107 protein-coding genes and 1 pseudogene (2 of these 108 running past the window's edge) are annotated in these 111170 nt (G+C 72.4%); 49 read left to right on the top strand and 59 right to left on the bottom strand.

The window, feature by feature from the left end; translation table 11 throughout:
- Both ACZ7CF_RS06375 and ACZ7CF_RS06370 read right to left on the bottom strand, forming a co-directional pair.
- On the bottom strand, positions 1 to 85 hold the 5' end (the start) of the coding sequence (locus ACZ7CF_RS06375; RefSeq protein ID WP_458432572.1) for a redoxin domain-containing protein. It extends 470 nt beyond the left edge of the window; the window shows 85 of its 555 coding nt (coding positions 1-85); it begins with the start codon at positions 83 to 85; the stop codon falls past the left edge of the window.
- On the bottom strand, positions 79 to 669 hold the full coding sequence (locus tag ACZ7CF_RS06370) for a protoglobin domain-containing protein (RefSeq protein WP_458432574.1): 591 nt from the start codon (positions 667 to 669) through the stop codon (positions 79 to 81). Before ACZ7CF_RS06370 ends, ACZ7CF_RS06375 begins: the two co-directional genes overlap by 7 nt.
- Before the next feature lie 215 nt (positions 670 to 884).
- Between ACZ7CF_RS06370 and ACZ7CF_RS06365 the strand changes: the two genes are divergently transcribed.
- Positions 885 to 1532: a MarR family winged helix-turn-helix transcriptional regulator gene (locus ACZ7CF_RS06365; RefSeq protein WP_470369036.1), complete on the top strand. Its 648-nt coding sequence runs from the start codon at positions 885 to 887 to the stop codon at positions 1530 to 1532.
- A gap of 23 nt (positions 1533 to 1555) precedes the next feature.
- On the opposite strand, the gene ACZ7CF_RS06360 is transcribed toward ACZ7CF_RS06365, so the two are convergent.
- Entirely contained in the window at positions 1556 to 2233 is a 678-nt protein-coding gene (locus ACZ7CF_RS06360; RefSeq protein WP_470369035.1) for an MOSC domain-containing protein, read from the bottom strand.
- 111 nt (positions 2234 to 2344) lie between these two features.
- Between ACZ7CF_RS06360 and ACZ7CF_RS06355 the strand changes: the two genes are divergently transcribed.
- Both ACZ7CF_RS06355 and ACZ7CF_RS06350 read left to right on the top strand, forming a co-directional pair.
- Positions 2345 to 2767, top strand: coding sequence for a Fur family transcriptional regulator (locus tag ACZ7CF_RS06355; RefSeq protein ID WP_470369034.1), 423 nt, complete (start codon positions 2345 to 2347; stop codon positions 2765 to 2767).
- Positions 2768 to 2785: 18 nt separating this feature from the next.
- Positions 2786 to 4252, top strand: coding sequence for a catalase (locus ACZ7CF_RS06350; protein WP_360384284.1), 1467 nt, complete (start codon positions 2786 to 2788; stop codon positions 4250 to 4252).
- A 10-nt stretch (positions 4253 to 4262) separates the two neighbouring features.
- Here ACZ7CF_RS06350 and ACZ7CF_RS06345 read toward each other — a convergent pair whose 3' ends face one another.
- A complete protein-coding gene (locus ACZ7CF_RS06345; protein WP_470369033.1) occupies positions 4263 to 4871 on the bottom strand; it encodes a TetR/AcrR family transcriptional regulator in 609 nt (202 codons plus the stop codon).
- A gap of 99 nt (positions 4872 to 4970) precedes the next feature.
- Between ACZ7CF_RS06345 and ACZ7CF_RS06340 the strand changes: the two genes are divergently transcribed.
- From ACZ7CF_RS06340 to ACZ7CF_RS06330, 3 genes are all read left to right on the top strand, one after another.
- Positions 4971 to 5729 carry an SDR family NAD(P)-dependent oxidoreductase gene (locus ACZ7CF_RS06340; protein WP_360384288.1) on the top strand — a complete coding sequence of 253 codons (759 nt, stop codon included), beginning with the start codon at positions 4971 to 4973 and terminating at the stop codon, positions 5727 to 5729.
- Positions 5730 to 5864: 135 nt separating this feature from the next.
- Positions 5865 to 7145, top strand: a complete 1281-nt coding sequence (locus ACZ7CF_RS06335; RefSeq protein WP_360384290.1) for a cation:proton antiporter — start codon at positions 5865 to 5867, stop codon at positions 7143 to 7145.
- Between the two features lie 169 nt (positions 7146 to 7314).
- Positions 7315 to 7698, top strand: coding sequence for an STAS domain-containing protein (locus ACZ7CF_RS06330; protein WP_470369032.1), 384 nt, complete (start codon positions 7315 to 7317; stop codon positions 7696 to 7698).
- 76 nt (positions 7699 to 7774) lie between these two features.
- On the opposite strand, the pseudogene ACZ7CF_RS06325 reads toward ACZ7CF_RS06330, so the two are convergent.
- A pseudogene (locus ACZ7CF_RS06325) lies at positions 7775 to 8086 on the bottom strand (FHA domain-containing protein); the annotation flags it as partial.
- Between the two features lie 203 nt (positions 8087 to 8289).
- Here ACZ7CF_RS06325 and ACZ7CF_RS06320 point away from each other — a divergent pair.
- On the top strand, positions 8290 to 9414 hold the full coding sequence (locus tag ACZ7CF_RS06320; RefSeq protein ID WP_470369031.1) for a VanZ family protein: 1125 nt from the start codon (positions 8290 to 8292) through the stop codon (positions 9412 to 9414).
- Positions 9389 to 10093, top strand: coding sequence for a uridine kinase family protein (locus ACZ7CF_RS06315; protein WP_470369030.1), 705 nt, complete (start codon positions 9389 to 9391; stop codon positions 10091 to 10093). Before ACZ7CF_RS06320 ends, ACZ7CF_RS06315 begins: the two co-directional genes overlap by 26 nt.
- An 11-nt stretch (positions 10094 to 10104) precedes the next feature.
- Here the strand turns inward: ACZ7CF_RS06315 and ACZ7CF_RS06310 are convergent, their stop codons facing one another.
- Positions 10105 to 10680 carry a TIGR03086 family metal-binding protein gene (locus ACZ7CF_RS06310; protein ID WP_470369029.1) on the bottom strand — a complete coding sequence of 192 codons (576 nt, stop codon included), beginning with the start codon at positions 10678 to 10680 and terminating at the stop codon, positions 10105 to 10107.
- A 52-nt stretch (positions 10681 to 10732) separates the two neighbouring features.
- Between ACZ7CF_RS06310 and ACZ7CF_RS06305 the strand changes: the two genes are divergently transcribed.
- A complete protein-coding gene (locus ACZ7CF_RS06305; protein ID WP_458432589.1) occupies positions 10733 to 11155 on the top strand; it encodes a MarR family winged helix-turn-helix transcriptional regulator in 423 nt (140 codons plus the stop codon).
- On the opposite strand, the gene ACZ7CF_RS06300 is transcribed toward ACZ7CF_RS06305, so the two are convergent.
- A complete protein-coding gene (locus tag ACZ7CF_RS06300; protein ID WP_360384970.1) occupies positions 11145 to 11705 on the bottom strand; it encodes a TetR/AcrR family transcriptional regulator in 561 nt (186 codons plus the stop codon). The two genes, ACZ7CF_RS06305 and ACZ7CF_RS06300, sit on opposite strands and share 11 nt — an antisense overlap.
- A 115-nt stretch (positions 11706 to 11820) precedes the next feature.
- Here ACZ7CF_RS06300 and ACZ7CF_RS06295 point away from each other — a divergent pair, with 115 nt between their 5' ends.
- The gene (locus ACZ7CF_RS06295; protein ID WP_470369028.1) at positions 11821 to 12369 is read left to right on the top strand and encodes a hypothetical protein; all 549 of its coding nucleotides are present in this window, start codon (positions 11821 to 11823) and stop codon (positions 12367 to 12369) included.
- 218 nt (positions 12370 to 12587) lie between these two features.
- Positions 12588 to 15230 (top strand): SpoIIE family protein phosphatase, encoded by a 2643-nt coding sequence (locus tag ACZ7CF_RS06290; protein WP_470369027.1) that lies wholly within the window; start codon positions 12588 to 12590, stop codon positions 15228 to 15230.
- A 4-nt stretch (positions 15231 to 15234) separates the two neighbouring features.
- Here ACZ7CF_RS06290 and ACZ7CF_RS06285 read toward each other — a convergent pair whose 3' ends face one another.
- The 7 genes from ACZ7CF_RS06285 to ACZ7CF_RS06255 are packed head-to-tail and all read right to left on the bottom strand — an operon-like array spanning position 15235 to position 21606.
- A complete protein-coding gene (locus tag ACZ7CF_RS06285) occupies positions 15235 to 15621 on the bottom strand; it encodes an ATP-binding protein (RefSeq protein WP_470369026.1) in 387 nt (128 codons plus the stop codon).
- Complete coding sequence (locus tag ACZ7CF_RS06280; protein ID WP_360384309.1) at positions 15618 to 17186, bottom strand: fused response regulator/phosphatase; 1569 nt, start codon at positions 17184 to 17186, stop codon at positions 15618 to 15620. Before ACZ7CF_RS06280 ends, ACZ7CF_RS06285 begins: the two co-directional genes overlap by 4 nt.
- Positions 17183 to 18919 (bottom strand): ATP-binding protein, encoded by a 1737-nt coding sequence (locus ACZ7CF_RS06275; RefSeq protein ID WP_470369025.1) that lies wholly within the window; start codon positions 18917 to 18919, stop codon positions 17183 to 17185. Before ACZ7CF_RS06275 ends, ACZ7CF_RS06280 begins: the two co-directional genes overlap by 4 nt.
- Positions 18916 to 19944, bottom strand: a complete 1029-nt coding sequence (locus ACZ7CF_RS06270) for a SpoIIE family protein phosphatase (RefSeq protein ID WP_458434414.1) — start codon at positions 19942 to 19944, stop codon at positions 18916 to 18918. The genes ACZ7CF_RS06275 and ACZ7CF_RS06270 overlap by 4 nt, the downstream gene beginning before the upstream one ends.
- Positions 19941 to 20354 carry an ATP-binding protein gene (locus ACZ7CF_RS06265; protein WP_360384313.1) on the bottom strand — a complete coding sequence of 138 codons (414 nt, stop codon included), beginning with the start codon at positions 20352 to 20354 and terminating at the stop codon, positions 19941 to 19943. The genes ACZ7CF_RS06270 and ACZ7CF_RS06265 overlap by 4 nt, the downstream gene beginning before the upstream one ends.
- Positions 20354 to 20755: an STAS domain-containing protein gene (locus tag ACZ7CF_RS06260; RefSeq protein ID WP_360384315.1), complete on the bottom strand. Its 402-nt coding sequence runs from the start codon at positions 20753 to 20755 to the stop codon at positions 20354 to 20356. Before ACZ7CF_RS06260 ends, ACZ7CF_RS06265 begins: the two co-directional genes overlap by 1 nt.
- Complete coding sequence (locus ACZ7CF_RS06255; protein ID WP_360384317.1) at positions 20755 to 21606, bottom strand: STAS domain-containing protein; 852 nt, start codon at positions 21604 to 21606, stop codon at positions 20755 to 20757. The genes ACZ7CF_RS06260 and ACZ7CF_RS06255 overlap by 1 nt, the downstream gene beginning before the upstream one ends.
- Before the next feature lie 137 nt (positions 21607 to 21743).
- On the opposite strand from ACZ7CF_RS06255, the gene ACZ7CF_RS06250 reads away from it, so the two are divergent.
- Positions 21744 to 22151: an ATP-binding protein gene (locus tag ACZ7CF_RS06250; protein ID WP_360384319.1), complete on the top strand. Its 408-nt coding sequence runs from the start codon at positions 21744 to 21746 to the stop codon at positions 22149 to 22151.
- A 29-nt stretch (positions 22152 to 22180) separates the two neighbouring features.
- On the opposite strand, the gene ACZ7CF_RS06245 is transcribed toward ACZ7CF_RS06250, so the two are convergent.
- Positions 22181 to 22570: an STAS domain-containing protein gene (locus tag ACZ7CF_RS06245; protein WP_360384321.1), complete on the bottom strand. Its 390-nt coding sequence runs from the start codon at positions 22568 to 22570 to the stop codon at positions 22181 to 22183.
- A 153-nt stretch (positions 22571 to 22723) separates the two neighbouring features.
- A complete protein-coding gene (locus tag ACZ7CF_RS06240; protein ID WP_470369024.1) occupies positions 22724 to 24793 on the bottom strand; it encodes an FAD-binding oxidoreductase in 2070 nt (689 codons plus the stop codon).
- 104 nt (positions 24794 to 24897) lie between these two features.
- On the opposite strand from ACZ7CF_RS06240, the gene ACZ7CF_RS06235 reads away from it, so the two are divergent.
- Entirely contained in the window at positions 24898 to 25470 is a 573-nt protein-coding gene (locus ACZ7CF_RS06235) for a TetR/AcrR family transcriptional regulator (protein ID WP_470369023.1), read from the top strand.
- A 47-nt stretch (positions 25471 to 25517) separates the two neighbouring features.
- On the opposite strand, the gene ACZ7CF_RS06230 is transcribed toward ACZ7CF_RS06235, so the two are convergent.
- Entirely contained in the window at positions 25518 to 28067 is a 2550-nt protein-coding gene (locus tag ACZ7CF_RS06230) for a VIT domain-containing protein (protein WP_470369022.1), read from the bottom strand.
- Positions 28064 to 28882 carry a MerR family transcriptional regulator gene (locus tag ACZ7CF_RS06225; RefSeq protein WP_470369021.1) on the bottom strand — a complete coding sequence of 273 codons (819 nt, stop codon included), beginning with the start codon at positions 28880 to 28882 and terminating at the stop codon, positions 28064 to 28066. Before ACZ7CF_RS06225 ends, ACZ7CF_RS06230 begins: the two co-directional genes overlap by 4 nt.
- A gap of 112 nt (positions 28883 to 28994) precedes the next feature.
- On the opposite strand from ACZ7CF_RS06225, the gene ACZ7CF_RS06220 reads away from it, so the two are divergent.
- Positions 28995 to 29588: a GNAT family N-acetyltransferase gene (locus ACZ7CF_RS06220; protein WP_470369020.1), complete on the top strand. Its 594-nt coding sequence runs from the start codon at positions 28995 to 28997 to the stop codon at positions 29586 to 29588.
- A gap of 20 nt (positions 29589 to 29608) precedes the next feature.
- Here the strand turns inward: ACZ7CF_RS06220 and ACZ7CF_RS06215 are convergent, their stop codons facing one another.
- From ACZ7CF_RS06215 to ACZ7CF_RS06185, 7 genes are all read right to left on the bottom strand, one after another.
- Positions 29609 to 31216 (bottom strand): cellulase family glycosylhydrolase, encoded by a 1608-nt coding sequence (locus tag ACZ7CF_RS06215; RefSeq protein ID WP_470369019.1) that lies wholly within the window; start codon positions 31214 to 31216, stop codon positions 29609 to 29611.
- An 82-nt stretch (positions 31217 to 31298) separates the two neighbouring features.
- Positions 31299 to 32144, bottom strand: coding sequence for a LacI family DNA-binding transcriptional regulator (locus ACZ7CF_RS06210; RefSeq protein ID WP_470369018.1), 846 nt, complete (start codon positions 32142 to 32144; stop codon positions 31299 to 31301).
- Positions 32144 to 34597 carry a glycoside hydrolase family 2 protein gene (locus ACZ7CF_RS06205; RefSeq protein WP_470369017.1) on the bottom strand — a complete coding sequence of 818 codons (2454 nt, stop codon included), beginning with the start codon at positions 34595 to 34597 and terminating at the stop codon, positions 32144 to 32146. The genes ACZ7CF_RS06210 and ACZ7CF_RS06205 overlap by 1 nt, the downstream gene beginning before the upstream one ends.
- A 17-nt stretch (positions 34598 to 34614) precedes the next feature.
- Positions 34615 to 35496: an ABC transporter ATP-binding protein gene (locus ACZ7CF_RS06200; RefSeq protein ID WP_470369016.1), complete on the bottom strand. Its 882-nt coding sequence runs from the start codon at positions 35494 to 35496 to the stop codon at positions 34615 to 34617.
- Positions 35493 to 37241: a dipeptide/oligopeptide/nickel ABC transporter permease/ATP-binding protein gene (locus ACZ7CF_RS06195; protein WP_470369015.1), complete on the bottom strand. Its 1749-nt coding sequence runs from the start codon at positions 37239 to 37241 to the stop codon at positions 35493 to 35495. The genes ACZ7CF_RS06200 and ACZ7CF_RS06195 overlap by 4 nt, the downstream gene beginning before the upstream one ends.
- 12 nt (positions 37242 to 37253) lie before the next feature.
- On the bottom strand, positions 37254 to 38243 hold the full coding sequence (locus tag ACZ7CF_RS06190) for an ABC transporter permease (protein ID WP_360384343.1): 990 nt from the start codon (positions 38241 to 38243) through the stop codon (positions 37254 to 37256).
- On the bottom strand, positions 38243 to 39913 hold the full coding sequence (locus ACZ7CF_RS06185) for an ABC transporter substrate-binding protein (RefSeq protein ID WP_470369014.1): 1671 nt from the start codon (positions 39911 to 39913) through the stop codon (positions 38243 to 38245). The genes ACZ7CF_RS06190 and ACZ7CF_RS06185 overlap by 1 nt, the downstream gene beginning before the upstream one ends.
- A gap of 143 nt (positions 39914 to 40056) precedes the next feature.
- Here ACZ7CF_RS06185 and ACZ7CF_RS06180 point away from each other — a divergent pair, with 143 nt between their 5' ends.
- From ACZ7CF_RS06180 to ACZ7CF_RS06155, 6 genes are all read left to right on the top strand, one after another.
- Entirely contained in the window at positions 40057 to 41343 is a 1287-nt protein-coding gene (locus tag ACZ7CF_RS06180; RefSeq protein WP_470369013.1) for an ROK family transcriptional regulator, read from the top strand.
- A 270-nt stretch (positions 41344 to 41613) separates the two neighbouring features.
- Positions 41614 to 42984, top strand: coding sequence for an AMP-binding protein (locus tag ACZ7CF_RS06175; protein WP_470369012.1), 1371 nt, complete (start codon positions 41614 to 41616; stop codon positions 42982 to 42984).
- Positions 42985 to 43218 carry an acyl carrier protein gene (locus ACZ7CF_RS06170; protein ID WP_360384351.1) on the top strand — a complete coding sequence of 78 codons (234 nt, stop codon included), beginning with the start codon at positions 42985 to 42987 and terminating at the stop codon, positions 43216 to 43218.
- Complete coding sequence (locus tag ACZ7CF_RS06165) at positions 43205 to 44437, top strand: cytochrome P450 (RefSeq protein WP_360384353.1); 1233 nt, start codon at positions 43205 to 43207, stop codon at positions 44435 to 44437. Before ACZ7CF_RS06170 ends, ACZ7CF_RS06165 begins: the two co-directional genes overlap by 14 nt.
- A complete protein-coding gene (locus ACZ7CF_RS06160) occupies positions 44434 to 45105 on the top strand; it encodes a thioesterase II family protein (protein WP_470369011.1) in 672 nt (223 codons plus the stop codon). Before ACZ7CF_RS06165 ends, ACZ7CF_RS06160 begins: the two co-directional genes overlap by 4 nt.
- Positions 45106 to 46374 carry an APC family permease gene (locus tag ACZ7CF_RS06155; protein ID WP_470369010.1) on the top strand — a complete coding sequence of 423 codons (1269 nt, stop codon included), beginning with the start codon at positions 45106 to 45108 and terminating at the stop codon, positions 46372 to 46374. It begins immediately after the preceding gene.
- Positions 46375 to 46388: 14 nt separating this feature from the next.
- On the opposite strand, the gene ACZ7CF_RS06150 is transcribed toward ACZ7CF_RS06155, so the two are convergent.
- Together ACZ7CF_RS06150 and ACZ7CF_RS06145 are read right to left on the bottom strand one after the other, a co-directional pair.
- Positions 46389 to 47531 carry a glycosyltransferase gene (locus tag ACZ7CF_RS06150; RefSeq protein WP_470369009.1) on the bottom strand — a complete coding sequence of 381 codons (1143 nt, stop codon included), beginning with the start codon at positions 47529 to 47531 and terminating at the stop codon, positions 46389 to 46391.
- Positions 47532 to 47741: 210 nt separating this feature from the next.
- Positions 47742 to 48530, bottom strand: coding sequence for a PaaX family transcriptional regulator (locus tag ACZ7CF_RS06145; protein WP_360384361.1), 789 nt, complete (start codon positions 48528 to 48530; stop codon positions 47742 to 47744).
- Positions 48531 to 48621: 91 nt separating this feature from the next.
- Here ACZ7CF_RS06145 and ACZ7CF_RS06140 point away from each other — a divergent pair, with 91 nt between their 5' ends.
- From ACZ7CF_RS06140 to ACZ7CF_RS06120, 5 genes are read left to right on the top strand one after another with little or no spacing between them, the layout of a single operon-like run.
- Positions 48622 to 49500, top strand: coding sequence for an SDR family oxidoreductase (locus ACZ7CF_RS06140; RefSeq protein WP_360384363.1), 879 nt, complete (start codon positions 48622 to 48624; stop codon positions 49498 to 49500).
- Positions 49497 to 50381 carry an amidohydrolase family protein gene (locus ACZ7CF_RS06135; protein WP_470369008.1) on the top strand — a complete coding sequence of 295 codons (885 nt, stop codon included), beginning with the start codon at positions 49497 to 49499 and terminating at the stop codon, positions 50379 to 50381. The genes ACZ7CF_RS06140 and ACZ7CF_RS06135 overlap by 4 nt, the downstream gene beginning before the upstream one ends.
- Positions 50378 to 50836 carry a MaoC family dehydratase gene (locus ACZ7CF_RS06130; protein ID WP_360384365.1) on the top strand — a complete coding sequence of 153 codons (459 nt, stop codon included), beginning with the start codon at positions 50378 to 50380 and terminating at the stop codon, positions 50834 to 50836. Before ACZ7CF_RS06135 ends, ACZ7CF_RS06130 begins: the two co-directional genes overlap by 4 nt.
- A 9-nt stretch (positions 50837 to 50845) precedes the next feature.
- A complete protein-coding gene (locus ACZ7CF_RS06125; RefSeq protein WP_360384367.1) occupies positions 50846 to 52162 on the top strand; it encodes an MFS transporter in 1317 nt (438 codons plus the stop codon).
- On the top strand, positions 52101 to 53567 hold the full coding sequence (locus tag ACZ7CF_RS06120; protein ID WP_470369007.1) for an acyl-CoA synthetase: 1467 nt from the start codon (positions 52101 to 52103) through the stop codon (positions 53565 to 53567). The genes ACZ7CF_RS06125 and ACZ7CF_RS06120 overlap by 62 nt, the downstream gene beginning before the upstream one ends.
- Here ACZ7CF_RS06120 and ACZ7CF_RS06115 read toward each other — a convergent pair.
- Complete coding sequence (locus ACZ7CF_RS06115) at positions 53539 to 56499, bottom strand: BTAD domain-containing putative transcriptional regulator (RefSeq protein WP_470369006.1); 2961 nt, start codon at positions 56497 to 56499, stop codon at positions 53539 to 53541. The two genes, ACZ7CF_RS06120 and ACZ7CF_RS06115, sit on opposite strands and share 29 nt — an antisense overlap.
- A 53-nt stretch (positions 56500 to 56552) precedes the next feature.
- On the opposite strand from ACZ7CF_RS06115, the gene ACZ7CF_RS06110 reads away from it, so the two are divergent.
- A complete protein-coding gene (locus ACZ7CF_RS06110) occupies positions 56553 to 57416 on the top strand; it encodes an alpha/beta fold hydrolase (protein WP_470369005.1) in 864 nt (287 codons plus the stop codon).
- Between the two features lie 62 nt (positions 57417 to 57478).
- Positions 57479 to 58636 (top strand): serine/threonine-protein kinase, encoded by a 1158-nt coding sequence (locus ACZ7CF_RS06105; RefSeq protein WP_470369004.1) that lies wholly within the window; start codon positions 57479 to 57481, stop codon positions 58634 to 58636.
- Between the two features lie 22 nt (positions 58637 to 58658).
- Here the strand turns inward: ACZ7CF_RS06105 and ACZ7CF_RS06100 are convergent, their stop codons facing one another.
- Entirely contained in the window at positions 58659 to 59909 is a 1251-nt protein-coding gene (locus tag ACZ7CF_RS06100) for an FAD-dependent monooxygenase (protein ID WP_470369003.1), read from the bottom strand.
- Between the two features lie 56 nt (positions 59910 to 59965).
- Here ACZ7CF_RS06100 and ACZ7CF_RS06095 point away from each other — a divergent pair, with 56 nt between their 5' ends.
- Positions 59966 to 60553 (top strand): TetR/AcrR family transcriptional regulator, encoded by a 588-nt coding sequence (locus ACZ7CF_RS06095; RefSeq protein WP_470369002.1) that lies wholly within the window; start codon positions 59966 to 59968, stop codon positions 60551 to 60553.
- Between the two features lie 92 nt (positions 60554 to 60645).
- On the opposite strand, the gene ACZ7CF_RS06090 is transcribed toward ACZ7CF_RS06095, so the two are convergent.
- From ACZ7CF_RS06090 to ACZ7CF_RS06075, 4 genes are all read right to left on the bottom strand, one after another.
- Positions 60646 to 61773 (bottom strand): S1 family peptidase, encoded by a 1128-nt coding sequence (locus tag ACZ7CF_RS06090; protein WP_458432621.1) that lies wholly within the window; start codon positions 61771 to 61773, stop codon positions 60646 to 60648.
- A 157-nt stretch (positions 61774 to 61930) separates the two neighbouring features.
- The gene (locus ACZ7CF_RS06085) at positions 61931 to 63031 is read right to left on the bottom strand and encodes a zinc-binding dehydrogenase (protein ID WP_360384380.1); all 1101 of its coding nucleotides are present in this window, start codon (positions 63029 to 63031) and stop codon (positions 61931 to 61933) included.
- Entirely contained in the window at positions 63028 to 63441 is a 414-nt protein-coding gene (locus ACZ7CF_RS06080; protein WP_360384382.1) for an acyl-CoA thioesterase, read from the bottom strand. The genes ACZ7CF_RS06085 and ACZ7CF_RS06080 overlap by 4 nt, the downstream gene beginning before the upstream one ends.
- A 46-nt stretch (positions 63442 to 63487) precedes the next feature.
- The gene (locus tag ACZ7CF_RS06075; RefSeq protein ID WP_470369001.1) at positions 63488 to 65887 is read right to left on the bottom strand and encodes a helix-turn-helix transcriptional regulator; all 2400 of its coding nucleotides are present in this window, start codon (positions 65885 to 65887) and stop codon (positions 63488 to 63490) included.
- 184 nt (positions 65888 to 66071) lie between these two features.
- Here ACZ7CF_RS06075 and bdeA point away from each other — a divergent pair, with 184 nt between their 5' ends.
- Positions 66072 to 66923: a bis(hydroxyethyl) terephthalate hydrolase gene (gene bdeA / locus ACZ7CF_RS06070; protein WP_458432623.1), complete on the top strand. Its 852-nt coding sequence runs from the start codon at positions 66072 to 66074 to the stop codon at positions 66921 to 66923.
- A 79-nt stretch (positions 66924 to 67002) separates the two neighbouring features.
- On the opposite strand, the gene ACZ7CF_RS06065 is transcribed toward bdeA, so the two are convergent.
- The 9 genes from ACZ7CF_RS06065 to ACZ7CF_RS06025 form a co-directional block, all read right to left on the bottom strand.
- A complete protein-coding gene (locus tag ACZ7CF_RS06065; RefSeq protein WP_360384387.1) occupies positions 67003 to 67320 on the bottom strand; it encodes an EthD domain-containing protein in 318 nt (105 codons plus the stop codon).
- Between the two features lie 8 nt (positions 67321 to 67328).
- Positions 67329 to 67955: a hypothetical protein gene (locus tag ACZ7CF_RS06060; RefSeq protein ID WP_360384389.1), complete on the bottom strand. Its 627-nt coding sequence runs from the start codon at positions 67953 to 67955 to the stop codon at positions 67329 to 67331.
- Between the two features lie 91 nt (positions 67956 to 68046).
- Positions 68047 to 68691 carry a response regulator gene (locus ACZ7CF_RS06055; protein WP_458432625.1) on the bottom strand — a complete coding sequence of 215 codons (645 nt, stop codon included), beginning with the start codon at positions 68689 to 68691 and terminating at the stop codon, positions 68047 to 68049.
- Positions 68676 to 69746, bottom strand: a complete 1071-nt coding sequence (locus ACZ7CF_RS06050; RefSeq protein ID WP_470369000.1) for a hypothetical protein — start codon at positions 69744 to 69746, stop codon at positions 68676 to 68678. The genes ACZ7CF_RS06055 and ACZ7CF_RS06050 overlap by 16 nt, the downstream gene beginning before the upstream one ends.
- Entirely contained in the window at positions 69743 to 70951 is a 1209-nt protein-coding gene (locus ACZ7CF_RS06045; RefSeq protein WP_470368999.1) for a sensor histidine kinase, read from the bottom strand. The genes ACZ7CF_RS06050 and ACZ7CF_RS06045 overlap by 4 nt, the downstream gene beginning before the upstream one ends.
- Before the next feature lie 41 nt (positions 70952 to 70992).
- On the bottom strand, positions 70993 to 71511 hold the full coding sequence (locus tag ACZ7CF_RS06040; protein ID WP_360384397.1) for a hypothetical protein: 519 nt from the start codon (positions 71509 to 71511) through the stop codon (positions 70993 to 70995).
- Positions 71504 to 72607 carry a hypothetical protein gene (locus ACZ7CF_RS06035; protein ID WP_470368998.1) on the bottom strand — a complete coding sequence of 368 codons (1104 nt, stop codon included), beginning with the start codon at positions 72605 to 72607 and terminating at the stop codon, positions 71504 to 71506. The genes ACZ7CF_RS06040 and ACZ7CF_RS06035 overlap by 8 nt, the downstream gene beginning before the upstream one ends.
- Before the next feature lie 13 nt (positions 72608 to 72620).
- Positions 72621 to 73019, bottom strand: coding sequence for a FixH family protein (locus ACZ7CF_RS06030; protein ID WP_360384401.1), 399 nt, complete (start codon positions 73017 to 73019; stop codon positions 72621 to 72623).
- Positions 73016 to 74368, bottom strand: a complete 1353-nt coding sequence (locus ACZ7CF_RS06025) for a hypothetical protein (protein WP_470368997.1) — start codon at positions 74366 to 74368, stop codon at positions 73016 to 73018. The genes ACZ7CF_RS06030 and ACZ7CF_RS06025 overlap by 4 nt, the downstream gene beginning before the upstream one ends.
- A gap of 135 nt (positions 74369 to 74503) precedes the next feature.
- Here ACZ7CF_RS06025 and ACZ7CF_RS06020 point away from each other — a divergent pair, with 135 nt between their 5' ends.
- From ACZ7CF_RS06020 to ACZ7CF_RS06000, 5 genes are all read left to right on the top strand, one after another.
- Positions 74504 to 75640 carry a sensor histidine kinase gene (locus tag ACZ7CF_RS06020; protein ID WP_458432632.1) on the top strand — a complete coding sequence of 379 codons (1137 nt, stop codon included), beginning with the start codon at positions 74504 to 74506 and terminating at the stop codon, positions 75638 to 75640.
- Complete coding sequence (locus ACZ7CF_RS06015) at positions 75637 to 76293, top strand: response regulator transcription factor (protein ID WP_360384407.1); 657 nt, start codon at positions 75637 to 75639, stop codon at positions 76291 to 76293. The genes ACZ7CF_RS06020 and ACZ7CF_RS06015 overlap by 4 nt, the downstream gene beginning before the upstream one ends.
- Before the next feature lie 42 nt (positions 76294 to 76335).
- The gene (locus tag ACZ7CF_RS06010; protein WP_470368996.1) at positions 76336 to 77085 is read left to right on the top strand and encodes a maleylpyruvate isomerase family mycothiol-dependent enzyme; all 750 of its coding nucleotides are present in this window, start codon (positions 76336 to 76338) and stop codon (positions 77083 to 77085) included.
- A gap of 68 nt (positions 77086 to 77153) precedes the next feature.
- Positions 77154 to 78029, top strand: a complete 876-nt coding sequence (locus ACZ7CF_RS06005) for a trypsin-like serine peptidase (RefSeq protein WP_470368995.1) — start codon at positions 77154 to 77156, stop codon at positions 78027 to 78029.
- Positions 78026 to 79252, top strand: coding sequence for an MFS transporter (locus ACZ7CF_RS06000; RefSeq protein WP_470368994.1), 1227 nt, complete (start codon positions 78026 to 78028; stop codon positions 79250 to 79252). Before ACZ7CF_RS06005 ends, ACZ7CF_RS06000 begins: the two co-directional genes overlap by 4 nt.
- Here ACZ7CF_RS06000 and crtI read toward each other — a convergent pair.
- Together crtI and ACZ7CF_RS05990 are read right to left on the bottom strand one after the other, a co-directional pair.
- The gene (crtI, locus tag ACZ7CF_RS05995) at positions 79234 to 80694 is read right to left on the bottom strand and encodes a phytoene desaturase family protein (RefSeq protein ID WP_470369332.1); all 1461 of its coding nucleotides are present in this window, start codon (positions 80692 to 80694) and stop codon (positions 79234 to 79236) included. The genes ACZ7CF_RS06000 and crtI overlap by 19 nt on opposite strands.
- Before the next feature lie 10 nt (positions 80695 to 80704).
- Positions 80705 to 81769: a polyprenyl synthetase family protein gene (locus ACZ7CF_RS05990; protein ID WP_470368993.1), complete on the bottom strand. Its 1065-nt coding sequence runs from the start codon at positions 81767 to 81769 to the stop codon at positions 80705 to 80707.
- A gap of 120 nt (positions 81770 to 81889) precedes the next feature.
- Here ACZ7CF_RS05990 and ACZ7CF_RS05985 point away from each other — a divergent pair, with 120 nt between their 5' ends.
- The 4 genes from ACZ7CF_RS05985 to ACZ7CF_RS05970 all read left to right on the top strand — a co-directional run bounded on the left by ACZ7CF_RS05985 (position 81890) and on the right by ACZ7CF_RS05970 (position 85024).
- Positions 81890 to 82816 (top strand): phytoene/squalene synthase family protein, encoded by a 927-nt coding sequence (locus ACZ7CF_RS05985; RefSeq protein WP_470368992.1) that lies wholly within the window; start codon positions 81890 to 81892, stop codon positions 82814 to 82816.
- Between the two features lie 13 nt (positions 82817 to 82829).
- Positions 82830 to 83792 carry a DUF5914 domain-containing protein gene (locus tag ACZ7CF_RS05980; RefSeq protein WP_360384419.1) on the top strand — a complete coding sequence of 321 codons (963 nt, stop codon included), beginning with the start codon at positions 82830 to 82832 and terminating at the stop codon, positions 83790 to 83792.
- Positions 83793 to 83873: 81 nt separating this feature from the next.
- Positions 83874 to 84161 carry a WhiB family transcriptional regulator gene (locus ACZ7CF_RS05975; protein ID WP_360384421.1) on the top strand — a complete coding sequence of 96 codons (288 nt, stop codon included), beginning with the start codon at positions 83874 to 83876 and terminating at the stop codon, positions 84159 to 84161.
- The gene (locus ACZ7CF_RS05970; RefSeq protein ID WP_360384423.1) at positions 84158 to 85024 is read left to right on the top strand and encodes a MerR family transcriptional regulator; all 867 of its coding nucleotides are present in this window, start codon (positions 84158 to 84160) and stop codon (positions 85022 to 85024) included. Before ACZ7CF_RS05975 ends, ACZ7CF_RS05970 begins: the two co-directional genes overlap by 4 nt.
- Before the next feature lie 378 nt (positions 85025 to 85402).
- Here ACZ7CF_RS05970 and ACZ7CF_RS05965 read toward each other — a convergent pair whose 3' ends face one another.
- The 6 genes from ACZ7CF_RS05965 to ACZ7CF_RS05940 all read right to left on the bottom strand — a co-directional run bounded on the left by ACZ7CF_RS05965 (position 85403) and on the right by ACZ7CF_RS05940 (position 90787).
- Entirely contained in the window at positions 85403 to 86614 is a 1212-nt protein-coding gene (locus ACZ7CF_RS05965) for an NAD(P)/FAD-dependent oxidoreductase (protein WP_470368991.1), read from the bottom strand.
- Positions 86615 to 86705: 91 nt separating this feature from the next.
- Positions 86706 to 88229: an FAD-dependent oxidoreductase gene (locus tag ACZ7CF_RS05960; protein ID WP_470368990.1), complete on the bottom strand. Its 1524-nt coding sequence runs from the start codon at positions 88227 to 88229 to the stop codon at positions 86706 to 86708.
- Positions 88226 to 88915: a class I SAM-dependent methyltransferase gene (locus ACZ7CF_RS05955; RefSeq protein WP_360384429.1), complete on the bottom strand. Its 690-nt coding sequence runs from the start codon at positions 88913 to 88915 to the stop codon at positions 88226 to 88228. The genes ACZ7CF_RS05960 and ACZ7CF_RS05955 overlap by 4 nt, the downstream gene beginning before the upstream one ends.
- Positions 88902 to 89219, bottom strand: coding sequence for a lycopene cyclase domain-containing protein (locus ACZ7CF_RS05950; RefSeq protein WP_360384431.1), 318 nt, complete (start codon positions 89217 to 89219; stop codon positions 88902 to 88904). The genes ACZ7CF_RS05955 and ACZ7CF_RS05950 overlap by 14 nt, the downstream gene beginning before the upstream one ends.
- On the bottom strand, positions 89212 to 89538 hold the full coding sequence (locus ACZ7CF_RS05945; protein WP_470368989.1) for a lycopene cyclase domain-containing protein: 327 nt from the start codon (positions 89536 to 89538) through the stop codon (positions 89212 to 89214). Before ACZ7CF_RS05945 ends, ACZ7CF_RS05950 begins: the two co-directional genes overlap by 8 nt.
- Positions 89539 to 89749: 211 nt before the next feature.
- Positions 89750 to 90787 (bottom strand): glycosyltransferase, encoded by a 1038-nt coding sequence (locus ACZ7CF_RS05940; RefSeq protein ID WP_470368988.1) that lies wholly within the window; start codon positions 90785 to 90787, stop codon positions 89750 to 89752.
- Between the two features lie 233 nt (positions 90788 to 91020).
- Between ACZ7CF_RS05940 and ACZ7CF_RS05935 the strand changes: the two genes are divergently transcribed.
- From ACZ7CF_RS05935 to ACZ7CF_RS05925, 3 genes are read left to right on the top strand one after another with little or no spacing between them, the layout of a single operon-like run.
- A complete protein-coding gene (locus ACZ7CF_RS05935; RefSeq protein ID WP_360384437.1) occupies positions 91021 to 91179 on the top strand; it encodes a ribbon-helix-helix domain-containing protein in 159 nt (52 codons plus the stop codon).
- Positions 91176 to 91523 (top strand): VOC family protein, encoded by a 348-nt coding sequence (locus ACZ7CF_RS05930; RefSeq protein ID WP_470368987.1) that lies wholly within the window; start codon positions 91176 to 91178, stop codon positions 91521 to 91523. Before ACZ7CF_RS05935 ends, ACZ7CF_RS05930 begins: the two co-directional genes overlap by 4 nt.
- Entirely contained in the window at positions 91520 to 92776 is a 1257-nt protein-coding gene (locus ACZ7CF_RS05925) for an MFS transporter (RefSeq protein WP_470368986.1), read from the top strand. Before ACZ7CF_RS05930 ends, ACZ7CF_RS05925 begins: the two co-directional genes overlap by 4 nt.
- A gap of 104 nt (positions 92777 to 92880) precedes the next feature.
- On the opposite strand, the gene ACZ7CF_RS05920 is transcribed toward ACZ7CF_RS05925, so the two are convergent.
- Genes ACZ7CF_RS05920 through ACZ7CF_RS05910 form a run of 3 tightly spaced genes read right to left on the bottom strand, consistent with a single transcriptional unit; the run spans position 92881 to position 94467 of the window.
- Complete coding sequence (locus ACZ7CF_RS05920; RefSeq protein WP_360384443.1) at positions 92881 to 93147, bottom strand: DUF6510 family protein; 267 nt, start codon at positions 93145 to 93147, stop codon at positions 92881 to 92883.
- Between the two features lie 13 nt (positions 93148 to 93160).
- A complete protein-coding gene (locus ACZ7CF_RS05915; RefSeq protein WP_470368985.1) occupies positions 93161 to 93898 on the bottom strand; it encodes a ferredoxin reductase in 738 nt (245 codons plus the stop codon).
- The gene (locus ACZ7CF_RS05910) at positions 93868 to 94467 is read right to left on the bottom strand and encodes a sulfite oxidase-like oxidoreductase (RefSeq protein ID WP_360384447.1); all 600 of its coding nucleotides are present in this window, start codon (positions 94465 to 94467) and stop codon (positions 93868 to 93870) included. Before ACZ7CF_RS05910 ends, ACZ7CF_RS05915 begins: the two co-directional genes overlap by 31 nt.
- A gap of 85 nt (positions 94468 to 94552) precedes the next feature.
- On the opposite strand from ACZ7CF_RS05910, the gene ACZ7CF_RS05905 reads away from it, so the two are divergent.
- Positions 94553 to 96010 (top strand): FAD-binding oxidoreductase, encoded by a 1458-nt coding sequence (locus tag ACZ7CF_RS05905; RefSeq protein WP_470368984.1) that lies wholly within the window; start codon positions 94553 to 94555, stop codon positions 96008 to 96010.
- A 10-nt stretch (positions 96011 to 96020) separates the two neighbouring features.
- Positions 96021 to 96791 carry a crotonase/enoyl-CoA hydratase family protein gene (locus tag ACZ7CF_RS05900; RefSeq protein WP_470368983.1) on the top strand — a complete coding sequence of 257 codons (771 nt, stop codon included), beginning with the start codon at positions 96021 to 96023 and terminating at the stop codon, positions 96789 to 96791.
- A gap of 95 nt (positions 96792 to 96886) precedes the next feature.
- Here the strand turns inward: ACZ7CF_RS05900 and ACZ7CF_RS05895 are convergent, their stop codons facing one another.
- Positions 96887 to 98005, bottom strand: coding sequence for a fatty acid desaturase family protein (locus ACZ7CF_RS05895; protein ID WP_360384453.1), 1119 nt, complete (start codon positions 98003 to 98005; stop codon positions 96887 to 96889).
- A gap of 77 nt (positions 98006 to 98082) precedes the next feature.
- Positions 98083 to 99138 carry a ferredoxin reductase gene (locus ACZ7CF_RS05890; RefSeq protein ID WP_360384455.1) on the bottom strand — a complete coding sequence of 352 codons (1056 nt, stop codon included), beginning with the start codon at positions 99136 to 99138 and terminating at the stop codon, positions 98083 to 98085.
- A gap of 86 nt (positions 99139 to 99224) precedes the next feature.
- On the opposite strand from ACZ7CF_RS05890, the gene ACZ7CF_RS05885 reads away from it, so the two are divergent.
- On the top strand, positions 99225 to 100361 hold the full coding sequence (locus ACZ7CF_RS05885; RefSeq protein ID WP_470368982.1) for a PucR family transcriptional regulator: 1137 nt from the start codon (positions 99225 to 99227) through the stop codon (positions 100359 to 100361).
- Between the two features lie 94 nt (positions 100362 to 100455).
- Here ACZ7CF_RS05885 and ACZ7CF_RS05880 read toward each other — a convergent pair whose 3' ends face one another.
- Complete coding sequence (locus ACZ7CF_RS05880) at positions 100456 to 100764, bottom strand: DUF1540 domain-containing protein (RefSeq protein ID WP_360384459.1); 309 nt, start codon at positions 100762 to 100764, stop codon at positions 100456 to 100458.
- A gap of 231 nt (positions 100765 to 100995) precedes the next feature.
- Between ACZ7CF_RS05880 and ACZ7CF_RS05875 the strand changes: the two genes are divergently transcribed.
- Complete coding sequence (locus ACZ7CF_RS05875; protein WP_470368981.1) at positions 100996 to 101121, top strand: hypothetical protein; 126 nt, start codon at positions 100996 to 100998, stop codon at positions 101119 to 101121.
- A 1478-nt stretch (positions 101122 to 102599) separates the two neighbouring features.
- Here the strand turns inward: ACZ7CF_RS05875 and ACZ7CF_RS05870 are convergent.
- Positions 102600 to 105773, bottom strand: a complete 3174-nt coding sequence (locus tag ACZ7CF_RS05870) for an RHS repeat-associated core domain-containing protein (RefSeq protein WP_470368980.1) — start codon at positions 105771 to 105773, stop codon at positions 102600 to 102602.
- A 144-nt stretch (positions 105774 to 105917) separates the two neighbouring features.
- Here ACZ7CF_RS05870 and ACZ7CF_RS05865 point away from each other — a divergent pair, with 144 nt between their 5' ends.
- On the top strand, positions 105918 to 107519 hold the full coding sequence (locus tag ACZ7CF_RS05865; RefSeq protein WP_470368979.1) for a helix-turn-helix domain-containing protein: 1602 nt from the start codon (positions 105918 to 105920) through the stop codon (positions 107517 to 107519).
- A 301-nt stretch (positions 107520 to 107820) separates the two neighbouring features.
- Here ACZ7CF_RS05865 and ACZ7CF_RS05860 read toward each other — a convergent pair whose 3' ends face one another.
- Positions 107821 to 108828: a TDT family transporter gene (locus ACZ7CF_RS05860; RefSeq protein ID WP_470368978.1), complete on the bottom strand. Its 1008-nt coding sequence runs from the start codon at positions 108826 to 108828 to the stop codon at positions 107821 to 107823.
- 112 nt (positions 108829 to 108940) lie between these two features.
- Between ACZ7CF_RS05860 and ACZ7CF_RS05855 the strand changes: the two genes are divergently transcribed.
- Positions 108941 to 109870, top strand: a complete 930-nt coding sequence (locus ACZ7CF_RS05855; protein WP_470368977.1) for a LysR family transcriptional regulator — start codon at positions 108941 to 108943, stop codon at positions 109868 to 109870.
- A complete protein-coding gene (locus tag ACZ7CF_RS05850) occupies positions 109854 to 110210 on the top strand; it encodes an HNH endonuclease (protein WP_360384469.1) in 357 nt (118 codons plus the stop codon). The genes ACZ7CF_RS05855 and ACZ7CF_RS05850 overlap by 17 nt, the downstream gene beginning before the upstream one ends.
- Here the strand turns inward: ACZ7CF_RS05850 and ACZ7CF_RS05845 are convergent.
- Positions 110207 to 110656 carry a hypothetical protein gene (locus tag ACZ7CF_RS05845; protein ID WP_470368976.1) on the bottom strand — a complete coding sequence of 150 codons (450 nt, stop codon included), beginning with the start codon at positions 110654 to 110656 and terminating at the stop codon, positions 110207 to 110209. The genes ACZ7CF_RS05850 and ACZ7CF_RS05845 overlap by 4 nt on opposite strands.
- Before the next feature lie 120 nt (positions 110657 to 110776).
- Between ACZ7CF_RS05845 and ACZ7CF_RS05840 the strand changes: the two genes are divergently transcribed.
- A protein-coding gene (locus tag ACZ7CF_RS05840; protein WP_470368975.1) for an AfsR/SARP family transcriptional regulator crosses the window boundary here: on the top strand, positions 110777 to 111170 show its 5' end (the start). It continues 2327 nt past the right edge of the window; 394 of the gene's 2721 nt are visible here — the first part of the coding sequence; the start codon lies at positions 110777 to 110779; the stop codon falls past the right edge of the window.

Raw genomic sequence — 111170 nt, 5'->3', positions numbered from 1 at the left:
GCTCGCTGTTGAACCACTCGGTGGTCTCCCACGGCGGCGCCTGCGTGAGCGGATCGGACGCGGGTGCCGGCAGCGGGCTCACCACGACCGCCCGGCGTAGGGCTGCGACCACAGCGCGACCTGGAGGGTGACCGCCTTGAACCAGGCCTGGTGCATGGCGTCGACCTGCTGCTCGTCGTGGCCGCCCGCCGCGAGGAACGGCCGGATCGTCGCGGTGATCGGGTAGACGAACGCGATGATGTAGCGCAACGGGATGTGCGGCACCGAGTCGGCGTGGTCGGTCTCGTTCTTCTTCGGCACGGTGTGCCGCAGCGCGATCTCCTGCTGGTAGGCGAGCCAGCGCTCGTCGTACGGGCGGGTGCAGGTGTCGGTGATCCAGCGGGCGAACCGGGCGCGGACCCGTGCGAGGTACTCGGGGATCGGCGTGCCGTCCGGCGTGGCGAAGTAGGCCACGAGGTGCGGGTGCGAGCCGACGAACCCGTACCAGACGTCCAGGACCTGCTCGATCTGTCCACTGAGGACCTCACCGGCCAGTAGCAGGGCCTCCTGGTCCTCCGGTCCGAACAGGACGGTGGCCAGCAGCAGCTCCAGGTCGGCCGGGGTGACCGGGGACGGGGCCAGACCGGGATCGTCGTGGGTGTAGCCCGGTACGGGTTCAGGAGTGGTCATGTCGCTTTCCTTCGCAAGGACGGAGAAGTCCGCTCGTCCCCAGTGGGGCGAGGTTCCGGGACCGGAGCGGTCCCGGAGGAGGCGAAAGCCAGTCTGCCACAAACTAGGTAGGACTCCTACCTAGTTCTTCGCTCAGGTGACCCACGTCTCAGCCGGGGCGATTTGCGCCCGGTGCGTACGATCGCCGGGAAAGCACTAGTCACAGGGCGGATCGCATGACTGACACCGACGGCACGGCCGGCCTCGACCGGCGGCTCGCCGACGCCATCGAGCGGATCGGGCACGGCATGCGGTCGCTGGCCCAGCGCACGGCGCGGGAGCACGGGCTGACGCCGTTGCAGCAGCAGGCGGTGCTGGCACTGGCGCAGCAACCGCAGGCACGGCGTGAGGTGGCCGCGCTGGCGCAGGAGTTCGACGTCACCACGCCGACGATGTCCGACGCGGTGGCCGCGTTGGAGCGCAAGGAGCTCGTGACCCGCTCCCCCGGCACGGACGGGCGCAGGCGGTCGCTGGCGCTGACCCCCGGCGGCGAGGAGGTCGCGCGTCGACTGTCCTCTTGGGACGACCCGCTGACGTCCGCGCTCGGCGCACTGCCCGACGCGGACCGCGCGACCACGCTGCACACGTTGCTGCGGGTGATCGCGGACTTGCAGCGCACGGGCGTGGTGACCGTGTCGCGCACGTGCACGACATGCCGTTTCTTCGGGCCGAACGAACACCCCGAGCCGGACGCGCCGCACCACTGCCACCTGCTGCGCATGCCGTTGCCACTGGCCGGGTTGCGCACGGACTGCCCGGAGCACGAGGCGGAACCGGCCAAGACGCCGGCGGTCCGGCGCAGGCAGCGCACCACCGCACCCTGAGCCTGCGGTCCGAGCCGGTCGGCTCAGCCGTGCAGGCGTTCGGACTGCGAGTCGAGCCGCCCGTCGAGCCGCCGCCGCAGCATCCCCGCCCACGACTCGGGCAGCACCCCGGCGTGCCGGAGCAGGTGCCGGGCACCCTCCCGGTCACCGCGGTCGAGGTTGACGACGCGGTGCACCTCCGCGGCGGTGATGCCGTGCATCGGCGTGCTCACCGGGACCAGCCGGTCGCCGTGCACGAGGTGTCCCGGCTGGAGCACCCGGCAGTAGAAACCGGTGCGGCCACTGCGTTGCGCGCGCACCGCCAGGTCGTCCACCCCGTGCCGGGCGGCGAGCTTGAAGCAGGGCCGCCGGGGCTGGGACACCTGCAGCAGCACCGATCCGACGGAGTACACCGCACCGATCACCGCGTCGCTCTCCAGCAGTCCTGACGTCGTGAGGTTCTCACCGAACGCGGGCATCGCGAGCTCACCGATCTCCTCGCTCCAGGCGGTGTAGTGCTCGGCGGAGTACAGCAGGACCGCCTTGTTCGGCCCGCCGTGGTTCTCCACGTCCCCCTGCTCGTCCCCCGCCAGACCGAGGCGGCCGACCTCCACCTGGTGGGGCGTGGGCGTTTTCGCGATGGCGGTGGTCACCGCACGCCCCCGCCACGGCAGCTCCCGCACGACTCCGGTGGACACGACCACCACGTGAGCGTCGCTCATCGGGTCTCCCCCGTTTTCTTGAACTGATCCGGACTGGTTGATCGAAGCGGGCCGAGCATGCCACAATCTTGCTAGGAGTCCTAACTATTCATTGTCGATGAGGAGCCCGCCTTGACCGCTGACGACCTGGTCGCCGCGTTGCGCGGAGCCTCGTTGAGGATCACGAAACAACGGCTCGCCGTGCTGTCCGCGCTCGGCAGCCACCCGCACGCCGACGTCGAGCAGCTGGGCCGGGCCGTCCGCGCGGACATCGGATCGGTGTCCACCCAAGCGCTCTACGACGTGCTCACGGCGTTGACCGACGCACGGTTGGTGCGCCGGCTGGACACCGGCGCGCCAGCCCGCTTCGAGCTGCGCGGTCACGACCACGACCACCTGGTGTGCCGCGGTTGCGGCGCGGTGGCCGACGTCGAGCGCGGCGAGCACCCGGCTCCACCGCAGTTCCCGCAGACGCACGGATTCCGCGTCGACGAGACCGAGGTCGTGCACCGGGGGCTGTGCTCCCCGTGCCACCTCGCAGCCCAGAACCCCTGACCCGAGAAGGTTTCCCTGATGGCGTTCGAGGACAACACCGACCCGCTGACCACCGCCGCCGGCGCACCGGTCGCCGACAACCAGAACAGCCTCACCGCGGGTCCGCGCGGCCCGGTGCTGCTGCAGGACCTGTGGCTGCTGGAGAAGCTCGCGCACTTCGACCGCGAGGTGATCCCGGAGCGGCGGATGCACGCGAAGGGCTCCGGCGCGTTCGGCACGTTCACCGTCACCGCCGACCTGACCGCCTACACCAGCGCCGCGTTGTTCAGCGCGGTCGGCAACCGGTGTGAGACGTTCCTGCGGTTCTCCACGGTGGCGGGCGAACGCGGCGCCGCCGACGCCGAACGCGACATCCGCGGCTTCGCCACCCGCTTCTACACCGCGGAGGGCAACTGGGACGTGGTCGGCAACAACACGCCGGTGTTCTTCTTCCGCGACCCGCTCAAGTTCCCCGACCTCGCGCGCGCCGTGAAGCGGGACCCGCGGACCAACCTGCGCGACCCCGAGAACAACTGGGGCTTCTGGACGAACCTGCCCGAGGCGCTGCACCAGGTGACGATCGTGATGAGCGACCGCGGCATCCCGCGTTCCTACCGGCACATGCACGGTTTCGGCTCGCACACCTACAGCATGGTCAACGCCGACGGCGTGCGGCACTGGGTCAAGTTCCACTTCCGCACCCGGCAGGGCATCGAGAACCTGACCGACCAGCAGGCCGGTGAGCTGATCGGCCGCGACCGCGAGTCGCACCAGCGCGACCTGTACGACGCCATCGAACGGGGCGAGCACCCGGCCTGGACGCTCTACCTCCAGGTGATGCCGGAGGCCGACGCCGCGAGCTACCGCTTCCACCCCTTCGACCTCACCAAGGTCTGGAGCAAGAAGGACTACCCGCTCATCGAGGCGGGCGAGCTGCGCCTGGACCGCAACCCGGACAACTACTTCGCCGACGTCGAGCAGGTCGCGTTCACCCCGGCGAACGTCGTGCCCGGCATCTCGCTGAGCCCGGACAGGATGTTGCAGGGCAGGCTGTTCTCCTACGGCGACGCGGCGCGGTACCGGCTCGGCGTGAACCACCACCAGATCCCGGTCAACCACCCCAACGGCGCGCGGCTCGTGAACACCTACCACCGCGACGGCGCCATGCGGGTCGACGGCAACCAGGGCGGCGTACCCGGCATCCAGCCGAACAACCACGGCCGCTGGTCCGAGCAGCCCGCCTACGCCGAGCCGGCCCAGGCCGTCGGCGCCACCGCGGACCGGTTCGACTTCCGCGCGGACGACGACAACTACTTCGAGCAGCCCGGCGACCTGTTCCGGCTGATGACCGGCGAGGAGCAGCAGCGGTTGTTCGACAACACCGCGCGGGCGATCAAGGGCGCGCGCAGGGAGACCGTCGAACGGCACGTCTTCCACTGCGGCCAGGCCGATCCCGCGTACGGCGAGGGCGTGCGCAAGGCGTGCGAGGCGATCGGCGCGCTGTGACCCGGCCCGGTCAGGACGGGGCGTAGCGGGCGAGGACCGTCCGCACCGCCTCGTCCACCGAGTGCGCCATCGCCTTCGCGGTCGGCGCCCAGTTCACCAGCAGCATGCGCGGCCAGAAGGCGAAGTTCGAGATCATGCCGAGGAACTGGGTGGCGGCGAGGACCGGGTCGGGCACGGTGAGGGTGCCCACCCCGGACTCGGCGGCCAGGTAGTCGCGCACGGCGTCGAAGAACGGCTGCTTGCCCAACCGGAACTGGGTCTGGCCGAGCTCGGGGAACCGCGGCGCCTCCGCGATGACGATCCGGAAGAGCGCGACCATGCCCGGCCGGGTCAGCAGCGCCACGTACCGGTTGCCCAGGGCGGTCAGCCCGGCTCCCGGGTCGCCGGGCGGTGGTGTGAGCGCGCCGTCGTCGCTCCGCCAGTAGTCGGTGACGATCGCGTCGAAGAGCTCGGCCTTGGTCGGGAACTGCTTGAACAGCGTCGCCTTCGACACCCCGGCCGCGTCGGCGATGCGCGCCAGGGACGTCTTGTCGTAGCCGGACTCCAGGAACAGCGCGGTGGCGGCGTCGACGATCGCCGCCCGCTTCTGCTCGGCCATCCGCTGGTGGTAGGTCGACACCACTCCATTGTGCCACGAGGTGAGTCACTTGACTCACTACTGGGCCGCGCCCTACCGTTCCGAGGTGAGTCACTTGACTCACCATCAGCGGAGGTACCGATGCGTTTCCAGGGCAAGACCGTGTTCATCACCGGGGCGACCGGCGGGATGGGGCGCAGCCACGTGCTCGGCTACCACGCCGAGGGCGCGAACGTCGTGGTCGCCGCGCGCAACGGCGACGCGCTCGCGGCCGAACTGGGTGAGCGCGCCCTGTCCGTGCGCCTCGACGTCACCGACGAGCAGGCGTGGCAGGCGGCGGTGCGGGCGGCGGAGGAGCGGTTCGGGCCGGTCGACGTCCTGGTCGGCAACGCGGGGGTGCAGCACCCGGCGGCGTTGGTCGAGGACACCGACCGCGCGGTCTGGCAGCGCACGCTCGACGTCAACCTGACCGGCCAGTTCCTGGGTGTCAAGCACGTCGCGCCGTCCATCCGGCGCGCGGGCGGCGGGTCGATCGCCATCATCGCCTCGACGATGGCCAACGTCGGATCGCCCTATTACGCGCCGTACGCGGCCAGCAAGTGGGCGTTGCGCGGTCTCACCCGCACCGCCGCATTGGAACTGGGCCGCGACCGGATCAGGGTCAACTCGATCCACCCCGGTGTCGTGGCCACCCCGCTCATCACCGAGCCCGTCGCACCCGGTCAGCCCGCGATCGGCGACCTCTTCTCCCCCGCCGGCTACGCCGTGCCGCGGCTGGCCGAGCCCGCGGAGATCACCGCCGTGCTGCTGCACCTGACCTCGGACGAGGCGTCGTTCACGACCGGTGCGGAGTTCGTCGTCGACGGCGGGTTGCTGCTCGGGCCGGCACTGGCCGCCTGACGAGCTCCTGCACGACTCTGACCAGGTCTTTCATCGGCGGAGCAGCGCGAAACGCGCGGTATGCCTCATTCGCGTCGGGGTTTGCGGGTGGGGCCACCGGGTAGGACGAGCCTTTCGGCGATCGGAGGGCACACGGTGGAACCCAGCTCCCTGCTGTACACCGGAGCGGGGCTCGCGACACTGGCCGCCGCGCTGCTGCCGCGGTTGCTCGCCCGCGCACCGGTCTCGATGCCGATGCTGTTCCTCGGGGCGGGTGCGCTCACGTTCTCCGTCGTGGACACGTTGCCGAACCCCGATCCCGACGAGCACGCCACGGTGCTGCTGCACCTCACCGAGATCTGCGTGATCATCTCGTTGATGGGCGCGGGGCTCGCGCTCAACCGGGCGGTGAGCCTGCGCGGGTGGGCGACGACCTGGCGGCTGCTCGCGATCACGATGCCGTTGTCGATGCTCGCCGTCGGGCTGCTCGGCTGGGGTGCGCTCGGGCTGGGTGTCGCGTCGTCGGTGCTGCTGGCGGCCGCGCTGGCGCCGACCGACCCGGTGCTGGCCAGCGAGGTGCAGGTCGCGGAACCGGCCGAGAACCCGGAGGACGACACCGGCGAGGACGAGGCGCGGTTCGCGCTCACCTCGGAGGCGGGGCTCAACGACGGTCTGGCGTTCCCGTTCACCTACGCCGCCGTCGCGATCAGCATCGCGGGTGCCGCGCCCTCGGCGTGGCTGGGGCACTGGCTCGCCGTGGACGTGCTGTGGCGGCTCGCGTGCGGCTTGGCCGTCGGCGTCGCCGTGGGCTGGTTGCTGGGCAAGCTGTTCTTCTCGGTGCCGTCGGAGAAGCTGCGCCTCGCCGAGCACGCGGAGGGGTTCGTGGCGCTCGCCGCCACGTTCCTCGCCTACGGCGTCACCGAGCTGGCCGAGGGTTACGGGTTCGTCGCGGTCTTCGTGTGCGCCTGCACGATCAGGGCCGCGGAACGCCACCACGGCTACCACCAGGTGCTGCACCGCTACGTCGAGCAGGCCGAGCGGATGCTGACGGTCGTGATCGTCTTCCTGCTCGGCGGTGCCGCGGTCAGCGGGCTGCTCGCGGGCCTCGACTGGCGCGAGATCGCGGTCGCCGCGGTGACCCTGGTGCTGGTCAGGCCGCTGGCGGGGTGGATCGGCCTGCTCGGCGGCAAGACGGGTTCGCGCGAGCGGACCGTCATCGCGTTCTTCGGCGTGCGCGGTGTCGGCTCGCTGTTCTACATCACCTACGCCTTGCAGGAGGGGAACTTCACCGGGCACGACACGATCTGGCGAATCGCCGGGCTGGTGGTCATCGGTTCCGTTCTCGTGCACGGGCTGTCGGCGTCGCCGGTGATGTGGCTGCTGGACCGCAGGCGGCAGCAGAAGGGCGGCGCGGCAGCGGCCACGACCCCGGTCTGAGCCCGCGCCGACCGTCCACGGCAGGCATTCCCGGTGCTCCCACATTGTGATCAGGAACTTTCGCCGTGCGAAAAACCTGAAACGAGGACTACAGTCCAAGGAAGCGGTTGAGCCTGCAGCTGCGTCCTTCCTCCAGCAGGAGGTCGCTCCACGGCGAGGAGGCTCTGCCATGGCGAACACTTTCCATTGCCCGCTGCACGTGCAAAGAGAGGTCAACGGGCTCGCGATCGTCGTACGCGCCGACGGGGACCTGGACCAGGACACAGTCGAGACACTGCACAACGAGCTCCAGATCGCCCTCGCGATGGCGACGGCACCGTTCCCGGTCGTGGTCGACCTGAGCCGGGTCACGTTCTTCGGCTCGGCCGGCATCAACGAGCTCGTGGTCCAGCACCGCGCCGCGCGGACCGCGGGCGTTCCCCTGCGGGTCGCCGCCGCTCACCGGATCGTGCTGCGACCCATCACGGCATCCGGAGTGGATCAGCTGCTGGCGCTGTACCCGGACGTGGAGCAAGCCCTTTCCGCTGGCCGGAGCGCCAGGTCGGCCGGGTGACCCGGTCGGCGGCACGCCCGGCCTGCGGTCCGGAGTGGACGGTGCAGCCACCCGCGGGCCGCTCGGCCGCCGCGCTGAACGCGAGCCGGTGCTCGCCGATCCAGATGGAGTCGCCGTCCCGCAGAACGGCCTCGTGCACAGGGCTGCGGTTGACGTAGGTGCCGTTGAGCGAGCCCAGGTCTTCGAGGACGACCACGCCGTCCTCCCACCGCACCTGCGCGTGCCGCCGTGAGACGGTCATGTCGTCGAGGACGATGTCGCAGTGGGGTCCGCGTCCGATGAGCAGGCCCCGCTCGGTCAGCGGGACGGTGACCGGGTGCTGCCCGGTGGTCGTCAACGCTGCGGTCGTCAGCACCGGTGTGCTCGCCTGCACGAGTTCGCCGATCATGCCGGAACCCGCCGTTCCCTTCGCTCTTCGCTGAGCCGGCACTCCCCGTGCCCGAGTGCCGAGTGTAGTGGGGCTCCGGTAGCACGTGAGCACGCCCCTCGGCCATCGGGGACTGATCGGCGGCAGGGCGCTGGGCCGTCTGATGGATCTTCCCGAACCGGGGTTTGAACGGGGGACGCCACCGGGCACTGGAGAGCACCTGTGTGCGGATCGATCCCGGAGCGGTGAAGAACATGATGGCGTCGTACTGGGAGACCGCTCGAACGGGGTTCACCGCGTTCGTGGGCGTCGGCCTGCTGGTGCTCGCTCCCCTGGTTTTGTTGCACTACCTGCGTTTCGGGCGCGTGGAGCCGCGCCGTGCGTTCGTGCTCTACGGCCTGCTGGCCTACGGTCTCGTCGCTCTGGCGCTGATCTTCCTGCCGTTCCCCGCGAACCGCGTGGAGGTCTGCCAGGGCGAGCAGATGCTCTCGCTGGTGCCGTTCCAGTGGGTCACCGACATGAACAACAACCTGTCGGCCAACGGGCGGTCCGGCATCGTCGCGATGGTGACGTCGCAGGCGTTCATGCAGCAGATGTTCAACGTCGCGCTGTTCGTGCCGCTGGGCGTGGTGCTGCGCAAGGCGTACCGCAGGGGCCCGCTGGCCGTGATCGCGATCGGCATGGGCATCTCGCTGGCCGTCGAGGTCGTGCAGTACACGGGCAACTTCGGCTACTACCCCTGCCCGTACCGCATCTCCGACGTGGACGACCTGATCTCGAACACGGCCGGTGCGCTGGTGGGCTGGATGCTCGCCCCCGTCGCACTGGTGGTGCCGACGGTGCCCGGTTCGGAGGACTCCGCGGCCCCCACCGGAACGGTGACCGTCCCGCGCCGGCTGCTGGCCCTCGTCGTCGACCTGCTCCCGGTGCTGCTGCTCGCGAAGCTCGTGCTCCCGGACCCGCGCTGGGCGGTGCTGGCCCTGGTGGTCCTGCGCGTCGTGCTGCCGGCGGCGACCGGCGGTGCCACCCCCGGCAGCTGGCTGCTGCGCTACCGCACCCGCCGCGAGGACGGCACCCGCGCGAACCCGCTGCAGATCGCCATCCGCGAACTGCTCGGCGTGACCGGTCTCGTGACCTACGCGACCGTGGTGTCGCCGTGGCTCGGTGCCGGCCGGTTCGACCTGGTCGTGGTGGCGCTGGTGGTCGTCGGGACGTTCGTGTTCCCGGTGTTCCGCCGCGACCAGCGCGGCTGGCACGAGCACGCGGCGCGCACGCGGGGCGTGCGGGATTTGGACCGCGTGGAGGTCCCGGTGGAACGGGAGCGTGAGGATGCGCCTGCGGCCGGGTGAGGTGGAGGCGGCCGGCTGGCGGGTCGTGCCGCTCGGTGAGGTGGTCCGGCGGTTGGTCGGGGACGGCGGGTCGGCGGTGGAGGTCGGTGTGCGACCGACCGCTGACGGCCCCTCCGGCGCTCACCAGCCCGGCCTCGTCCCGCGGCCCGTGATCGTCGGCATCGACGGCCGCGGTGGCGCCGGGAAGTCCGCCCTGGCCGAGCGGCTGCACCACGCCGTGCCGCGGTCGTGGGTGGTGCACACCGACGACATCGCCTGGAACCAGGCGTACTTCGACTGGGCCGGACTGTTGACCGAGAACGTCCTGCGGCCCCTGCACCGCGGCGAGGCGGTGGAGTTCCGCCCACCGGCCTGGGTCGCGCACGACCGGCCGGGCGCGGTCGTGGTCCCCGCCGGGGCCGACGTGGTGTGGGTGGAGGGCACGGGCGTCGTCCGGGCGGAGCTCGGGCCGTGGCTCGACGCCTCGGTCTGGGTGCAGGGCGACCTCGACGAGCAGGAACGCCGCCTCGTGGCGCGCGACGGCGACTCGCCCGAGCAGCAGCGGCACGTTGCCGCGTGGCTGGCCGAGGAAGTGCCGTTCCTGGAGCGCGAACAGCCCTGGCTCAGGGCCGCGGTCGTCGTGAACGGGACCCCGGAGCTGCCGCACGACCCCGCGACCGAGATCGTGGTCGCCGCCTGACCTCGTCCTGATCAGGGCGTCCAGTCGGGCGAGCGGCCCAGCAGGGCGAGGACGCGGCGCATCGGGTCGGTGTCCCGGGTGACCAGCGCGGGCGCGAAGGCCGCACCGGGCTGGAGCCGGCCCTCCCCGTCCGGCACGGCGAGCGCGATCCGCAGCGCGGGTTCGGCCAGTTCCGGTGCGAGCCGGTGGCCGAGCCCGAGCGAGCGCGCCACGTCCCAGCCGTGCACGACGTAGTCGATCAGGTGGAACCCGATCGCCTGCACGGCCGGAAACCTCGTCACCGGGGCGAACTCCGGCAGCTCGAACTCCTCCACCGGGTCGGCGAAGGCGGCGAGGAGGTCGCGTGCGGCGGCGGCGTGGTCGGACGGGCTCGCGAGGCGGGCCTCCCACGCCGTGCGGTCCCCTCCCCCGCCTCGCGCGGCGGAGGCGAACCCGCGGTGTTGCGCGGTCATGTGGGCGAGCAGGTCGGCGACCGTCCACCCGGCACACGGCGTCGGCCGCTCCAGGTCGTCGTCCCGGACCTGGTCGACGGTTCGGACGCTGTCCAGCACGGCGGTCCGGTGGAGTTCGAGCAAATCAGTAAGCACACGCATACGATATGCAGACGCTTATCATATGCGCAAGGCTATGATGTCGATCATGACCGGTCGGCGGGACCTCGCGGCGATGATCGCCCCGCTGCAACGCGCGCTGATCGCCGCCGAGCAGCCGGTGCTGAGCGCGCACGGGCTGAGCATGTGGGGCTACGTCGTGCTCGACGCCCTCGACGGCCAAGCGGTGCGCACGCAGGCCGCGCTGGCGGAGTTCATCGGCGCGGACAAGAGCCGCATCATCGCCGTGCTGGACGACCTGGAGGCGGCAGGCCTGCTGGAACGCACTCGCGACCCGGCAGACCGGCGCGCACGCTTCGTCGCGATCACCGACGAGGGGCGCCGCAAGCACCACGCCGTGCAGGCGGACATCCAGCGCAACGAGGACCGCGTGCTCGCCCAGCTCCCACCCGCCGACCGCGAGGCGTTCCTCCGAGCACTGGCCGTGCTGTCCGCACAGGTCAGCGGCTGAGCCGCGCCCGCAGGATTCCCTCGACCGCCTCGACGAACGTCTCCCCGACCGGCCCGGGATCGGTGAGGCACCCCGCCGCCATCGCACCGTCGCGCAGCATGACGAGGTGCCGCGCGTCGAGCTCGACCGGCGAGTCGCCGACCCGGGACAGCAGCTCCGCGACGGTGTCGTGGAACCACTGGCGGTGGTTCAGCACCGCGACGTGCACGGGGTGCGCGGGGTCGGGGTACTCGGCCGCGGCGTTGAGGAACGCACACCCGCGGAACCCCTCGGAGCGGATGTGCGCGGCAATCCCCCGCGCCACCGCCCGCACCGCCTCAACGTCGTCGGCCGCAGCGGCCACACCGGCTTCGAGCTGCTGCCGCGTCGCCCGGTCCGCCTCACCGAGGTAGGCGACCAGCAGGTCGTCCTTGCCGGCGAAGTGCCGGTACATCGTCGCGCGGGTCACCTTCGCCTCGGCCAGCACGCGGTCCACGCCGACCGAGTGCAGCCCCTCGGCGTAGAACAGCCGGCCGGCGGTCCCGAGCAGGCGGGTGCGGGCATCAGACACGCGGGTCATGCTCCCGACGCTAACAGAGAGAACGTTCGTTCTTGACAACCGCGTGCCGGTCCTGCCAGTCTTCGAAAAGTAGAAAGAACGTTCTCCCTACCTCAAGGACGATCCCGTGAGCACCAGCACCGCGTCACCGGCCACCCTCGCCCCCGCACTCCGCACGCTGTACTTCGCCCGCTTCGGCTTCGCGCTGGTGTGGGCGGTGCTGCTGATGCTCACCGCCACGACGATCGGACCGGTCAGCGGCACGCTGCTGGTCCTCTACCCGCTGTTCGACGTGGCGGCGGTCGTGGTGGACAGCCGCACGTCCCGCACCGGACGCGCGTCGTGGGGCCTGTACGCGAACATCGCCGTCAGCACGATCGCCGCGGCCGGGCTGGTTGTCGCGGTGACCTCCGGCATCCCGGCGGTGCTGACGGTGTGGGGCGCGTGGGCCGTCGTGTCCGGCGTGGCTCAACTCGTCGTCGCCGTGGTGCGCCGCGGTCTCGGCGGACAGTGGCCGATGATCCTCAGCGGTGCGATCTCCACGCTCGCCGGTACGTCGTTCATCGTCCAGGCCGGCAGCGACGGGGCGACGTTGACCACCCTCGCGGGGTACGCGGGGATCGGCGGGATCTTCTACCTGGTGTCGGCGCTGCGGCTGGGCAAGGCGCGCGGCTGACCGGGAGCGGGTGCCCGCCTCGGACCGGGGCGGGCACCCGGCCGGCTCCGGGCGCCGCTCGTCCGTCCACCGCGCTTCCGGTTCCCGCCCGTCTACCCGGCAGCTGGATTTTGACCGGCACTGAAGTCATCGCGAGCTTCGCGACCTTCGTCGGCCAGGCGGGCGCCGTACGATGCGGTGGGCGGGCGTCAGGACCGCGCCTGTGGAGGCTGTGCAAGATGAGTGATCGGGAGCTCGGGCTCTCCGCGCTGGTGGACGACCTGCCGGTGGTCGTGTGGCAGGGCGACGCGAGTGGCCGCGCGGTCACCTTCTTGTCCGGCAACGTCGAACGACTGCTCGGGTACCCGGCGCGGCGGTGGCGCGAGGACCCCGGGTTCTGGGGACAGATCACGCACCCCGACGACCGCGAGGAGAGCGAACGGCGGCGCTGGGGTGCGGAGACCGACTACGAGACGGTCTACCGGGTGCGCACGGCCGCGGGCGAGTTCGTGTGGGTCATGGAGCAGGCGCGGGTGCGCGGGCCGGTGCGCAGCGGGGTGCTCGTCGACGTCACGGCGCGGCAGGCCGAGGCGGAGCGGCAGCGGTTCCTCGACGACCTCGACCGCGAGTTGCAGCGGCTTGACGACGCCGAGGAGCTCATGGCGTTGGCGACCAGGATGCTCGGCGAGCACATGAGTGTCGATCGGTGTGCCTACGCGCGCGCAGAGGCTGACGAGAACCACTTCGTCATGAGTGGTGACCACGCCACAGGGTTGCCACCGTTGCCTGGGCGGTTCGCCATGCGTGGGTTCGGCGCCGGTGCGTTAGCGGCCATGCGCGCGGGTGAGCCGTGGGTCGTGCACGACGCGTTCAACGACACACGGATCGAGAGCGACGACCTTGCCGCTTACCGTGTCACGGGCATACGTGCGGTGATCTGCCTGCCGTTGTTGCGCGGTGGACGGTTCGTGGCGGCGATGGCGGTGCACCAGGCCCATGTGCGGCATTGGACGCGCGACGAGATCGACCTCGTGTCGGTCGTGGTGAACCGGTGCTGGGAGTCGATGCAGCGCGTGCACGCCGACCGGGCGTTGCGGGACAGCGAACGGCGGCACCGCAAGCTCGTGGAGCGGGCCACGGACGCGATCTGGTTGCTGGACCAGGAGATGCGGTTCGTGTCGGCCAACCCCGCGACCGGGCACCTGCTCGGCCACCGGCCGGAGGACCTGCTCGGCACGCCGATCACGGACCTGCTCGTCGACGGCCTGCCCGCCGACCTGTCCGGGTCCGAGGTCGTCACCCTGCGGCACGCCGACGGCACCGAGATCGTGCTGGAGCTGAGCGTCCAGGCCACCCCGACCGGGCTGCAGGCGATCGGCAGGGACGTCACCGAACGCCGTCGCGCGGAGGCCGAGCGCGAGCTGCTGCTGCACCGCGAGCACGAGATCGCGGCGGCGTTGCAGGAGAGCCTGCTGCCGCGGCAGCTGCCGGCGCTGCCCCGGCTCGCCACGGCCGCGCGGTACCTGCCGGCCGCGCAGCACTCGCAGATCGGCGGCGACTGGTACGAGGTCGTGCCGCTCGGCGAGTCGCGCGTCGGGCTCACCGTCGGCGACGTCGTGGGCAAGGGACCGGCCGCCGCCGCGGTCATGGGACAGCTGCGCAGCGCGCTGACCGGGTTCCTGCTCGACGGGCACTCCCCCGCGGAGTCGTTGCGGCGCCTGGACGTCTTCGCGGCGCGCGTCAACGGTGCGGCGGGCAGCACGTGCGTGTGCATCGTCTTCGACTGGCAGGCGGGCGAGCTCTGCTGGGCCTCGGCGGGCCACCCGCCGCCCGTGGTGGTCGACCGCTCCGGCGCCCGGCCTCTGACGGACGGGGTCGGTGCGGTGCTGGGCGCCGGGACCAGCCCCGTCCCGCAGCACTCGGCTCCGCTGCCACCGGGCGCCTCGGTCGTGCTGTACACCGACGGGCTGGTCGAACGCCGTGACGAGGTGCTCGACGAGGGCGTCCACCGGCTCGTCTCGGCCACCGAGACGGCGGCGGACCTCGCACCGGACGCGCTGGTCCAGCTGATCATCGACGCACTGCTCGCCAAGGGCCAGGACGACGACGTGGCGCTCGTCGTCGCACGGCACCTGCCCGCACCGCTGCGGCTCACCGTGCCCGCGGTGCCGGCGGAGCTGGCCGGTCTGCGGCACACCGCCACGAGGTGGGCCGAGGTCGTCGGGCTGTCCGAGGACTCCGTCTACGACCTGGAGCTCGCGATCGGCGAGGCCGCGGCGAACGTCGTCGACCACGCCTACCCAGAGGGCGGCGGCACGTTCGAGACCCGGCTGGAGTCCACCGGCCGCGGCGTGCGGGTGACGGTGACCGACCGGGGCCGCTGGCGCCCGCAGCCGGCCGACCGCGGCCACCGGGGCCGCGGCCTCGACATGATCCGCAAGCTCAGCGACACCGTCGACCTCTCCGCCGGAGAGGAGGGCACGACCATCCGCTTCCACGTGCCGCTCGTGCCGCTGGAGTCCACACCGGACGTGAAGCCCGGCGCGAGACCGCACCACGCACCGCCCCCGGCCGTGACCGGGCTGACCGAGCACGCGGACGGCGACGTGCAGCGGATCGCGCTGACCGGTGACCTCGACATCGCCACGGTCGAGGACCTGCGCACCCCGCTGCTCGCGCGGGTCGGCGCCGCGGACGACCGGCCGGTCCAGGTCGACCTCACCGACCTCGACTACCTCAGCAGCTCGGGCATCGCGTTGTTGTTGCACGCCAAGGCATCCGCGGCCGCGCACGGGCGGGCGCTGACCCTGCTGGCGGCGGCCGGCAGCGCACCGGCCCGCATCCTGCACCTGTCCGGGCTGGAGCACGGCACCCGGCCCTGACCGGTCACTCCGGCGCGGCGCAGTCCACGAGCGCGAACACCGTCTTGCCGCCCTCGCGCGGGCGGTGACCCCACTGGCGGGAGATGCGGTCCACCACGACGATCCCGCGCCCGCGGTGCTCGCCCAGGCGGGAGCGTCCGTAGACCGGTTCGAACGGCGACTCGTCGTCCACCTCGACGGTGATCGAGCACGGGTCGGTCCGGTGCAGGATCCGCAGCCAGCCGGTGCCGGGGGTGTGGTCCAGGACGTTCGTGACGAGCTCGGTGACCACGAGCTGCACGTCGTAGAGGTGGTCCTCGTCGAGGACGTGCAGGGCGGCGGTGACCTCGCGCCGCAGCGCGGACAGCGCGAGACCGGGCGCGACGGGGAGGTCCACCACGAGTGCGGTCACGGGCACCGCCGCAGCAGCACCAGGGCGATGTCGTCCTGCTTGCCCTCGCCCAGCTCGGCCAGCAGCCGGTCGGCGAGCTCGTCCATGTCGGCGGTGTGCGACACGGCGGTGCGCAGCCGTTCCATGCCCTCGTCCAGGTCGACGCCGCGGCGTTCGACGAGGCCGTCGGTGGTCAGCAGCACGAGGGTGGCGCGCGGCAGCGGCAGCTCGGTGGCCTCCGGCCGCTCCAGCCCGACGCCCAGCAACGGGCCCCTGACGTCGGCGTACCGGGCGCCCTGGTCGTCGACCAGCAGCGGCGGCACGTGGCCAGCGTTCGCGACGGCCATGGTCCCCTCCTCGAGGTCCACCAGCAGCAGGCACATGGTCGTGAGACCGCCGGAGGGGTGGAAGCGTTCCAGCAGGGTGTCGACCCGACGCAGGATCTCGGCCGGCCGGTGCCCCTCCACGGCGTAGGCGCGCAGCGTGTGCCGCACCTCGGCCATCACCGTCGCGGCCTGGATCGAGTGCCCGCACACGTCGCCGATGGCGATCAGCATCCGGCCGTCGATCTCGACCACGTCGTAGAAGTCACCGCCGATCTCGGCGTTGCTCGACGCGGGCAGGTACCTGGCCGTCATCGGCAGCTCGGGGTGCTGCGGCAGCACCCGCGGCAACAGGCTGCGCTGCAACGTGAGCGCGAGCGAGTGCTCCTCGGCGAAGGTGTGCAGCCCCTCCGCGGCCAGCGCGGTGGCCTGTGCCAGCTGCCGCAGCAGGTTGCGGTCGGCGTCGTCCACGACGGACTCCGGCGGCACCGCGATGCAGATCGGCGGCCGGCGCGGCTTGGTGCGGGCCAGCGCCGCCGTCACCGGGGCACCTGGCCGCCACGGCACGTCGCGGGCCTCGGCCAGCGTCACGCCGACGCCGGTGCCCAGTGCCGACGTCCACCGCTCGACGTCGGCGATGTCGGGCCGCGGCAGGACCTCCGGCTGGCTGGACCGTGCCGTGGCCACGGAGACCTCGCCGGAGGGGGCGGTCAGGACCGCGCTCGCCTCGGCGTCGAGCACCTCGGCCGCCCCGACCGCCGCGGCCTCGGCCAGCGCGTCGAACGTCGGCGCCGCGTTGATCGCGAACGTGGCGGTGGTCAGCCGGGTGAGCCGGGCTGCGAGGTGCTCGGCCAGTGCGCGGGCCCGGTGGTAGCGCAGGGCGGCCTCGACGTTGGCGAGCAGCTCGCCGGGGTCGAGCGGTTCGGTCAGGTAGGCGTCCGCGCCGCGGGTCAGGCCGGTGACCTTGTCCTCGGGCTCGATGTAGGTCGCCGAGAGCATCACGACCGGGATCGAGCTCGTCCGGGGGTCGGCCTTGATCCGCTCGGTGACGTCGTAGCCGCTCATGTCCGGCAGGTGCACGTCGAGCAGGACCAGGTCGAACAACCCGTCGTCCAGCTCGGTCAGCGCCTGCGCCGCCGTGGCCGCCTCGACGACGGTGTGCCCGCTGCGGCGCAGCCAGCTGCACGCGATGAACCGGCTGGCCTCCAGGTCGTCGACCACGAGGACCCTGGCCGGCCCACCGCCCATGGCCGTCGGGTTCATCGGTCCTCCGTTCTGCGCGCCGTGAGCTGGGCGTCCCTGACCGCCCTGCCCACCGTTTCCGGGGAGATCCGCTCCTCGTGCAGCATCACCGCACCGAGGCCGTGCACGCTGCGGGCGAGACCGCCGGGGTCGTCGCCGCACACGATCACGACCGGCACGCACCGGAGGTCGGGGTCCAGCCGCAGCACCGACAGCACCGCGCTGCCGCTCATCAGCGGCGCGCTGGCGTTCACGAGCACCAGGTCGGGCTGCCGGGCCTTGGCGAGGTTCAGCGCGGACCGGCCGTCCGAGGCCTCGACCACCTCGGCCGCGATGCCCGCCAGCGCGTCCCGCAGCTGCCGGCGGGCCTTCTCGTCGCCGTCCGCGACCAGCGCGCACGCCACCGGGGCCGGCTGGACGAGCTCGTCCTTCGCGGTCGGCAAGGTCAGCACGACCTCGGTGCCGACACCGGGCGTGCTGGTCAGCGCCAGCGTGCCGCCGAGCAGCTCCGCGAGCTTGCGGGCGTAGGACAGGCCGAGGCCGGTGCCGCTCACGCCCGCCTGCAGCGCGTTCGGCACCTGGTAGAACTCCTCGAACACCCGGTCCTGCTCTTCGAGCGGGATGCCGATGCCGGTGTCGGCGACCACGAACCGGACCTCGTCGGGACCGGGTCCCGGCTCGGCGGTGAAGCGGATCTCGCCGCGCGGGGTGAACTTCACCGCGTTCGACAGCACGTTGCGCAGGATCCGCACGAGCATCGTCTCGTCGGTCACCAGCGACGGCAGCTCCGGCATCGGTTCGACCACCAGGCTCACGTCGCCGGAGCGCAGCAACGGCCGCACCGCCGAACGCAGCTGGGTGAGCACGTAGTCGAGCGCGACCGGCGCCGGCCGCGGCTGCAGGCTGCCCGACTCGGCCTTCGCGGTGTCGAGCAGCTCGTTGACCAGCGCGAGCAGGGTGGCGGCCGACTCGTTGATCAGGTCCACGTGGTGGCGCTGGTCGTCGGTCATCGGGTCGCCGCCGGGTGCGTTGAGCAGGCGGGTCAGGCCGACCACGGAGTTGATCGGCGCGCGCAGCTCGTGGCTGATGTTCGACCAGAACCGGATGCGGGCGGCAGCCGCGTCGCGCAGCTCGGCGGACTTGGCGTCGAGCTCGGCGTAGAGGGCCACCACGCCCTGGTTGGTCTGCTCCAGCTCGTCGGAGAGCTCCTGGTAGAGCGCCACGACGCCGCGGTTGGTCTCCTCCAGCTCGGCGTTGACCCGTTCCAGCTCCTTGCTCTTGGCCTCCAGGTGCTCCAGCGTCTCCAGCAGCTCCTGGTTCTGCGCGCGCAGCTCGTCCAGCGCGCTGGCACCGGCGGTCTCGCGCAGGTCCCGCAGCAGGCGCTCGTCGAGCACGACCGCGTGCTGCACGTTCTTCGCGAGCGTCACGCCGGTGGGGCTCACCCGCAGCTCGTCCATCAGCCTGCGCGCGGTGTCCCAGCCCGGTCCCGCGTCGCTGACATCCGCACCGCCGGCCTGCCAGGTCAGCTCGACCAGCAGCACCGGTGCCGGGTCGCGGCGCAGCCGGAAGACCGCGGTCGCGGCCACGTCCTGCCGCACCAGCTCCCGGCCGACGTCGCTGAGCGCGGTGGCCAGCCGGACCTGGTTCTGCCCGTCGAGCCCGGCGGCGGCCGCGACCTGGCGGCCGCGCTGACGCAGCAGGAACACGTCCCGCTCGTCGCCGACCACGAGGCGCAGCAGTTCGGTCGTGGTCATGCCGGTCTGGCCACGAGCACGCAGGCGTCGTCCTTGCGCACGCCGGCCTCGCGCAGCAGGGTCGCGGCGATCAGCACCGGCGGGTCGGTGGTGAGGTCGCTGCCGTGGCCGGGGCCCCAGCGCTCGGTCAGGCCGTCGGAGTGCAGCACCACCACCGCCCCTTCCGGCAGCGGGTAGTCGAACGCCCTGATCGTGCGGGCGTGGTGGCCGGCGACACCGGGCACCGAGATCATGCCCTGCTTGCGGTCGGGCGTGAGGACCGCGGCGGCGATGTTGCCCAGCCCGGAGAACCGCACGGTCCGCGCGACGAGGTCGACGTCGGCGACCGCCACCGCGCCACCGCGGGTGCCCCGCAACGCGGCGTGCAGCCGGGTGACCACCTGTTCGGGCGGCATGTGCGGGAGGTCGCGGAAGAGCCGCACGGCGGCGTCGGAGGCCGCTGCCGCCAGCGGGCCGTGTCCGGACCCGTCGCACATCAGCAGCGTCAGCCGACCGGCGCGCCGGCACACCGCGTAGGCGTCACCGCAGACGTCCTCGCCGCCGATCGGCCTCGTCAGGCCGGCCGCGCTCTCCGCGCCCCACTCGGGTGCCCAGTCGGCGGAAGGGGCGAACCGGGCGACCAGTGCGGTGCCCAGGCCGACGCGGGAGGTCATGGCGCAGGTGGTCGCGAGCCTCGCCACGGCGCCCAGCCCGACGCCGAGGGTGCCGGTCGTGGACTGGCCGTCCTGCCAGGCGAGCGCGATGTCGCTGATGCCCGGTCCGCGGTCCACGGCGACGACCTCGACGGCCGCGTCCCGTTCGCCGCGCACCGACCGGATCACGACGACGCCCTGCCGGGCGTGCTTGTGCAGGTTCGACCCGATCTCGGTGACCGCGAGCCCGATCTCGGCGATGCGGGTCGCCCCGAAGCCGAGCCGTTCGGCCAGCGCGGTCGCGGTGCGGCGCGCCCTGCCGACCTGGGCGGTCTCCTCGACCGGCAGCCAGGCCTCGTCCCGCACGTGCGGGAGGCAGTCCGCCGCGGTCATCTCTTCCACTTGACCACCGTCACGACCGTGCCCCTGCCGACCTCGGTGTCGAGGTCGAACTGGTCCACCAGGCGGCGGGCGCCGCTCAGGCCGAGTCCGAGGCCGCTGCCGCTGCTCCAGCCGTCGGCCAGTGCGAGCGTGAGGTCCGGGATACCCGGGCCCTCGTCGTGGAACGACGCGCGCACGCCGAGCCGGCGCCCGTCGTCGACCTCCTCGACCCTGGCGAAGCCACCGCCGCCGTAGATCAGCGTGTTGCGGGCCAGCTCGCTGGCCGCGGTGACGAGCTTCGTCTGGTCGACCAGCGAGAGCTTGGTCTGCTGCGCGTACGCGCGCACCAGCTGGCGCACGCGGACGACGTCGTCGTCACCGCTGATGGCGACCTCTTCCGGCCCGCCGGACCGGGGCGGCATCAGTCGTCCCGCTCGAAGTCGGAGTGCGCGACCACACCCCGGCGCTGCCGGCCGAGCTGTCCCAGGATCTTCATGCCGCGTTCGAGGTCGAGCGCGGTGCGCACGCCGCCGAGCGTGAGCCCCAGCTCCACGAGCGTGATCGCCACGGCCGGGCGCATGCCGACCACGACGGTGTCGGCGTCGAACAGCCGGGAGATGGACGCGATCGTGGCGAACATCCGGCCGATGAACGAGTCGACGATCTCGACGGCGGAGATGTCGATGACGACGCCGTGGGCGCCGGTCGAGCTGATCTTCTCGGCCAGGTCCTCCTGCAGCGCGAGCACGCTCTGGTCCTGCAGGTCGATCTGGATGGAGACCAGCAGGACGCCGCCGATCTTCAGGATCGGGACGCGCTCCATCAGCCGACCTCGCGGCGCACGACGTCGACGCCCTCACGACGCAGGGCGTGCCGCAGGGCGTCGGCGAGCGAGGCCTTGGTGACGATGTCGCCGAACTCGATGCCCAGAGCGACGATCGTCTGCGCGATCTGCGGGCGGATGCCGGACACGATGCACTCCGCACCCATCAGCCGGGCCGCGACCACGGTCTTGAGCAGGTGCTGCGCGACCTGCGTGTCGACGGCGAACACGCCGGTGATGTCGATGATCGCGTGCTCGGAGCCGGTCTCGACCAGCATCTCCAGCAGCTTCTCCATCACCACCTGGGTGCGCGCGGAGTCCAGCGTGCCCACCAGCGGCACGGCGAGGACGCCCTCCCAGATCTTGACGACCGGCGTGGTCAGCTCCAGCAACTGCTCCGACTGCTCGCGGATGATCTCCTCGCGCGCCCGCGCGTACGACTCGAACGTCAGCAGGCCGAGCGCGTCCAGCAGGCCGGAGAACGCCATGACCTGGCGGTGGATCTCCGGGTCCTCGTCGTTCTCCACCAGGGAGAACACCTCGCGCTTGAGGGAGAACACGCTCGACGCGGTCTCCGACGGCGTGAAGCCCGCGCGCACCCTGGACCGCGAGTACTCCTCCAGCTGAGCCTTGATCTCGCCGAACTCCGGCCCGCTCACGTTCCTGCCGTCGTTGCCGACCAGGGGCAGCAGTGCCGCGAAGAACTCGCGGAAGTCGGTCTCCAGCTCCGCCCGCGTCGACCGCCCGCGCAGCAGGGCCGCCACGGCGCCCACCCACTTGTCGATCAAGGGGTCGGCGTTGGTCCGCAGCAGCTCCGTCAAGCGCGGGGCGTGTCCTGCGTCTGCAGTCACTCATGCCTCCTCAGGCGGTGGTACAACCCTGCAGACAGTAGTCGTGGGCGCGGTCGGACCTTCAGGTGGTCGCTGCGTTTAGGGTGCTCCCGCCCGAGGTAAGACACCCCTGCACAACTTGGACAGAGAGGCACCCCTTGACGACCGGCGGCGACCCTCCTCATACCCCGCACGTCCTGGAGCTGAACGGTGATGTGGCCGACATCCCCGGGGTCCGGCGGTGGGCGGAGTCCGCGCTGCCCGGACTGCACGAGGACGACCTGCTCGACGTGCAGCTGGTCGTGACCGAGCTCGTCTCCAACGTGTACGACCACGGCCGGTTCCCGGCGCGCCTGCGGCTGCACCGCCGCGGCGGTGACGACGGCGTGGAGGTCGTGGTGGAGGACGCCTCGACGACGCCGCCCCAGCTCAGGCCGTCCTCACCCGACTCGGTACGGGGCCGCGGGCTCGTGCTCGTGGACCAGCTGTCCGCGAAGTGGGGTGTGCTGTCGCGGAACGCCGGCAAGACCGTGTGGGCGGTCGTGCCGTGCCCGGAGACCTGCTGAACCCCGCTGGAAGATCGTCGGGAGAACGCTCAGACGCGGCGTTGCCGGGGCAGCGTCCCCAGACCGGACAGGGCCTCCGCCAGGTTCGGGTGCACCGTCAGCAGCACGTTGACACCGGACAGCTCCAGCGGGCGCAGCACGGTCTTGCTCGCCGCGACGACCCGGAACGGCACCTTCGCCCGCTGGGCCTCCCGCCGGACGGCGACGACCATGTTGATGCCCGCGGAGCCGAAGAAGCTCACCCCGCCGAGGTCCAGGACCAGACCGGTGGGCGCACCGCGCACGGCCTCGACGGCCTGGTTGAGGGCGGGGTCGTCGGTCATCCGGTCGATCTCGCCGGACACGACGACGACGGCTATCCCGTGGTGGTGGACTGTGCGGGCGGTCTGCACGACCGCACCGCCGGCTTGCTGGCTCATGGCCCGCGCTCCCATCGGCAAACCGTGCGAAGCGCCGACTGCAGCAGCCCAACCCGGAGAACCTGTAGATGACCTCACAATGAGTGAATCGGTTTTCAGGTACTCCAGTCCACGCTATGCCTCTCCGGACCGGGACACAACCTCACCCCGTGATCACCGCCCGATGCGCAGCGTGACATCCGTGAGCGGTGCGCTGGTACAGGCCAGGACCCGGCCGGTGGCCTTCTGCTCCGCGGTCAGGCAACCGGTTTCCTGCCGGGACACCTCGCCGCCGACCAGCTGCGCCACGCACTCGCCGCAGCTGCCGACCGTGCAGGAGTACGGCAGGGGCAGGCCGGCCGCGAGCCCGGCGTCGAGCAGCGTCTGGCCCGGTTCGGCGACCGCGGTGCCGAGCCCCTCGACGACCACCCGTTGCGGCGTCGCCGATCCCGGTGTCCTGACCGGTCCGCTGGTGTAGCGCTCCTGGTGGACGTGCTCAGGCGGCACGTCGAGCGCCTGGCGCACCACGTCCATGAACGCCTCCGGGCCGCACAGGTAGTACCGCGCGTCCGGCGACGGCGCGAGACTCCCGACCCACCGCCGGACACCGGGGCCGTCGAGACGTCCGGCGCGGGCGGTCACCACGTGCGTGACGGCGAGCCGGCCGGGGTGGCGCTCCCCCAGTTCGGCGAGCTCGGCGGCGAAGATCGCCTCCTCCTCGCTGCGGTCGCAGTGCAGCAGGGCGATCCGGGGTCCGGCCGGCTCGGCGAGCAGCGCGCGGACCATGCTCATCACCGGTGTGATGCCGCTCCCGGCCGTGATCGCCACGACCTCGTGCCCCTGGACGAGCCGGAAGGAACCGGACGGGCCGCGCACGGCCACCCGGTCGCCGACGGCGAGGCGCTCGTGGACGTGCGCCGAGAACCGGCCGCCCGCCACCCGCTTGACGGTGAGCTCCAACCGGGTGGTGCCGGGCGCGGAGGACGCCGAGTAGGGCCGGCGCACCTGCTCGCCGTCGAGGTCGGCGACGAGCGTGAAGAACTGGCCCGGCCGGAAGTCGAACGGCGCGCCGTCGGCCAGCACGACCGTGACCGCACCGGGGGTCTCCGCGCGCACCTCGACGACCCCGACCTCGCGCAGCGGGTCCGGTGTGGGCGCGGCGGTACCGGCAGGGGCGATCGCGTAGCCCTCCTTGCGCAGGCCGGAGCGGTAGGCGAGGTCCAGCACCGGTCGCAGCCACCTGGCCGGTACCAGGCCCGCCACCCTCAGCAGTGCCCGGCGCGGCCGGCCCGCGGTGTTGGCGGTGAGGTGCCCGCTCGCCAGCGCGATCAGGTCGGGGGTGTCGTCGGCCGGCGCCGAGGTCCAGAGGCGGGCGCGGGTCACGGCGTCGCTCGTGCTCAGCTCCGCGGCCTCGACGTGGACGAGCAGCGCCGCGTGCGGCGGAACTCCCTTCAACGCCAGCGGTTCCAGCACGGCCGGGTCGACGGTGATCACAGCGCGGCCGCGCCCGTGCAGGACGCCGGTGCGGCCGGGGACGAGTGCGGCGAACGAGAGGCGGTCGTCCTCCAGCAGGTTGTGCAGGGTGTCCGCGCGCCGGTTGCCCCTGCGGTCGGCGATCACGAGCGTGTGGCCGTCCAGTACACGTGCGACCGGTCCGGCCTCCCCGCGCGGGCTCGTGTCGGAGCCACCCTTCAAGTCCCATGTGGACAGTGCGAGGAACGGTGCCGCGGCGAGGAAGTCGGCCGCGCCGGGCGCGGCCAGCGGGCCCTCGCCGACCTGCGCGGCGGCGGGTCCGGCCGGTACCGGCGGCTGCCACAGGCCGGACCGCAGCACGGACTGGGCGCAGTGCACGTAGACCTGCTCGACGTCGAACACGACCTCGCCGGTGCCGGACGCGGTCCCGTTGACCCGCAGCGTCTCCCCCACGCCCGGCAGCAGGAACACCAGCGACGCCGGTCCGGCGGCGGTGCCGTCGAGGGCGAAGGTGAGCCGGGTCGGTGACAGGAGGCGCGCGAAACCCGGCCGGCCGCCGACGACAGCGGTCCGGCTCGTGCCGTCGGCGGCGCGGTGGCCGAAGCCCGCGATCGGACTGCGCGCGAGCACGGCCGCGCAGCCCTCGTCGAGCGCACCGACCTGCTTCAGCACGATCATCGACGCGGGCCGCCCGACGACGGCCTCCACCTCGGCCGCCGTCCGCAACCGATGGGCGTTCTCGATCACCACGGGCTCGTTTTCCCAGCTCATTACACTATTGTGAGGTTTTGCTCAGCTCTTGGGTACTCGCTTTTGGAAGGACCGCCGTGCCGTCACCGGACGATCGTCTCGCCCCACGTCGCCGACCGCGTCAGGTGCGCGCGGAGCTCACCCGCGACCGGATCCTGACGGCGGCTGCTCACGTTTTCGTCGAGCACGGGTACGCCGCGGGCACCACCAACCGCATCGCCGAGCACGCCCGCGTCTCGATCGGCTCGCTGTACCAGTACTTCCCGAACAAGGACGCGGTCCTGGCCGCCCTGCTGGTGCGGCACGTCGACCGCGGCCGGTGGGCGCAGGCCGAACAGCTCGACCTCGCCCCCGGCTCGCTGGCGCAGACGGTGCGGGCGCTGGTCCGCGACGCGATCGACAACCACGACGAGGACCCGCGGCTGCTGCGGATCATGATCCAGGAGGCGCAGCACTCCCGGGAGCTGACCGAGGCCGTGACCCGGCACGGCGAGCAGCGGGTCACCCAGGTCCGCGACCTGTTCGCCCGCCACCCCGACGTCGGCGTGGCCGACCTCGACACCGCGGCGGAGCTCATCGTGTTCACCGTCGAGGTGAACACGCACCGGCTCATGGCCTTTCCGCGGAACACCACCGTCGAGAAGTTCGAGAACGAGCTCGTCGGGATGGTGACGCGCTACCTGCGCGGCGACCGCTGAACCGCCGTCGGGTCACCGGTCGCGGCGCAGGTGGCGCGCTGGCCCGCTCAGCGCCAGAACGACCGGCGGCGCTCCTTCGCCTCCTGCTGGGCGAACTGGCGCAGCAGTTCCCGCGCGCGGGCCCAGAGCCGGTCGACGTCACCGCCCGCGGTGAGCTCGTCCTGCAAGCGCCGCAACGGTTCGAACGCCTGCCCCTGCTCACCGGCGATCAACGTGCCGAGCCGGCTGGCGAGGTCGGCGAGCAGGTCGCGGCGTTCCCACTCCGGCAGACCGGTGGCCTGGTCCAGGCGGTCGGCTTCCAGCGCGGCGATCTCGCGCAGTTCGGCCGTGGCGTCCCGGGGCGGTGCCGGACGGGCCGAGCCGCGCAGGGTGGCCGAGATCCGGGCTCGGCCGCGGGTGGGCGGTGGCACCGGGGCGCCGGGCGGGACCGGGGCTCCAGGCGGCACCGGAGGGCTCTGCGGTGCTGGAGGTGCGGGCGGCTTCGGGGTGTCGGGCGGGGCGGGTGCGCCGGGCGGGACAGGGGCACCGGCCGGAGTCGGAACGCCGAGCGGGACGGGTGCCCCCGGCGGGATCGGGACGCCGTCCGGCGCGGGCGCGCCGGCCGACCTGGCGGGAGCGGCGGGCATCGGAGCGGCGGGCATCGGCGCGCCCGCCATCGGTGCGGCCAACGGGAACGGCGCCGGTCCGGCGAAGCCCACCGCCCCACCGCCATAACCACCGCCGTATCCGCCACCGGCGCGCGGCATGGGCGGCGGCGCGGGGTCCCAGCCCGACGGCAGCTCGACCGGCTGCACCACGCGGTGCACCTCGCCGTCGCCCACGACCCGTTCGTCCACCGCCACGAACGCGGTGAACCGGCACAGCACCCCGAACCGCAGCGAGGTCCGCACGATCTCCGCTTCCACGGCGCGCTCGCCGGTCGCGTAGCGGTCTTCGAGGTCGCGCAGCGCGGCACGGGCCCACTGCGACCGGACCGCGGGCTCGGTGTGCTCCAAGACGGGCACCGCCTCCTCCCAGGCGCCACCCTCGCGGGTGCGGCCGCGGACGGTGAACGACTCCGGCGCGGCACCCCGGTACCGGCCGAACGCCACCAGCGGCACGCCGGGGTAGATCGCGGTGGGCAGCTTCGGCAGGTCGGACGACGGTGTCACGACCACGTCGGTGACCACCGGCGCGCCGATGCGGCGCTGGATGTGCGTCATCGCCTCGTCGAGCCGGTCCTCGCTCTCGACGAGCTCGCACCGCCCGGCGCCGCGCGCGGCCAGGCGGCCGAGGAAGCCCGCGTTGACGGCGGAGTCGATGCCGACGGCGTGCACCCGCGTGCGGCCGAGGACCGGTGCGATGTCGCGCAGCAGCTGGTCCTCGTTGCCGACCTGGCCGTCCGTGACGAGCACGAGCACCGGGTCGCGGTCCGCCTCGGCCTGCGCGAGCAGGGTCAGCCCGTCGCGCACCGGCTGGAACATCTCGGTGCCGCCGCGCGCCTGCACCTTCGCCAGGTGCTCGACGGCGCGGAACCGGTGGCGGTCGGTGCCCGCGACGAGGCCGGTGCCGAGCTCGGCGGGGTGTTCCACGCGGTCGTCGAACGTGAGCACCGCGAACCTGTCGTCGGCCGTCAACGTGTCGACGATCCGCGCCGCCGCACGCCGTGCCGCGACCATCTTCCAGCCCGACATGCTGCCGGACCGGTCGAGCAGCAGCACGACGTCACGCGGCCGCACCGCCGCCCGCGGCTGCGGTGGCAGGACCGTGAGCTGGTAGGTGCCCTCCTCGCCGTCGGCGTCGGGCACGCACACCACCGCGGAGCTGTTGCCCGTGTAAGCCAGCCGCAGCACGAAGTCGCGGTCGACGCGTTCACCGGGAACGACCGTGACGGTGTTGCCCTCGGCGGTGACGGCGTGCAGGCTCGACCGCACCTCCCCGAGCTCCAGCCCGGCCGGGTCGACCTGCACGCTGATGCCCAGGCGCACCGGGTTCGGGAAGCCGGGCAGCAGCACCGGCGGCGTGATCCGGGAGGCGTCGGGCACGAGGTCGGTGTCCTGCGCGTGCCCGTCCCCGACCGACGGACCGTCGAGCGGCGCACCCGGCACGTACCGCGGCGCCACGACGAGCGGGAACCGGAACGTGGCCGCGCCGTCCTCGAACACCAGCGGCCCGACGACGCTCAGCTCGACGGTGACCCGTTCGCCCGCGGGGATGTTGCCCACCCGCATGGTGAACACGTCCGGCCGTTCCTCCTCCACGATGGACGCTCTTCGCCCCGCCGCGATCGCCTGGTCGTAGGCCTCGCGTGCCTGACCGCGCTCTTGCAGGTCGGCCACGACGGTCCGGTCGCCTGCGGTCATCTTCATGCCGGTGACGGCGGCGCGGTCGGGCAACGGGAAGACGTAGGTGGCTTCGAGTGCGGTGTCGTGCGTGTTCACGAACCCGGTCGTGAACACCACGCGGCCCAGGAGCCCGGTGACCACCGCCCGCACGTCGACGCTCTCCAACGGCAGGTTGCCGCGCTCGGTGAGCAGCGCGCCGACCCCCGCGTCCTCGGTCGTCCGGCCGACGCGGTCCACCTCGGCCGGCTGCAACGGGGTGACGGTGATGGTCATGGCGTTTCCCTTTCGTCGGTGAGCAGGCCGCGGGCGGCGAGCAGGTCGAGCAGTGGCCGCGCGGCGGCCGCGATGTCGGCGAGGTCGGCGGGGGTCGGGGTGCCGGGGGTGAGGAGGACGGCGCCGCCGGTGAGGGGGATGCCTGTGAGGAGTGCGGGTGGTGCCGGTGCGTCGGGCGGGGCAGGTGGGCCGGATCGGGCGGCGGGTTCGGGCGGGCTCGGGCGTGCGGGCGGTGCGGGTGGTGGAGCGGCACCCGCGGGCGGCACGGGCGCGGACGGCGGCACGGCACCCGCAGGCGGCGCGGGCGCGGACGGCGGCACGACACCCGCGGGCGGCGCAGCCAGCGGTGCGACCGCTGGCCAAGGCGTGCCCGCTGGCGGCGGCGGAGGCGTGGGCGGCGGTGCGGGCAGCGGCGGTGGCGCGGGTGGTGCCGGTGGTGCTGCCGGCGCGGCCCAGAACCGCGGCCGCACCTCCCCCGCCGGCGCGTCCTCCGCCACCTCCAGCAACCCGTCGGGCACGCGGGCGATCGCCAGCAGCGCCTGGTCGGTCGCACCGGCGAGCTCGGCCTGGATGTCGGCCAGCGTCCTCCCCTCCGACTGCAGCCTCTTGACCGACACCAGCTGGAGCAGGTGGCGCCGGTCGTACAGCGCGGTGCGGCCGCGCATCGCCGAGGGCCGGTCGACCAGCCCCGTCGTCGCGTACCAGCGGACCGCCCGCCGATCGGGCACGTCGCGGACCCGGCCGTTGGGCGCGCCCTGGTACTCCGCCGTCAGCGCGGCGGAGACACGTTCCAGCAGCTCGTCAAGCGTCCACACCCCATGATAGTGACACTGTCACGATGACAGTGTCAATGAAAAAACCTGATGAGGTCCACCCGGCGTGGCCGGGTAGGGTTCCGCGCGTCGCGCAACGGACGGAGACCCCTGGGTGAGCACGGAAGAGGCCAGCCTCAGCACCGGCCACGAGGCCGCATCGGGCCAGCTCAGGACCCGGAAGGCGCAGGTCCTGACCGCAGCCGTTCCCGCGCAGGTCGCGGACATCACCGCCCTGGTCAACCGCGTCTACGCCGAGGCGGAGGCCGGGTTGTGGCGCGACGGCGCCACCCGCACCAGCGAGACCGAGGTCGCGGGGCTCGTCGAGGCCGGACAGGTGGTGGTCGCGCTGCACGAGGACCGCGTGATCGGCGCGGTGCGGCTGCGGCAGCTCGACGACCGCACCGGCGAGTTCGGCATGCTCGTCGCCGCGCCGGAGGTGCGCGGCACCGGGCTCGGCCGCGACCTCGTCGCCCACGCCGAGGAGTGGGCGCGGGACGAGGGCCTCTCCCGCATGCAGCTGGAGCTCCTGGTGCCGCAGAACTGGCAGCACCCGGTGAAGGAGTTCCTGCGGAGCTGGTACACCCGCATGGGCTACGAGGTCGTGCACAGGGGTGACCTGGCCGACGACCACCCGCACCTGGTGCCGGAACTGGCCTGTCCGTGCGACTTCCTGGTCTTCCACCGGGAGCTCGTGCCGGGCACCTGAGGGCGCCCGGCACGATCCGCTCACACCACCGAGCAGGCCGCCCCGTTCAGCGTGAACGCGCCCGGCACCGAGTTGGACCCGGTCCACGTGCCGGTGAACCCGAGGCTCACCGACCCGCCGCCGGGGATCGCCGCGTTGTAGGAGGCGTTGGTCGCGGTCACCGCCGCACCGGACTGGGCGGCGACGGCGTTCCACATCTGGGTCACCGTCTGGCCGTTGCCGAACGTCCAGCGCAGCGCCCAGCCGTTCACGGCGGCCGTGCCGGTGTTCTGCACCTTCACCTCGCCCTGGAACCCGCTCTGCCACTGGCCGGTCACGCGGTACGCGACCGCGCACGAGCCGGTGGGCGCGGTGCCGGTGGTGAACGTCGTGACCGGCGACCGGGACGAACGGTTGCCGGCCGCGTCGAGGGCGTAGACCGCGACCGCGTAGGCCGTGGCGGGCGTGAGGCCGGTCAGCGTCGCCGACGGGCCGGTGGTGGACGTCAACGGGGACTCGGTGCCGTCGACGACGCGCACGACCTGGTAGGAGGTGACGCCGACCGCGTCGGTCGACGCCGCCCACGCCAGTGCCGCACCGGTTCCGGTGACGTCGGAGGCCGCGGGGGCGCCGGGGGTCGTGGGTGCCGTGGTGTCCTGGCCGCCGCCGCCGAACACCGCCGCCTCCCGCGAGGTCGCCGCGATCCCGCCCGCGCCGGTGAAGATCCGCTGGCCCCAGGCGGTGAGCCGGGAGGCGTCGAAGTCGGTGGCCATGTCGAGGTACTCGACGCCGCCGCCGTTGCCGCTCCACGACCAGCCGAGGTACCCCAGGCGCTGGGACTGGGTGTAGGAGAAGATCGTGTTCTCGTCCGGGTCGCCGTCGGAGTGGTTGTGGCCGAACTCCCCCACCACGATCGGCAGCCCGGCGGCCACGAAGCGGCCCAGGTAGTCGGTGATCTCGGCCGCCGTGTCGAACACGCCGTACATGTGGACGGAGAACACGGTGTTGCGCTGCGGGTCGGCGGCGAAGACCGACGCCGCGTTGTCCCTCATCGTGAACGACCAGTCCTGGCCCCAGTTCGGGGCGTCCACCATGATCGTGTGGGTGAAGCCGGCGGCGCGCAGCCGGCTGATCGCGGACTTCGTGTCGGCGGTCCAGCCGGAGGCACCGGTGTTGCCCCACGGCTCGTTGCCGATGTTGAGGATGACGTAGGCCTCCTGACCGGTCATCGCGCTCTGCACGCTGATCCAGTAGTCGACGGCCTTGGCGAGGCTCACGGCACCGCTCTGCTCGCCGTAGCCGGTGGTGTCGTGCACCTCCAGCACGCAGATGAGCCGGTTGGCCTTGCACTGGCCGATGACTTTCGCGACGTCGGCCGCGTCGTTGCGGGTCCACCGGTCGCCGCTGGAGAGCACGACGCGAACGGTGTTGGAGCGCAACGCCTTCAGGTCGGCGAGCGCCCGCGTGGTGCGCGAGGTGTACCAGGTGTGCGCGTGGTTCACCCCGCGCATGACGAACTCCGCGCCGGTGGCGTCGTACAGGCGGCCACCGCTGACGTGGAAGCCGGTGGCGGCCTGCGCGACCGCGGGTGTGGTGAGCAGGGACAGGCCGACGAGCACTGTGCTCATCAGCGACAACAGTCGTTTCACGGTGCGGTCCTCTCTTGCGGTCCGACTGGGAGCGCTCCCAGAAATGGGCGCGCCGAAACAACCCGTGCAGGGCGACGGGAGATCAGTGAGCGGCCGCCGAGCTGTCGCGCGGGACGAGCACGGCGGTGGGCGACCAGCGCGGGGCGACCGGGCCGCCGCCGATCAGCTCCAGCACCGACTCCGCGACCGAGACGCCGAACTGGTGCACGTCGACGCTCATCGTGGTGAGCGCGGGCGTCGCGAGCCGGCACAGCGTGGAGTCGTCCCAGGCGACCAGGCTCAGCTCGCCGGGCACCGCGACGCCCAGCTCCTTCGCGGTGGCCAGCCCGGCGACGGCCATCACGTCGTTGTCGTAGAGGATCGCGGTCGGCGGCTCCTGCCGGTTCAGCAGCGCCGCGGTCAGCTTGGCGCCCGCCTCCTCGGAGTAGTCGCCCTCCACGATCGTCGGGACCAGACCGGCCGCGCGGCAGCCGTCGACCAGCGCCGCCGTCCTGGCCGCGGTGTGCAGCAGGCCGGCGGGACCGGTGATCCGGGCGATCCGGGTGTGGCCGAGCGCGAGCAGGTGGGCGAGCACCTGCTCGATCGGGCCGGCGTCGTCGGTGCGCACGGCGGGTGCGGCGAGCTCCGGCGCCGGTTCGCCGACGACCACGGTCGGCAGCCCGATCTCCCGCAGCACGGCGGGTCTGGGGTCGACGACGGTCCGGTTCACCAGCAGCACGGCGTCGACCAGGCCACCGCTCGCCCACCGGCGGTAGGCGGTGATCTCGGCGTCGTGCGCGGGCACGACGTGCAGCAGCAACGACAGGTCGTGCGGCGTGAGGCGTTCCTCGATGCCCGCGATGAACTCCATGAAGAACGGCTCGGTGCCGAGCAGCCGGGCCGGGCGGGCGAGCACCAGCCCGACCGCACCCGAGGACGGGGTGCCCATCAGGCCCCCGCCCGGCCGAGGTCGTTGGCGCAGCGCAGCACCGCGGGACCGGTCAGCGCGTCCGGGTCGGGCAGCCGGACCGCGGTCCGCACCACGAACGAGCGCGTCTCCCCGGCGAGCATCGGCACCAGCATCTCCTCCACGACGGCGTCCGGGGCGACCCGGTCGGCCAGCAGCACCACGTCCCCGGCGTAGGAACGGGCGCGCACGTCGACACGGTATCCGCCCTCGACCGCCACCACCTCCGCGGTGAGCGGTGCCGGGTCGAGGTCGAGGTCCACGTCCTCGGCGAACGGCCGCACGACCCGTTCGGCGTCGGCGGTCGCCACGAGCACCTCCCGCACCGGATCTCCCGGCACCACAACGGAATCGGGCAGCTCGACCGCCGCGGCGGACCGGGCGGCGACGGCGAACGGCAGCGACACCTTCTCCAGCACCGCTCCCCCGACCGCCTGCCGCTCCACCCGCAGCTCACCGCTCCACGGCTCGTCGTGGTCGTTCACCACGACCAGCGCCGACCGGCCGTCGCGGGGCTGCACGGTGAGCAATCGCGGCGCGAACGCCCTCCGCAACGCGTACCAGAGCGGTTTGCGGCGCTCCCCGCTGTCGACCGCGGCCCACGACGTGGCGGGCCAGCAGTCGTTGAGCTGCCACACCAGCGCACCGGCCGTGCGCGGCCACCACGACCGGAAGTGCTCGATCCCGAACGCCACCGCGCGGGCCTGGTTGAGCTGCGTGGCCCAGTGCCAGTCCGCGAACTCCTGGGGCACCGGGAGGTGCGGTGCGAGACCGCGGTCCAGCTTGCCGTTGCCGTCCTCCGCCTTCTGGTGCGCGAGGAACGCGGGCGAGGTGGACGTCAGCGGTTCGTCGTGAACCCAGTGGGTCAGCGTCGTCCACGTCGGCGGTCCCTGGAAGCCGAACTCCGAGCAGAACCGCGGCACGTGGTCGCGGTAGCGGGTGTAGTCGACCCGGTTCCACACCTCCCACTCGTGCCGGGTGCCGTGGTCGGCGTCGTTGGGGTGGCGCTCACCGGGGCTGTGCGGGCTGCCGGGTGAGTAGTGCCGGGTCGGGTCGAGCTCGGCGACGACCGCGGGCAGCAGCTCGGTGTAGTAGCGCAGGCCCCAGGTCCGGCCGCCGAGCTGCTCCGGCCAGCCCCAGTCGGCGAAACCCCACTGGTTCTCGTTGTTGCCGTTCCACAGCGCGAGCGACGGGCGCCCGGCCAGCCGCGCGACCTGCTCGCGCGCCTCGGCCTCCACCTCGCTCCACAGCGGCTCCTCCTCCGGGTAGGCGCCGCAGGCGAACAGGAAGTCCTGCCACACCAGCACACCGCGCTCGTCGCAGACGTCGTAGAAGTCGTCGGACTCGTAGATGCCGCCACCCCAGACCCGCAGCATGTTCAGGTTCGCCTCGACGGCCTGGTCCACCCGGCGCGCGAGCCGGTCGCGGGTGACGCGGGTGAGGAAGTGGTCGTCGGGAATCCAGTTGGCGCCCTTGGCGAACACCCGCCGGCCGTTGACGACGAACGTGAACGGCGTGCCCACCTCGTCCGGTTCGACGTCCACGGTGACCGTACGGAACCCGACCCGGTGCTGCGCCCCGTCGAGGAGCCCGTCCGGGCCCAGCAGCGACACGGTCATGTCGTAGCGCGGCTGCTCGCCGTACCCGACCGGCCACCACAGCTCGGCGTCCGGCACCAGCGTGGTGACCACGCCCCGGTCGCCCTCGCAGTCCGCCTCGAACGTCTCGCCGTTCACCTCGACGCGCAGCCGCAGGGCCTTCGGTGCCGCGGGGTCCGCGTGCTCGACGTCGGCGTGTACCTCGACCCGGCCGGTGCCGTCGGCGTCGACCGTCACGAGTGGACGGACCGACGCCAGCCGCGCGGTGTGCCAGCGCTCCAGCCGCACCGGCTTCCAGATGCCCGCGGTCTGCAGGTCCGGTCCCCAGTCCCAGCCGAAGGAGCAGGCCATCTTGCGGATCATGTTGAACGGGTGCGGGTAGGCGTGGTCGCGCCGTCCCAGCCGGCCCTCCACCTCCTGCGCCCGCGTCAGCGCGGAGGAGAACGTCACCACCAGCTCGTTGGTGCCGTCGGCGAGGAACGGCCGCACGTCGAACCGGTGCGTGCGGTGCATGTTCGCGGCGGTGCCGACCAGGACGCCGTTGAGCTGCACAGCGGCGATCGTGTCGAGGCCCTCGAACACCAGGTCGGCGCGTTCGCCGGCGACGGCCGACGCCTCGAACTCGGTGTCGTAGCGCCATTCTGTGCGGTGCATCCACCGCAGCGACTCCTCGGCGCGGTCGAGGAACGGGTCCTCGATCAGCCCGGCGGCGAGCAGGTCGAGGTGCGTGCTGCCGGGCACGGCGGCCGGCACCCGCACGCCCCGCAACGAGTCGGGCGCGGGTCCCGCGACCACGCTCAGCTGCCACCCGTCGTGCAACGTCTGGCGCTCCATCATGTCCCCATTCCCCAGCGTCAGCCGGAAACCGGTGCCGCGTCGGCCCATTGCCCGGTGTGGTGGTCGTACGCCGCGGCCGCACCCGCCCGCGCCACGACGTCGCGGCGCACGTCGAGCACGCGGCCGCGGGCGTCGGGGTTCGGCGAGGCGGCGGCGAGCAGCTTCGTGTACGGGTGGTGGGCGTCGAGGATGACCGCGTCGGACGGTCCCCGTTCCACCACCCGGCCGCGGTGCAGCACGAGGATCTCGTCGGAGAAGTGCCGGGCCGTCGCGAGGTCGTGCGTGATGTAGAGGACGGCCAGCCGTTCCTCGTCCTGCAAGCGTGCCAGCAGCCTCAGGACGCCGAGCCGGATCGACACGTCGAGCATCGACACCGGTTCGTCGGCCACCACGACCTGAGCTCCCGGTGCGAGGGCGCGGGCGATCGCGACGCGTTGCCGCTGGCCGCCGGACAGCTCGTGCGGCCGGCGCCGGGCGAAGTCGCGCGGCAGGGTCACGCGGTCGAGCAGCTCCCGTGCCAGCTCCACCGCCTCGTCCTGGTCGCGGGCCTTGCCGTGCAGCAGCAGCGGGCGGGTCAGGTGGTGCTCGACGGTGTGGAACGGGTTGAGCGAGGCGAACGGGTCCTGGAACACCATCTGCACCCGGTTGCGGTACTCCCGGTCCGGCACCGGCGCGCCGGTCGGTCCGGTGACGGTGATGGTGCCGCCGCTGGGTTTCTCGAGCCGCGCGATCATCCGCGCGATCGTCGACTTGCCCGAGCCGGACTCGCCGACGAGCGCCACGGTGCGGCCGGGGTCGAGGGTGAACGAGACCCGGTCGACCGCGCGGAACGACGTGCGTCGCAGCCCGGTCCGCACCGGGAAGTCCTTCACGAGCTCGTCAGCGCGCAGGGTGGTCATCGCAGCGCCCCTTCCCGGCCGAACGCGCCGCGTTCGCCCTCCAGGCTCGGGAACGACCCGAGCAGCTCGCGGGTGTACGGGTGGGTGGCGGCCCGGTGGACCTGCTCGGCGGTGCCGTGCTCCACGACCCGGCCGCCCCGCATCACGGCCACCCGGTCGCTGATCTCCAGCAGCAGCGGCAGGTCGTGGGTGATCAGCACGACCGCGAACCCGAGCTCGTCGCGGAACCGCAGGATCTCCTGGAGGATGCCGCGCTGCACCACCACGTCGAGCGCCGTCGTCGGTTCGTCCATGATCATGACCTGCGGTTCGAGCAGCAGCGCCATCGCGATCATCACGCGCTGCCGCATGCCACCGGACAGCTCGTGCGCGAACGACCCCAGCCGGCGCGGGTCGACCCCGACCAGCTCCAGCACCTCGGCGCACCGCTGCCGCCGGTCCTCCCTCGCCATGGCGGGCCGGTGGGTGGTGAGCACGTCGTCGAGCTGCGCGCCGATGGTGGTCACCGGGTTCAGCGCGTTCATCGCGCCCTGGAACACCATGGACAGCTTGGTCCAGCGGAACGCCCGCAGCTCCTCCGGTCCCAGCGCCAGCACGTCCACGTCGGTGCCGTCGGCGTCGTGGAACACGACCGAGCCGGACGTCACCTGCGCGGGCGGGCGGTGCAGCCGGTTGACCGCGTGGGCCAGCGTGGTCTTGCCGCACCCGGACTCCCCCGCGATGCCGAGCACCTCGCCGCGCCGCAGCGTGAAAGACACGTCGTCCACCGCGGGCACCGGCTCGGCGCCCTGGTACACGACGGAGAGGTCCCGCACCGTCAGCACCGCGTCCGCGTCCGGCCGTTCGACGGCCTCGGCCCGCGGCACCACGGCGTCGGGCGCACGGCGCGGTTCGCTGCGCAGCTTCGGGTTGATGATCTCGTCGATGCTGAAGTTCACCAGCGCGAGCCCGCACCCGAACAACGCGATCACCAGCCCCGGCGGGACGAACCACCACCACGCGTCGAGTTGCAGCGCGAACCCGTTCTGCGCGTAGAACAGCATCGTGCCGAGCGTGAGCGAGTTCGACGCGCCCAGGCCGAGGAACGACAGCCCGGCCTCGCCGAGGATCGCCGCGATGACCGCGAACACGAACTGCGAGGCCACCAGCGGCAGCAGGTTCGGCAGGATCTCCACGGTGATCACCCGCCACGGCTTCTCGCCCGCGACCCGCGCCGCCGCCACGTAGTCGCGGTTGCGCACCGACAGCGTCTGCGCGCGCAGCACCCGTGCCGAGGCCGCCCAGCCGGTCAGCGCCAGCACCACCGCGATCGTCCACGCGCCGCGCTGGTCGGCCGGCACGAACCCGGCCACGACGATCACCAGCGGCAGGCCGGGGATCACCAGCACCACGTTGGAGAACAACGAGAACAGCTCGTCGGTGACACCGCCGGCGTACGCGCCGAGCACGCCGAAGAACGCGGACAGCGCGGTGGCGAGCACGCCCACCAGCAGCCCGATCCGCAACGACCCGCGGGTGGCGTGCGTGAGCTGGGCCAGCACGTCCTCCCCGGTCTGCGTGGTGCCCAGCAGGTGCTCGCCGCCGGGCGGGGTCAGGCCGATGTCGCGCACCGCGTTCGGGTCGCCGGTCAGCAACGGCCCCACCAGGCCGAACAACGTGATGACCGCGATCAGGCCGAGGCCGAAGCCGAGCTTCGGCGACCAGCGCGGCAACAGCGCGCCCCAGCCCGTGCCGGAGTTGCCCATGGTCTGCTCCTCTCAGCCGGTCGCGCGGGTGCGCGGGTCGACGATCGCGTGCAGCAGGTCGACCGCGAGGTTGGCCCCGAGCACCGCGGTGGTGATCACCAGGAAGATCCCCTGCATGAGCGCGTAGTCGTTGTTCTGCACCGCTTGCAGCAGCCGGCCGCCGATGCCGGGGTAGGAGAAGACCTGCTCGGTGACGATCGAGCCGGCCACTACGAACCCCAGCGAGATGGCGAACCCGGCCACCGACGGCAGCACGGCGTTGCGCGCGGCGTAGCGGATCATGACCCGGCTGTCGCGCAGTCCCTTGGCGCGGGCGGTGAGCACGTAGTCCTCGGACATCGCCGACACCATCATGTTGCGCATGCCCAGCAGCCAGCCGCCGACCGACGAGATCACGATCGTCAGCGCGGGCAGCGTGCCGTGGTAGAGCGCGGAGCCGATGAACTCGGCGTTCCAGCCCGGCGACAGGACCACGTCGTAGCCGCCGAGCAACGGGAACCAGCCCAGCGCCGACGACAGCAGTGCCACGAGCAGCAGTGCGAGCCAGAAGTACGGCACCGCGGCGAGGACGGTCGTCGAGGGCACCAGCGTGTCGAGCCAGGTGCCGCGCCGCCAGCCGACCACGGCACCGAGTGCGACGCCGAGCAGGAACGACACCAGCGTCGCGATGCCGACCAGCACGATCGTCCACCACAGCGACGCCGTGATCACCTCCGACACCGGCGCCGGGAACGCGCTGACCGAGACGCCGAGGTCGCCGCGGGCGAGGTTGCCCAGGTAGGAGAAGTACTCGCCGAGCACCGACCGGTCGCCGCCGGTGCCGAGCAGCAGCTCGTAGGAGCGGCGCACGGCCGGGTCGACCGAGCCGCCGCGCTGCTGCAGCCGGGCGATCAGCACGTCGACCGGGTTGCCCGGCATGAGCCGCGGGATCACGAAGTTCAGCGTCACCGCCGCCCACAGCGCGACCAGGTAGAAGGCGATCTTGCGCGCGTAGTACCGCATCAGCTGCCCGCGGGCTTGAGCTTCATGAGGACCTCGGAGCTCTCCGGCCGCGACCAGACGGCGGGGAACGCGTAGAGGTCGTCGGTGGTGGGCCAGCCGGTGAACTTCTTCGCGTTGTACTCGCTCGTCGTGCCGCCGGTGAGCACCGGGATGTACGGCATGACCTCCTCCACCCGCTGTTGGATCACGTCGAAGTGCGGCTTGCGGGCCGCGGCGTCCTCCGGGTTGATCCGCTTGAGCGCGGCGAGTGCGGCGTCGACCTGCGGGTCCTTCATGCGGCCGAAGTTCGGGTTCGCGGCCTGCCCGACCGGTGCGGTGGTGTAGCCGGCGAAGAAGTAGCTGAACGTGTAGTACGGGTCGGCCGCCGGGCCCTGGTAGACCGAGTCGATCAGCAGCTCGTACCCGCCCTGGCTGCGCGCGTCGGCCCACTCGTTCCACGACAGCTGCTGCGGCGTGACCTTGATGCCCGCCTGCTGGAGCTGCTGGGCCAGGGTGTTCACGGCGGTGATGTAGTCGGTCCACCCGGTCACCACCTTGACGGTGAGCGACAACGGCTTGCCGTCCTTGGCGTAGATGCCGTCGGCGCCCTTGCGGTACCCGGCGGCCTCCAGCAGCTGGGCCGCCTTCGCGGTGTCCGGGCTCATCGCAGCGGACTTCTCCTCGAGCGTGCCCGCGATGTACGGCTCGTCGCGCTGGAGCAGGGCGAACCCGGGCGAGATCGGGCTGCCGGTGTCCTGGAACGCGAGCGCGTTGAGCTGTGAGCGGTTCATGGCGTGGTGGATCGCCTTGCGCACGGCGGGGTCGGTCTGCGGGCCGGTGCAGCCGAGCTCGGCATTGGAGCAGGTGAACAGCGCGATCTGGTTCTGCGGCACGGTGACCGCGCGGTAGCCGGGGTAGGTCTTCTCGACGTTCTTGATGTCGGGCACCGGACCGGTCTGCCAGTCGACCTTGCCGGCCTTGAGCGCGTCGGCACCGCCCTGGTTGCCCGCGAGCGACAGGTAGCGGACCTTCTTCACCGCGGGCTCGCCGCCGTGGTAGCCGGGGTTGGCCTTGAGCGTGATCGCCTGCGGCTTGAACTCCTCCAACTGGAACGGCCCGGTGCCGACCGGGTTCTTCACCGGGTCGGTCGCCGGGGTGGCGAGGCCCTTCCAGAGGTGTTCGGGCACGATCCACAGCCGGCCGAGCACCTGCGGGCCCTCCATGAACGACGGCTCGTCGAACTTCACCACCACGTGGGTGTCGTCGACAGCGGTTGTCGTGCCCTTGAAGCCGGTCGAGTTCATCGTGCCGTTCTTGCGCACCATGTCGAAGGTGAAGACGACGTCGCGGGCGGTGAACTCCTTCCCGTCGGACCACTTCACGTCGTCGCGCAGGACGACCGACAGCTCGGTGCCGTCGGCGTTCCAGGAGAACTCCCTGCCCAGCCGGGGCCTGGGCTTGGCGTCGCGCTGCATGGCGTTGAAGAAGAACAGCGGCTCGAAGATGGTGCCGATGCCCTCGTTCGCCGTGGGCGAGTAGGGGTTGAAGTTGCCCTGGTAGTCACCGTTCTGGCCGGTGAAGGCGACCAGCGTGGCCGCGTCGGCCGAGCTCCCGCCGGACGGTCCGCAGGCGGTGGCCGTCAGGGCTAACGCCGCGACCGCGGCGGCGACGCGCAGGGACTTCGGGTTCATCGTGGATCCTCTCGCGGGCCTTCAGTGGGCTGGATCACACCAACGGAGAACATTCTTAAGTAACTTAAGAAAGTAAGTCAACATCTGCGCGTAGCACCGCCGTTACTCCGACGGCTAACCTTCGTGCGGCGAGAGGAGGCCCCGTGAGCGGCCCTGTCCGGGGCACCCCCCACGCGAGCAGCAAGGCAGCGGTGCTGGACGTCATCCGCGCCGCGGGCACGATCAGCCGCGTCGGCCTGATCAACGCCACCGGCCTCACCGGCGCCACGATCTCGACCGCCGTCCGCAAGCTCCTCGACGAGGGCTTGGTCGCCGAGACCGGCCACGCCGAGTCCACCGGCGGCAAGCGCAGGGTGCTGCTGCAGCTCAACCCGACGTCCCGGTTCGCGCTGGGCGTGCACCTCGACCACAGCGGCATCACCTACGTGCTCACCGACCTGGCCGGCGGCGTGGTCGCGCGGATCACCAAACCCGGCGCGGGCACCCGGGCACCGGCCGAGGTCGTCGACCGCATGGCGGCCGAGGCGAAGACCCTGATCGCGAGCGTCGGCGTCGACCACGACCGGGTCCTGGGCCTGGGTCTTGTCTCCCCCGGCCCGCTGGGCGCCAGGACCACGGCGGCCATCGCCCCGCCCGTGATGCGCCGCTGGGCGGGCTACCCGGTCGACCGCGAGCTCGCCGCCGCCGCGGGCCTGCCGGTGGTGGTCGACAACGACGCCACCGCCGCGGCACTGGGCGAGCACTGGTCGCGCGGCATGGGCAGCGCCTCCACCTCGGCCGCGCTCTACATGGGCACCGGCATCGGCGCCGGCCTGGTGATCGGCGGCATCACCTACCGCGGGACCAGCGGCAACGCCGGGGAGATCGGGCACGTGTGCCTGGACGTGGACGGGCCGGAGTGCTGGTGCGGCGCGCGGGGGTGCGTGGAGGTGCTCGCCGGGCCCGAGGCCGTGGTGGCCGCGGCGCGGGCCGATCGGGCCCTGGCGGAACGGATCGGGTTGACCGGCGATCCCGGCGCGGACGGCGACCGGACGCCGGCTTCTCCCGCAGCCGGCTTCGCGGCCGTCGGCCGTGCGGCCCGGCGTGGCGACCCCGCCGCCCTCGCCCTGCTCGAACGCTCCGCCCGCTACATCGCCGTGGCCGCACGGACGCTGGCCAACGTCATGGACGTCGAGTTCGTCGTGCTCACCGGCCCGAGCTTCGCCATCGCGGGCTCGGTGTACCTGCCGGTCGTGCGCGAGGAGCTGGCCAGGAGCTTCTACGCGCGCGGCGCGCACCCCGTGGACGTCCGCCTCTCCCACACCGCGGCCACCGCGCCCGCGATCGGCGCCGCGGCCATGGTGCTGCAGTCCGAGCTGGTGCCGTTGCACGCGCCCCAGCGACTGCCGGAGGACCTCGCAGAGCCGGGGCTCGTGACCGTCCGCCCCTGAGGGGCCGGGCAATTCACGCGACCGGTTGATTCCGTGCGAGTGCGCATAAGTTTCCGCGATTCATCTGCACGCAACTTCCGGTCTCACGAGCTGGGAATTCACCATTCGAAAAAGTGTTAACCGTTGCGCCATCCGAGTGGTCGGTCGTTTTGTCGGATTGCCCCGAGATAGAGCTGGATAACCAGCGATGCGTGACTGGGCGGTATTCGGGTTGATTCCTCGTCGGGACCGGAAAAGCGGCAGGGCGATGGACGGACTGGGGCTTCGGTGATGAACAGGACCTGGCACGACCTGATCCACGGCGACCACTGGCGGTCGGACGACCCGGTGTGGGTGGAGGACGACGAGGAACACAGCCGGCGCGAGGTCGACGCCCTCGCCGCCTCGGTCGAACGGGCGGTCCGAGCGCACGGCACAGCGCGGGTCGTGCTGATCCGCGCCGGCAGCAAGCTCGGTTTCTTCGCGGGCCAGCTCGGGGTGTGGCGGGCCGGGTGTGCCGCCGTCACCGACGACGGCACGCTGAGCCCGGACGAGCTCGACCGCGTGCGCCCCGGCCTGACGTTGTCGGTCCACGGCGACGTGACGGTGACCGCGAACACGGGCACCGCGGCACCGGACGGCGCGCTGCCGGAGGACATGGTGTCGGTCAACTTCACCTCCGGCAGCACGGGCAGCCGCAAGGCCGTCGCCGTGTCGAGGGGCAACCTGCTGGCGCTGTTCGCCTGCCGCGGCCTGCGGGTGCCGGTCGACCACCGGCTGACCGCGGGCAGCTTCGCCACCCCGGCGTTCGACGGCTGGTGGTTCGACACGTGGTGCGCGGTCGCCGCGGGCGGCAAGGTGGTGTGCCTGCCGGACGTCAACGAGGACGTGTTCGAGTGGCCGGACCTCGTGCGCCGGCACGGCGTCGACCGGCTGCTGCTGCCCGCCGCCGTGGTCGCCACGCTGCTCGACGTGCTGCCCGAGGCGATCGCCGGTGTGCCGTGGCTGTTCAGCGGCGGCGAGCAGTTCCACGTCTCGACCTACCGGCGCGCGAGGGAGGCCGGCCTCACGAGCCGGTTCGTCAACCTCTACGGGCCGACCGAGGCCACGTTCGCCACCCACCGGTACGTGCTGCCCGACCGCTTCGACCGCGACACCGTCCCGATCGGCCGGCCGCTCGACGGGTGCGTGGAGCGGTTGCAGGCCGCCGGCGACCGGCAGGAGCTGGTCGTGGAGGGCCCGTTCGTCTGCCTGGGCTACCTCGACCGGGGCGTGCTCGCGACCCGGTTCGACGGCCGGTACCGCACGGGTGACCTCGTGTGGACCGACGGCGGCGGCGACCTGGTCTTCGCCGGGCGCTCGGACAGCCGGATCAAGGTCAACGGGACGCGGGTCGACGCCGCCGCGCTGGAGCACGCGGTGGCCGGGCTGCCCGGTGTCACGGCCTGCCGGGTCGCCCAGCACGAACGGCACACGATCGCGTTCGTCCAGCTCGAACCCGGTGTGCCCGGCGACGAGGTGCGCGCCCCGGTCGAGGCACTGGTCCGCGGCTGCTCCGCGGCGATCGCCGTGGACCTCGTGGACAGCTTTCCGGTCAAGCCCGGCGGGAAGGTCGACACCGCCGCGCTGCTGGGCCGCCACCTGCGCACAACGGGAGTCTGAATGAGTGAGATCACGACCGCCATGATCGTCGAGTGCGTGCGGACGATTTCGAACAAGGACATAGCGGCGGACACCGACATCTTCGCGGCCGGGTTCGACTCGCTGGCCGTGCTGCGGTGCCGGGCGCTGCTCAAGGAGCAGACCGGGGTCAAGGTGCCCGGACACGTCTTCTTCGGCGGGCGCACCCCCGCGGGGATCGCCGACCTGATCGGAGCCGGCGATGCTGGTCGTTGAGAACAGCCCGCTCTACTCGGCCGACTTCTTCGCCGAGGACGACCCGTGGGCATACCTGGCCGACTTGCGGGAGAACAACCCCGTGTCCCGCCACCGCCGCTCCGACGGCTACGAGTTCTACGCGCTGACGCGCTACGACGACGTGTACGCGGCCTACGTCGACCACGACCGCCTGAGCTCGGCCTACGGCACGATGATCGACGGCTCGTACCGGCCGGAGAAGGACTCGGCGTCGGGCCGCATGCTGATCGTCGCGGACGAGCCCGCGCACGGCGCGCTCAAGAGGCCGATCAAGACCAGCGGGTTCAGCAGGGAGATGGTCGCGCGGATCGGCGAGACGGTCCGCCGCAACGTCCGCGAGGTGTTCGGCTCGCTGTCCGTCGGCGACCGGGTCGACTTCACGACGGTCGTCGCGCCCGAACTGCCCAAGGGCGTGCTGGAGATCCTCTTCGGCATCGGCCGGCAGGACGCGGCCTCGTTGCTGGAGGCCACCCGGATCATGATCGGCTACCGCGACCAGGCCTACACCGGCACCGCACCGCTCGACGCGCTGGTCGACGCGCAGATCGAGGTGCTCGACTTCATGAACGAGCTGGTGGACAAGCGCATCGCCGACGGCGCGGCCGACGACATGATCGGCGTGCTCGCGCAGCTCGTCGCGTCCGGGGAGATGCCGCGCGACGTCGCGCTGCTCAACGGGTTGAACGTCGCCGTGGGCGGCAACGAGACGACCCCGCACACCGCCAGCCTGACCATCGACACGATCAACCGCGAGCCCGCGCAGTGGGCCAGGGTCACCGCCGGAGAGGTGTCCTCCGCTGTCGCCACCGCCGAGCTCCTGCGCTGGACCTCGACGAACAGCTACGTGCAACGCCTCGCGGTGCAGGACTTCCCCGTCGGTGACGAGGTCGTTCCCGAGGGCAGCTTCGTGACGCTGTGGAACATGTCGGCCAACCGGGACCGGGCCGTCTTCGACCGCCCGGACGAGTTCCTGGTCGACCGCCAGGACAACCGGCAGATCGCGTTCGGCGCGGGCGTGCACCGCTGCATCGGTGCTCCCGTGGCGACGCTGGAGGTCCAGATGTTCGTCGAGGAGCTGGCCGCGTGGGACAAGGCGTTCGCCGTGGTCGCCCCGCCGCAGCGGCTGCGGTCGAACTTCATGCTGGGCCTCACCGAGCTGCAGGTCGAGGTCGTCGAGGCGGGGAAGCCGGGCGCATGATCGCGTCGTTCCCCGCCGCCGGCGCCGGTCGCGGGCTGCGCTGGCTGTCCGGCGCGGACCACGTCGCGTGCGGCAACGCGGCGGGGGTCGGCGAGCTGCTGTCGGGCCGGTGGGAGCACGACACGGTCGCCGAGGTCGTGCGGGCGGCCCGGGAGTCCGCCGCGGAGCACGTCGTGCTGGTCGGGCACAGCATGGGCGGGCTGTCCGCACTCCGGTTGCGCGGTGCGCTGCGCTCCGCGCTGGGGGTGCCCGTGGGGGTGCTGCTGGTGAACACGCCGTACCCGGACGCCGCCGGCCGCATCCCGACGATGTCGCACTCGACGGACGCCGAGATAGCGGACGTGCTGGCCGCCGACGGATTTCCGCCGGACGTTCTCGAGGACCCGGAATTGCTGGCCGAGATCGCCGCCGGTGTCCGCGCCGATGCCGAGGTCGCCGACCGGCTCGCCGAATGGGTGAACCAGGAAGCGGACATCGACCAATTGCACGTGGTGGCGACCCGTGGCGACAATTTCATCGGAACGGAGATGTGTGCCCGCTGGCGTGATCGGGTATCAGGTCAATTCCGCCTCGTCGAGGCCGAAGGGGGTCACATGCTTGACGGAACCCCGCCGGAGGTGCTCCGCGAGGCGGTCGATTCGGTCGTGTCGGCGTTGAGGAACCCCTGAATGAGCGAGCTCCGCAAGTCGACGGGCGTCTTCGTCGGCACCTTCGTGGCGCTGTCCACGATCCTGGGCGCGGGCATGATGGTGCTGCCCGGCACGAGCTACTACCAGCTCGGCCTGTCGGCGTGGATGCCGTGGGCGGTCGCGGCGTTGTCGGTGGTGCCGCTGCTGTACTGCTACGCCTGGCTGGGCCGGCGGTACCCGGCCGCGTCCGGTGTCGCCCACTACGCCGAGGTCGCGCTCGGCCGGTCGACCGGCCGCACCTCCGGCATGCTCGCCACGTTCGCGCTGGTCACCGGCATTCCCGCGACCGCGATCACCGGTGGTCGCTACCTCGCCGAGTTCTCCGGCGCCGCCGCGCTGAACTGGGCGTTCCCCGTGGTCGTGCTCGCGGCCGCGACCGCCGTGGCGCTGCTGGGCGCGAACGTCTCCGGCCGGCTGCAGGTCACCCTGCTGCTGGCGTTGTTCGCCCTCGTCGTGGTCACGGCGGTGATCGCGATCGGCTCGCACGGCCCGGCCGTCCCGAGCACGCGCCTCCCGGAGTTCTCCGCGCTCGGCACCGCGCTCACCGCGGTCTACGTGGCGTTCACCGGCTGGGAGACGGTCGCCTTCACGTTCGAGGAGCACAAGAGCTCGGACGCGATCCCGCGCATCTTCGTCACCTCCTACCTCGTCGTGGTGGCGCTGTACGCGTTGCTGCTGCTGGGGATCTTCGCCGTGGTCGACTCCGGCGACCCGGCGCTGAACTCGGCACCGCTGCTGCTCCTCGCCGAACGGGCGCTCGGCGGCGTCGGCCGGCCGATGACGCTGCTGCTGGTGATCGTCACGATCACGGCGAACGTCTGCGCCTCGGTGCTCGCCCTGTCCCGTCTGGTGTTCGGCATGGCCCGCAGCGGCTACCTGCCCGCCGCGCTGAGCCGGGTGCGGACCCGTGACGCGAACCCGGTGACCTCCGTGGTCGTGGTCGGGCTGGTGCTGACCGTGATCGCGGTGCTCGGCGCACTGGGACTGGTGTCGTTCGAGGCGCTCTTCGTGGTGTCGGGCGGGATCTACTTCGTGCTCTACGGCGTGGGCGCGGCGGCGTTCGCCAAGCTGGCGGACGGGGTGCGCGCGCGTGTCGTCACGGCGTTGTGCGGGGTGACCGTGCTGCTCGTGACGCTGCTCGCGGGACCGCCGATGTGGCTGTGCTGGGTGCTGTTCACGGTGGTGCTGCTGGGCACCTCCCTGGTCGACCGCCGCAGGCGGGCGAGGGCGAGCGCGACCTCCGGCTGACCGGACCACTCCCGTCACGCCAGGGCGGTGCGGCACACCTCGACGGGATCGCGGACCTCGTGCACACCCGCCGCCGCCAAGGCCGCCGCGGCGGCGAACGACGGATCGTCCAGCACGCGCGTGACGGCTGCCCGCAGCGAGTCCACGGTGGACGGCCGCACGAGCACTCCGCTGCCCTGCCGCGCGACCCGGTTCGCCATCTCCCACTGGTCACCGCCGCCGGGCACCACGACCACCGGAACGGCCGCCCGCAGCGCCTTGACCAGCATCCCGTGCCCGCCACCGCAGACCAGGACCGCCGCGTCGCGCAGCAGCTCGTCCTGCCGTCCCGGCCCTGACCTGGCCCAGTCCGGCAACGTCCCGGGCGGCGGCGCGAACGTGGACACCACGGCCCGCACGCCCAGGCCGTCCAGCGCCGCCAGCGTCATCTCGGCCATGCCGGCCGCCCCGGTCCACGCCGTCGACGGAGCGATCAGGACGAGCGGCGCGGTGCCCGGTGGCGGGGTCATCAGCTCCCGGCTCGCCTCCCACAGCAGCGGCCCGACCACGTGCGCGTCGGTCGGCCAGTCCGGTCGCGACACCTCCAACGCGGGCAACGTCGCGACCAGCCGTGCGACCGGGCCCGCTCCCCTGCCGCTCAGCCCGACCCGCCGCCGTGCCGCGACCAGCTGCCGTTCGCCCTGTCTCAGCGAACGAGCGGTCAGCGCGCGCAGCACCGCGTCCCGCAGCTTCCCGCGTACCCCGACCCCGGCCGCCAGTCCGCTGCCCATCGGCGGCAGGTGCTTCGACGGCGCGTAGAGCGGGTGCGGCGACAGCTGCACCCACGGGACGCCTGCCCGTTCCGCGGCCATGCCCGCACCCAGCGCCAGGACGTCGCACACGACCAGGTCAGGCTCCAACTCGGCGAGCTGGGGCCCGAGCGCGAGGGCCAGCTCCGCCGCCTGGTCGTGCAACGCCTTCCCGAGGTCGGCCTCGTCGCGCAGGTCGCGCAACGCCAGCCCGGTGACCCGCGCGGCCGGCACGCCCTCCCGCACCGCCGCGTCCACCCAACGGTCGCCGGTCAGCAAGACCGGGGCGTCCCCGGCCTCCCTGAACCGCAGGCACAACGCGATCGCCGGAACGACATGCCCCGGATCGCCACCGGAAACGACAACCACCCGCACGCACCCAGTTGACCACGCCCCCTGCTGCCCAGGCATCTGCAAGTACCACCAACCCTTGATCAAACCGCCGCTGACCACCACCAACCGCTTCGCCGCACGCCGAAGCGCGCGTCCGGCCGCGGGCCGCCCCCGAGGCAGTCGGCAGTAGAAAAGTGCTGGGTGATCTTGAGTTGGTGGTACTTGCAGATGCGGGAGCAGCAGGGGTCAGAGGGCGAGTGACTCGATTGCCGCGGCTGCCAGTGGGGCCGCCGTCTGGGCGTACCGGGTGGCGAGCTTGCGGAACAGCTGCTCCGCCGCGATCGCCGGCCAGTCGTGCGCCAGCAGCTCCGCAGGCAGGTGCGGGTCCTGCCGCACGAGGTCGAGCCAGTCGCCGTGCAGCACCAGCTGCCGGGCCAGGTCGTCGGGCAACGTGTCGTCCGGCGTGCGCCACCGGGCCAGGAAGTCCTGGTAACGCGCGGCGATCGCGGCCATGTCGAAGGCGCGCGCGGCCAGGTCGGCGGCCTCCGTCGGCTTGGCGTGCTGGGCGGTGAACACGGTGATGTGGTCGGCCAGGCCCAGGCCCGCGACGATCTCGGTCACGTCGTGGGTGCCCGGCGTGATCCACAGGCCGTTCTGCACCGGGCCGAAGCCCGCCCACTGCAGCTGCGTGCGCAGGTCGTGGCGGGTGGAGCGGCGGCCCTCCGGCAGGGAGAACCCGACGAGCGTCCAGGTGCCGTCCCAGTCCCTGTTCACGGCGCCGCGCTGCCAGATGCGGCGCTCACCGTCGTGCAGCACGTCGTTCGCGCGCGGGGTGAGTCCGAAGTAGACCTTGCGGCCGTTGCGGTGCTTGGTGAGCAGGCCGCGGGAGGTCATCCGGGTCAGCGTCGACCGCACGGCCTCCTCGGAGACGTCCACGCGCGCGAAGACGTCGATCACGCTGCCCGAGTAGACCGCGATGTCCCGGCCCAGCACGTACAGGCCGAGGAAGTTGAGCAGCAAGGACTGGGGCGTCACGCTGCTCACGATACATGTTGGGCAACATCTAGACGAGCGTCACGAATATGCCTTACTTTTGGTCGCGATCCCAACGGAGAGGACTCGTCGGATGGAGCTGTCTGGCAAGGTCGCGATCGTCACCGGCGCCGGTCGCGGACTGGGACGGGCCTACGCGGAAGCCCTGGCGCGCAACGGGGCCGCGGTCGTGGTGAACGACGTGGACGAGAGCGCGGAGGAGGTCGCCGCGGCCATCGGCGGCACGGCGGTCGTCGCACCGGTGGGGCCTGCGGAGACCGCGCAACGGCTCGTCGACACCGCCGTGGCGGCGTTCGGGCGGCTCGACGTGCTGGTCACCAACGCGGGCATCCTCCGCGACCGGGTGCTGTGGAAGATGACCGACGACGAGTTCGACGCCGTCATCGACGTGCACCTGCGCGGCACCTTCACGTGCGCTCGCGCGGCGGCGGTCCGGATGCGGGAGCAGGGCACGGGCGGCCGGCTCGTGCTGGTGTCGTCACCGGCAGGGCAGCGCGGCAACTTCGGGCAGACCAACTACGCCGCCGCCAAGGCCGGGATCGCCGCCATGGCACGGACCTGGGCGCTGGAGCTCGCCAGGGCCGACGTCGCGGTCAACGCGGTCGTGCCGGTCGCCGCCACCGAGATGACCAGGACGATCCCCGCGTTCGCCCCGTTGATCGAGGAGTCCGAACGCACCGGCACGCCGCTGCCGGACTGGGTGCGCCGCGACGAGGGCATGGGCACCGTCGAGGACGCCGCCGAACTGGTCGTGTTCCTGGCGAGCGACGCCGCGAAGGGCATCACCGGACAGGCCATCGGCATCGGCGGCGACCGGCTCGCGCTGTGGGCGCACCCCGCGGAGAAGCAGGTGCTGTTCGCCGACGGCGGCTGGTCGGCGGCCGCGATCGCCGAGCGGTTCGGCGAGCTCGAACCCGAGACCTACGGCATCCCGGCTCCGGTGGCACCATGACCGGCATCGACCTGGACGAGATCGTCGCCATCGACGTCCACACGCACGCGGAGATCTCGAAGGACGGCCACAGCTCGCTCAGGCCCGATCTGGTCGAGGCGTCCGCCCGGTATTTCAAGGCCGCTCACCGCCAGCCCACCATCGCCGAGACCGCCGCGATCTACCGCGAGCGCAGGATGGCCGCGGTGATCTTCACCGTGGACGCCGAGCACGCCACCGGCCACCCGCGCATCGCCAACGAGGAGGTCGCGGCGTCCTGCGCCGAGCACGCCGACGTGCTCATCCCGTTCGCGAGCGTCGACCCGTGGAAGGGCAGGGCCGCGGTCCGCGAGGCGCGCCGGCTCGTGGAGGAGCACGGCGTGCGCGGGTTCAAGTTCCACCCGAGCCTGCAGGACTTCTCCCCCGACGACCGGATGGCCTACCCGCTCTACGAGGCGATCGAGGAGCTCGGCGTCCCCGCCCTGTTCCACAGCGGGCAGACCGGGATCGGCGCCGGCGTGCCCGGTGGCGGCGGAATCCGGTTGAAGCACTCCAACCCGATGCTCGTCGACGACGTCGCCGTCGACTTCCCGCACCTGCGGATCATCCTCGCGCACCCGTCGTTCCCCTGGCAGGACGAGGCGCTCGCGGTCGCGACGCACAAGCCGTTCGTGCACATCGACCTGTCCGGCTGGTCACCGAAGTACTTCCCGCCACAGCTGGTGCGGTATGCCAACACCGTGCTGCAGGACAAGGTGCTGTTCGGCTCGGACCACCCGGTGATCACCCCGGACCGCTGGCTCGCCGACTTCGCCGCGCTGGAGATCAAGGACGAGGTCCGCCCGAAGATCCTCAAGCACAACGCCGCACGCCTGCTCGGACTCGTCAAGGAGGACGCATGACCACCGCCGTGCAAGGGATCTCCGAGCTCAAGGCGCTGGCGGGGGCCGACCTCGGCCACACCGACTGGCTGCAGGTCACCCAGGAGCGCGTCGACACCTTCGCCGACGCCACCGACGACCACCAGTGGATCCACGTCGACCCCGAACGCGCCGCGACCGGCCCGTTCGGCACCACGATCGCGCACGGCTACCTGACGCTGGCACTGCTCATCCCGCTCATGGGGCAGCTGCTGACCGTCTCCGGCGTGCGGATGAGCCTCAACTACGGGCTGGAGAAGGTCCGCTTCCCCGCACCCGTCCCGGTCGGCGCCAAGATCCGGCTGGCCGGCCGCGTCGCGTCCGTCGAGGACGTCACGGGCGACGGCGTGCAGCTGACCGTCGACTTCACCGTCGAGATCGAGGGCTCCGAAAAGCCCGCGTGCGTCGCACGCGCCGTCTACCGCCACTACGCGTGAGGTGAGGTCATGGCGACAACAACGCAGTTACGCCGTGCGGTCTCGTCCAGCTTCCTCGGCAGTGTGATCGAGTACTACGACTTCCTGCTCTACGCCACGGCCTCCGCGGTCGTGTTCAACAAGGTCTTCTTCTCCTCGCTCGACCCGCTGGTCGGCACGATCGCGAGCTTCGGCACGTTCGCCACCGGCTACCTGGCCCGCCCGCTCGGTGGTGTCCTCTTCGGACATTACGGCGACCTGCTGGGCCGCAAGAAGATGCTCGTGCTGACCATGACGCTGATGGGTGTGGCGAGCTTCCTGATCGGCCTGCTGCCCACCTACGCGCAGATCGGCTGGCTGGCACCGGCCGGGCTGGTGCTGCTGCGGGTCGTGCAGGGCATCTCCGTCGGCGGTGAGTGGGGCGGCGCGGTGCTCATGTCCGCCGAGCACGCCACCTCGCGGCGCGGGCTGTGGGCGAGCTTCACCAACGCGGGCGCGCCGTGCGGCATGGTCCTGTCGACCGCCGCGCTGACCGGTACCGCGGCGCTGGTGGGCGAGCAGGCGTTCCTGTCGTGGGGCTGGCGGGTGCCGTTCCTGCTGAGCCTCGCGCTGCTGGCGGTCGGCCTGTTCGTGCGGATGCGGGTCGAGGAGACGCCGGTGTTCCGGGCCGAGCGCAAGAAGACGTCCACGCCGCTGGTCGACGTGCTGCGCAACCACCCGCGCACGCTGCTGCTGAGTGTCGGGGTCGGCCTGTCGGCGTTCGTCGCGCAGTCGACGCTGACGACGTTCATCCTCGCGTACGGCGTGCAGGCCGGGAACAGCCGGCAGGCGATCCTCAACGCGCTCACGCTGTCGTCGGCGCTCGCGGTGCTGGGCATCCTCGGCTGGTCCGCGGCCTCGGACCGGTTCGGGCGCCGGCCGGTGGTGCTCGCCGGGGCCGTGCTGATGGCCGTGTTCGGGTTCGTGCTGTTCCCGTTGGTGGACAACGGGTACGTCGTCCTCGCGCTGGTGCTCGGCCAGGCGGTGGTCCACCCGATGATGTACGGGCCGCTCGCCGCGCTCTACAGCGAGCTGTTCACCACCGGGAGCCGCTACACCGGGGCGTCGCTGGGCTACCAGCTCGCCGGACTGGGCGCGGGCCTCGCCCCGCTGCTGTTCGCGCAGGTGCAGAACAGCGCGGGGACGGGCGCGATCCCGTTCATCCTCGCGGCCTTCTGCCTGCTGACCGTGGTCTGCACGGTCGTGTTGCGGGAGACCAGCCACACCAGCCTGACGGGAGACAGGGATGCGGAACTCGGGTCTGGGCAGCTGGCCGCACCGCCGCGCGCGCATGGCGCCGAAGCGTGACGCGCTGACCCACCAGGGGATCACCACGACCTACGGGGAGCTGGACGAGCGCACGACGAGGCTCGCGCGGCGGCTGGAGGAGCTCGGGGTGCGGCACGGCGACCGGGTCGCCTACCTCGGGCCCAACCACCCGTCGTTCGCCGAGACGATGTTCGCCGCGCACCTGCTCGGCGCGGTGTTCGTGCCGCTGAACTTCCGGCTCACCCCCGCGGAGGTCGACTACCAGTTGGGCGACAGCGGGGCCCGCGTGCTCGTGCACGCGGCCTCGCACCGCGTCACGCACGAACACGCCATCTCGCTGGACGGCTACGAGGAGTGGCTGGCCGGGGGTTCGGCGGACCCGCTCGACGTGCCGGTGGCGGTCGACGACCCCGCGTTGATCCTCTACACCTCCGGCACGACCGGGCGGCCCAAGGGCGCGGTGCTCACCCACGCCAACCTGCTGTGGAACACGTTCAACCTGATGGTCGGCGTCGACATCGCCGCCGACGAGGTGGCGCTGGTGGCCGCGCCGCTGTTCCACGTCGCCGCGCTGACGCAGACGCTGCTGCCCACGTTCGTCAAGGGCGGCCACAGCGTGCTGACCCCGCGCTGGGACGTCGACGAGTGCGTGTCGCTGATCGAGCGGCACGGTGTGACGTGGCTGTTCGGCGTGTCCACGATGTACGCCGACCTGGCCGCGTCACCGCACTGGCACACGGCGGACCTGTCGTCGGTGCGAGTGCTGCTCTGCGGCGGTGCGGCGATACCGGACGCGCTGATCCACACCTACCAGGACCGCGGGCTGGTGTTCTGCCAGGGCTACGGCCTCACCGAGACCGCGCCGGGCGCCACGTTCCTGGAGGCGGCCGACAGCGTGCGCAAGGCGGGCTCGGCCGGCCCGCCGGTGTTCCTCGGCGACCTGCGGCTGGCCGATACCGGCGAGATCGAGGTGCAGGGCCCGAACGTGACGCCCGGCTACTGGAACGACCCGGTCGCCACCGCGGCCGCGTTCACCCCGGACGGCTGGTTCCGCACCGGCGACATCGGCCGCCTGGACGCCGACGGCCACCTGCACGTCGTCGACCGCCTGAAGGACATGTACATCTCCGGCGGGGAGAACGTGTACCCGGCGGAGGTGGAGAACGCGATCGCCGACCACCCGGACGTCGCCGAGGTGGCGGTGGTCGGCGTGCCGGACGACCGGTGGGGTGAGGTGGGCCGCGCGTTCGTGCGGCCCCGCGACGGTGCTTCGCTGGACGCACCGTCATTGCGCGAGTTCCTGCTTCCGCGCCTGGCGAAGTACAAGATCCCGGTGCACGTCGAGGTGGTCGCCGAGCTGCCGCGCACGGGTTCGGGGAAGGTGCTCAAACCGGCGTTGCGCCGGATGCCGCTGGTCAGCTCAGCGCGGCCAGAAAGCGGCTGATCGGTCCGAAGGTGAACAGGCCGGTGCCGGCGGCCTGTTCGTCCTTCGCCGGTGCCAGTGTCGTGCGGGCCCGTTCTCCCAGCCCCCGGTCGCCCAGGCGGATCGCCGCCATCGCGAGCAGGCAGGCCCGCGTCTCGGTGAGCAGGTCCGCGGGCCCGGCCGGGAGGTCCCTCGCCGCGGCGAGCGCCTCGTCGTGCGGCAGCACGAGGGGGCGCACCCAGTCGCGGTGCGGGCCCCAGTCGTCGTCCAGGTCCACCACCGACGGACCGTGCAGGCTCAGCAGCGCCAGCGGCAGGAGCCCGCGCTCCATGCCCCACATGCCGGTGCCCTCCACACGGGCGGCGGCGGCCCGGTAGGCGCGGTCGGCGGCGGGGACGTCTCCGGCGGCGGCGAGCTTGAGCGCCGCGTACCAGCCGGTGAACACGCCGACCAGCGGCAGGTCGTACCGGCGGGCGAGGTCGTCGGCCTCCTCGGCGTGCCGGTCGGCGGTGCCGAGCCGGTCGAGTGCGGCGTGCGCCTGGACCAGGACCAGGTGGCCGAGGACCTCGTGGGTGACCAGGCGGTGCTCGGCGGCGTGGGCGACGATCTCCGCACCGATCGCGGCGCGGTGCGGGGCCAGCCCGGCGCGGTGGAAGGTGTGCATGAACCGGGCGTTGAGCGCGAACGCCCGCAGCCCCGGATCGTCCAGTTCGCGGGCGATGGCCTCGGCCTCCTCCGCTTCCGGCAGGCGTGCGCCGGTGCCGCGGTCCTCCATGGCGATGGTGGCGAGCAGGCGGGCGCGGGTGGCGGTCGGGCCGGGGAACGCGGGCAGGACGCGTTCGGCGGCCGCGACGAGCTCGGCGGAGTGGGCCGGGTCGTCGTTGGTGGTCCAGATCCCGGGGACGTCGAAGGAGCCGATGACGTCGGCCACGGCTTGCGGATCGGCGGGTAGCGGGTCCGCGGGCACCAGCGGAGGGACAGTCGGCGGGTCCGCAAGCCGCTGCGGTCCTCCCCCGCCTGCCGCGCGCAACGCCACCGACCGCTGCTCCCGCGCGCCCTCCAGGTCCCCGCTCACCGCCAGCGCCCGCGCCAGTCCGGTCAGCAGGTCCACCCGCACGCCGTCCGCCGCCGCGATGGCCGCCCGCCACAACCGCACGGCGTCCCGCGGCGACCGCGTCACCCCCGCCGCCGTGGCCAACGCCCTGATCGCCGCCTCCCCGCGCGCACCGGCCGCAAGGTAGTGGTGCGCCAGCAACTCCACCTCGCCCGGCCGTGCCGCACCGCTCGCCCCCGCCACCGCGTCACCCATCCGGGACTCCAGGGCCTGCGCCACCACCCCGTGCCACCGCGCCCGCCGCGTCAGCGACACCTCCTCGTACAGCGTGTCCCGCACCAGCACGTGCGTGAACCGCGCCCGCCCCGGCGCCACGTCCACCACGAACCCCGCGTCCAACGCCACGTCCAGCGCGTCGAGCACGTCCCCGCCCGCCACCGCGGCCAGCAGGTCCACGTCCACCTCACGGCCGAGCACCGACGCCTGCCGCAGCACCGTGCGCACCCCGGCGGGCAGCCCCGCCAACCGGTGCCGCAGCACGTCCCGCACCCCCGCCGGCACCGCGCCCGGATCGCCGCCCGCCGCGCTCAGCCGGGCCAGTTCCTTGACGTAGAACGGGTTCCCGCCGCTGCGTTCGGCGATGAGCCGCACGTCGGCGCCGGCCGCGATCGACCGCACGAGCGCGCCGACCGCCTCCTCGCCCAGGCCGGTGAGCTCCACGCGGACCGGTTCCGCGCGGGCCAGCGCCTCGGAGGCCACCGGCACCCGTGACGTCGCCACCACCAGCACCCGGCCGGGCAGCGGCGCCACCGTGAACGCCGCCAGCACCGCCAGCGTCTCCTCGTCGGCCTGGTGCAGGTCGTCCAGCACGACCAGCACCGGTGCCGCCGACGACACCGCCGCCACCACGGACCGGCGCAGCCGGAAGCGGTCGTCCGCCGCCAGCTCCAGGCCCAGCGCCTCCACCACCTGCTGCCACGGCCACGCCACCGGCGCGTCCTCCGGGCACCGGGCCCACACCGTCCGCCAGCCGCGGCCGGCGAGCACCGCGCTGAACGCCTCCGCCAGCGCCGTCTTGCCCACGCCCGCCTCGCCCGTCACCACCGCGATCCCCAGGCCCGCCGCGGGCACGGCGTCCGCCAGCACGGCCAGCTCGGCGGACCTCCCGACCAGGCCGATCGGCGGCGACGGCGTCAGGCGGGGCGACTGCGCGAGGACGTCCGACTCCAGCGCCCGCAGCTCCGGGCCGGGGTCGACGCCCAGGTGCTCCGCCAGGGCGGTGCGGGCCGAGCGCACCGCCGCCAGCGCGTCGCCCTGCCGGCCCTCCCGGTACAGCGCCAGCGCGAGCAGGCTCCACGCCTTCTCCCGCCACGGGTGCGCGGTGACCTGCGCGCGCAGGTCGGCCACGACCTCCGCGGCACGACCGGCCGCCAGCGCCGCCTCGGCCCGGCGTTCGACGGCGACCAGGCGCAGCTCCTCCAGCCGGTCGACCTCCGCGCGCGCCCAGTGCTCATCGGCGAACTCGGCGTAGGCGGGGCCGCGCCACAACGCCAGCGCCGCGTCCAGCACCGGCAGGTCGCCGCCCAGCATCTCCTCGAACCGCCACGCGTCCACGTCCTGCGCGCGCAGCGCGTACCCGGTGCCCTCGGTGACGAGCAGGGTCGACGGGGTCCGGGGTGGACGGTCCGGTTCGAGCGCCTTGCGCAGCGCGCCCACGAACGTCTGCACGGTGCCGACCGCCCCGTCCGGCGGGTCTTCCCACAGGTCCGCGACGAGGGTGCGCACCGGCACGACACGCCGCCGCGCCACCAGCAGCCGGGCGAGCACGGCGCGTTGCTTCGGGCCGCCGAGCCGGGCCGCGCCCGCGGTCAGCGGGCCGAGCACCCCGAACGTCACCACCCGCTGACCCCGGCACTGATCGGTTGCTGATCGGGCGCGCGCAAGGTGTCGGCGTGAACCTCACGAACTTCGACCACCAGCGCGTCCAAGTCTCCGACGGCGTCGAGCTGCACGTCGCCACCACCGGCTCCGGCACCCCGGTCGTGCTGCTGCACGGCTTCCCGCAGACGCATCTGATGTGGCGGCACGTCGCCGCCGACCTGGCCGCCGACCACACCGTGATCATGCCCGACCTGCGCGGCTACGGCGACAGCGACAAGCCCGCCGACACCGGTTCCACCTACTCGAAGCGCACCATGGCCGCCGACGTCGTGGCCGTCGCACGGCACCTGGGCCACGACCGGTTCGCGCTCGTCGGCCACGACCGGGGCGCGCACGTCGCGTTCCGCGCCGGGCTCGACCACCCCGCGCACGTCACGCACCTGGCCTCGCTCGACGTCCTGCCCACGCTGGACATGTGGGACGTCATGCGCGGGACGTCCGGCGTCGTCGGCTTCCACCTGTTCCTGATGGCGCAGCCGCCCGGTCTGGCCGAGGAGCTGATCGGGGCCCGCCCGGACGTGTTCTTCGGCCACTTCCTCGACGCCTGGGGCGGGTCGTCGTTCCCGGCGGAGGTCCGCGCCGAGTACCTGCGCGCCTCCCGCGAGGCGGTCACGTCGATCGTCGCCGACTACCGGGCGATGGCGACGGTCGACGTCGAGCACGACACCGCCGACCTCCGCGCGGGCAACCGGCTGGGGATGCCCGTCACCGTGCTGCAGCAGGACTGGGGTTCCGCGCTCGGGTTCGAGGCCGAGAAGCTGTGGCGGGCCTGGGCTTCCGACCTCGACCACCGCACCGTCTCCTGTGGACATTTCATGGCCGAGGAGGCACCGGGGGTCGTCGTGGGCGCGGTGCGCGATCTGCTGGCCCGCTGAGGGTTGGTGATCGCCACGAGCGGGAATACGGGTGGGAGCTGATCGCCGAGGGGAAGGCCGCCATGTCCGTGTCCGCGCACGAGCGGTTGCTCGCTGACCGCTACGAGCTCGACGACCTGCTGGGCTCGGGCGGCATGGCCGACGTGCACCGCGCGTGGGACACCCGGCTGCACCGCCACGTCGCGGTGAAGCTCTTCCGCGCCGGCTCCGACCTCGCGGACGCGGTCCGGTTCGACAACGAGGTCAAGACCCTGGCCGCGTTGTCGCACCCCGGCCTCGTCCAGGTGCACGACGCCGGGACCACCGGCGGCACGCCGTTCGTCGTGTTGCAGATGGTCGACGGGCAGACGCTGTTCGAGCGCATCGCCGACGGGCCGCTGGAGGTCGGCGAGGTGCGGCGGCTGGGCGCGGAGCTCGCCGACGTGCTGGACTACGTGCACGCCAGGGGTGTGATGCACCGCGACATCAAGCCGTCGAACATCCTGCTCGACCGCGACGGCAACGCCCACCTCGCCGACTTCGGCCTGGCCACGCTGGTCGACGCGACCCGGCTCACCCGGCCCGACCAGCTGGTGGGCACCGCCGCCTACCTCTCGCCGGAGCAGGTCCGCGGCGAGGCCCTCACCTGCGCGGTCGACATCTACTCGCTCGGGCTCCTGCTGCTGGAGTGCCTCACCGGGCGGCGCGAGTACCAGGGCAGCGAGGTCGAGGCCGCCGTCGCCCGCCTGCACCGCCGCCCGGAGATCCCGCGCCACCTGCCCACCGACCTGCGCCGCCTGCTCGACACGATGACCTCGCTGACGCCCCGGCGCCGCCCCACCGCCGCGGAGTGCGCGCGGGCGTTGCGGCACGTCCAGCCGGCGACCAGGCCCGGCATCCCGCTGCAGGCCCGCCACCCGGTGCGGATGCTCCTGGCCGCGGGGGCGTTCGCAGCGGTCGCCACGGCCGGTGTCACCGCGGCGCTGACCGCGTCCACACCGCCGGCCGAGTCCGCGCCGCCGACCACCACGGCTCCGGCGACGTCGGCCGTGCCCGTGGCCGCCTCCGTCCCGCCGGTGACCACCACGACCGCTCCGGCCGTGCCCGTGCAAGCCGGCGGGAAGGTCGACCGTCCCGAGCACGAGGACGTGAAGCCGGCCGACCGCAAGCCGGAGGACCGCAAGGGCGACGAGCGCAAGCGGGAGGACCGCAAGGGCAAGGGCGGGCCCGGCAAAGGCTGACACTGCCCGGCGTGCACCGCGTTCAGGCGAGGTGCCCGTCCGGCCGCACCACCCCGGCCGCCGTCCGCACGTACCCACCCCCGCGCAGCCGTTCGAACAACCGCCCGCCGTCGGGTAGCACCTGGTCCGGCACCCTGCGGCCGGTCGCGTACGCCACGTCCAGGCCGGACAGCCGTTCCGCCAGCTCGCGGGACATGTCCGGCGCCGACGCGATCAGGCCGCTCAGCAACGCCCGCAGCGCCTGCCCCTCCGGCGTGTAGGCCGTCATCAACGCGGTCTGCGCCCTGGTGTGGGCGAGCAGCGCGGCGCCGACGGGGTGGCGTTCCTCGTGGTAGGTGTCGAGCAACGCCTCGTCCGCGCGCCCGGTGACGACGGCCGCGAGCTTCCAGCCGAGGTTGTGGGCGTCCTGGATGCCGACGTTCATTCCGACCCCGCCGGTCGGGAAGTGCATGTGGGCGGCGTCGCCGGCGAGCAGCACCGTGCCCGCGCGGTAGGCGGCGGCCTGCCGGGTGGCGTTGCCGAACCGGGACAGCCACCGCGGGTCGCGCATCCCGAAGTCGGTGCCCGCGATGGCCTTCACCACCGCGCGCAGCTCGTCGAGGGTGAGCTCGCCGGGCCACTCCGGCCGGTTGCTCGCGGGATCACCGCCCACGATCCGGTGCACCCCACCCGGCAACGGCACGACCATCAGGCCGCCGTCGGCCCCGGTGGCGCTGGTGAACCCGCGCGGGGGCGGGTCGTCGAGCACCACGTCGCCCAGCCAGCCCCAGGTCGTGGCGTCGGTGCCGGGGAAGTCGACGCCCGCGGCGGCGCGGACGGTGCTGCGGGTCCCGTCGCACCCCACCACGTAGCGCGCGCCGACGACCTCGCCGTCGTCCAGCACCACACCGCCCTCGGTCAGCCCGGTGACCCGGCAGCCGCGCCGCACCACCGCCCCCAGCCCGACCGCTCGCTCTTCGAGCAGCTCCTCCGTCCTGACCTGCGGCAACGCCAGCGTGAACGGGTAGGGCGTGTCGAGGACGGCGAAGTCCAGCCGGTCCGGCAGCCCGCCGAAGTGCCCGTTCGGGATGCGCAGGCCCTCGGCCAGGAACGGCTCCACCACCCCGCGGCAGTCGAGCACCTCGACCGTGCGCGGGTGGATCGTGAGCGCCTTCGAGTTCCGGTCCCGCTCCAGCCGCGCCTCCAGCACCACGACCGAGGCACCGCCCAGCCTCAGCTCCCCCGCCAGCCACAACCCGGTCGGCCCCGCGCCGACGATGACGACGTCCAGCATCAACCCACTCCTCTTGGTCACTGACCAACACTCGGTGCCGTGAGTAGACTAGGTCAGTGACCAAGAGTCAAGCGGACGTGGTGCGCACCGCCCTGGAGATCCTCGACGAGCACGGCGCGGGCGCGGTCTCGCTGCGCGCCATCGCCCAGCGCCTGGACGTGCGGATGAACACCGTCCTGTGGCACGTGAAGACCAAGGCCCGGCTGGAGGAGCTGATGGCCGACGCGATCGTGGCGGGCGTGTCGCTCACCGGTCTGCCGGCCGACTGGCGCGAGCGGGCCGCCGAGATCGCGCGCCGCTACCGCCGGGCCCTGCTCGCCCACCGCGACGGGGCCGTGGTCGTGGCCGGCACCTACGCCGCCGAACCGGCCACTTTGGACGTCGCGGAGGCGCTGTGCGCGGCACTGCTGGAGGGCGGGCTGTCCGAACGGGACGCCGCGTGGACGTTGTGGGACGTCATCTACTTCGTCCTCGGGCTCACGCAGGAGGAGCAGGCATTGCCGGGACGCTCCGCGGATGGTCTGGTGCTGGGTGAACGGCCTGCGTTGCGGCGCGTGCTCCCGTTCCTGACCGAGGAGTCGTTCGACGAGCGGTTCGAGCACGGCCTGGCGAAGCTGGTCGCTACTTTCGGCCCTGCTGAATAGGCCGTGTCACATGTGCGCGGACCCGTCCGCGTGCTGTCGCCGGGACCGGCTGCCCACCGCTGACTCGCGGTGGGCAGCCGGTCGGCACGGGATCAGGCGGTGTGCAGCCGCAGCCCGTAGACGTTCAGGATCTCGTTGATCGGCTGGAACCAGGTGCGGCCACCGCTGGAGCAGTTGCCGTAGCCGCCGGACGTCACGCCCTGGGCCTGGTCACCGGTGATGAACGAGCCGCCGGAGTCGCCGCCCTCGGCGCACACGCTGGTGCCCGCCATCTGGTGCACGTCGCCCTGGGCGTACCGGATCGTCTCGTTGCGGCTCTGGATCGCGCCGCAGTGCCACTTCGTCGTCGAGCCCGAGCGGCACACGGAGGTGCCGACCGGCGCCTCCCACGAGCCGCGGACCAGCACGTCGCTCACCCGGCCCCAGCCGAGCACGACGGGCACGGTCCACCAGCCGCCGCCGGTGCGGACCCAGGCGTAGTCGTTGCCGGGGAAGGAGGAGCCGGCGAAGTTGCCCTGGAAGGAGCGGTCCCAGCCGTACACCGCCGCGCCGTTGCCGCCGCAGTGGCCGGCGGTGACGTAGCCGCCGTGCACCGAGAAGCCGATGGAGCAGCGGACGTTGCCGGTGTAGTACGGGTCGCCGCCGACGGTGCCGGCCGCGAACGGCTGCGGCTGCCGCACGCCGTCGGTGTTGACGCTGATGGCGCCGAACTGCCTGGCCCTGTCGAGGAACGCGGCGACCTCGGCGGTCTGCTTGCCGGCTTCAACGTTGACGACGACCGTGCCGGTCCTGGGGTCCGGGTGCCAGCTCGCGACCGCGGCCGGCACGGCACCGGTCGCGGACAGGGCGTCGAGCCGGTTCTTGTGGGCGTTCATCGACCCGGCGGACCGGGTGACGAGCTTCGCCACGGCGCCGGTGGCCTCGACCCGGCCGGCCGCCGCCCGGTCGGTGACGGCGACGACGAGGCGGTTGTCCTCGAACCAGCTGCCCGCGTGGGCGGTGCCGGCCTCGGCCTCGGCGCGCGGTGCGAGCACCGACGCGCGGTGTTCCTTCTCCAGGCGCAGCCGCGCCTGCTGTTCGGTCAGCCCGAACGCCGAGCTCATCGCCGACAGCAGGCCGGGCGACAGCTCCTGCGCCGAGGCCTGGGCGGGAGCGGTGAAGGTGGACCCGACCAGCACGAGGGCCAGCGCGGGCACGATTCTGGACACGCTGAGACGCACGCTCTTCTCCTTGTCCGTCAGGGGTCGCCTCCCGCCCCGTTGCGGAAGGCGCGAACATGAGAGCGCTCTCACAGTGACGCAGCCGACACCGGCCGGTCAACCGCTGACAAAGCTCCTGTCCTGCCCGATTCCTGACCGAACGGTCCCAACCGGGCAATCAGGTCATCATCACCACCTGGCGCACCGCCTCGCCGGATGCCAGCCGCGCGAAGCCGTCGTTGATCTCCGGCAGCGTCAGCCGGCCGGAGAGCAGGCCGTCGACCGGCAGCCGGCCGGCGCGGTAGAGGTCGACGAAGCGCGGCACGTCCCGGCGCGGCACGCACGAACCGAGGTAGCTGCCCTTGAGCGTGCGCTCCTCGGCGACCAGGTTCAGCGCGGGCAGGGTGACGGTCCGGTCGGGGTGCGGCAGGCCGACGGTGACGGTGGTGCCGCCGATCGCGGTGGCGGCGTAGGCCTGCTCCAGCACGGCCGCGACGCCGGTGGTGTCGATGACCTTGTCCGCGCCGCCGCCGGTGAGGTCGCGCAGGTGCGCCACGACGTCCGGGCCGCCCGCCACGTCGTGCGTGGCGCCGAGGGTGCGGGCCAGCTGCCGCTTGTGCTCGACGACGTCCACCGCGACGACCTGCGTGGCACCGGCCGTGACCGCCGCCAGGACGGCCGCGAGACCGACACCGCCCAGACCGAACACGGCGACCCGGTCCCCCGGCACGACCTCGGCGCTGTAGAACGCGGCCCCCGCGCCGGTGAGCACCGCGCACCCGAAGAGCGCAGCGATCTCGGGTGGCAGGTCGGAAGGCACGCGTGTGGCCGACCGGTCGGAGACCACGGTGTACTCGGCGAACCCGGACACGCCGAGGTGGTGGTGCGGCCGGGTGCCGTCCGGGAGGGTCCACCGGCGGTGACCGCTCAGCAGGGTGCCCTCGCGGTTGGCGGCGGCACCCGGTTCGCACAGCGCCTGGCGGCCGGACGCGCACCGGCGGCACGCACCGCAGGCGGGCACGAACGACAGCACGACGTGGTCGCCGGGCGCGAACTCGGAGCTCGGGCCCGCCTCGACGACCTCGCCCGCGGCCTCGTGGCCGAGCACCATCGGCAACGGCCGCAGGCGGGAACCGTCGATCACGGACAGGTCGGAGTGGCACAGGCCGGTGGCGCGCACGCGCACCAGCAGCTCGCCGGGACCGGGCGGGTCGAGGTCGAGGTCGACGACCTCCAGCGGGCCGCCGACGGCCGTGAGCACCGCACCGCGGGTCTTCACGCGACCACCAGCCCTTCCATCCGGGTGCGCAGGCCCGCGGGGATCTCGACGGGCTTGCGGGTCGTGCGGTCGACGAACACGTGCACGAAGTGGCCCTCCGCCACGACGTCCGCGCTGCCTTCGAGGAAGAACCCGACCTCGTAGCGCACGCTCGACCGGCCGAGGTGCCCGACGCGCAGGCCCGCGTCCAGCGCGTCCGGGAACGCCACCGAGGCGCGGTAGTTGCAGTGGGACTCCACGCACAGGCCGATCTCGGCGCCCTCGTGGATGTCGAGGCCCGCCGCGATCAGCCACGTGTTGATCACGGTGTCCATGAACGCGTAGTGGACGACGTTGTTCACGTGTCCGTAGACGTCGTTGTCCGCCCATCGGGTCGGAATCCGCTGCCAGTGCCGGTACTGCTCGCGCACACAACCACCTTTGCTCTGTTCGGACCTTGTTCTGGTTCTGGCACCGTCAGTCGAGCCTCCTGGTCAGCTCGACCCTCGACCGCACGCCGAGCCGCGCGAAGATGTTGCGCAAGTGGTGCTCGACGGTGCGGTGGCTCAGGAACAACCGCGCGGCGATCTCGCGGTTCGTGGCGCCCTCGGCGACCAGCCGCGCGATCTGCGCCTGCTGCGGCGTCAGCTCCGGCCGGTCGCCGGGTTCACCGGTGCTGTCGCCGGCGGCGCGCAGCTCCGCGCTGGCGCGGGCGACCCAGTGGTCGGCCTGGTAGGACTGGAAGATCCGCACCGCGTCGCGCAGGTGGTCGCGCGCCAGCTTGGGTTTGCGGCTCCTGCGCAGCCGGGTGCCGTACAGCAGCTCGGTCTTCGCGAGCTCCATCGCGGTGCCGCTGGCCCGGTGCAGGCGGATGGCCTCCTCGAAGTGCTCGTCGGCGGCGCCGCTGCCGCCTCCGAGCAGCCCGCGGCAGCGGTGGGTCAGCGCGAGGCGGGCCGAGCTGCCCGTCGCCTCCGCCCAGCGTTCGAACCGCCGCAGCGCCCGGTCCCCCGCGCCGGGCTGCCCGCACGCGACGGCCGCCTCCACGACCTGCGGTGCGGCCATGACCTTGATGCCGGCGTGGCCGGGGTGCAGGCGCAGCCGGTCGAGCGCGTCGGCGGGCCGGTCCCTGGCCAGGTCGACGCACGCGAACGCCCACGCGCCGAACGTGCCCGGTCGGGTGAGCCCGCGCTGCGTGATGTGCTCGGTGGCGGTGTCGATGCGGTGCAGCGCCGTGTCGGAGTCCCCGCGCAACGCCGCCAGCAGGGCGAGGATCGTCAGGTGGTCGACCACGGCGTTGTGCTGCCCGACCGCCGTCGCCGCGTGCACGCCCTCGGTGGCCGCGGTGAGGGCGGCCGCGTGCTGGTCGAGCAGGAGCGCCGACAGCGCCCGGTAGACCAGCGCCCACGGCACCAGCGCGGTGTACCCGCTCTCGCGCGCCGCAGTCACCGCGCTGGTGGCCATCTCGTGCGACCCGACGGCGTCACCGAGCACGTAGGCGGCCTGGCTGGCCCAGATCCGCGGCTGCGCGCCCGGCACCCGGTGGGCGAGCTCGACGACCTCGCGCAACGCGGGCAGCGCCTCGTCGTGGCGGCCGTCGAAGGTGGCGGCCATCCCGGCCAGGTGGCCGAGCGTGAGCCGGGTGGCCGGTGGTTCGTCGGGCAGCCGGATCTCCCTGGCGAACTCGGCGACGGCGCTGTAGCGGCGGTGGTCACCCGCGATGCTCGCCGCCTCGCCCGCGAACCCGAGTGCCGCGACGGCCAGTCCGCGCCGGGTGCCGACGAGGCTGCGCGCGGCCCGCATGAGCCGGTCGGCGGCGACGTCCGGGAGGCTCTCGCCCAGGTCGATGCCGCCGGCGACGAGGTCCATCAGCGCCTTGAGCTCGGGGGTGTCGGTGAGCCGGACCGCGCAGCGCAGCACCGCCCGCGCCTGGTGCGGTGCGCCGCGGGCCCAGTGGTCGGCGGCGGCGTTGAGGAGGCGGCGGGCCTTCTGCTCGGTGTCCCCGGTCAGCTGGGCGGCGCGGTCGTGGTCGCGGGCGGCGGTGGCGAAGTCGCCGCACCGGCGGGCGTGCTCGGCGCTGGCGGTCAGCAGGTCGGCGGGCCCGTCGTCACCGGCCCGGCCGGCGCGGGCGGCGTGCCACGTGCGCCGCGGGCCCGCGGGCAGCAGCTCGGCCAGTTCCGCGTGCGCCCGGAACCGCGCGGCCGGCGACAGGCCCGCGGCCAGCGTCGACCGCACCAGCCGCCGCGGGTCCAGCAGCGTTCCCGCCTCCGTCACCGCCTCCAGGTCCCCGGTGAGCCGCGCCAGGTCGTCCGCGGTCAGCTCCTCGTCCACGGCGGCCAGCGCCACCGCGGTCCGCGCCCGTTCCGACAGCCCCGCGAACCGCGCCAGCAGCCGCGCCCGCAACGAGCTGGCCTGCGGCAACCCGTCCGGTGGCGGCGCGATGCCGCCGAGCTGGTCCGACGTGAGCGCCCCCGCCAGCTCCACCAGCGCGAGCGGGTTGCCGCACGCCAGGTCGGCGAGGTCGACCGCCAGCGCGGGTGGGAGACCCGGCAGCAGGTCGTGCAGCACGAGCAGGCTCTCGGCCCGGTCCAGCGGGTCGAGCACCACGTGCGGCAGCCCGAACGCCTCCCCCTCGGTGGCGATGAGCAGCGCCGCCCGCGTCCCGGTCACGTCGGCGGCGAGCCGGCGCAGGTCGTCGTCGAGCTCGCGCACGTCGTCGAGGCACAGCACCGCCTCGTGCGAACGGCGGGCGTGGTCGAGCAGGGCGGTCCGGCCACTGCCCGGTTCGCCGCACACGACGAGCACCCCGCCGTGGCCGGCTCGCGCACGTCGGAGCAACGCGTCCACGGCGACGCGCTGCCGGTCACGGCCACGCAACATCGGGCCAGTTTCACCGCGGTGGAGGCCCAGCGGAAGGGGTCTGGGACAAATTCAACTACCAGCGTTAGTTTTACCGCTGAAGTTCTTCGCGAGACCGGTGGTTGCACCGATGCGGACCCGTGCGCGGCGGTTGCAGGGTCGAGAGGTCCTCGCACTTCCCCTGCCGAATGAGGTGTACAACGCCGTGCAACTCCGCTCCCTGCTCCCCCTGGCGCTCACGCTGGTGCTCGTCACCGGCACCGGTACCGCACACGCGGCCAACCCCTACGAACGCGGTCCCGCCCCGACGAACGCGAGCATCGAGGCGCTCCGCGGGCCGTTCGCCGTGTCGGAGACCTCGGTGTCCTCCCTGGTCGGCGGTTTCGGCGGCGGCACGATCTACTACCCGACGAGCACCGCCTCCGGCACGTTCGGCGCCGTCGCGATCTCCCCCGGCTACACCGGCACGCAGTCCAGCATCTCGTGGCTGGGCCCGCGCCTCGCGTCCCAGGGCTTCGTGGTGTTCACCATCGACACGAACACGATCTACGACCAGCCCGACAGCCGCGCCTCCCAGCTGCTCGCCGCGCTGGACTACCTGACCCAGCAGAGCAGCGTCCGGTCCCGCATCGACACCACCCGGCTCGGTGTCATGGGCCACTCGATGGGCGGCGGCGGCACGTTGCGCGCCGCCAGCCAGCGCCCCGCCCTGCAGGCGGCGATCCCGCTGACCGGCTGGCACACCACGAAGAACTGGTCGTCGGTGCGCGTGCCGACGCTCGTGGTCGGCGCGGAGGACGACTCGATCGCACCGGTCGCGTCGCACTCGGAGCCGTTCTACACGTCGCTGCCGTCCACGCTCGACAAGGCGTACCTGGAGCTCAACAACGCGAACCACTTCGCGCCGAACTCGAACAACACGACGATCGCGAAGTACAGCATCTCGTGGCTCAAGCGGTTCATCGACAACGACACCCGCTACGAGCAGTTCCTCTGCCCGGCACCGGGCCGCAGCACCCTGATCGAGGAGTACCGCGACACCTGCCCGCACTCGTAACCCGGTCACGGGTCGCAGCGCCGCGACCCGCGCCACCCCGGCCTTCGCCCTCATCGGGTGGGGCCGGGGTTCGGCCGCTCTAGCTGACGTGCTCCTCCACGACCCACGACCGCGTCCGCGACCGGTCCAGGAACAACGCCTCGTCGGCGGCCACCCCGGACCCCTCGGCGAGCACGAGCGCGAGCCACCGCTGCCGGGTGGGCTCGTCGGCGAACCTCATGTGGGTGAGGACGTCGAACTCCACGTCGGCGGACTCCGGCAGGTAGTTGCGGGCGTAGTAGTCCGGCGGTGGCGCGACGCTGAGGACGAGCGGCACGTGGTGGTGCTCGTAGTAGTCGACGAACTCGGCTCGGGTGAACCCGCGGTGTGCCTTGAGCAGAGCCATGGTCGTGATCACGACGGGTGTCAGCTCTCCCAGACGATCGGCGACTTCACGTAGTCGTCGCCGCGGTTGTACTCGCCCGCGACGACCTTGGAGCCGTCCGTGGCCGCGGTCAGCACGCAGGTCTCGTACGTCTCGCCGGCGGCGGTGAACGTCTTCGGGGCGCTGGTGGAGTCGCAGTTCGGGGTGTCGCCGCTGATGATCACGCCGGTGCCCTTGCCGTCGGCGCCGAGACCGCGCAGGGAGATCGAGATGTAGCGCAGGTCGGTACCACTCAGGTTCTCGACCTTCACCCGCAGGTAGAACGGCGTGATGCCCTTGGCCTTGTCGCCGAACTTCGCGAGGTCCTCCTTCGCGCCCTGCTCGATGGCGGTGAGGGTGACGGCCACGGTGCCGCTCTTGTCGCCGAGCGTGAAGGGGATGACCGCGCGGGAGCCGACCTTGAGCTTCGAACCGGGCGCGGTGACCTCACCGCCGGCGGCGATCGGGGCGTTCGAGGTGGAGCTGGGCTTCGAGGTGGTGCTGCTCGTCGTCTCCGCCGCGGTCGTGGTCTCGGCGGGCGTGGGAGAGCCGCTGGTCTCGGAGCCGCACGCCGACAGGAGCAAGCCCGCCGCGGCGACGATGATCAGGGAACGTCGGGCGTGCGTCACTGCGGAACTCCTCGCTGCGGAACCTGGGGCTGCCCAGCAGGCTAGGTCGCGGGTGGACGGTCCGGTATCGGTCGTTCGCACCACACGCGACTCACAGGTCGTCGAGCCCGATCAGACCGTCCTGGATGGCCCGTGCCACGAGCGCCGCCTTCGTGGGCGCCTGCCGGCCGATCGCCGCGTACTTCACCCTGATCCGCTCCAGGTGCGAGTTCACCGTGCTGAGCGCGATGTTGAGCCGTTGCGCCACGAACTCCTTCGACTCCGACTGGAACCACTCGACCAGCACCTCGGTCTCGCGCGGCGACAGCGCGGGCCGCGTCTCCGACCGGTCCCCCGCCAGCGCGCCCGCGAGTGCCGGCGGAGTGTAGGACTGCCCGTCCGCCGCCGCGCGCACGGCCTGCACGAGGTGCTCGGCGCCCTCGGCCTTCGTCAGGTAGCTGAGCGCGCCGAGCTCCAGGCACTGCAGGGCGATCTCGTCGTCGGCGCGCATGGAATACACGACGACCCGGCGACCGTCCTCGGCCAGCCTGCGCAGCTCCGCCGTCGCGGGCGTGACACCGCCCAGGTGCAGGTCGAGCACGACCACGGCGTCCTGCGGCGCCGCCCAGGCGACCTCGACGTCCTCCCCGCTGCCCACGAGCGCGATCGGTGGCTCCGCTGTGGACAGCCAGTGCGCGACCCCCGCCCGCACCACGGGGTGGTCGTCCACCACGACCGCCGTCACGTCGCCCGCCATCGCGCCTCGCTCCTCACCAGTCCGCTGTGGACGCTCGTCTCGACCGCGACCACCTCCGGCACGCCGTCGTGGTGCGGCAGCTCTCCCGGCGCGTCCGCCACCACCGCCACCCGCACCTCCGTGGCCGTCCGGAGCAGACTCACCTTCGCACGCCCACCGGCCACGGCGAGCGCACGGGCCATCGGCGCGACCAGCTCCCGCCGCACCTCCGTGGGCACCGGCGTGGCCGTGCCGCTGACCGCGAGCGACACCACCACCCCGCGCCGTTCCGCGACGTCCACACAGGCCGTCAGCTCGTGCAGCAACGGGTCCGGCACGTCGTCGTTCTCCGCGAACAACCGCCGCAGCTGCACCGCCGCCACCGAGCACCGCACCCGCGTCGGCTCGTCCGCGACGCTCACGACCTCGTCGGCGAGGTCCGCCAGCAGCGGCAGCACCGCCCCCAGCTGCCCCTCGAACCCGGCCCGCAGGTCCTGCTCCCGCTGCCGCGCCAACTCCTCCCGCGTGCGCGCCGCGTCGTGCTCGGCGGCCGCCTCCGCGGCGAGCCGCCCGTCCCGCAGGAGCACCCTCGTGATCACCATGACGCCGACCTGAAAGCTCGTGCCGCTGAGGATGACGACCCCCGCGGTACCCCCGTCGCCGTTGCCGGCGTGCAGGAACCACCCGACCGACAGGGCGAGGTGGGCGCCGAGGGCGGCGACGAGCGGCCGGGGCCGTTCGACGAGGACGAGCAGCAGGTACCAGCCGATGAGCCCGAACGCCCAGTCCTGCGACCCGAGCGGCGTGCCGGCGGCCTGGGCGGTGGTGGCGAGGACCGACGCCACCAGGACCACGGCGGTGAGCCCCGCGGCCACCGCGGTGCCGAGCTGGGCGCGACCGGCGGCGACGTGGCCGCCGACGATCGCGAGGACCGCGGTCAGGAGGGTGTACGCGGTCCACGCGGTGGCGGAGCCGGGGCCGATGGCCAGGGACGGGAGGGTCAGGACCAGTTGGATGGCGGTGACGACGACCAGCAGGACCTGGCGGGTGGTGGTGACGACGGCGAGATCGGTCATCGCCCACCGGCCCGGTCGGGGGCTGCGGAGTGGTCGGGGGTTCCGGGCGGGTCGAGGGTTGCGGGGCGGTCGAGGGCTGCCGCGTGGTCGGCCCGGCTCTTGCCGGCGGTCCACGCCAGCCGAACCGTCGTACCCGCTCCCGGCACCGAGTCGATCTCCACCGACCCGCCGACAGCGCGCACGCGTTCCGCGACGGACTCCCGCAACCCGCGCCGGTGCGGCGCGACGTCCGCCGGCACGAACCCCGGGCCGTCGTCGCGCACCACCACGGTGGCGCCACCGTCCACCCGCGACACGACCACGTCCGCGGTCGCGCCGGGTGCGTGCCGGGCCACGTTCGTCAGCAGCTCCCGCACGGCCCGCACGAACGCCAGCGCCACCACGGCGGGCACCGGCACGGCCTCCACCGGCGCGACCGCGACCCGCGCGTCGACCTGGCCCCCGGCCACCGCCGACCCGGCCGCAACCCGCACCCCAACACGGTCCCCGGCCGCCACCCGCACCCCGGCCCGGTCCCGCCCCACCGCCACGAGCGCCGCACCGAGGTCGACCGTCCCCTGGGCGTTGTCCCGTTCGGCCAGCACCACCAGGTCCCGCCGGGCCTGCGCGGCCACGGCCGAGGGCTCACCGCCATGCGCCGCCATGAGGAAGGTCGCCGCCGCCGTGTCGTGCAGCAACGCCAGGTACTCGCGTTCCCGCCGGCTGCGGTCCAGCGCCACGGCCGCCGCCCGGTTCTGCGAGGCGGCGCGTTCGCGCAGAACGTCGACGCGGCGGCTGGAGCGGCGCAGGAGCTCGTAGGCGAGCCGGGCCAGCACCGACTCCAGCACCGCGCGCACCAGGACGTCCGGTCCGGCCGCCGTTACCGCCACGACCAGCAGCAACGCCGTCGCGGGCACGGTGACCCGCGGCGGGTGCTGCCACTGCCAGGTGATCAGGGTGGTGGTGAGGACGGTGAGCGTCCACTGCTCGGCGGTGCCGCCCAGCACGACGAGCAGCACCACCACCCGCGCGAACGCCACCGGCAGGGCCACACCGGGCAGGCGGAAGTCGGCGGCGGAGGTGAGCACGACGAACGCGAACAGCGTCCAGCCCGCCGCGGAGCCCGCGGACAGCGCGCCGAAGAGGCTGATCAGGACGACACCGGCGCCGCGGACGGGACCCGCGAGGCGGGACACCGTCGCGAGGAGCCTCGCCTCCAGCAGCACGCCCGGCATTGTGCCAGGTCAGCTCTCGTGCGCCGCGGCGGTCAGGCGGCGGTGTCCCTGGTGCGCCGGACCGCGACCACGATCAACGCGATCAGGCCGAACAGGGGGATCGTGCTGATCGCCCAGGACAGGCCCATCGGCGGGCCGGGCTGTTCCATCACCTGGAGGTTCTTCAGCTCACCGGTGCCGGTGCCGGCCGGTCCGGTGATGTCGAACCGCATCGCCCACGTCCCCGGCACGGGCAGCGCCTGCACGTCCAGTCCCCACACCTCGCGCTTGCGGGGGTGGCGGGCCAGCGGGTCGTCGCCGACCACCTTGTCGGCGTGCACCAGCGTCAGCGTGCCCTGCTTGCCGGTGATGCCGTCCTCGGGCGCGAACGTGAAGTCCAGCGACTGCATGGCCTTGAGCGGCCAGGTGCTGAACCCGACGGTCAGGTCGTACGGGCCGGCCTTGACCTTCTCGGTGTGCACGACGTTCACCGGTTCGAAGGCCAGCGCCGGGGCGGCGAGACCGAACAGCAGGGCGGCCGCACCGGCCAGTCCCAGCACCGTCTTACGCATGGCTGTTCTCCTTTGCCGGCGCCAGGTGGCGCAGCGTGCGGCCGAAGCGGCGGCCGGCCAGGCTGGCGAGTGCACCGAAGACCGCGCCGGCGGCGATGGTGGCGAGGTAGCGGTCGGTCGCGGGGAACCGGCCGTCGCCGAAGCCGAGGATGCGCTGCACCGGCGCGCAGGCCGTGATGAGCACGCCGCCGAGCGCGCCGGGGACCCACGCGGGCAGCCGGTGCAGCAGCTCGGCGGCGACCCCGACGAGGACCAGCGCCATCGGGATCATGTTGGGCAGCGCGGGAACGCCGTTGGTGTAGTCGCGCAGCGGCAGCCCGGTGGCGGAGGCGTAGACCTCGGTCGCCCACGGCGAGAACCACCAGAACACCGCCTGCAGCGCCGCGACCACCACCGCGACGGCGAGCGCCCCACCGCGGCGGTTCAGCGCGTTGCCCGCCATGAACAGGATCAGCACGGAGAAGAACGCGGCACCGACGTTGATCGAGTTCACGACCCCGTTCGGCAGCGCCTGCAGGCCGATGACGGTCACCATGCTGAACGCGAGCAGCACCGCCGAGGCGCCGACCACGCCGTAGGCGCCCCACGGCCGGTCACGGGCGACGGCGAACACCATCACCGCGCCGACCATCGTGATCGAGATCGACAGCAGCAGGCCGATGTGCGGCGGCGAGGCGATGACCGCGTCGAAGCCGTACAGGCTGTGCCACCACTGGTCCCACAGCCCGTAGACGAGGAACAGCGCCGCGCCGATGCCGGAGATCAGGTAGCCGACGGGTGCGGAGAACGTGCGGCCGAAGACGCCGACAGCGCGGCCGCCGACGATCGGGTCGACGTGCCGGTCGCGCTTCGCGGCGGCCGTCGTCATCAGCACGACGGCGAGGCTCGCCAGGCCCGAGATCGCACTGCCCGCGTACAGGAACAGGTGCGGCATCGTGAAGAACGTGTCGGGCCCGACGTCGGTGTGCCACTGGATGTCCCAGGTCAAGCCGATCAACGAGATCAGGGTGCCGCCGACCACGAGACCCGCCGGCACCACCCCCTTCGGGACGGTCCTGGCTGACGGTGCGGCCACCGTCGACGCCGTGATGTCCATCGTTCCTCCCCCTTCAGGTGAGCAGCAGCGGGATGACGACCCGCTGCTCGCTGAGTGACACGGTGATCTCCCACTGCCCGGCCATGAACAGGTCGACGGCGCCGACCCGGTAGTGGCCGGGTTCGAGCGGGGCCGCGGTGACCGGGGCGACCGCGTGGCCCATCTGCGGCATCGCCGGCTCGACCACCACCTCGCCGTGGGCGGGGCTGCCGGACCGGTCGGTGATGCGCAGGTCGAACGAGTTGGTGCCGGTCCGCGTGCTCGTGGGCGTGAGGACGAACCGCAGCCGGTCGGTCTCGGCGAGGTGCGACTGCGCCTCGACGGTGCGCGGCCACAGCACGACGAGCACGCCCACCAGTGCGGCGACTCCGGCCAGCACGGCCACGACGTAGGTGCCCCTGGTGCGTTTCACTTGGTGGCGACCCCCTTCGCCGCGGGCACGTCGACGACCTTCGGCACGGTGACGATCGAGTAGTCCCGTTCGACCTGGATCCACACGAGGTAGCGGCCGGGCAACGGGAACGAGTAGGTGAACGGCACGTCCGGCCCGTAGGCCGCGACGCTCTCGTCGGGCTGGTCCGGCATGCCCGGCACCGGCGGGATCATCGAGTGCACGTGCGCCCAGATCGGCGCCTCGGCCACACCACCGGTGACGGGACCGTCGCCGACCGGACCGACGACGATCATGTGGCCGAGCATGCCCAGCCACGGTTGCAGGTCGCGCTCGCCGAAGCGGGCGGTGAGCGTGCTGGGCCGGCCCGCTTCCCGGAGGTCCACCGCCACGTCGGCCTTCCCGTCGTGGGCAACGGGAGAACCGGTGCCGGCGACGTCGATGCGGGAGCGCAGCAGCTGCACTCCCCCGCCGCGCCGGGCGATCTCAGCGGCGAGCGCGTGCACGCCCCGTTCCGCGCCGGACAGCCGGGTGCGGTACTCGCCCGGCCCGGTGCGGACCGGGTGCAGGTGCCGCAGCGCCCCGGTGGGCGACACCACGACGAGGTGCACGAACGCGTTGTCGTGCACCAGCAGGTCGTCCACCGGCCGGCCGGACGAGCCATCGGTCAGGTCCAGCACGAGGTCCGCGCCGTCCATGCGCGGCACCAGGTTCACCGGCGGCCGGGAGAAGTCCGTTGTGGACGTTCGTTGCCACGGGTCGAGCACGGTGTCGTAGGTGGGGTCGAGCTGCGCGCCGGGTGCCGGTGCCGGGGGGATGCTCGGTGCGAGCAGCGCCGCCGTCACCGCGACGGCCACGGCCGCGACCATCCCGCCGGCCGGCACGAGGGCCAGCGAGGGCATTCCCAGCACCGCCAGCACCAGCGCGGCGAACAGCAGCACGCCGGCCGCGATGAACCCGCCGTAGGTCGCGTTCTCCCACGGTGGTGCGACGTTGGCCGGCACGACGAACGGGATCGTCGCCTCGTCGACCACCAGCTCCCACGGGCCGGGCCGGTCGACCTCCACGACACCGGAGTGGAAGCCCGGCGTGGCACCGAGGACCACCTTCGCCGTGCTCGACCGGGCACCGGCGGCCCGCGCGGTCAGCGTGAGCTCGCCCAGCGGTGTGCCGGCGTGGGTGACCACGTCGACGTGCACCGGTCCGGGCACCTCCGCGACCCGCCGGATGATCACGGTCAGCTCGCGGTCGCCCAGGCTCTGCGCGACGTGCAGGTCGCTGCCCGACTGGGCACCGTCGGCCAGCGCGGGGGCCGCGACCGAGAAGACCGCCCCCAGCACCAGCAGCAGGATCGCACCACTTCGCTTCATCGTGACCGAAGATAGCGATCATGACCCGCGGGCCGCGTCACTGCGGGGTCGGAAACCGGGTCCCCCGCACGGGGGATTTCCGACCCCTGCACAGCGGGAGGAGCTCAGGGCGGCGATGCGGCAGGATCCACTGCGATGGACTCGATCAAACTGCCCCTGAAGCACCAGTCGCGACTGGTCGCGCTCGTCTGCATGGTCGCGGATGCCGGGTTCGTGGTGTACGACGCCTGCTCTGCCGGGCAGCTGGCCGTGGTGCTCGCCATGACCCTGGCCGTGGACGCGATGCTGGCCGGTCCCGCGCGGCTGTCCGGCTGGGTGGCGCTGGCGCAGGCGGCGGTTCCGGTGGTCATCCTCCTCACCATGGGCAGGGGCATCGACCACAACGACGCGGGCATGCTGATCGCCGGATACCGCGCGGGGGCGTGGCTGCGCGGCGCACCGGCGTGGGCGTCGCTCGGCGTGCTGTCGGCCAGTCTCATGACGGCCCCGCTGGTGAACGAGTACGGCGTGACGATCGCGGTGCTGGTCGCGACCAAGGCGGCGGTGCTGCCGTGGCTCGTCGGCCGCTACACCACGGCCAGGCGCGCCTACCTGGCCGAGCTGGAGAAGCAGCGCGAGGTGGAGGAGCTGGACGCGCAGGCGGCGGTGACGAAGGCGATCACCGAGGAGCGCAGCGCGATCGCCCGCGACCTGCACGACGTGATCGTGCACCACGTCAGCGCCATCAACCTGCACGCGGGCGCCGCCCGGCTGGGCACCGTCGGCAGCAACCCGAAGCTCGCCACGTCGCTGCTCTCGGTCGAGACGGCCAGCCGCGCGGCCATGGTGGACCTGCGCCACCTGCTCGACCTTTTACACGGCACCAACGCGGAGGGCGCGCGCCAGCCGGGGCTGGACAACCTCGACGAGCTGTTCGACGGCGTGCGCGCGGCCGGCACGCCCGCGCGGTTGCTGGTGCGCGGCCAGCACCGGGAGATCCCGGAGTCGTTGGACGTCACCGTGTACCGGATCATCCAGGAGATGCTCACCAACGCGCTGCGGCACGGCGACGCGTCCGGGGTGACGGTGACCCTGGAGTACGCGCCGCGCGCGCTGACCGTGACCGCCGAGAACACCGCCGGCTCCGGCACCGGCCACTCCGGCTCCGTGCGCCGCGGCCTGGTCGGCATCCGCAACCGCGCCGGCATGTTCGCGGGCACCACCCAGTCAGGTCTGGAACCGGACGGCCGGACCTGGCGCACCGCCGTCACGTTCCCCCTGGAGGCGTCATGACCCTGTCGGTGCTGGTCGCCGACGACCACGCGATGCTGCGCTCCGGCATGCGCGCGATCTTCGAGACGCAGGCCGACCTGCGGTGCGTCGGCGAGGTCGCCGACGGCAGGGCCGCGGTGGCCGAGGTGGCGCGGCTGCGCCCGGACGTGGCCGTGCTCGACATCCGCATGCCGAAGCTCGACGGCCTCGGCGCGACCGAGCAGATCCTGGCCGACCCCGGCAACCGCACGAAGGTGCTGCTGCTGACCACCTACGACTCCGACGAGTACGTCTACCGGGCGCTGAACGCCGGTGCGAGCGGTTTCCTGCTGAAGTCGCTGCCGCCGGAGGAGCTGATCTCCGCGGTGCGGGTGGCGGCGCGCGGGGACGCGTTGATCGACCCGTCGGTGACGCAGCGGCTGATCGCGCGGTTCGCCGTGAGCCTCGCCCCTCCCCCGACGCCGCCGGAGCTGGCGCTGCTGACCGCGCGGGAACGCGAGGTGCTGCAACTCGTCGCGGCGGCGCACAGCAACGCCGAGATCGCGGCCCGGCTGCACGTCGGCGACGAGACGGTGAAGACGCACGTGTCGCGGGTGCTGGCGAAGCTGGGGCTGCGGGACCGCGTGCACGCCGTCGCCTACGCGCACATGAACGGGCTCGTGCGGCGCTCGTGAAATTCGCTGTCGCGTGGCGTGGCGCGGTGGTAGACAGCCGCCGTGCAGAATCCTCCGGCGTTCCCCGAACTGCTGCGGTCGATGGACGAACGCTCCACCGCCTTCCGCTCCGCGGTCGCCGCCGCACCCGACCTCGACGCGCAGGTGCCGAGCTGTCCTGAGTGGACGCTGCACGACCTGGCCCAGCACATCGGCGAGGGCCGGCGCGCCTGGGCCGCCACCGTCGCCGCGGGCCCCGGTGCTGCGGGGAGGTCACCCGCGGACGGGGTGGCGCCGCGGGACCGCGCCGAGCTGGACGCGTGGCTCGCCGAGTCGACCGAGCTGCTGCTGGCCGCGCTGCGGGAAGCGGGCCCCGACCGCGGGTGCTGGGTGTGGTGGACCGGCTCGCAGTCGCCGGCGACCTGCGGAGCCGTTGCGCGGCACCAGCTCCAGCAGCTCGCCGTGCACACCTACGACGCACAGCTCACCATCGGCGCCCCGCAGCCGTTGCCCTCCGACGTGGCGCTCGACGGTGTCGACGAGTTCCAGCGCACCTGCGTGGCGACGACGAGCCCGTGGCCCCACGAGCCCGCGGTGGTCGACTACCGCGCCACCGAGGGCCGGTCGTGGCGGGTGCGGCTCTCCGCGGAAGGGGCCCGCGTGATCACCGGCGAGGGCCCGGCCGACCTGACCGCGACGGGCACGGCGAGCGAGCTGGTGCTGGCGTTCTACGGCCGTGTCCCGGCGCAGGCGCTGGAGTTGCAGGGCGACGCGCGGATCTTCGACCGGCTGGCCGCCTGGGAACCCGCCTGACGTCATCCCCTGGTCTGATCCGGACGTGCCGGGAGCAACGCCGCGCCACCGCCGCACGTCAGCCGATCATGACGTGGAAAGCACTCGGCGCGACCGCGGTCCTCTGCGCGACCCTGGTGACCCCCGCCCACGCCGCCGGCCAGGTGGTCACCCTGGTACCGGAAGCCGACCGGACAGCCGCGCTGGAGCACTGGACACCGGAGCGCGTGAAGGCCGTCGGAGAGGGCGAGGTCCCACCGGCCGAGACGATCGGCAAGCCGTACGCGGGAACAGCGCCCGCGGGGGTGGGGCGGTTGTTCACGTCGAGCTCCCGGGGTGAGGACCGCTCCTGCTCGGCGACGGTCGTGCCGAGCGCGAGCGGGGACGTCGTGCTCACGGCCGGGCACTGCGTCCACGGCGGCACGGACAGGCTGGGCCAGCCGATCACGATCGGCGCCGTGGTGTTCGTCCCCGGCTACGACCACGGAGCGGGCCCGGTGTTCGCGGCACGCGCGTTCGCCTGGCCGGACACCTACCGCGGGCCGTCGAGCGCAGAGGACGACTACGCCGTGGTCGCGCTCGACCCGGTGGGCGGCCGGCACGTCCGGGACGTGGCGGGTGCGCAGCGGGTGTCGTTCGACGAGGCCGGCTCACCGGTCGGCGCCACGCTGCTGGGCTACCCGGTCTCGGCGCTGAACCGGGGCGAGGCGCTGGTCGAGTGCGTGCGACCGGCGTCGTTGCGGGTCAACTCCGTCATGGCGGAGTGGCGGACGGACTGCGACCTGGCCGGGGGGACGAGCGGTGGGCCGTGGTTGCGCGACTTCGACGCGGCGACCGGGCAGGGGACGGTCTTCGCGGTCACCAGCAGGGGCACGATGAACGTCGACGGCGTCACGACGGACCTGAGCGGAGCGGCGTTCACCCCCGCCGTGCGCGCGTTGCACGAGAACGCGGGAAGGCTGTGACCGCGCGGGGGAAGGTCGAGCGCGACTGGTGGCTGCTGCTCGTCGCGCAGGCCATCAGCACGACGGGCACGCAGGTCACCGTCGTGCTGATCCCCGCCGTCGCCATCCTCGCGTTCGGCTCCGGCATCGGCTCGGCGACGCTGCTGCTGGTCGCCGAGTTCCTGCCGGCGGCGCTGCTCGGGCCGTTCGCGGGCGTGCTGATCGACCGGCTGAGGCCGCGCACCGTGCTCGTGGCCATGGACCTCGTCCGCACCGCCGCCCCGGCCGTGGTCGCGCTGGTCGTCGCGTCCGGGCTGCGGGACATCTGGGTGCTGTACGTGCTGGCCGCGGTCCTGGGTGTGGCGGGCGCGGTGTTCGACGCCGCCGCCGAGGCCGCGATCCCCGGTCTGGTGGCGCCCGACCGGCTGGACCGCGCGAACGCCACCCGGTCGGGGCTGCTCAACCTGGTCCGCGTCGCCGGTCCCGGACTGGGCGGCCTGATCATCGCGGTGGCCGCCTCCGAGCTCGCCCTGCTCGTCACCGCCGGCACGTTCTTCGCCTCGGCGGTGGTGCTCGTCGGAGCCACCTCCGCGACGCTGCTGACCTGGCGCTCGCCCGCGGCGGACGGTCCGTCCCTGGCCGACCAGCTGCGCGACGGCGTCCGGTACCTGCGCGGCGACCTGGTGCTGCGCCGGGCGGTCCTCGGCACGGCGACCATGAACCTCGCGGGCAGCGGCATCGGCGCGCTGTTCTTCGTGTACGCCTACCAGCAGCTGCGGCTCGGCCCGGACGAGGTCGGCCTGACGATGTCCGCGTTCAGCCTCGGCGCCGTGCTGGGCGCGGCCGGGTCGGCGTGGGTGACGCGCAGGCTGACCGCCGGTCTCGCCTGCGCGGTGTGCGCGGCCGTCGCGGCGGCCGCGCTCTTCCTGATCCCGGCCGCGGCGCTGGGCCTGGCGTTCCCGGTGCTGACGGTCTACCAGTTCGTCTTCGGCGCCGCCGCGACCGCGTGGGCGGTCATCCTGCTGACCCTGCGGCAACGCCGGACCGCGCCGGAGCTGCTCGGCCGGGTGGGCTCGCTGGTCGGCGCCGTCACCGTCGCCACGGTGCCGCTGGGTGCCGTGCTCGGGACGGCGCTCGCCGGGGCGGTCGGGCTCACCCCGGCGATGCTGCTGCTCGCCGTGCTCGCCGCGACCACCCCGGCGTTCTACCTCAGTCCCGGGTTCCGCTACGCCGACAGCCGCTGAGCAGCGAGCCGGCCGGAGATCAGCACCGGCGGGATGCCGACGCCGGGCGTGGTGCCGCTGCCGGCGAGCACCACGTTGCCGTCGCGGAACGGCAGGTTGCTCGGCCGGAACGGGCCGGTCTGCCCGAACGTGTGAGCGGCGGAGAACGGCGTGCCCGCCGCCTGGCCGTCCCTGGCCCAGTCGTCCGGCGTGATGACGGCGAGCGGTTCGGCGTCCACGACGAGCTTGCGCGCGGTCATCTCGGCGACCAGCTCCTCGGCGTAGCGCTCGGCCATCGCGTCCCAGCGGATCGGCGCCGCGTCGAGGTTCGGGCACGGCGCCAGCAGGTACTGCAGGTGCCGCCCCTGCGGTGCGAGGTCCGGGTCGGTCAGCGACGGGGTGGTCAGCAGCAGCGACGGGTCGCTCATCAGCCGGCCGCGCCGGATGATCTCGTCGAACGTCTCGTTCCACCGGTCGCCGAACGAGATCGTGTGGTGGGCGAGGTCGTCGGCGATGCGGCGGGCGCTCAGGTGCACCACGACCGCCGACGGCGACCAGCGCAACGGCACCACCCGGCGCGGTTCGCCGCGCAGCAGGCGCGTGCTCTGCGCCGGGCCGGTCGCGAGCACCACCGCGTCGCACGGGAACCGCGCGTCGGCCGTGCGCACCGCCTGCACCCGGTGACCGGTGCGGTCGAGCTGCGTCACCTCGACGCCGTAGTAGAACTCCACGCCCGCGCGTGCCGCGGCGTCCGCGAGCGCCTGGGGCATGGCGCGCATGCCGCCCTTCGGGAACCACACGCCGGCGATGGTGTCCATGTAGGCGATGACGGCGTACGCGGCCAAGGCGTCCTTGGGCGCGACACCGGCGTAGAGCGCCTGGAACGTGAAGACCCGCTTCAGCCGTTCGTCGTGCAGGAACTTGCCCACCGCCCGGTCGAGCGACCCGAAGCCGCCGAGCCGGGTGAGCCGCAGCAGCTCCGGCCCCACCAGGTCGAGCGGGGAGTCGAAGCTCGAACCGATGAAGTTGTCCCGCTCGACCTCGTACAGCTCCTTGAGCCACGCCCGCAGGTCGCGGTAGCCCTGCGCCTCGCGGCCGCCCGCGAAGTCGCGGACCGCTTGCTCCATCTGCTCGCCGTCGGTGTGCACGTCCAGCGCCGACCCGTCGGAGAACGACGCCCGGTAGGCCGGGTGCAGCGGCAGCAGCTCGAGGTGGTCCTCCCGCCGCTGGCCCACGGCGGCGAACGCGTCGTCGAGCAGCTCCGGCATCGTCAGCACCGTCGGACCGGTGTCGATCCGGTGCCCGTCCACGTCGAGCCGTCCCGCGAGCCCGCCGGGGTGCGGCAGGCGTTCCAGGACCGTCACCTCGTGCCCCGCACCGCGCAGGTGCAGCGCTGCCGACAACCCGGAGAGCCCGGCACCGACCACGACCACCCGGTCGGTGCGGCCCTTCACCACGTTCACCACTGCCCGGTCACGCCTTCCGCACGGTGGCCTTGCCGGCCAGCCTGATCAACTCGCGTTTCGCATCGGGGTCGATGCCCGCCCGGTCGAGCGCCATCAGCGCGTTCGCCGACAGCACGTCGATGTGCTCCTCCACCGCGTCGACGGCACCGAGCTCGACCAGCAGCTCGCACACCCGTTCCACCAAAGTGTCGTTCACCGGCCCGGTGAGGCTGCGCCGCAGCACCGCCGCCGACCCGTTCGTGGCACGGGACAGCGCGATCGCCATCAACGCCGTCCGCTTACCCTCGCGCAGGTCCTCGCCCACCGGCTTGCCGGTGACCGCCGGGTCGCCGAACACGCCGATGAGGTCGTCGCGCAGCTGGAACGCGATGCCGATGTCACGGCCGAACTCGCGCAGGCACGCCACGGTGTCCGGACCGGCGCCGGCGATCGCCGCACCGAGCTGCAGCGGCCGTTCGACGGTGTAGGCGGCGGTCTTGAGCGCCGCCACCCGCAGCGCCTGCTCCAGCGACTCCTCCCGGCGCGCGACACCGAGCAGGTCGAGGTGCTGGCCCGCCATCATCTCGGCGCGCATCGCCTGCCACGGCACCCACGCGCGCTGCAGCGCCGCCGGGGAGAGCCCCGCGGTCACGAGCGCGTCGTCGGCCCAGGCGAGGGCAAGATCACCCACGAGCACCGCGGCCGAGTCGCCGTACTGGCGGGCACTTCCGGCCCAGCGCGACCGGCGGTGCCGCAGTGCGAACAGCTCGTGCACCGACGGCCGGCCGCGCCGCATCGTGGAGCGGTCCATCACGTCGTCGTGCGCCAGAGCGCAACATTGCAGCAACTCCAGGCAAACCAGGGCGCGCACGACGGCGTCCCGCTCCCCTCCCCCCGCGGCGCGCCAGCCCTCCCAGGCGAAGCGCGGCCGGATCCTCTTCCCTCCCGCGGCGAGCATCGCGTGCAGCTCGCCGGCGAGCTCCGGCGCCACGTCCGGGCGGTCGGCGAGGAACTCGTGCAACGCCGCGTCGAACAGGGCGGCGAAGTCGTCCACCCGCGACATGCGGGTGTCCACGCTGGTCAGCAGCGACATCGTCGCCCCTCTCGGCGGTCGGTCCTGGTCAGGTGAATGGAGCTAATCAGCGCCGCAGCGGCTTCGCATGATGAGCGTGGTCGTTGTGCACGGCGACACAGCCGGTTCTAGCGTGGGCACATGTCCGCAGACCGGGAGCTCGACGCCGCCGGCATCACCACACCTGCCCTGCGTGAGGCGTACCGGCGTTGCCGTGCGCTGAACGCGGAACACGGCCGCACCTACTACCTCGCAACACGGTTGCTCAGTCCGGAGCAACGCCCCGCCGTCCACGCGCTGTACGGGTTCGCCCGCTGGGTCGACGACATCGTCGACGACCTCCACAGTGGACTCGACCGGAAGCAGGCCGCCCTCGCCGAGGCCGAGCGGAACCTGGAGGTCGCCCTGCGCGACGGCGCCTCCACTGACCCGGTGATGTCCGCCCTGCTCGACACCGCACACCGCTACGAGATCCCGCACGTCCACTTCCGCGACTTCATGACGTCCATGCGCATGGACCTGACCACCACCGACTACCCCACCTTCTCCGATCTAAAGACGTACGTGCACGGTTCCGCCGCGGTGATCGGCCTGCAGGTGCTGCCGGTGCTCGGCACGAGCGTGCCGCGCGCGGAGGCAGAACCCGCCGCCGCCGCACTCGGCGTCGCGTTCCAGCTGACGAACTTCATCCGCGACGTCGGCGAGGACCTCGACCGCGGCCGGGTTTACCTGCCCGCGGACGAACTCGCGGCGTTCGGCGTCGACCGCGAGCGGCTGGTGCACGCGCGCAAGACCGGCAAGGCCGACGAGCAGGTGCGGGCGGCGTTGCGCGACCAGGTGCAGCGGGCGAAGCGGGTGTACACCGAGGCGTGGCCGGGTATTGCGATGCTCGCGCCGCGTTCGCGCCCGTGTGTGTTGACGGCGTATCGGCTCTACGGCCGCATCCTCGACTTGGTGGAGGAGGCGGACTGCGACGTGCTGTCCCGGCGCGTCGTGGTGTCCAACGGCAGGCGGCTCGCCGTCGCGCTCCCGGCGCTGGCCAGGGCGGTGTTCGCCCGTGCGGCCTGATGGAGGGAAAGCCATGCGCGACCGGATTCCACTGCGCGTCTACTCGAGCCCGCCGTGGCGTGAGCAGCGCCCGACCTGGCAGGACGCCAAGCCCGCGCTGATCGAGGCGGCGCTCAAGCGCGCCACCGCCCGCCCGTCGGGCAACTGGTTCGTCGCGGGGGCGAGCGGGGACGTCGAGCGCGGCAAGGCCTGCGGCCGCACGATCGCCGGGCAGGAGGTCGTGCTCTGGCGCGGGCCGCGGGGCGTGCTGATGGCGGGTTCCGGGTCGTGCCCGCACCTGGGTGCGCCGCTGTGCGACGGTGCCGTGGCCGAGGGCAGGCTGATCTGCCGCTGGCACGGCCTCGCGCTGGAGGGCAAGAAGTTCGGCGCGTGGACGCCCTACCCGGCGCACGACGACGGCGTGCTGGTGTGGGTGCGGCTGGACGAGGCCGGTGGCGAGGAGCCGCTGCCGGCGCCGGTGCTGCCGCAGCGCCCGCCGGCCGGTGCGATCGACGCCGTGGCCACGCTGATCGGCCGTTGCGACCCGGAGGACGTGGTCGCGAACCGGCTCGACCCGTGGCACGGCGCGTGGTTCCACCCGTACTCGTTCGCGAACCTCAAGGTCGTCGAGACGCCGACCGAGGAGGACGACAGGTTCCTCGTCGAGGTGACATTCCGGCTCGCCGGCCGGGTCGGGGTGCCGGTGGTCGCGGCGTTCACCTGCCCGGAGCCGCGGACGGTGGTGATGCACATCGTCGAGGGCGAGGGCGAGGGCAGCGTCGTCGAGACGCACGCGACCCCGATCCGCGAGGGCCGCACCGCGGTCGTGGAGGCGACCATCGCGCACTCCGACCGGCCCGGTTTCGCGCTGGCGCGGCCGGTGGCCGGTGCGCTGCGCCCGATGATGCGCTGGGCGGCGGCCCGGTTGTGGCGCGACGACCTGGCCTACGCCGAACGCCGGTACGCCCTTCGGCGAAACGGGCGGTTCCCCGACTGAGCGAGTCGACTTGCACCGATTTTGAATCGAATTTAGGCTAGGAGGCGTCAGCACGGTCAGACCCCGAAGAGGACGTGCGCCATGCCCGAACTGTCTCGTTTGCCCAGGCCTGTCACCGACTCGTGGGACTGGCAGCTCTCCGGCCTGTGCCGCGGCATGGACAGCGCCTACTTCTTCCACACGCCCAACGAGCGCGGCTCCGCGCGCGACCAGCGCGAAGCCGCGGCCAAGGCGATCTGCCAGCGCTGCCCGGTGATGGAGAAGTGCCGGTCGCACGCGTTGGAGGTGCAGGAGACGTTCGGCATCTGGGGCGGCCTCGGCGAGAGCGAGCTGAGGGCGATCCTCTCCGAGCGCTCCCGCCGGCGGTGACCTACGCACCCCGCGCTGTCGCCGCGATGCTCGGCGTCTCCCCTGTCACGTTGAGGACGTGGGACCAGCGCTACGGGCTGGGCCCCTCCGGGCGCACCGAGGGCGGCCACCGGCGGTACGAGGAGGCCGACGTCGAGGTGCTGCGCCGGATGGTCGCGCTGACCGGCCAGGGCGTCACCCCCGCGGCCGCGGCCGAGCTGGCGCAACGCGGACCGGCTGACCGGCGCGGCACCCCGCGCGCCCTGCTCGGCGCCGACGAGGCCGAGTCGGTCCGCCGCGGTTTCATCACCGCCGCGAAACGCCTCGACGAACCGCTGATGCTCGACCTCGCCGGCAAGCTCCTCACCGCCCACGGCGTGGTGGCCGCGTGGGAGCAGGTCTTCGCGCCGTGCCTGGTGGAACTGGGCCACATGGTCACCGAACGCGGCCGGGGCGTGGAGGTCGAGCACCTGGCGAGCTCCAGCCTGCTGCACGCGCTGCGCGGCGTCCCGGTGGCGAGCAGCCCCGGCGTGCTGGCCGCGCTGCTCTCGTGCGCCCCGGAGGAACAGCACGGCCTGGCGCTGGAGGCCCTCGGTGCCGCGCTGTCCGAGGAGGACGTGCTGTGGCGCAACCTCGGCGCCCGCGTACCCGCCCAGGCGCTGTACGACGCGGTGGTGCGCCTGCGCCCGGCCGTCGTGCTGGTGTGGGCGCACCGCCCCGACCTCGCCCGGCAGGTGCCGCTCGCGAAGCTCGCCGAGCGGTCGAGCGCCCTGGTCGCGGTCGCCGGGCCCGGCTGGGCCGAGGTGGCGCTGCCGTCGTTCGTGCGGGCGCCCGGCACGTTGAGCGAGGCCATCGACCTGGTGCTCCACCGCGTCCGCGGCTGACCCGCGTCCCTCTCACCGCGGCCAGGACGCGGGCTAGGAAGTCTTGTCCGCCCTCTCCCCTCCTTGCTGCCCAGGCGTCTGCAAGTACCACCAACACATGATCAAACCGTCGCTGACTACCACCAACACGGTCACCACCTGTCGAACCAGGTTCCAGGTCCGCGGACGGCCGGCGGCGCTGTTGGCAGTAGAAAAGTGCCTGTTGATGTTGAGTTGGTGGTACTCGCAGACGCCGGCGAAGTTCAGCCGTGGTCGCGCACGCCCTTCAGCGCGGCGCGCAGGCAGACCGCCCGCACGCTGGCCGGCCGCAGCTCCGACCACCACGACGGCAGTGCGGACCGAGCTGGTCGCCGAACAGCAGCAGCGCCTTCTCACCGGTCACCGGCCACCGCGCAGGTCGGCCAGCACGGCGTGCGCGGCCCTGCGGCCGGAGTGCAGCGCGCCCTGGATCGAGCTGGTGTCGCGGTGGTCGCCGCAGACGTACCGGCGTTCGCCCGCCCGCACGGACTGCTTGAGCCGGTGCGGTGCGGCCATCGACGGCAGCGCCCGCGGGATGTCGTAACGGCGCAGCACCTCCCAGTCGCGGGTGTCGGTGTCGTACAGGCGGTTCAGGTGCCGGCGGACGTCCTGTTCGGACGCTGCGCCGAGCACGGTGGCCTGCACCAGCGGGGTCCGCGGCGAGTACGGCCGCGACACCTCCGACATCACCGCCGTGTTCACGACCGGCCCGCCGTTCGCGTCAACGACCAGGCACCCGTCGCGCAACGGCGACCGCGGCGGGCCGAAGTACCAGGTGGTGACACCGTTCCAGCGCGGTTCGACCAGCCCCGGCAGCAACCGCGCCGCCGTCGAGCCGTCCGTGGCCACGACCACCGCGTCCGCCGGGACCCGACCGCCCTCGGCCAGGTCGACCCGGTCGTCGTGCACGGCCCGCACCGCGGTCTCCAGCTGCACGGTCCCCTCGGGCAACCGGGCCGCCAGCGCCCTGGGCAGCTCCCCCATGCCGAGCGCCGGCACCGCCGCTCCCCCACGTGCGAAACTGCGCCACACCAGGTGGAAGAACCGCGACGAGGTCCGCAGCTCCCGCTCCAGGAACACCCCGGACAGGAACGGCCGGAACACCGCCTCCACCCCCCGTTCGGTCACCCCGAGCCGCCGCAGCTCGTCGTACGTCGTGCGGTCCGGTGCGGCGAGCAACGGCCGCACGGGCCCGAACGCGTCCGGTGCGGAGAACCGGGCCAGCGCCGCGAGGTCCCGCGCACCGAGCACGTGCTGGCGCAGCAAGCCGTCGAACGCCGACGCACCGCTGCGCGGGTCGGCGAGCAGGTCGTGCCGGCCCTCGTCGTGCACGAACACACCGGGCCGCAGGTGCCGCAGCGGGAACGGCCCGAGGTCGAGCCGTTCGAGCTCCGGGTAGGCGGGCAGCATGATCTGGAAGCCCCGGTCGAACCGCACACCGTCCACGACGTCCGTGCGCACCCGCCCGCCGACCTCGTCGCCGGCCTCCAGGACGGTGACCTCGTGACCGGCGGCGGTCAGCTCCAGTGCGGCGCTCAGACCGGCCAGGCCGGCGCCCACGACGACGATCACGATGGCCTCCAACGGGAACGGACGACGGGCGTCCGAGAACGGGCAACGGGCGACGGTGCGGTTCCAGCCGATACCGGCGCAGCGGGCACGGTCACACCGTCCTCCACCGGCGCGCCGCACCGCGCAGCAGCGGAACCCGCCCTTCCCGAGGCACCGTCCACAGCTCCGTCCCGGCCACCCCCCACCGGCTCAGCAGCCGGTTGGCCGCCGCGAACCCGGTGGTGGCCGCGCGTTCCATGAGCGCCACCGGCAGGTCGATCCGCACCAGGTCACCGGCGAGGACCAGGAACTCGTCGGGCGTCCGCACCCCCGGCCGGCGCGCGTAGCCGCCTGCGGGGAACAGCGGGCAGTCCTCGCGCAGCTCGTGCCGTTCGTCCACCACGCCGGCGCGCTTCGTCTCCGGGTACACCTCGGTCAGCTGGTCCCACAACCGCTTCCTGGCGTCAGCTTCGTCCACGTCGGACGGAAGTGCGTAGCCGTGCAGCTCCACGACCGACCCGCCGGTGCGGGCGGCCCACGCCCGTGCCTCGTGCTCGTAGTGGTCGAGCACGCTGATGTTGTCGAGCAGGTCGTGCCCGCCGGTGCCGAGGAAGCCAGGCCGGTCGGCGTCCACCGGGCGGTCCAGCCAGTAGCGGGAGACCAGGAACCGCGGTGCGGTGCGCAGGCCGGCGACCCGTTCCCGCCAGGCCGCGTCACCGAGGAAGGGCGACGCCTCGACGACCGAGCGCAGGCCGGGGACGTCGGCGGCGAGCACCACGGCGTCGGCCTCGATCGCGCCGCCGCCGATGGTCACGGAGTACCGCCGGTTCTCACCCGGCTGCACCGACCGCACCTCGGCGCCCGTGCACAGGGTGGCGCCCAGCGACGCCAGGTGCCGGCCCAGCGGGTCCCACAGGCCGTGCGGGAACGGGTCGGCGGCCACGTCGAACAGCAGGCCCTCGTCGGAGCCGAGGAAGTAGATGTGGAACATGACCGCGAGCTCCGCGGCCGACATCCGGGTCGGGTGGGCGAAGAAGCTGCGGGAGAACACCTCGAACGCCAGCGCGTGCGCGGCGCGGGGGAACCGGATGCGCTCCAGGTAGGTCGCGGCGTCGAGGCCGTCGAGCTCCTCGTAGACCCGTGGCACCGACACGTCCAGCAGCGACAGCGCCGCCCGCGCGTTGATGCCGGGCAGATCGCGCCAGCGGAACGTGGGGCTGCTGCGCAGGAACGCCAGCGCGTTCCACGGCACGGTCGTCGGCAGCCCCGCGAAGCTGTCGCGGTGCCCGGAGGCGTGCTGCAGCGGGTAGTCCGGCAGGGCGGTGAGCGCGCAGCCCGCCGGGTCGACGCGCTTCAGCAGCGCCCGCAGGTTGTAGTACTGCCGGAAGAACGCGTGGAAGCCGCGGGTCATGGTGGCCTCGCTGCCGTCGGCGAGCCGCGTGCTCCACCCGCCGACGCGGCCACCGAGGTAGTCCTCCCGTTCGCACAGCACGACCCGCGCGCCCCGTTCGGCGAGCAGCGTCGACGCGGCGAGTCCCGCGATGCCGCCGCCCACCACGGCCACGACGGGTGCGTCGCCGTCGAACTGCGGGCGCCCGGCCGGTGCCGGGACCCGCACGGCCCTGCGGTCCCTCACCGCTGCCCTCCCGGCGCGTGACCGAGGAAGGTGTGCACGACACCGAGCTGCAGACCGGGCACCGGCGAGCTGCACACGCCGGTGTACCCGTTGCGCCGCAACCGGTCCCGCAGGGCGGTGGCGCCGTCGAAGTCGACCACGCTGCGCCACAGGTAGGTGTAGAGCGACCGGTCGCCGGTGACCAGCCAGCCGGCCGGGACGACGACGCCGCACAGCGCCGTCCACACCGCGCGGCTCACCAGCGAGTCGCGCACCGAGTACTCGTGCAGCACCAGCCGGCCGCCGGGCCGCAACAACTTTCCGATGTGCCGCAACGTGGAGTCCGGGTCGGGCAGGTTGCGCAGCAGGTACGCGGCGAACACCGCGTCGAACTCGCCCTCGTCGACGTCCTCGGCACGGCTGTGCACGAACCGCACGGTGCTCGGCCAGCGCTTCCGCCGCGCCTGCGCGAGCATCCCGGCCGACGCGTCCACGGCGACGACCTCCACGCCCGGCGCCGCGGTGACCAGTGCCGCGGTCGAGGCGCCCGTGCCGCAGCCGAGGTCGAGCACGCGCATGCCCGGCCGCAGCCCGAGCGCGCGGGCCGAGCGGCGCAACGCCTGGTGGTAGCCCGGGTTCAGCCCCACCAGCAGGTCGTACCCGCGGGCCGCCCGGTCGAACTTCCCCGGCACCTCAAGCTTGTTCACGTGCCTGCCTTCCCCGTTCCCACACCATCAGCACCGCCGTCACCATCGCGAAGCCGTAGAGGAAGTCCTCCACCGGGATGTCCCACGGCACCCTGATCCCGCTGATCGCCCAGTCCGCGTACAGCACCACCGGTGCGTCCAGCTTCGTCAGCCACCCGTCCACCGGGACCTGGAACCCCAGCACGATCGCCATCGTCACCCAGTACGCCGGCAGGGCGAACAGCCCCGTCCGCAGCACGAGCAGCTCCAGCAGCACCACGAGCACCGCCGCGGCGACCGCGGCGAGCAGGTACTCCTCAACCATCGGGCAACCACCGGCCGGCCAGGCCGCGCACCGCCTCGTAGGTCAGCACCGCGCAGGTCGGGATGACGACGAAGAAGAGCACCTCCTCGATCGGCAGGACCCCGGCCAGCTCGATCCCCGTGGTCGCCCGCGGGTGGAAGCTCCAGTGACCGCGCAAGACCGCCACGACGTCCCAGGCGGCGAGGACGAGCAGCACCGGAGCGACCGCGCGGGCCAGCTCCGGCCACCGGCGGTAGACACCGCGGCCCATCCACTCCAGCGGCAGGGTGATCAGCAGGCACACCCCCAGCACCGCGAGGTACTCGTACTGGCTTCGCATCCGTCCGCCTCCCTGTGGACGACCGTATGGGGCTGGTCGGAGGTCTGCACAACGGGCGGGACAACTCGTCAGGGTGATCGTCGCGGGCCCAGCTCACCGCGGTGGGCGACGAACGGCAACAACTCGAACACCCGCCGGACGGCATCGGCGACACCGGTGACGTCGTGCCCGGTCTCCTCGGGTCGCACGGCGGGTCACCCCCGCTGCGAGGTCAGCGGCGGCTCGGCACGGGAGTGGCGAGCAGCTGCCGGTAGAGCCGTTCGACGCCGCGTGCGGCGTCCGGCCAGGTGTGGCGGGCGTGGACCCGGTCCACACCGGCGATGCCGCAGGTGATGCGGAACGTCTCGTCGTCCAGGACCATCCGCAGCTTTCTGACCAGCTGCTTCACGTCGTGCGGTGGCACCAGGACGCCGGTGACGCCGTCGATCACGGCATCGGTGAGCCCGCCGACCGCGGTCGCCACCACGGGCACACCGCAGGCCATCGCCTCCAACGGCAGCGCGTCCCACGTCGCCTGCGCCGGCACGCACGCCACGACGTCCGCCGACCGCAACAACGCGGGCAGCTCCGCGCGGCCGACCGACCCGGCCAGCTGTACCCGCTTCTCGACTCCCAGCCGGTGCGCCCACCGCCGCACCCGGTCGGCCTCCCCTGCCGACAGCGCACCCGCGATCACCAGCTCGACCCGCGGCAGCCGCGGCAACGCCGTGACCAGGTCGGTCAGCCCGTTGTCCGCCAGCGGGTCCGCGACGGTGACGATCCGCTGCAGCTCCGATCGTTCCGCGGTGGTGCCGTGCGACTCGAACAGGCCGACGTCGACACCGCGGGACGCGAGCGCGATCCGCCGGCGTGGAATTCCCGCGGCGGCCAGGTCGAGCATCTCCTGCTCGCAGGTAGCGACGACCAGCGCCGCCTCCCTGCCCACCAGCCGTTCGACTCCGGCGCGCTGATCGCGACCGCCGCCGAGGCCGTGGAAGGACTGGACGACGGGCACACCGGAGGGTTGTGCGGCCAGCACGGCCGCCAGACCAGGGCGCCAGAAGTGCGCGTGCACGACCTCGGGCCGTGCGCTCTCCCATTCGGACCGCAGCTCGTCGACGTACCGGCCCAGCTGGGTCTCCGGCAGGTCGGGCGGCTGGTGGTGGACGGTCACGTCGTGCCCCAGCGCGGTCAACGCCCCGGACAACCCGGTGACGTGCACCTCGCGCCAGCCAGGCGCGTTCTGGGCGGTGAGCATCGCAATCCTCATGGCGTGAAGCCATCCTTTCCGAACGGAATAGACCGTACGCAAAGGGCTGCATGCTGAACCCGATTTCGAACCTAGCGCAAAGCGCGGTTGCCCGCAGATCGCCGATCCCAAACCTGTGACGGACCCCCAGGTCTTCTTCAGCCGCAGAGGATGTGTCGCGTTGAGACAGTCCAATGTGGACAGAAAGAGACGACGAGTGACACCGGTGGAGCTAGTTTGCTAGTATAGTAGCCATGGCCGGAGAGAAGCAGCAGTTCAACATCTACCTCCCCGCCGCACTGGTGAGACGGGTCAAGCACGCCTCGGTCGACGCGGACGTGTCGCTGTCGGCGTTCGTGGAGCTGGCGCTGGAGAGCTACCTGCGGCAGCTGGACGAGGGAGGACGGCGATGAGGGTGGTGCCCATCCGCTACACGGCGGACGTCGCCGCGGCACGGCGCTTCTACCTGGCGCTGGGCCTGCGACCGGGTGCGGAGTCCCGGCCGGACGCCTGGGTCGAGCTGCCGGCCGCGTCCGGGATGGTCGCGCTGCACGACGCGAAGGACGTCGCGGCGGGGACGTGCGAGCTGGCGTTCGAGACCGACGAGCCGCTGGAGGACGTGGCGCGGCGGCTGCGGCTGGCGGGGTTCGCGCCGGGGCCGGTGCTGGACGAGAGCCACGGGCGGTCGCTGCGGGTGCGCGACCCGGACGGGGTGTGGGTGCAGGTCAACGCGCTGGACCGCGAGCTCTGCACGTGACGACGCCACGGACGCCCGCGCTGACGTTGGCCATCGGCATCGTCTCGCTGGAGTTCGCGGCCGCCGTGGCGACCTTCGTGTCCTCCACGCTGCTGCCGGCGGTCGTGCGCGACCTCGACGCGCGCACCTCGGTGGAGCTGCTGGTCTCGGGTGCCACGCTGGGCCTGTTCGTGGCGCTGCCGCTGGCCACCCGCGTCCTCGACCGGGCGGGCGCACGCGGCACGCTCGCCATCGGCATGCTCGCCTACCTCGCCGGCACCGCGACGGCGGCGACCGCGATGTCGGCCTGGGTGTTCGCGGCGGGGCAGTTCGTCGCCGGGTGCGCGAGCGGGCTGCTGGCGGTGTTCGGCATCAGCGCCGCCATCCAGCACCTCGACGACCAGTGGCGGGTGCGGGTGATCGCGGCGTCGTCGGCGATGTGGGTCCTGCCCGCGCTCGCCGGGCCGGCGGCCACCCTCGCGCTGGAGCACCTGGTCGGGTGGCGGTGGACGTTGCTCGCGCCGGTACCGGTCGTGGTCGCCGGGCGGGTGCTGGTCCTGCGGGCGGCGTCCGGCCCGGTCGACCGCGGCGCGGACCGGCCGCTGTGGCGCACCCTGCTCGTCCCGCTCGGGGTGGGCGTGGTCGTGTTCGGCGACCGGTGGTGGCTCGGGGCCGCCGGCATCGCGGTCGCCCTGGCCGGTGTCGCGTCGATCATGCCCGCGGGCACGCTGCGCGCACGCCGGGGCGCACCGGCGGCGCTGGTGGCGATGACGTTGTTCGCGGTCGGCTACTTCGGCGCGGACAGCCTGGTCACCGTCCTGCTGACCGACGGCTACGGCACGACGACGGCGCGCGCGGCCGTGGTCCTCAGCGCGGCTCCGCTGGCGTGGGCGTTGACCAGCCTGACCGTGCCCCGGCTGCGCCGCGCCGGCCGGGAGCCACCCCCGGCACTCGGCCTCGCGCTCACCGCCGCGGGGGTGGGCGTGCTCGCGGTGGGAGCACCGGACTTCACCACGGCTGTGGTGGCGTGGACGCTGGGTGGCGCCGGGGTCGGCCTGGCCTACCCCGGCCTGTACCTGCGGTGCACGACCGGTGCGCGGTTCGGCGCGACCGAGCTGGCCACCGCGGTGATCACCGCCGAGGCGTTCGGCGGTCTGCTCGGCCGTGCCGTCGGCGGTGCCCTCGTGTCGGCCGGCGACCTCGTGCTCGCGTACGGCATGTTCGCGGCGTTCCTCGGCCTCGCCGCGGTCGTCGCGAACCGGTCACGCGCCTAAGCCACGCGTCCCGCGACAAGGCCGGGGCACCTCCGGGCTGAGCCACGGGTCACGGCCGAAGCCGCAGTCACAGGCCGGCCGCAGGCCCCGGCCGAAGCCGCGGGTCACGAGCCCAGCGGGATCTCCAGGCTCACCGTGCCGCGCAGGTCCAGCCACGCCCGGTCCGGCCCGCGCACCAGCCGCAGCACGACCTCCTCGCACTCGGGGCAGCGCGCCACCAGGCCCGGCGCGTTGCGGTAGACCCGCAGCGCCGCCACCGAGCCCCGGTGGCCGCAGCCGGCGCACCGGCCGGTCGCCGCAGTCAGGTCCACGGCGAAGATCTCCCGCAGGTCGCCCGCGAGCGCGTTGCCGTCGACGTGGTCGTCGCTCATCGGTGGTCTCCTGTCAGCCGAAGCGCTCGGTGCGCACACGTCGGGGGTCGTGGCCCAGTGCCACCAGGATGTCGGCCACCGTCTCGACGAAACCGGTGGGCCCGCACACGAAGCAGTTCGGGGTGAAGTCCGGTGGCCAGCCGTGCGTGTTCAACGTGGCCACGCCGATCCGCTTCGGTTCCGGCGCGCCGTCCGGGGCCCGTCGCGTGTGCACGAGGTGCACGTCCAGACCGGCGTCCTCGCGGGCACGCCGGCGCAGCTCGTCGGCGAAGTACACGTCCTCGGGCGTGCGCACCGAGTACACCAGCCGGAACGGCACGCGGCTGCCCTGCTCGGCCCGCGCGCGGACCATCGCCATCAGCGGCGCGATGCCGGAGCCGCCCGCGACGAGCAGCACCGGTGCCGGATCGGTCGCGCGCCAGACGAACCAGCCGCCCACCGGGCCGCGCAGCTCCACCTGGTCGCCTGGGGAGAGCACGTCGCACAGGTACGGCGAGACCTCGCCGTCGGCCACCCGCTGCACGGCCAGCTCGACCCGGTCGCCGTCGGGTGCGGAGGCGATGGAGTAGCTGCGCTGCACCGAGTAGCCGTCCTCGGCGGTCAGCCGCACGTCGACGTGCTGGCCGGCCAGGTGACCCGGCCAGTCCGGCACGTCGAGCACGAGGCTGCGCGCGCTCGCGGTGATGGCCCTGTTCTCGGCGACCGAGGCCACCCGCCAGGTCAGTCGCCCTGATACCGCTGTTCGCGCCATGGATCTCCGTAGTCGTGATAACCGGCGGTTTCCCAAAACCCCGGTTCGTCCTCCAGCAGCAACTGGATCCCGCGGACCCACTTCGCCGACTTCCAGAAGTACAGGTGCGGCACCAGCAACCGGGCCGGACCGCCGTGCTCGGGCGTGATCTCGTCGCCGTCGTAGCGGTAGGCGATCCAGGCCTGCCCATCGAGCAGGTCCTCCAGCGGCAGGTTCGTCGTGTAGCCGCCGTAGGACTGGACGAGCGCGAAGTCCGCCGCCGTCTCGACCTCCTCCAGCAGCACGTCGAGCGAGACGCCCTTCCACCGCGTGCCGAGCTTCGACCACTTGGTGACGCAGTGGATGTCCGTCGTGATCTTCTCGGCCGGCAGCTCCATCAGCTGCTGCCACGACCAGACGTGCCTGTGCCCGGCCTCGGTGCTGATGGTCAGCTCCCACCGGTCGGTCGGCACCCGCGGCGTCGGGCCCGCGGTGAGGACCGGGAAGTCCTCTGCCAGGTACTGCCCTGGCGGGAGCTGCACGTCGGAGGACCGGCGCCGCCCGGAGAAGCCAGGAGAGACGATTGCCATGGGCACAAGTAGACGACACCCGCTCGCCGAACGCCACGGGTGATCACGACATGCCGTGATGATCACGTCGTGCCACGATGGCCGCGTGGCAGTCGATCGACGCAGCTTCCTCCTGGCCGCCGGGCTGACGGGCGCCGCCACCGCGCTGGCCGCCTGCACCGGCGCCCCTCCCCCGACGCCGACCTCGACCCCGACGCCGGCAGCGGCCGCACCGTCCAGTTCGTCCGTTCCGAGTGGACCGCCGGACTGGGCGGCGCTGCGGGCGCGGCTGTCCGGTCAGCTGCTGCTGCCCGACCAGGAGGGGTTCACCTACCAGGGTTTCAACCCGGTGTGGAACCAGCGCACCCCCGCCGCCGTCGCGCGCTGTGCGTCGGCCGACGACGTGCGGGCGTGCGTCGAGGCGGCCCGGCGGCGGGTGCCGATCGCCGCCCGCGGCGGTGGCCACAGCTACGCGGGTTACTCCTCGCCGGAGGACGGGCTGCAGGTCGACCTGCGCGAGCTCGCCGCGGTGGAGGTGCTGCCCGGTGACCGGGTCCGCGTCGGGGCCGGCGCCCAGCTCGGCGAGGTGGCGCGGGTGCTCGCCGCGTCCGGCCGGTGCCTGCCCACCGGTACGTGCCCGACCGTCGGCGTCGCCGGTCTCACGCTCGGCGGCGGCATCGGCGTCCTCACCCGCAAGTACGGCCTGACCTGCGACCACCTGGTCTCGGCCACGGCGGTCACCGCCGACGGCCGGGTCGTCACCGCCTCGGCCGAGCAGGAGCCCGACCTGTTCTGGGCGTTGCGCGGCGGTGGCGGCGGGAACTTCGCGATCGTCACCGAGCTCGTGTTCGGCACGGTGCCCGCGCCGCAGGTCACCGTCTTCTCGTTGCAGTACGACGCCGGTGTCGCCGACGTGCTCGGCGCGTGGCAGGGCTGGATCGCGCAGGCGCCGAACGAGCTGTGGTCCAACGTCGTGGTGCGCGGTGCCGCCGAGCCGACCTGCCGGGTCGGCGGCTGCTTCGTCGGCACCCCCGGCGAGCTGACCTCGCTGCTGGCGGCGCTGCCCGCGCCCGCGTCCCGGTTCGTCCAGCCGCAGAGCTACCCCGAGGCCACGCAGTACTTCGCGGGCACCGGGATCCAGCACGAGTCGTTCGTGGCGTCGTCGCGGATCGTGCAGAAGCCGATCAGCGACCCCGCGCGGGCCGTGGCGCTGATGAACGGCCAGTCCAGCGAGTCGTACCTGATCTTCGACGGCCTGGGAGGCGCGGTGTCCGATGTCGCGCCGGCCGCCACCGCGTTCCCCCACCGCACCGCGCTGGCCTGCGCGCAGGTCTACTTCAAGACACCGCCGGCCGACGCCACCGCGACCGCGCAGGCGATGGGCCAGGTGCGCGACGGGCTCGGCGAGCTGGTCGGCGACTCCGGTTACGTCAACTACATCGACCCGCAGCTGCCACGATGGGCCGAGGCGTACTACGGCGACAACCTGGCCCGGTTGCGGGACGTCGCGCGCAGGTACGACCCGGACGGGGTGTTCGCCTTCGCCCAGTCCGTTCCGCGCTGAGGGAGGGTTCGTGGAGGACGTCCGCGTCGAGGTGTCCGGCACCACCACGCTGATCTGGCTGGACCGCCCGGACCGGCGCAACGCGGTCGACGGCCCGATGGCCGCGCAGCTGCTGGAGGCGTTCCGGGCGTTCGAGGCCGACCCCGCGCAACGGGTGGCGGTGCTGGCCGGTGCGGGCGGCACGTTCTGCGCGGGCGCGGACCTGACGTCGGTCGGCGATCCCGCGCGGCGCAACGAGCTCGACCCCGCGGGCGGCGGTGGCGGTCCGATGGGGCCGACCCGGTTGCGGCTGAGCAAGCCGCTGATCGCGGCCGTCAGCGGGCACGCCGTGGCGGGCGGGCTGGAGCTGGCGCTGCTCGCGGACCTGCGGGTCGTGGAGAGCGACGCGGTGTTCGGGGTGTTCTGCCGGCGCTGGGGCGTGCCGCTGATCGACGGCGGCACGGTCCGGCTGCCCAGGGTCGTCGGCCTGGGCCGGGCGCTCGACCTGATCCTCACCGGCCGGCCGGTCGCCGCCGACGAGGCGCTCGCGATGGGACTGGCCAACCGGGTCGTCGAACCCGGTCAGGCGGTCGCGGCGGCGCTGGAGCTGGCCGAGCAGATCGCCGGGTTCCCGTTCGAGTGCGTGCTCGCGGACCGGGCGTCCACCTACGCGGGGCTCGACCTGCCGCTCGCGGAGGCGTTGCGCGCGGAAGGCGCGGCCGGTGTGCCGGTCGTGGCCCGTGAGGGTGCAGCCGGCGCCGCCCGGTTCACGGACGGCGCCGGAAGACACGGCACCTTCTGAGCAGGTTGCCAGCTGTCGTGCCTTTGACGCCCCAAGTCGTACTTGCAGACGCCTGAGCAGCAACGAGGGGGCGGACAAAGCTTTTGGCCAGGTGCTCAGGCGGCGACCAGTTCCTTCTCGGACTTCTTCGTCGTCTGCTTGACCTTCTTGTTCGGCAGCGAGAGCCGGAAGACCTTGTGCCACGCGGAGAACACCTGCTTGGGCAGCGGTCCGCTGACGTAGTCCAGCTCGTACTTCTCGAACAGGGCCTTCACCTTGACCGCGACCTCGGCGTACCGGTTGCTCGGCAGGTCCGGGAACAGGTGGTGCTCGATCTGGTGCGACAGGTTGCCGGTCATGATGTGCATGGCCTTGCTGCCGCTGATGTTCGCCGAGCCCATCATCTGGCGCAGGTACCACTGGCCGCGGGTCTCGCCCCTGATCGAGCGGCGCTCGAAGACCTGCACGCCCTCGGGGAAGTGACCGCACATGATCACCGAGTGCGACCACAGGTTGCGGACCAGGTTCGCGGTGAACGTCGCGGCGAGCGTGGTGAGGAACGACGGGCCCGACAGCAGCGGGTGGATCACGTAGTCCTTGAGCACCTGCTTGCGGATCTTGCGGCCGACCGCCTTGGCGCGGGCGCGGAACTCGGGGTTGTTGCGGCGGCGCTTGTGCAGGTTCTTGCCGAGCTCCAGGTCGTAGGCGGCGATGCCGTACTCGAAGAAGCAGGCGTTGATGAAGTTCCACAGCGGCTGGCCCAGGTGCATCGGGTGCCACTTCTGGTCCTCGTCGACGCGCATGATGCCGTAGCCGAGGTCGTTGTCCTTGCCGATCACGTTGGTGTACGTGTGGTGCAGCTCGTTGTGCGAGTGCTTCCACTGGTCGGCCGGCGAGACGTGGTCCCACTCCCAGGTGGTGGAGTGGATCTTCGGGTCGCGCATCCAGTCCCACTGCCCGTGCAGGACGTTGTGACCGATCTCCATGTTCTCCAGGATCTTCGCCACGGACAGGCCGGCGGTGCCGATGAGCCACGCGGGCGGGAAGATCGAGAACAGCAGGATGCCGCGGCTGGTCAGCTCCAGCTTGCGCTGCACCGAGATCACCTTGCGGATGTAGGCGGCGTCCTTCTCACCGCGGCTCGCGATCACCTCGTCGCGGATGGCGTCGAGCTCGCGGCCGAGCTCCTCGATCTGCTCGTCGGTGAGGTGGGCGGTGGGGTCGATGGCGGTCATGGAGCTCGCTTTCGAGGGGTTCGGCGGCTGGAGGTGGGCCGCTTCGCGGGGGAAGGATGTCTGTGGTGGGGTGCGGATCAGCGTTCGAGCTCGCACGGACCCGCGGCAGCGGACACGCAGGTCTGCACGAGCACGCCCGGCTCTGCCTCGGTGATCTCGCCGGTGCGCAGGTCGCGGACGGCACCGGACTTGAGCGGCGTGACGCAGCCGAAGCAGATGCCCATGCGGCACCCGGAGGGCATCAGCACGCCGGCGCTCTCGCCGACGTCCAGCAGCGGGGTGGCGCCGTCGGCCTCGACGGTTTTGCCCGTGGTGCCGAACGTGACCTCGCCACCCTCGCCGGCGACGACGACGGTCGGGCGGAACCGCTCGGTGTGCAGGCGCTCGGGGATGCCGTGCCGGGCCCAGTGCGCCTCGGCGGCGTCGAGCAGGCCCGCGGGACCGCAGGCCCAGGTCTCGCGCTCGGCCCAGTCGGGCACGAGGTCCTCGAGCCGGGCGACGTCGAGCATGCCGTGGGTGTCGGTGTGCAGCTCCAGCAGCCGCAGCGCCTTGTCGGCGACGAGGTCGTGCAGGTCGTTGCGGAAGATGACGTCCTCTTCGCGTGGCGCGGAGTGGATCATCACCACGTCGTCGAGCCGGGTGTCGCGCAGCATGCCCATCGCGGGCGTGATGCCGCTGCCGGCGGTGAGGTAGAGGACCTTGGCGGGCTTCGCGGCGGGCAGCACGAACTCGCCGGTGGCCTGGTCGAGGTGGATCACCATGCCCGGCTTGGCCTTGCGGACCAGGTGGTTGCTCACCTTGCCGTCCGGGATGGCCTTGACGGTGATCGTGATGCGGCCGTCGGCGCGGTTCGTCGGTGACGTCACCGAGTACGCGCGCCACAGGCGCACGCCGTCGACGTCGACACCGACGCGGATGTACTGGCCGGCGACGTGACCGCGCCAGCCTCTGCCCGGCCTGATCACGATGGTCGCGGCGTCCCCCGTCTCGGGGTGGACGGCCTCGATGCGACCACGCAGGTCAGCGCCCGCGCGCAGCGGGCTCACCAGGTCGAGGTAGTCGGACGGCAGCAGTGGCGTCGTGACCAGCTCAAGCAGTTTCCACGCCCTGCTGCGTAGGGCGGCACTCGTCATGACTCCAGCTTGATGCGCCACAGGGCGTAAAGTCCTGTCCGCAGGACGTGAATTTGCTCGACCAGATTGTTCGCAGGGAACAAATCGTGACTCAGGCAATGCGGCGGGCCACCGAATTGGCCCTGGACGAGACGACGGTCACCGCGCTGCGGGCGGCCCTGAAGACCACGGCCGACGAGGTGGTGCAGGCCATCATCGACGAGGTGCCGAGCTACGCCGGTGCCCTGTCGGGCCGGATGGGCGGCACGATACGGCGTGCGGTGCGCACGGCGCTCGGACATTACCTGGACCTCGCGGGTGGCGTGGCCACCGGTGGGGACGCGAGCGACGCCGCCTACGAGCTCGGCCGCGGCGAGGTCCGCGACGGCCGTTCGATGGACGCCCTGCTCAGCGCCTACCGCGTCGGTGCGCGCGTGGCCTGGCGCGGGCTCGCCGAAGGCGCCGTGGCGGCCGGCCTGCCCGCCGAGGAGGTGGCGAAGTTCGCGGAGCTGACCTTCGCCTACATCGACGAGCTGTCCGCCGCGTCGGCCGCCGGTCACGCCGACGAGCTGGCCGCACGCGGCATGGCCCACGAACGGCACCTGGAACAGCTCGCCCGCGACCTGCTGACCGGCGCGGGCGCCGAGGCGCTGCTGGCCTCGGCGAACAGGGCCGGCTGGCCACCGCCCACGACGGTGACCGTGGTGCTGCTGCCCGCCGCGCAGGCCCGCCCGGCGTTCCGCGCGCTCGACCCCGGCACGCTGGTGCTGGACGACCTGCCGGACGCGACCGGCGTCCTGCTGGTGCCCGACGCCGACCGCGCGCACCTGTTGCGCCAGCTGACCGACCGCAGCGCCGTTGTCGGTCCCGCGCGACCTTGGGTGCGTGCGTCAGCCTCATACGCACGGGCGTTGCGCGCGCGTGCGGTGTCGGCGGACATCCGTGACACCGAGCAGCACTTGGTCGAACTGGTACTGACCGCCGATGCCGACGCGTACGCCGACCTGCGCGCACGCGCGTTGGCCCCCTTGCACGCGCTGCCGGAGAACTCGGCGCGCCGGCTGGAGGAGACGTTGCGGGCGTGGCTGCTGCACCAGGGGCGGCGGGAAGAGGTGGCGACGGCGCTGTTCGTGCACCCGCAGACGGTGCGGTACCGGATGCAGCAGCTGCGGGACCTGTTCCCGGACCTCGGGTCACCGCAGCGGGTGCTGGAGCTGACGCTGGCCCTCGGCCTGGAGCACTAGCGGCGGTGCGCGGCACGCCGTCTGCCTCTGCTTGAACGACGGCACCGCGGCCACGCCGGATGCGTGACCGCGGTGCTGTTCGAGCGCTACGAGCTCAACGCGGCTGGTAGGTCAGGCAGTTGGCCATGTGGTCGCCTTCGCCCTGCCCGACCCGCACGCTCTGCGCGGTGCACTCCAGCGACGCGTTGTGCACGCAGTCGGTCCGGGTGCAGGCGCCCACCTGGGCCATCACCTTGTCCAGGCCGCCCTTGGTGCTCAGCGGGATGAACGTGCCGCAGTCGGCAGCCCCGTTGTCACCGCGCACGGTGATCGCGAAGGCGTGGCAGCCGTCGTGGTTGTAGGAGCAGCCGCTCACGGTGCACTCGTGGACGGCGGGCATCGCCGGGTTCTCGAGGGTGGTCATGTCCGCTCCTGTGATCCGTGGTGGGAATGTGGTCCGGTGATTCGGACGATGCCACCGCTCACCACGGCCCGCAATTCGAACGGCAATTAGGATAGCCTTCCCTTTCGGGATTCGACAATGACCCGGAACCGGGCGTTGAGCTGCGGATACATGCTGCGGCCGCATTCAGCTCACCATTCTGGTCGCGATCCAAACACCCCCGTCCGTGGACTATCTCCACGCAGTCCGCACATGCAAGCGGACCGGTCGGTCGTGGACGCCGGGCTCGTGGTCCTCGCGATCCCGTGGCACCGGTTCGGCGAGCTCGACCCGGCGCCGTTCGCGGGCAAGGTCGTCGTGGACGCGATGAACCACTGACCACCCGCCGGCCGCGCACTCGGCGTCGCCGGCGACGACCCGGCCGCTCTCGCGCTGGTGGCGGAGTTCCTGGCGGACATCGGGTTCGACCCGGTGCCGGTAGGCGCTCTTGCAGCAGGACGACTGCTCGAACCCGGCAGCCCGGTGTTCGGCGGCGCAGTCGACTGGGTCACTCTGGAAGGGGAACTCCAACACGCAAACCCGGGACTGATCCCGTGTTCATCTGAACACAGGAAGTCATGATCGCGGGAGCAGCGAGTCTTTCCAACCTGTTTTGGCAGGTCAGGGCGCTGTCGCGAAAGTGCTGCGCGTCGTCGGCGCGCGGAAACGCTCTCACGCTGCCACCACACTGAGTTGGTTGCAGTTACAGGCGAATGACAACGTTGTCAGATCACCCCAATTGCCGCCAACCGGCCGATGGTCGCCAGTGAGAGCGCGACGATCAAGATCGTGAACGCGGTAACAGCGGGCCACCTGACAACACGGGATTCGTCACGTGTTCCGGTCCACCGCAGCCGACACGCGACTTGGGCTGGGCACGACCACGCTTGCACATGCCCGGTGGTTCCGGAACGTCCACCGGCGGGTTCGACGGCGTCGTTGTCGCCGAGGAGCAGACCACCTTCGTGCCGGCCGGCACGAGCGCACGGGAACTTTCGGCGTAAAAGACCACCCAGGGCAAGGGCGACAGCGAGTACGCGAAGAGGCTCACCGGTCCGAACGGCGAGGCCCCAGGAGAGATCATCTGCGTTCAGGTCGTTCTGGCCGCGTGGCCGAAGGCTCCCGAACGGGAGGTAGCACGACGCCAGGAGAAGCGCCGGCTCAACGTGCGGGCCTACAACGTTGATTCGCTCGACACCCCTCGATGCGGCCATCGTCCTGGCGAACCGGGAATCCTCCTCGGCGCTTCTGCTGAAGGAGATGGGTTCCGGGCCAGGATCACGTGACCTACCTGCTCGGCAACCGCGATTTCGGCCATGAACAGGCATACCGGCTCGGCACGCTTGCCCGTCGCAGTTTGCCCGCTCTGCGGCGGCGTCTCGCGGTGTGTCCCGACACCTTCGTGCCGAAGTGGGGCTCGGAACCCGCAGCCGTCCGTGCGCAGGCAGCTTCTCCTCGGGGGCTGGGACGGACAAGCTGGTCAACCCCGGACTCGTTCCCGTGCGGTGGCCGCGGACAAGGCCCACTCCTCCAAAGCCGACCGAGCCTGCCTGCGGCGGCGGCGCATCACCGCGGTCGCATCGAAGACACATGTGATGGCGGTTCTTGCAGGTCTGCCGGAAGTCATGCCGCACAACCGGACCACCGCCCACGCAAAGCGCTCGACTGGGACACCCCAGCCGAGCGCCCGACCACGCTCCTGGCCGAAACCAGGTGACCACCTTTCTCGCGATGACCCCTGATATTTGTGCGGGTGCCGCGGCTACTTCCTCAGCACCTGTCGATACGGCGTGTTGAGGGACGGCCTCGTTGTGGGGTCAATCGCCGAGCCCGTTCGATATCCAGTTCGTGATGACGCCGGTCAAGCACGCTCCGGCAGCAGCGGCGGTCACAGCTCCAGGGCCGGCGGGCCACGCGTAGATGGCAGCACCCACGGCGCCGGCGAGACACGCCCTTGAGGTATCGGCGTACAGGCCAGTGGGGTCGACGCGGTTGACGGGGTTGCCGCCGACGTAGGCGTACCGGCTGGCGATGTCGGGCTCGAGGATCAGGCTGATGGGGTCGAGAGCAGTCCAGTTGCCGGTGGCCGAGTCGTGCCAGCGGACGCCGTGTTTGAGCCAACCGGTGTTCTCGTCAAGCAGACCTTGGGTGTGACGAATGGGGTTGGACGAGGCTGCGGTTCCGGTGGCGCTGAGCTGTTTTCCGGCGGGGTCGTAGGTGTAGGTGGCGGACACGGCTCCGGCGTTGGTGATCAGGTTGACCGGGCTGCCCTGGTTGTCGAGCGCGTAGTAGTGGACTCCGGCAGGGGTGTGCAAGGCGATGGGGGAACCGGTGGGGTCGGTGTCGATGTAGCTGGTTTGACCGTCTTTGGTGATCGACTGCAGCATCGGGACACCGTTGGTGTCGTTGCGTCCGTAGACGTAGCTCGTTGTGCTCCCCCCGGTGGTGGAGGAGACGAGCTCGTTCTGGTCGCCACCGCCCCATGTGTAGGTGCTCGAAGACGATCCTTGAGTACGGGCGGTGGTTTGGCCTGCCGCGTTGTAGGTGAAGTTGCCCCGGGTCGGGTCGGCGGTGCGGTTCCCGGCGGCGTCATGGCTGTAGCCGGTGTTCGAGATCTGGTTGCCCGTGTTGTAGGTCAGGGTCTGCGCGGTGGTGCCGTCGACCTTCGCAGTGAGCCTGTTGCCGGCCTTGTCGTAGGTGTAGGCGTAGTCGTGACCGCCGAGGTTCGAGACCGCGGTGAGCCGGTTGGAGGTGTCATAGCTGTAGAGAGACAGCGCGGAGTTCAAGTTGTCGGTCGACCACTTGATCAGACCTGTGTCGGTGCCGGCCGATGCCGACGGGCACGCTTGCCCGGCGACGTGGGGCGAGTAGCAGAACCCCGTGTCGAACGTCTTGGTCGCGTCGTTGGACGCGCGTGAGGTCCAGGTCCGTGAGATCCGACCGGCCTTGTCGAAGACGGTTTTCGTGTGGGCTGCGAAGGTGGTTCGGGAGGCGTTGGCGTTGAACCAGGTGTCGGTGCGCTTGCCGTTGTCGTCATAGGCGAAAGCGGTCTTCTGCCCGTTCGGCAGGGTCATCTCGGTGACTTGGTTGGCCGCGTCGTACACGTAGCCGGTGGTACCGCGGGCGTCGGTCTTCGACGTCAGGTTGCCTGCCTTGTCGTAGCCGTAGGACAGTGTGCCGCCGCCGGAGGTCGCGGTGCGCGAGGTGACCCGGTTCTGAGCGTCGTAGGTGAACGTCGTCGTGCCCGAGGCGTCGGTCCGGGTGAGCACGTTCCCGGCATCGTCGTAGGTGAAGGCCACGTCGGGCGTGGTGTCGGAGTACTGGATGGTCTTGACCCGGTCGGCGCGGTCGTAGGCGTAGATCGTGCGCAGTCCGCGACCGTCGCGGACTGCGTGCAGCCGTCCGAACCCGTCGTAGGAGATCACCGTCGGTGCCAGGCTCGAGCCGGCCGGCGGGGTGATGTCGGTGACCTGGTGATCGGTGTTGGCGGTGTAGTCGGTGAGGTTGTCGCGCGGGTCGGTGGAGGTGTTGAGGGTGCCGTCGGCGTTGTAGTCGACCTTCGAAGTCGCGCTCGCGGTGGCGTTGGTCGAACTGAGCGGGTTGCCGGCGCCGTCGTAGGTGAGCAGCTTGTTGTTGCCCTGTTCATCGGTACCGCCGGACGGCAGGTACCTCGCCGCTCCGGTGTTGGCGTAGGTGGCGGTGGACTTCGCCCCGGTCGGCGACGTGATGCTGGTCAGCGACTCACCGGCGTTCACGGCCGGGTCGTGCCCGAAGACGGTGACGCCTCCGGTGCCGCTGGTCGAGGTCGCGACGTCGTGGAACGGGGTGTAGGTCTTGGCCCGTCCCCGGCCGAGCGGGTCGGTCACGGACGTCACGAGTTCCTGGGCGTTGAGGAAGTAGTCGGTCTGCGGGCCGTTGGCGGGAGTGGCCTCGGTGTTGTTCGGGCTCGCGACCAGCGTCTCCCCGGCGGAGTAGTAGGTGAATCGGGTTGCCGCGCCGCCGGCCGGGTTCTCCTGGGTCACTTTCTTGACCCGGTGCGAGGTGTCGTACTGGATGGCCGTCTGCTTGCCGGCGCCGTTGGTGATCGTGGTCAGATCGCCGGTGGTCGCGTCGTAGCCGAAGCGGGTGTCCCGCGAGGTCGGGTCGGTGATCTTGGTCAGCTTGCCTGAGGTGTAGGTGTAGACGACGCTGCGGGGAGTGCCTTCGTCGCCGGTCTGGGCGATGGTGGTGAGGTTGCCCGACCAGGTGAGGTTCGCCGTCCGGGCACCGGTACCGCCGCGGGTCGACACGATCTGGGTCAGCTTGCCGGAGGTGTAGGTGAACGTGGAGGTCTGGGTGTTGCGGTCCCTGATCGACACCAGCCGTCCGGTCGAGTCGAACGCCGACACCGAGTTGCTGTCGTGGTCGGTGATCGTCCAGCCCGAGGCGGTCTTCACCATCGCGACCTTGAAACCGGCAGGTGCCGTGTACGCCGTCGCACCGGAGGGCTGGAACAGGCCCTCGCGGCCTTCGGGCGCGAGGTAGAGCACGGAGTTGTCGGAGTTCAGGACCACCTTGGTGTCCTGGCCGACCCTCATCGCCCATCCTGCGCCGGCCGATCCGGACGGCAGCGCGGCGCCCGTGCCCAGACGCAGGCTGTTGTAGGTCAGACCCAGCTGAAGATCGCCCTGGATGCCGGGCAGCGCCAGATCGGAGGTCGTGACCAGCAGATTGCCGGTACCGACGTCGACCGACGCGGACACCTTGTCGGAGATCGAGAATGGAATCCGGGTCGCCGATGGGCGAGGACCGGTCATGCCTGCAGTCAGTACTGCGGCGGCCTCTGCCGGAGTCGGCGCAACCGCGACGACACTGCCGGAAAGCAGCATCAGCGCAACCACTGCGGCGTTCACCGAACGACGGCACAGCATACTTCGGTTTAACAAATCATCCCCTTGGGCTGTGAATGGACTTCCTGTGTTTTCGCGCGATGTTCGTGACCGCACGGCCACGCCACACGATGCCGACGCACCTGCACTCGGACAACACGCCACCATCCCGACATGGCGCGACATGCCCTGACCAGGCCCTACCTCCGAGCATGGGATGACTGCCATACTGGCCCGTGACACCTGAGCTTGGGGAGGGCGGTAGGTGTGCCGGAAGGGAACGAAGAACTCGCGTGTCACCTTGCGAAGCTCAAGCAGCGGAGCGGACTGAGCTATTCCGAGTTGGGCAGAAAAGCACACGTCAGCAGTTCCACCCTGCACAGGTATTGCTCTGGAAAAACAGTCCCGCCCGACTACCAGACCGTAGTCGGAATTGCCACGGCCTGTTCAGCCGATGACGTGGAACTGGTCGAACTGCTCGCGCAGTGGAGGGCGGCGACAGGCCGACCGGTGATGCCGCACACCGCGGATCGAGCACCGGAACCTCGTGCACTTCCTCGGTCTCTGCCGCGCACGCGCGCCCTGTCCCGGGTGTGCGTCGTGCTCATGCTCGCGCTCGTCCTGGTGTCGCTGGCAGCCAGCGGCACGGACGTCGGACCCGTTGCCGCGCAGCGGCAGATCACCGGTCCGTCCTGGCAGCGCGAGCAGCCGCTGGCTCCGTCGCTGTTCGGCGTGACGGCATCCTCGGCGAGCGGGGTGATGCCGTCGTTCCGGGTCGGCAGTCTGCGGTTCTGGGACAGCGGTACGCGGTGGGCGAGGCTGCAGCCGCGGCGCGACACCTATGACTGGACCGTCCTCGACCGCCTCGTCGTCGGCGCGCGGAAGGCAGATCTGCCGGCCACGCTGGTGTTCGGCGGCACACCGGAGTGGGCCGCGCCCGCCGGGCCGAAGGCACCGTACGGAGACGGTTCGCGTAGCGCGCCGCCCGACGACCTGACCGTGTGGGAACAGTTCGTCAGCGCAGTGGCAACCCGTTACCACGGCCGGATCGACGCCTACGAGGTCTGGGTCCACGCCAACGACCAGCGCTACTTCTCCGGTACGACGGCCACTCTGGTCGAGATGACCAAGCTTGCCGGGCGCGCCATCAAGGCCGCCGACCCGCAAGCGGTCGTGGTGTGCCCCTCGATCGATCGGCTGTGGACGGACGAGGGCCGCTCCGTACTGCGCGAATTCACCGAGCTGCGCGGCTACGACCACTGCGACGTCGCAGGACTCAAACTGCATCAGCAACGCGCGGCTGACCCGCCGGAAACCATGATCGACCTCCTGCAACAGATCGACGGTGCCCTGCACGACGCGGGCGTGCACCCACGCCTGTGGAACACCGGTGTCACCTATGAATACGTGCGCGACGAACGGCTGGACGAGCAGCGTGCGATCGACTACGCCGCACGCTTCTACCTGGTCGCGATCCACGGCTCCCGCTTCAACCTCGAACGAACCTACTTCTACAACTGGGGCGGTGGCGGCCTGCCCATCACGCTGCAGACCGTCGGCAGCCCACCCACGAGCGCCGCACTCGCGGTGGAGGAGCTGCAACGGTGGCTGACCCGCACCAGGACCCGGGGATGCGGTCAAGGGCTCGCCGTCGGTCTGCCTGCCACCGTGTGGCAATGCGAGTTCACCGCGGACGACGGTCAGCTGCTCACGATCCGCTGGACCCACGAGCACACCGCGACGACAGCCCTCCCACCAGGCGCCACAGAGGTGCGCACCCTCGACGGCACCAGCCAGCCAGTGCGCGCAGGCGACAGCCTCACGATCACCGGAACACCGGTGCTCATCGTGCAGCTGCCAAGGGACTAGCAAGGCGAGTCCGCCCGGACAAGATCGTTGAGGGATCGGATGTCCCGAGAGGGCGGGGAGGAAGGCTCAAACGGTACGCCCGCGCGATCTGCCCAGCGGTATGACGTCCGTCAGCAAGTCTCGAATGGTTGCCACTGCACGGCAGCGCTACGTCCTCACCGAGCTGTTTCCCGCACTTCATGCATCACGACGACCAACTTCGATCTGTCGCCGCTGACTTGCTCCACGCGACGCGCAGGTGGTCGCGCACGCCGCGCGGACCGCCTCCGCCGCACCGCGGCTCGACGTGGTCCAGCCACGCCTAACGCACGCGGGGACTCACGAAACTGGTGATCGTGCGCACCGCCACGGTCGCCCACGACAGCACCAGGGCCGCGTAGAGCACGACGGCCACGACGACGAACATCGGCGAGTGGACCTTCGCGGCCAGCGCGCTCGTGCCGGTCACCAGCGTGCCGAGGGGGAAGACGAAGCTCCACCACGTCAACGCGAACGACATCCCGGCCCGTGCCGCGCGCACGGTCGCCGCGGTCGCGATGGCCACCCACAGCAGGGCGAAGCCCCACGTGGTCGCGCCGTACAGCACGGCGAACGCGGTCTGGCCGGGCAGCACCGCGACGCCGGCGAGCAGGTTCGCGGCGGTGATCGACTGGCCGAGCGGGCCGAGCACGATCCACAGCGTCGGCACCGCACCGCCGGGGCCGTGCTGCACCAGCCGGTGCCAGATCTGCGGCACCAGGCAGACCGTCGCGAAGAGGCTCACGCCGAACAACGCGTAGCAGAGCAGGACCATCGTCTGCTGGAACTGGCCAGGCGGCAGGTGCGCGGCGAGCAGCGCGCCGGACGCCGCGGACACCATCGGCGGCACGACCGGCATCAGCCAGCCGGCGAACGGCAGCTCACCGCTGCCGAACATCCGCAGCGGCACCACGACCGACGTCACCAGGCCCAGCACGGTGCCGAGCGTCCACAGCGTCCAGTCGATCGCGAGCGCCGCGGTCAGGCCGACGAGGTCGGCGCCCAGCAGCAGCGCGCCGGTGCCGACCGTCATCAACCCCATCGCGGGCGCGCCCCAGAAGTGCGCCATCACCGGGTCGCGCAGCTGCGCGCGCACGGTCGCCCACGTCCAGCTGCGGACTGCGGCAACCGTGAGGAACACCAGCAGTGCCGCGTCCAGCAGCCACACGAACGTCGCCGCGGTGCGCAGACCGGGGACGTGCAGCGGGAGCGAGGCAGCCGCAGTGGCGACGATGCCGGTGCCCATCACGGACGCGAACAGGTTGGGGCCGAAGGGCGCCGCTCGTCGCACCTCATGGGGCACGGTGTGTGGGTGAGGTGCGAGAGCGGTCACGACACCAAGGTGCCCTGTGCCCGTCCACCTCGGTAGGCACCGATCTCCGATGACGACATAGGCTGCCCCTATGCCTTTGCCGGGACGCGTCACCGACCTCGTCAGCTACGAGCTGCTGCTGAGCGTCGCGGAGCTCGGCAGCATCGGCCGTGCCGCGAAGGCCCACGGCATGTCCCAGCCGTCGGCGAGCGAACGCCTCCGGCTGCTGGAGGCCCGCGTCGGCGTGGCGCTGCTCGAACGCACCTCGCGCGGCGCGACGCTCACCACGGCGGGGCAGCTCGTCGCCGGTTGGGCGGCACCGGTGCTCGCGAAGGCGGCGGACCTCGACGCCGGTCTGACGAGCCTGCGCGCCGACCGGCAGAGCCACCTGAAGGTCGCCGCGAGCCTGACCGTGGCCGAGTACCTGCTGCCGGCGTGGCTGATCGCGTTGCGCACGGTCAGCCCGGACACCGCGACCGTCCTGACGGCGGGCAACTCCGCGCACGTCGCCGACCAGGTGCTCGCCGACCGCGCCGACCTGGGTTTCATCGAGAGCACCGACGTGCCCGCCGGTCTCGACAGCCGCGTCGTCGGCCACGACGAGCTGGTGCTGGTCGTCGCGCCCGGCCACCCGTGGGCCCGCCGCCGCAGGATCACCGCCGCCACGCTGGCCGCCACGCCGCTGGTGTCGCGCGAACAGGGCTCCGGCACCCGGCAGGCGCTGCGGTCGGCGCTGTGCGGGATCGACCTGGAGATCACCGCGGACCCGTTGCTGGAGATGTCCTCGACCACCGCGATCAAGGCGGCGGCCACCGGCGGCATCGGCCCTGCCGTGCTCAGCGCACACGCGGTCGCCACCGACCTGGCGACCCGCGCGCTGGTCCGCGTCGAGGTGACCGACCTCAACCTCGACCGCGCGCTGCGCGCCGTGTGGACCAGGGGCAGGGCACCCCGCGGCCCCGCCTCCGACCTGTTGACCATCGCGATGCGTACGCTTCCACCCCGTGGCGACCGGCGGTAGCAAACAGGTGCGCGCGGCGCGCAAACGCCGCAAGCGGATGGCGCGCGTCGCCCACGACCTCTCCGACGCGCAGTGGGACGCGCTGAAGTCCTCGTGGGGCGGCTGCGCCTACTGCGGTTCCGCGGCCGGCTCGTTGCAGAAGGACTGCGTGCAGGCGTTGTCACGCGGTGGCCGGTACACGCTGGGCAACGTCGTGCCCGCGTGCGGGTCGTGCAACGCCAGCAAGTGCAATGCCGAGGTCACCGGGTGGTTGCGGCGCAAGAAGCTGGACGAGAAGGCGTTCCTGTTGCGGCACCACGAGATCTCGTCGGTGCTCACGACGCGGTTCGAGCAGCCCTAGGCGGCGTTGCGGATGGCGGAGTAGCTCCTGAAGAGTGCGTCCCACGCGTCACGGCACCGCTGGTCCAACCGGGGATCGGCGGTCTGACCGCCCGCGGCGAACCACGGTTCGCACGACTGGATCTCCCCGAGCTGCTTGCGCACGTCCGCGACGGCGCTGCGGGTCGTGGGCGAGAGCCGGTCGCCCTTCTTCTCCACCTCGCCGATCACCTCGGACACGTCCGGCATGACCTTCGCGCAGTTGTCGGCGGGGTCGACGGGCTCGCCGCGCAGGCGGGTGACGCAGGAGGTGAGGAGGGTGCCGATGGCGTCGAGGCGGGCGTGCTGGTCGGCCAGCGGCGAGACGGTCTGCTCGGGGGCGGACGTCGGCGCGATCGCGGGGACCGACGTCTCGGAGCCGCAGGCGCTCAGCAGCAGCGCGAGTGCGACGAGGTGACGCTTGTGCATGGTTGACGAGCTACCACATCTTCTGGCGAATGGGTCTTGGCGGCGGGCTGCCGCCGCTATCCTGCCGCGTGCGCGGGCTGCTGTCAGCGGGAACACGCCAGAGGAGGGGCCATCACCAGGGTGAACGTGCTGGGGCCGCTGGAGGTGTGGCGGGACGGCAGCCGGATGGGCCTGGGCGGGGTGAAGCAGCGGGCGTTGCTCGCTCATCTCGCGTTGAACGCGAACAGCGCCGTGTCCCTCGACCAGATCGTCGAGGTCCTCTGGCCGAAGAGCAAGCCGCGGTCCGTGGTCGCGAACGTTCGCACGTACGTGTGGCAGTTGCGGCAGGTCCTCGGCGAATGCCTGCGCACGAACGGCACGGGCTACGTGCTGGCGTTGACGCCCGACGAGCTCGACGCGCTGCGGTTCGAGCACCTGGTCACCGAGGCGCGCACCAGCGGCGACGCACTCGACCTGCTGCGGACCGCGGAGGGGTTGTGGCGCGGCCGGCCGGTCGAGGACCTGCCGGAGAACG

It is taken from the genome of Lentzea sp. NPDC036955, from assembly GCF_055608005.1.
Note: the sequence above shows the minus strand (reverse complement) of the source record. Positions and strands in the feature narration are given on the sequence as shown.

What these genes read in the sequence shown, in the direction of transcription:
- ACZ7CF_RS06370 (WP_458432574.1), bottom strand. Translation starts at nt 669, where the DNA reads ATGACCACTCCTGAACCCGTACCGGGCTACACCCACGACGATCCCGGT.
- ACZ7CF_RS06365 (WP_470369036.1), top strand. Translation starts at nt 885, where the DNA reads ATGACTGACACCGACGGCACGGCCGGCCTCGACCGGCGGCTCGCCGAC.
- ACZ7CF_RS06360 (WP_470369035.1), bottom strand. Translation starts at nt 2,233, where the DNA reads ATGAGCGACGCTCACGTGGTGGTCGTGTCCACCGGAGTCGTGCGGGAG.
- ACZ7CF_RS06350 (WP_360384284.1), top strand. Translation starts at nt 2,786, where the DNA reads ATGGCGTTCGAGGACAACACCGACCCGCTGACCACCGCCGCCGGCGCA.
- ACZ7CF_RS06340 (WP_360384288.1), top strand. Translation starts at nt 4,971, where the DNA reads ATGCGTTTCCAGGGCAAGACCGTGTTCATCACCGGGGCGACCGGCGGG.
- ACZ7CF_RS06330 (WP_470369032.1), top strand. Translation starts at nt 7,315, where the DNA reads ATGGCGAACACTTTCCATTGCCCGCTGCACGTGCAAAGAGAGGTCAAC.
- ACZ7CF_RS06305 (WP_458432589.1), top strand. Translation starts at nt 10,733, where the DNA reads ATGACCGGTCGGCGGGACCTCGCGGCGATGATCGCCCCGCTGCAACGC.
- ACZ7CF_RS06290 (WP_470369027.1), top strand. Translation starts at nt 12,588, where the DNA reads ATGAGTGATCGGGAGCTCGGGCTCTCCGCGCTGGTGGACGACCTGCCG.
- ACZ7CF_RS06280 (WP_360384309.1), bottom strand. Translation starts at nt 17,186, where the DNA reads ATGAACCCGACGGCCATGGGCGGTGGGCCGGCCAGGGTCCTCGTGGTC.
- ACZ7CF_RS06275 (WP_470369025.1), bottom strand. Translation starts at nt 18,919, where the DNA reads ATGACCACGACCGAACTGCTGCGCCTCGTGGTCGGCGACGAGCGGGAC.
- ACZ7CF_RS06270 (WP_458434414.1), bottom strand. Translation starts at nt 19,944, where the DNA reads ATGACCGCGGCGGACTGCCTCCCGCACGTGCGGGACGAGGCCTGGCTG.
- ACZ7CF_RS06265 (WP_360384313.1), bottom strand. Translation starts at nt 20,354, where the DNA reads ATGCCGCCCCGGTCCGGCGGGCCGGAAGAGGTCGCCATCAGCGGTGAC.
- ACZ7CF_RS06260 (WP_360384315.1), bottom strand. Translation starts at nt 20,755, where the DNA reads ATGGAGCGCGTCCCGATCCTGAAGATCGGCGGCGTCCTGCTGGTCTCC.
- ACZ7CF_RS06245 (WP_360384321.1), bottom strand. Translation starts at nt 22,570, where the DNA reads ATGAGCCAGCAAGCCGGCGGTGCGGTCGTGCAGACCGCCCGCACAGTC.
- ACZ7CF_RS06240 (WP_470369024.1), bottom strand. Translation starts at nt 24,793, where the DNA reads ATGAGCTGGGAAAACGAGCCCGTGGTGATCGAGAACGCCCATCGGTTG.
- ACZ7CF_RS06230 (WP_470369022.1), bottom strand. Translation starts at nt 28,067, where the DNA reads ATGACCATCACCGTCACCCCGTTGCAGCCGGCCGAGGTGGACCGCGTC.
- ACZ7CF_RS06210 (WP_470369018.1), bottom strand. Translation starts at nt 32,144, where the DNA reads ATGGGCACCCCGTCCTCGGGTGCGGTCGGGCTGGTGCTCGCCCGCCCG.
- ACZ7CF_RS06205 (WP_470369017.1), bottom strand. Translation starts at nt 34,597, where the DNA reads ATGATGGAGCGCCAGACGTTGCACGACGGGTGGCAGCTGAGCGTGGTC.
- ACZ7CF_RS06200 (WP_470369016.1), bottom strand. Translation starts at nt 35,496, where the DNA reads ATGACCACCCTGCGCGCTGACGAGCTCGTGAAGGACTTCCCGGTGCGG.
- ACZ7CF_RS06195 (WP_470369015.1), bottom strand. Translation starts at nt 37,241, where the DNA reads ATGGGCAACTCCGGCACGGGCTGGGGCGCGCTGTTGCCGCGCTGGTCG.
- ACZ7CF_RS06190 (WP_360384343.1), bottom strand. Translation starts at nt 38,243, where the DNA reads ATGCGGTACTACGCGCGCAAGATCGCCTTCTACCTGGTCGCGCTGTGG.
- ACZ7CF_RS06185 (WP_470369014.1), bottom strand. Translation starts at nt 39,913, where the DNA reads ATGAACCCGAAGTCCCTGCGCGTCGCCGCCGCGGTCGCGGCGTTAGCC.
- ACZ7CF_RS06175 (WP_470369012.1), top strand. Translation starts at nt 41,614, where the DNA reads ATGAACAGGACCTGGCACGACCTGATCCACGGCGACCACTGGCGGTCG.
- ACZ7CF_RS06170 (WP_360384351.1), top strand. Translation starts at nt 42,985, where the DNA reads ATGAGTGAGATCACGACCGCCATGATCGTCGAGTGCGTGCGGACGATT.
- ACZ7CF_RS06165 (WP_360384353.1), top strand. Translation starts at nt 43,205, where the DNA reads ATGCTGGTCGTTGAGAACAGCCCGCTCTACTCGGCCGACTTCTTCGCC.
- ACZ7CF_RS06160 (WP_470369011.1), top strand. Translation starts at nt 44,434, where the DNA reads ATGATCGCGTCGTTCCCCGCCGCCGGCGCCGGTCGCGGGCTGCGCTGG.
- ACZ7CF_RS06155 (WP_470369010.1), top strand. Translation starts at nt 45,106, where the DNA reads ATGAGCGAGCTCCGCAAGTCGACGGGCGTCTTCGTCGGCACCTTCGTG.
- ACZ7CF_RS06140 (WP_360384363.1), top strand. Translation starts at nt 48,622, where the DNA reads ATGGAGCTGTCTGGCAAGGTCGCGATCGTCACCGGCGCCGGTCGCGGA.
- ACZ7CF_RS06135 (WP_470369008.1), top strand. Translation starts at nt 49,497, where the DNA reads ATGACCGGCATCGACCTGGACGAGATCGTCGCCATCGACGTCCACACG.
- ACZ7CF_RS06130 (WP_360384365.1), top strand. Translation starts at nt 50,378, where the DNA reads ATGACCACCGCCGTGCAAGGGATCTCCGAGCTCAAGGCGCTGGCGGGG.
- ACZ7CF_RS06125 (WP_360384367.1), top strand. Translation starts at nt 50,846, where the DNA reads ATGGCGACAACAACGCAGTTACGCCGTGCGGTCTCGTCCAGCTTCCTC.
- ACZ7CF_RS06120 (WP_470369007.1), top strand. Translation starts at nt 52,101, where the DNA reads ATGCGGAACTCGGGTCTGGGCAGCTGGCCGCACCGCCGCGCGCGCATG.
- ACZ7CF_RS06105 (WP_470369004.1), top strand. Translation starts at nt 57,479, where the DNA reads ATGTCCGTGTCCGCGCACGAGCGGTTGCTCGCTGACCGCTACGAGCTC.
- ACZ7CF_RS06100 (WP_470369003.1), bottom strand. Translation starts at nt 59,909, where the DNA reads ATGCTGGACGTCGTCATCGTCGGCGCGGGGCCGACCGGGTTGTGGCTG.
- ACZ7CF_RS06075 (WP_470369001.1), bottom strand. Translation starts at nt 65,887, where the DNA reads ATGTTGCGTGGCCGTGACCGGCAGCGCGTCGCCGTGGACGCGTTGCTC.
- ACZ7CF_RS06055 (WP_458432625.1), bottom strand. Translation starts at nt 68,691, where the DNA reads ATGGCGGGCGACGTGACGGCGGTCGTGGTGGACGACCACCCCGTGGTG.
- ACZ7CF_RS06050 (WP_470369000.1), bottom strand. Translation starts at nt 69,746, where the DNA reads ATGACCGATCTCGCCGTCGTCACCACCACCCGCCAGGTCCTGCTGGTC.
- ACZ7CF_RS06040 (WP_360384397.1), bottom strand. Translation starts at nt 71,511, where the DNA reads ATGCGTAAGACGGTGCTGGGACTGGCCGGTGCGGCCGCCCTGCTGTTC.
- ACZ7CF_RS06035 (WP_470368998.1), bottom strand. Translation starts at nt 72,607, where the DNA reads ATGGACATCACGGCGTCGACGGTGGCCGCACCGTCAGCCAGGACCGTC.
- ACZ7CF_RS06025 (WP_470368997.1), bottom strand. Translation starts at nt 74,368, where the DNA reads ATGAAGCGAAGTGGTGCGATCCTGCTGCTGGTGCTGGGGGCGGTCTTC.
- ACZ7CF_RS06020 (WP_458432632.1), top strand. Translation starts at nt 74,504, where the DNA reads ATGGACTCGATCAAACTGCCCCTGAAGCACCAGTCGCGACTGGTCGCG.
- ACZ7CF_RS06015 (WP_360384407.1), top strand. Translation starts at nt 75,637, where the DNA reads ATGACCCTGTCGGTGCTGGTCGCCGACGACCACGCGATGCTGCGCTCC.
- ACZ7CF_RS06005 (WP_470368995.1), top strand. Translation starts at nt 77,154, where the DNA reads ATGACGTGGAAAGCACTCGGCGCGACCGCGGTCCTCTGCGCGACCCTG.
- ACZ7CF_RS05990 (WP_470368993.1), bottom strand. Translation starts at nt 81,769, where the DNA reads ATGTCGCTGCTGACCAGCGTGGACACCCGCATGTCGCGGGTGGACGAC.
- ACZ7CF_RS05985 (WP_470368992.1), top strand. Translation starts at nt 81,890, where the DNA reads ATGTCCGCAGACCGGGAGCTCGACGCCGCCGGCATCACCACACCTGCC.
- ACZ7CF_RS05980 (WP_360384419.1), top strand. Translation starts at nt 82,830, where the DNA reads ATGCGCGACCGGATTCCACTGCGCGTCTACTCGAGCCCGCCGTGGCGT.
- ACZ7CF_RS05975 (WP_360384421.1), top strand. Translation starts at nt 83,874, where the DNA reads ATGCCCGAACTGTCTCGTTTGCCCAGGCCTGTCACCGACTCGTGGGAC.
- ACZ7CF_RS05950 (WP_360384431.1), bottom strand. Translation starts at nt 89,219, where the DNA reads ATGGTTGAGGAGTACCTGCTCGCCGCGGTCGCCGCGGCGGTGCTCGTG.
- ACZ7CF_RS05945 (WP_470368989.1), bottom strand. Translation starts at nt 89,538, where the DNA reads ATGCGAAGCCAGTACGAGTACCTCGCGGTGCTGGGGGTGTGCCTGCTG.
- ACZ7CF_RS05940 (WP_470368988.1), bottom strand. Translation starts at nt 90,787, where the DNA reads ATGAGGATTGCGATGCTCACCGCCCAGAACGCGCCTGGCTGGCGCGAG.
- ACZ7CF_RS05935 (WP_360384437.1), top strand. Translation starts at nt 91,021, where the DNA reads ATGGCCGGAGAGAAGCAGCAGTTCAACATCTACCTCCCCGCCGCACTG.
- ACZ7CF_RS05930 (WP_470368987.1), top strand. Translation starts at nt 91,176, where the DNA reads ATGAGGGTGGTGCCCATCCGCTACACGGCGGACGTCGCCGCGGCACGG.
- ACZ7CF_RS05920 (WP_360384443.1), bottom strand. Translation starts at nt 93,147, where the DNA reads ATGAGCGACGACCACGTCGACGGCAACGCGCTCGCGGGCGACCTGCGG.
- ACZ7CF_RS05915 (WP_470368985.1), bottom strand. Translation starts at nt 93,898, where the DNA reads ATGGCGCGAACAGCGGTATCAGGGCGACTGACCTGGCGGGTGGCCTCG.
- ACZ7CF_RS05910 (WP_360384447.1), bottom strand. Translation starts at nt 94,467, where the DNA reads ATGGCAATCGTCTCTCCTGGCTTCTCCGGGCGGCGCCGGTCCTCCGAC.
- ACZ7CF_RS05895 (WP_360384453.1), bottom strand. Translation starts at nt 98,005, where the DNA reads ATGACCGCCATCGACCCCACCGCCCACCTCACCGACGAGCAGATCGAG.
- ACZ7CF_RS05890 (WP_360384455.1), bottom strand. Translation starts at nt 99,138, where the DNA reads ATGACGAGTGCCGCCCTACGCAGCAGGGCGTGGAAACTGCTTGAGCTG.
- ACZ7CF_RS05880 (WP_360384459.1), bottom strand. Translation starts at nt 100,764, where the DNA reads ATGACCACCCTCGAGAACCCGGCGATGCCCGCCGTCCACGAGTGCACC.
- ACZ7CF_RS05875 (WP_470368981.1), top strand. Translation starts at nt 100,996, where the DNA reads ATGCAAGCGGACCGGTCGGTCGTGGACGCCGGGCTCGTGGTCCTCGCG.
- ACZ7CF_RS05855 (WP_470368977.1), top strand. Translation starts at nt 108,941, where the DNA reads ATGCCTTTGCCGGGACGCGTCACCGACCTCGTCAGCTACGAGCTGCTG.
- ACZ7CF_RS05845 (WP_470368976.1), bottom strand. Translation starts at nt 110,656, where the DNA reads ATGCACAAGCGTCACCTCGTCGCACTCGCGCTGCTGCTGAGCGCCTGC.